Raw genomic sequence first — 115,343 nt, 5'->3', positions numbered from 1 at the left:
AGCAGACCGCACCGGTCTTCTCGATCGACGCACGGAAGCCGTCGAGCATGGGGGAGCGGCCGTTTCCCCAGATCATCGAGGGCCGTACGACGATGCCTCGGACCCCGCGGGCGTTCGCCTCACGCACGACGTTCTCGGTGTCGACGCGACCGCCGATGTACTTGGACGGGACGAATTCGTCGTCCTCGGCGAAGGTGTCCTCGCTCCACTCGCCGTCGGTGCGCTGCGACAGGACGCCGGTGCCGGACGTGAAGATCAGCGTTTTCCCGGTTCCCTCGAGGGTGTCGATCAGTGCTTCTATGGTGTGCCGCTCGGGCTCGAGCAGCAGTTGCGCGGCATAGAGAATGACGTCTGCGTCGGCCGCGTGCGCGACGGTGCCCTCGGGATCGGTCAGCAGGTCGCCGAGCACCGGCTCGGCGCCGGCCTTCCGTAGCGCGTCGGCGGCGTCTTCGTTGCGGACCAGTCCGCGCACGGTGTGTCCACCTGCGACGAACCGCCGGATGAGCGCGGAGCCGAGGAATCCGCCCGCGCCGTAAATCAGAACATTCATGTTGTCCTCCGTGGACTGTCATCGAACCCGTACACTGTGTTATAACCCAGATCACATAGTTTACTAAGTTCGCACGATATCGGGAGGCAAAATGGATCTCGGCCTGAAGGGCAAAGCTTTCCTCGTCACGGGGGGGTCCGACGGACTCGGATTCGCGACGGCCTCGTCTCTGGTCGCGGAAGGCGCCGACGTGACGATCTGTGGGCGCAACACCGAGCGCCTCGACGACGCCGTGCGCTCCCTACGCGCACTCGGCGGTGGATCGGTGGAGGGAGTGCGGGCAGACGTCACGGTCGCCGCTGACCTCGACGGCCTCGTCGAACAGGCGTATGCGAAGCGGGGCAGGCTCGACGGACTTGTGAACTCCGCCGGTGTGCACAGCGGCGGCGACTTCGAAGAAATCACCGACGACGCCTGGCACAACGACTTCGACCTGAAGTTCCTCGCTGCGGTGCGTGCAAGCCGCGCGGCCATGCCGTATTTGAAGGAATCGAAGGGCGTCATCCTCAACGTACTCAGCACGGGTGCGCGCGCGCCAGGGGCCGGCGGCGGCATGCCCAGCTCTCCGCTGCGGGCCGCGGGGCTGAGTCTGACCAAGGCGCTGGCCAACGAGTTCGGCCCAGACGGAGTTCGGGTGGTCGCGATGCTCATCGGCATCATTCGCAGCGGGCAGATCATGCGCCCGGCGGTCGAAGCCGGCCGCGATGTCGAGGAATACCTGGCCAAGATCGCCGACCGGATGAAGATCCCACTCGGCCGTGTGGGCGAGCCGCACGAGTTCGGCGACACCGCGGCCTTCCTGCTCTCGCCCCGCGCCGGCTATCTCACGGGCACGGCCGTGCACGTCGACGGCGGATTCTGCCCCGTCATCTGACCAGAACTCAATGCGGAGAGAACGTATGAAGACTTACCAGCTTGCAGCCAAAGCCTTGTCCGAGTTCGGCGTCGGCACCGTATTCGGTCTCATGGGAGACGCCAACCTCGCGTATCTCGGTGACTTCGTCGAAAACCACGGCGGTGAGTTCGTGGCGGCCGTGGCCGAAGGTGGCGCGGTGTCGATGGCGGACGGTTACGCCCGTATGACCGGTCGTGTCGGCGTCGCATCCGTGACACACGGCCCTGCAGTCACGAACTGTACGACTTCCCTTGTGGAGGCGGTGCGATCGCGCAGTGCAGTGCTGTTGTTGACCGGCGGTACTCCTGACGTGCGCGACCACTTCCAGGACTTCGATCTCGAGGGGTTCGCCCGCCTCACCGGTGCCGAGTACCGCCGGGTTCGTAGAGCCGAGGCGGTGGGCGCGAATATCGCCGAAGCTCTCGCGCGGGTGGCCGCCACCCGGGTTCCTCTCGTGTTGGATCTGCCGTACGACCTGCTCGAAGTTGCGGTGACAGGTGAGTCTCCGCGCGCGGTGCCTCCGCTGCCGGTGCCCGGTGTGCCGGATCCCGATCTCGTCGACGACGCGCTTGCTGCGTTGCTCGGCAGCGCGCGACCGGTAATCCTCGCGGGCCGGGGTGCTGTCGCCTCCGGGGCGCGGGACGACATCCTGCGGCTGGCGCGGGCCATCGACGCTCCGGTGATGACGACGTTGCTCGCGAAGGACCTCTTCGCCGGTGAACCCGAGAATCTCGGTGTCCATGGGTCGCTATCGCACGCTGTGGCGATCGAAGAGCTCGGACGTGTCGACTGCATGCTCGTTGTCGGTGCTGCCCTGTCGTCGTTCACGACGGACAACACGGCACTGCTGGCCGGCAAGTTCGTCATCCAGGTCGACGATCGATCCGGTGCGTTCGGGCGCTTCGCGCCGGTGGATCTTCCGATTCCTGGTGACGCAGCAGGTGTGGTGCGTGCGTTGTGTGAGCGCCTCGCGGAGGCCGAATCACCGGCGCCGTCCGGTCGTCGTGTCGCGCAGCTCGCCGAAGCGGTGCAAGGGCTCGAGGCGAAGGGTTACCGCAGCATCTCCGGCGGCGGAACCGTCGACATGCGGGACGCGATGGCCCGCCTCGCCGAGCTGCTTCCGCAGGGAACTCAGGTCGTCACCGACGTCGGACGGTTCTCGTTTGCGGCGTGGAAGTATCTGCCGGTCGATCCGGGTCGTTTTACCGTTCCCGGCGCATTCGGCTCGATCGGACTAGGTATCGCGACCGCGGTGGGCGCTGCCGCGGGTCGCCGCGACGTGCCGACGGTCTGTGTGGCCGGGGACGGCGGCGCGATGATGGGCCTGGTGGAAGTGAGCACGGCGGTCCGGCAGCGCCTACCGCTTGTGCTCGTCGTTCTCGACGATCACTGCTACGGCGCCGAATACCTCAAACTCGAGAGTCTCGGGCTGGCGACCGCGCATTCGGAGGTCGAATGGCCCGGCTTTGCGGAGACAGCGCGTGCACTCGGAGCACGCGCCGTGACGGTGCGGGAGGTCGACGAGTTTGCGCAGGTCGCGGAGCTGCTGGACGAGGGGGCCTACCCTCTGGTTATCGAGGTCAAGGCAGATCCTGCACGACGGCGACCTGAGGTTGCTGCGGTTGCCGGACATGCGCGTTGACGTGTTGACGGTAAGGACTGGACTCGACATGGGTCACTTAGTAATATTTGTCAGGGCGCATGCCCGTACTTTCCAGGAGGAACTGTGGACCTGAGCGGCTTGACCACGGTGATTGCAGAGCTGAAAGACCACGTTCTGACGATCACGCTCGACCGCCCCGACAAGCTGAATTCGTTCACCGACATGATGCGGGCCGAGTTCGCTGCACTGTGGGTCTACGCGCGCGAGGAGGATGACGTCCATGTCATGGTGCTCCGAGCCAACGGGGAACGCGCCTTCTCGACGGGTGTCGACGTCAAGGAAGGTACGTTCCTCTCCGACAACGTCTTCAGCCGCCGCGATCCGGGCGTCGATCTCTCGCCCAAGCACAATGGTTGCTGGAAGCCGCTGGTCTGCGCCGTGCACGGCATGGCTGCGGGAGGTGCGCTCTACTGGCTCAACGAAGCGGACATCATCATCGCAAGCGAGGATGCCCAGTTCTTCGATCCGCACGTGTCGTACGGAATGGTTGCGGCGCTCGAGCCGATCGGTCTCGCGCATCGGATCCCGATCGGGGAGGTGCTGCGTATGGTTCTGTTGGGCCTGGACGAGCGGATGTCGGCCAAGCGCGCACTGGAAATCGGATTCGTCAGCGAGATCGTGACGCGGGACAGTCTGTGGGACCGAGCGCAGGACCTGGCAGAGCGCATTGCCGCGAAGCCTCCGGCCGCGATCCAGGGCAGTATCCGGGCCATCTGGGAGTCCAAGGATCAGGGCCGGTCTGCGGCCCTCGCGACCGGTATGTACTACACCGACCTGGGCAATCCGATCGGCAAGGCGCAGGTCGTCCGTTCCGAGGTACCGACCCGCAAGTACGAGGTGCGCTGACATGGATTACGGAATGACCCCGGAGCTCGAAGAGTTCCGTGCAGAGGTGAGCGAGTTCGTCGCGGCAAACAAGCCGGCAATCACCGTCAAGGCGGGTGTTCGCAGCGCGGAGGATGCCGAGGAGCTGGCTCTGCTCAAGGAGTGGACGGGAAAGCTGTTCGCGGCCGGATACGTCGGCGCCGACTGGCCGGAGCAGTACGGCGGTAAGGGTTCGGCGCATTCGTCGGAAAAGGACGTTGTCGTCGGTGAGGAGCTCGCCCGGGGCCGCGCGCCGGCCGCGATCCAGGGCGCTGCCCATCTGGTGTCGCATGCACTGATCGATTTCGGCACCGAGGAACAGCGGCAGAAGTACTTGCCGAGAATCCGCACCGGCGAGCTCATCTTCTGTCAGCTCTTCAGTGAGCCGAGCTCGGGCAGCGACCTCGCGTCGCTGCGCACCAAGGCCGTCCCCACCGAGAGCGGTGGGTTCAAGGTCACCGGTCAGAAGGTGTGGACCACGAACGGACACTGGGCCGACTACGGCTACCTGCTGGCGCGCACCGATCCGGATGCCCCGAAGCACAGAGGTATCAGCGCATTCATCGTCGACATGCGCCTGCCAGGTGTCGAGGTGCGGCCGTTGCGGGAGATGACCGGCACCTCCGATTTCAATGAGGTGTTCCTCGACAATGTCGAGCTCGGACCGGATGCGTTGATCGGTGAGGTCAACCGCGGCTGGGGCATTGCGAATTCCAGTCTCGGACACGAGCGCAGCGGCGTGGCGACGAGCACGGTGCGGTTGCAGCAGAACGTCGAGGCTCTGAAGGATCTGGCGAAGAACGTCACGCGGAACGGACGGCCGGCTATCGAAGACGGTGCCGTGCAGGACCGCATCGGTGAGCTGTCCGCCGCGGTCACGGCACTCTCGGCTCTGGTGTACGCGAACATCAGCCGGTGGTCACGCAAGACCGAGCGACCGTACGACGCGCCGATGACCAAACTGATGTTCAGCGAACTTGGTGTGGACATCGCACGTTTCGCTCTCGAACTCGCCGGCGAGGCCGGGATTCTCGTCGAGGGGGACGCGAACGCAATCGACCGTGGTCGGTGGCAGGACGAGTTCCTCTACGCGCGGGCGTACACGATCGCGGGCGGAAGCTCGGAGATCATGCGCAACCTCATCGCCGAGCGTGGTTTGGGAATGCCGCGCTGAAGTATGTCGCGTGAGTGGGGAGGGTCTGACGGACCCTCCCCACTTCGTCGTGCGGGGACTGAGAGTCACGTGGCGCATTTGACTCAAACACGATTGACCTAGTTAACTATGTCATCTATCTTGAAGGTAGACGTTTCGCTCCGCGTTGCCGCAATCGGTGTACAGGAGCGTCATGAAACCGGTACCGATGCAGGAAGAACGCGGATTTTTCCCGTCGGCAGAAGTGGGAGGCATCGAATGACGGGTATCAGGGAAGCGGTGGGCTTGCTGTGGTCGGCATCCGACGACGCGAAAATGGTCCAGCAGGGCAAGGTATGGCACACGTGGGGCGAAGTGCGCGTGCTCGCCGAGACGATCGATGCCGAACTGGCGCGTGTCGGGTGCGGTGAGGGTGCACGTATCGGCGTCGTGCTGGGGAACCGGATGGAGTCCATCGCATCCTTGATCGCCATCCTCGGCAAGGGTCGCACGATCATCACACTCAACCCCATGCAGCCGACGGCGCGAGTTACCGCAGACGCGGTGGCATCGCTTCCACAGGTCGTGCTCGCACCGCAGAGCGTGTGGGAAGAAACCGAATTCGAGGTCGCAATGGCGGAGGCCGGCATCGTCGGATTCGCGGTCGACGGACTCGACGTCGTGCAGCGAACGGGTGGTCCCGAGGTCACCATCGAGGTCGTGAAGGACGAGAAAGACCCCATTGCGGTCGAGATGTTCACTTCGGGTACCACGGGCCCGCCCAAGCGGGTCCCGCTGACCTGGCGTCAACTCGAGGCGGCTCTCAAAGCTGTCCACAGCCATACCGGTAAAGGTGGCGACGAGCGTGAGCCGCTCACCGGACGCGTTGCCCTCGTGTCGCTCGCGATCGTGCACATCGGCGGCCTGTGGGGTGTCATTCAGGCGCTTGCCGAGGCGCGGCCGATTGTCGTACTGCCGCGATTCACGGTCGACGGATGGGTCGACGCCGTGCACGAGCACCAATTGCGTGTCGCGGGTCTGCCGCCGGCCGCGATGCGGTCGGTCCTCAACGAGGACGTGTCCAAGGAGAAGCTTGCGAGTCTGCGTGCGGTGACGGCGGGCACGACCTTCGTCAGCCCCGACCTGGCCGACGAATTCACCGAGCGTTACGGGATTCCCGTGATGATCATGTACGGTGCCACGGAATTCGGTGGTGCGGTGGCGGGGTGGACCAAGCCGCTCATCGGCGAATGGTGGGCGCGCAAGCGTGGCAGCGTCGGCCGACCCTTCCCCGGCGTGAAGATGCGCACGGTGGACGAGAGTGGAAACGTGCTGCCCGTCGGCACTACCGGCCGCCTGGAAGTCTGCTCCAGCCAGACCGGCACCGGAACCAACCAGTGGGTGCGTACCAGCGATCTGGCTCATCTCGACGACGACAACTTCGTCTACATCGACGGTCGCGCCGACGACGCGATCATCCGCGGTGGCTTCAAGGTGCAGCCGGAAACGGTGTGCAATGCGTTGCGTGCCCACAGTTCGGTGCTCGACGCCTCCGTGTACGGCAAGACCGATGAGCGGCTCGGTCAGGTGCCTGTCGCGGTGATCGAACTGATCGCGGGAGTAGATCCCGTCGACGAGGCCGAACTCAAGGAGTTCGTCCGCAACCAGCTGACCGGCTACGAAGTTCCGGTCACCATCCACACGGTGGACGCTCTGCCGCGCAGCGTGTCCCTCAAGGTCGACAGGCGGCGGCTGCTCGAGATGGTCGCCGAACTCGAATCCACGCGGGTCTGACCCCGCAATCGCTGACAAAGAAGGAGCACACTATGACTGCAGTAATCGTGGAGGCTGTGCGCACACCGGTCGGTAAGCGGAACGGTGGCCTGGCCGGCGTCCATCCGGCCGACCTGTCCGCTGTCGTTCTCAACGCGCTCGTCGAGCGTGCGGGCATCGAACCGGTCGTCGTCGACGACGTCATCTGGGGATGCGTGCAGCAGGTGGGTGAGCAGTCCATCGACATCGCTCGCACCGCGTTGCTGGCGGCCGGATGGCCCGAGACGGTCCCTGGAGTTACCATCGACCGCCAGTGCGGTTCGTCGCAGCAAGCCCTGAACTTCGCCGTCGCAAGTGTCGAAGCCGGTCACTACGAGGTCGTGGTCGCCGGTGGCGTCGAGTCGATGTCGCGCGTCCCGATGGGTTCGTCGGGCAAGGTCGGTGGAAATCCCTTCCCGGCGGCGTTCCTCGACCGGTACGACGGTGTCGCGCCCAACCAGGGCGTCGGTGCCGAGATGATCGCCGAGAAGTGGGGCATGAGCCGCACCGCGGTCGACGAATTCTCGGCTCGCTCCCACGAGCGTGCCGCGGCGGCGCAGGATGCAGGTCTGTTCGACGCTCAGATCGTGCCCGTGACCACCCCTGACGGCACTGTGATCTCGAAGGACGAGGGCATCCGCCGCGGCACGTCGGTCGAGTCGCTCGCCAAGCTCAAGACGGTGTTCAAGGAAGACGGCGTCATCCACGCCGGTAACGCCTCGCAGATCTCCGACGGCGCATCGGCGCTGCTCATCATGAGCGAGGAGGCGGCAGCGAAGTACGGTCTGACGCCCATCGCCAAGATCCATACGGCGACCGTTGTCGGCGCCGACCCGGTCATCATGCTCACCGCGCCGATCCCGGCGACGGCGAAGGCTCTCGAGAAGTCGGGCCTGAGCGTCGACGACATCGGTGTGTTCGAGGTCAACGAGGCGTTCGCCCCCGTGCCCCTCGCGTGGCTGAAGGAGATCGGAGCCGACCCTGAGCGCCTCAATCCCAACGGCGGTGCGATCGCCCTCGGCCACCCGCTCGGTGGATCCGGTGGACGAATCCTCACCGACATGGTTCATCACATGCGTCGCAACAAGATTCGCTACGGACTCCAAACGATGTGCGAGGGTGGCGGACAAGCCAACGCCACGATCCTCGAACTCGTCGAGAACTGAGAAGGGGAACCGACGATGACTCAGGCAACCCAGGCAGGTGCGCTCGTCGAGCGCGTCGGCAACGTCATGGTGATCACGATCAACCGTCCCGAGGCCCGCAACGCGGTGAATTCGTCGGTGAGCATCGGAGTCGGCGGCGCCCTCGAAGAGGCGGCGAACGATCCCGAGGTGCGGGCGATCGTTGTCACCGGTGCCGGTGACAAGTCGTTCTGCGCGGGCGCCGACCTCAAGGCGATCTCGCGCGGCGAGGGCTTGCATGCTCCTGGTCACGAGGACTGGGGTTTCGCGGGCTTCGTCAAGCACTACGTCGACAAGCCCACGATCGCTGCTGTCAACGGCACCGCGCTCGGCGGGGGTACTGAACTGGCACTGTCGGCGGATCTCATCGTGGCCGCGGAGAACGCGACCTTCGGTCTGCCGGAGGTCAAGCGCGGACTGATCGCCGGTGCGGGTGGCGTGTTCCGCCTTCCCGCCCAGATCTCGCAGCGTCTCGCGATGGAGATGATCTTCACGGGAGATCCGATCACCGCCGCGCGCGCTCTGGAGGTCGGTCTGATCAATCAGGTCGCGCCCGAAGGGAAGTCTGTCGAGGTTGCGATCGAACTCGCGGAGCGCATCGCCGTCAACGCTCCGTTGTCGGTACAGGCCAGCAAGCGCGTCGCCTACGGCGTCGTCGACGGCCAACGTGCTGAGGAAAACGATCGGTGGGCGCTGTCCGCCGCGGAGTGGGACCGTCTTGCGCTCAGCGAGGACGCGAAGGAAGGACCGCTCGCGTTCGCCGAGAAGCGCGAGCCGGTCTGGAAGGCGCGCTGACGATCGCTTCGTCCGGTATGCAGCAGCCCGGGTCGTTCCCATGGGGATTCGGCCCGGGCTGTACTTCTTCTGAACAAAGGTTACTAAGTAGACCTTGTTCCCTTTGTGGGGTAACCTCGTGGTGAGCGTCACAGTGGATGTCGATTTCCGGCACAGTAGTCCGGAGTACGAAAGGCAGAATCTCCATGACCGATCGGATTCTCGACGGAGTACGTATCGTCGAACTCGCCTCCGGACTGGCCGTTCCGGTCGCGTCGCGGATGCTCGCAGAGGCGGGTGCCGATGTCATCAAGGTCGAACCTCCGCAGGGTGATCCGCTCCGCGAACGTGTTGCCTTCGCTTCCTGGAACCGCAGCAAGCGCAGCGTCGTCCTGGACATCAACACCGACGACGGCCGCGCGAAGCTGTCCGAACTGCTCGAGACGGCCGATGTCTTCGTTCACGAATTCACCCCGACGCACGCGGCCGAACTCGGTCTCGACGACGCGACGCTGCGCGAACGTCACCCGCACCTCATCGTCTCCTCGGTGATCGGTTACCCCGTAGACCACCCCGACCGCGACCGCCCTGCCCACGACCTGCTCGTGCAGGCACGCTCCGGACTGATGGGCGAGCTGTGGGGTTACCGCGAGGGCCCGATCGCTATGCGCTTCCCGCTGCCGAGCTGGGCGGCAGCATCCCTCGCCGCCGCGGGCATCGTGGCACGACTCATCCAGCGCGACGGGACCGGCCGGATCGGCGCGGTGCACACCTCGCTCCTGCAGGGCATGCTCAATACGGCTTCGCTCGCGTGGAACAACGCCGAGAACCCGATCCCGGCACTGATTCTCAACAAGTACGAAGCGCCTCCGCAGCTCGCGATGTACCAGTGCAGCGACGGTGTGTGGCTGCAGATGATGAATCCCGGCGAGCGCATCGACGTGGGTGCGATTCCACTCGTCAAGGAGGTCGCCGCGGAACTCGGCGGCGACCTGAACGATCTGTCCAGAAACACGAGTGAGGAGTTGCGCACAGTCATCGCGCAGCGGCCGAGTTCCCAGTGGCTGCCTGTCTTTCGCGCCGCGGACCTCGGAATCGAACCGGCGTTGCAGATGGGCGAGCTGTTGCGCGATCCGCAGGTCACCCGAAACGGGTACGTTGTCGAGGTCGACGACCCCACCCACGGGAAGACGATCCAGGCCGGAAACCCGTTCGGTATAGACCCGCCGTGCGTCGTCACGCGTCCGGCGCCACTGCTCGGCGAGCACACCGACGAGGTGTTCACCGAGCTCGGATCTTTGCGGGCGGCCGGCAGTGGCGTTGCCGATGAAGCTGCTGACCCGCGGCCGCTTGCCGGACTGAAGGTCCTGGACCTCGGTTCCTTCCTCGCAGGCCCGATGGCGCCGATGTTGATGGCGGACCTCGGTGCCGAAGTCATCAAGGTTGAACCCGTCGTCGGCGACCGACTCCGGTACAAGCCCAGCTACTGGGAGGCGTGCTCCCGCAACAAGCGTTCCCTAGCGGTCGATCTCACCACCGAGCCTGGCCGACAAGTTCTGCGTAAGCTCATCGAATGGGCCGACGTCGTCCACCACAACCAGCGACCGAAGGCAGCATCGAAGCTCGGCATCGACGAGGCCGGCCTGCGCGCGGTCGACCCGGACATCGTCTTCGGTTACGTGACGAGCTACGGAGAGCACGGCGATCGCGCCGACAGCCCGGGTTTCGACTCGATCTTCCAGGCGCTTGCAGGCTGGGAGGTCGAGAACGGTGGCATCGGAAACCCGCCGCAGTTCTCCCGGTTCGGGGTCCTCGACGTCCAGACGGCACTCGGCTCGCTCATCGGAACCTTGCTGGCGGTGTACCACAAGCAGCGCACTGGGCGCGGAACCAAGGCATCGGGTTCGTTGCTCGCGTCGGCCACCGCGACGCAGAGCGAAACGCTGATCCGCCTCGTCGACAATAGTGTCGCCGAGTACCCGCGGTTCGACGCAACCCAAACCGGTTTCGGCCCGGGCCGTCGCATCTACGAGGTGGCCGACGGTTGGGTCGCGGTCGTTGCCGAAGCCGACGGCCAGCTCGCCGCGTTGCGCGCGATAGCGGGCGCAGCAGATGACGAGGGGATCGAGGCGGGCCTCGCGGTGTTCGAATCCGAGAAGCTGCTGGTCGACCTCGCGTCTGCGGGCATTGCAGCAGAGCCGGTCCGTGAGGAGTACAGCTTCGAGTTCTTCGACGACGAAGCGAACCGCACCGGGCAGCTCATCGCCTCCTACGATCACGCGCACTTCGGTCGGATGGAGCAGCCCGGCGCCTACTGGAACTTCGACGATCTCACTCTGAAGTTCGACCGCGCAGCACCGGTGATCGGCCAGCACACGCGTGAAATCCTCACCGAACTCGGGTACGGCGACGAGGAGATCGACGCAATGTACGCCGATCGTGTGGCCGGAGGACCGTCGGTGCCGAAGATGTGGGAACACGAGTAGACAGCAGCAGTACACCCGCCGTCAGGTACAGGGTTCTACGGGAGGACAACTTCATGGCAGTCGACATCCCGTTCGGCCTGGTGGCCCGCGGCCCGTCCGGTCCCGCCCCGGTCCGTCGCCGAGGTTCGGTGCGCCGCACCTCGACGATCGATATGCGGTGGCCGGACGGGCACGGAACGCAGTTGCGCCTCACTGGCAGGTCGCGGGATCTGCTGACACCGGACGACGGTGAGCCCGTCGTCCTCGCCGAGGACACGATGACGGTCGGGGTGAACTCGGCGACCCGCACGATCGAGGACATCGCCACGGATCCGCCGCGACCCGCGGTGACCGGGATGATCGGCGCACGTGGCGGCGGCAGTTCGCGCACCGTACTCGCCGAGGTGCTGCCGGGTGAGGCTGCGGCCGGCACCCCGCTGTATCTGATGCTCGACGACATCGCGGGCGCGTCGCTTGTCGCCGGATTCGCCTACTCTCGCTGGATTCCGCGGGAACAGATGCTCGTGGCGATGGAGAATGCTCCGCGTCGCAAGATGGAGGGCATCTGCACGGGGTTCCAGCCGGGTTCGGGAGCGTTGATGCCCGACGGCTCGTCCAAGTGGAACCACCAGGTGCAGACGGTCGGACCGCTGCTCCGCGAAGACGATCCGATCGGATGGCATGAACTTTCGGAGATCACCGAGATCTCGATGCGGCGTGCACGCCGCATCGACGTGACGATGGGTGATGTCATCGAGATCGACTCGATGTTCCAGGACTCGTCGACGGTGCCCGAGGGGGGCCGTGTTGCGGTGCACGAGTATCTGGTCAAAGCGACCGCAGATCGTGTGACAGGGGAAATCCTGTCGATGTCGGCGGATCCCCGCGTGCTTCCGTACGACGAGTGCCCACTGGCTTCTCTGTCCGTCGACCGGATCGTAGGAACCCCGCTTCGCGATCTGAGGGCGGCTGTGCTGGAGATTTTTCCGGGTACTGCGGGTTGTACGCACCTGAACGATGCGATGCGCGCAATGGCGGAAGTGCCCGTGCTGGTCGACGCGTTACGCAACTAGCGTCACCCGCAAACGCAACTTAGTAATATAAGTAGTATACGTTTACTAAGAAAGATGTTAGTCTGGACACGTCCGGTCGTGGCTGTGTCTCCAGGGACCGGAGAATTCCGTATCACCCTGTGAGAAAGGCCGAATATGTTTCGACGGCGCACTCTTCGCCTGGCTGCTGCCGTGGCCGCTGTAGGATTGTTGGCTGCCTGCGGCTCGAGCGAATCCGGTGGTTCCGGCAACTCCGGTGTACCCAACCCGGACGCGTCGCTGAGCACGGGCTGGACCACCGGTATCACCAGCCTCGACCCGCACTTGGCAACCAGTGAAATCGCTTCGTTCCGCTTCGGGCTCAACATGATCTACGACAGGCTGTTCACCGTGAAGGCGGACGGCACTGTCGATGGGATGCTCGTCGACAACTTCTCGTACTCCGAGGACGGACGGGGACTCGTGCTCGACCTGCGTGAGGATGCGACGTTCCGCGATGGCTCTCCGGTCGACGGCAATGTTGTCAAGGTTAACCTCGACCGCGCCCGCACGCTCGACAGCCCGTCCGTGAAGTCGCGCATGGCGCCCGTCACCGACGTTACCGTTACCGGCCCGTACCAGGTCACGCTGACACTGGCCGAGCCGACCGACACCATGCCGTATGTCCTGGCTGAAATGTCCGGTTTCATCATGCATCCGGATCTGATTGCCAACGGCGACCCTGCCACCGAGACCAACGGCTCGGGTGCGTACTCGGTGGAAAGTTTTGCTCCCGGTGAACAGTTGACAATCGTTCGCGACCGAACCGATTACTGGGACACCGAGGCCGCTCAGATCGCGAAGCTCGAGTACAAGGCCATCTCCGACACTCAGGCGTTCACGAACGCGATGGCCGGCGCCCAGATCGAGTTGGGCCAGTTCCTGCCGGGCACGGTGACCGCGGTCGAAGACCGCCGCGGCCTGACGACAGTTGACGTCCCGACCGGTATCGGCGTGGAACTCTTCCTGAACAGAAACATGGCCCCGCTCGACGATGTCAAGGTTCGCCAGGCGATCAACCATGCGTACAACCGTGACGTGATCGTCGAAGCGCTCTACCCGGGTTCCGAAGCCCGGCACCAGTACTCGCGCACCGGTCTGCCCGGCTACGACGCGGCGCTCGAGGAGACCTACAGCTACGATCCCGAAAAGGCGAAACAGTTGCTCGCCGAGGCCGGCCACCCGAACGGTGTCGATCTGGGTGAAGTCATCATCGTCAACGTCGTCACCCCGGGAGTGGCCGACGTACTGCAGGAGCAGTTTGCAGAAGCCGGTATCAAGATCACGCCGATCGTGAAGGACGGACTCGAGGGCCCGACATCATTCGGCCGCGGCGAAGCCTCCGCGCTGTTGCACTACTCCCCGCTGGGGACCAGCTTCACAGCCGGATCCACTTATCGCTGGGGCCCCCGCCTCAATCCGTCGGGTGTGACACCCGAGTATGAGCAGATGCTCGCCGCCGCAACCGATCCGCGCCGTTCGGAGGAGGAGCGTGAAGCCTCCGCGGTCGAACTCAATACCTACCTGGTCGACCAGGCGTGGGGCGCTCCGCTCGTGTGGATCACCTACCCGTGGGTCATGAGCGACAAGGTCGGCAACTTCAGCGCCGAGATGGATTACTCCACGACGACCGGTCCCTTCGACCAGCGGTACCTGACCGTCTCCGAGTAGCGCTTTCCCGAATCGGAATTACTCCCCCGGCCGCGAGCCGGGGGAGTATTTCGTATCTGTGGATCAGGGTGCAGCAATCGCGACGATCAGGTGGTCCTGGGCCGCCATCGATCATGCGGACCATATCTGGGCGACGCGGTTGCACTCCTTCCACCATGAAATCCGGGTCCGGAGCCTGAACAAGGCTCCGGACCCGGATTGTCATGTATCGAAGGGGGCGGCCGATCGGTTACTGGCCTTCGGTCTCGGCGGTATGCGCGCGAGCCAGGGTCAACCCCTCGTCGCGGGTCGGGGTGGTGGTGTGCCAATTTCCGCACGTGCAGAAGGCGATGTAGTGGTCTTCGGACGGCAGGACGGCCTGTGCGTCGCAGTATCCGGAGGACTCGGCCATCGAGGAGACGAACTCGCCGGGCAGGTCGTAGAGAACGCTGTCGCTCATCGGGGTGCTCTTTCAGGAGGTGAAGTGGACCGGCCGGCCCGCGATCATTCGATGCGGACCGGCCGATGGATTACTGGAGAACGTCAGACGGTGGCGATCGCGGGCTTCTCCGTGCCGACAGCGGGGAGCTTGGGGCTACCCGGGAACAGCTCTTCGAACGTGCCGTGCATGATGCGGTCCTTGACCTTTTGGTCGGCACTGTCGAACAGGTTGTGCAGGGTCAGCTGCGTGTGGCCGTAGGTGCCCTCCATGTGCGGGTAGTCGCTGCCCCACATCACGTTGTTGTAGCCCATGCCGGTGAGTGCAGCGACAGCCGACTCGTCGTGCTGGAACGACGCGTAGACCTGGGAGTAGATGATCTCCTTGGGGCTGCGCTTCAGCTTGGGTCGTACGACTGTCGAGTGCTGGCGGTAGCCCTCTTCCATGCGGTCGGCAACGAAGGGCACCCAGGTTGCGCCGCCTTCGGAGACCAGAACCTTCAGGTTGGGGTGACGATCGAGTGCGCCCGAAGCGACGAGCTTCATCACTGCGCGCTGGCCGCCGAAGGTGGTCTCGGTGTAGTTCAGCACAGCGCCGCCGGGGCCACGATAGGCAATGCCGGACGCGCCGCCGGACGCGAAATCGATGGGCTCGGTGCCGATGTGGAACGCGATGACCATGCCGATGTCCTCGGCGAGGGCCCAGAAGGGCTCCCACTCGTCGCGGTTGTAGTCCTTCTGCTGCGGATGCGGGGTGACCGGCATGAAGACGGCCTTGTAGCCGAGTTCGCCGCAGCGCTTCAGTTCGTCGCAGGCATCCTGGATGACGAGTGTCGAGACCTGGGCGGTCGGGACCAGACGCGGCGAGTAATCCATGATCGTTTCCTTGGCCCAATCGTTGGACACACGCAGTGCCTCACGCAGGACTTCAGGGGTGCGGAACGAGCTGGACCACATGCCGAGCGACGGGAAGATGAGCTCGGTCCAGATGCCCTCTTCGTCGAGGTCCTTCAGGCGCAGTTCGACGTTGTTGGCGCCCGGTGCGCGGTGGCTCGCGGCGTAGAACTCTTCCTGCGCAATGTTGGGGAGCCGGCGACGGAACGCCTGTCCGTCGACGAAGACGGTCTCCCACTTGCCGTCGGGATCCTTCTCGGAACGGGGGACGAGATCGGCGAGATGCTTGGGCAGGCGTGCGCGCCACAGATCGTCGGGCTCGAGGAAGTGCGAATCACCGGAATTGGCCCACAGCTTCTTGTCGGACACTTCGGTCTCCATTCGTTCGTACGGGGATGGGCTGGGTACCGAGCGGGGATTTGTGCTGGTACCGATCTATGTTGATAGAAATTCTAGAATGGCGTTTTAGGATGTACAGTGATTATGGCCACGCAGAGGGTGGGAAGTCAACCCCAGGCGGTGCGACAACGGAGGAACGATGCTGCAGAGCAAGGGGCGCGCACGCGCCCGCACATGGACGAGTACGTCTGCGACGAAGGAGAAGGTCCTCGACGCGGCCGTCGAGGTCTTCGGTGAGCATGGCTTCACTGCAGCGACCATGGCCGAGATCGTCGAGCGCTCTGGCGTCAGCGTCGGTAGCATTTATCACCATTTCGGTGGGAAAACCGAGGTTTTCAACGCGATTTGGGAGGACTTCGTCGGATTGCTGCGGAGCCGTGTCGACGAAGTTGTACAGGCAGCCCGGCAGGGCGGGGAAACCGACGGCTTCGAGTTGTTCGTTGTCGGCACCCGCGAATACTTGTGGTTGATATGGGAAAACCGAGCACAGGCACGGGTCGTCGCGATGGGGGACACGCCGCCTGGATTCGACGTCCAGCGCCGCAGGGCGAGCCGTGTCGGGGGGGACAGTGAAGTCGCGGTGCTCGGGCTCGGTCCGTCGCGACGGGAGCGGTTGTTCGGCGATTTCCTGCTCGCCATGCGCAACGAGACCACGATCGCGCTGTTCAGCACGAAGACCGAGGCGGACGCGCAAGAGTTGATCGACGAGGCGGAGAAGTACTTCAGGCGGTTACGCGCCGACGCCTGAAATGATCGGTACGAAAAGCGAGGCAGCGGTCTCGAACCCGCTGCCTCGCCCTTTGGTGCAAGTTCTCGCTCAGGCCGAGACGAGTCGACGCCGGTAGTACGACACCGAGCCGTCGAGGAGTTCGTCGACCTTGATGCGACGGATCAGTAGGTGCACGTCGTGCTCCCAGGTGAATCCGATGCCGCCGTGTACCTGAAGGGCGGTCTGCGCGGTTGCGCTGGCACCGTCGCAGGTGAACGCCACTGCCGCGGACACAGCGCGGGTGCGGGCGTCGGCGTCGTCACCGTCGAGGGCGACGGCTGCCGCCCACAGTGCGGCGCGCGAGGCCTCGACCGAGAGCGCCATGTTCGCGCAGTGGTGTTTGATCGCCTGGAAGCTTGCGATCGGCTTGTCGAACTGGGTGCGCTGTCCGGCGTATTCGACTGTGACATCGACCAGACGGGCTGCCGCGCCGAGCGCGTCCAAGGCCCGGAATGTGGCGAGCTCGTCGTGCAGGAGCGCCACGGTACCGGGCTGCAGCACCGACCAGTTGCCCTCGTCGAGAAGGACGTCGATTTCGGCTACCGACCACGAGCGGGTCAGGTCGAGGGTCTCCAGGGTGCGGTCGGTTACCGTGTCGACGGGCAACACTGCGGCGACTTCGGTGCCGGTGTCGGTGATCGCGACGAGCAGGATGCGGTGTGCTTCGATCAGCCCGGTCGTCGGGGCCGTGGTGCCGCTCAGGTGGAGCGTTGTGCCGTCGAGTTGCGCGTGCAGCGCAGAGTTCTCGAGGGAGGCGAGTGCCGGCAGTACGAGTTCGGCACCTGATTCGGCAGCGTCGAAGGCCTCATGACCGAGTTGCGCGAGCAGTCGCGTCGCGACCGCGAGCTCTGCGACCGGCAGCGCACTGCCCGCACGTCCGTGCTCTTCGACGAGTACGGCGAGATCGACGTGTGTGCCGCCCATATCCTCGGTGAGGAGCCCGATCAGGCCGGATTCGGCGAGGTGCTGCACGCCTTCGGGTGTCGTGCGGGCCGGGCCGTCGTCGATCACCGGGCGCCGCGCTGCGATCGGATCGTTCTTGGTGAGCCAGGCGCGCTCGGCCTCGGCGAGGGCTTCCTGTTCGTCGCTCAGCGCGAAGTCCATGACACTCCTCCAACATCGTGTTTGTTGACGTAGTTAACCACGTCACCTAAGTTTTGGGTAGCGCCCGAGACGAGATTTTCTGAAAGTCTAGGTTCGTATCGAGCGGTCGTACGAACACGGAGGTCATATGTCCGGGAACAGCACAGGTGAATCGGTCGGCGAGGGCGCAATCGGAGGCGGCTGGAGTTCGGTGAGCCACCGCGGCTTCGACGCCGGCGTCCACCACGAGAATCCGCAGCCGTACGCGGCGATGGTAGAGGTGGCTCGGGACATGCTCGACGAACTCGCGGGAGCGAACCCGCCCCCCGACGTCGTCGACAAGGTTTCTGCTCATCTGGCCGACGTGCAGGCATTGCTCACAGACCACCAGGTGTCCGAGCGTCGTCGTCCGTTCGGCCATCTCGACGTGCCGGGACGCGCGCAATGCATGTCGCCGCTGATCGAGTTCGACCGATGGGACCGTGACGGTGCCGCCGGCACTGTCACCTTCGGCAGGTACTACCTCGGCGGTAACGGTGCTGCGCATGGCGGCACCATCCCCCTCATGTTCGACGAGGTGCTCGGCAGGCTGGCGAGCACGGACCGGACTCCGTGCCGCACGGCGTACCTGCACGTGGACTTCCGATCCATCACTCCCATCGATGCAGAACTCACCGTCGACGCCCGCTTCGAGCGGGAAGAGGGACGCAAGCGCTACCTGCGCGCAGAACTCCGTCACGGTGACGTGCTGTGTGCCGAAGCGGAAGGCCTGTTCATCGAATTGCGTCCCGGGCAACCGTGACGAACGCACAGCCACGCGTACGCATCGAGCGCGTCGAGCATGTACTCGTGATCGAGATGTGCCGCGCAGACAAGCGCAACGCGATCGACCGTGTAATGGCGGATGCTCTCGACGAGGCCCTCACGTTGCTCGACCGGGACGACGACCTCCGCGTCGGCGTGCTGGCTGCGGACGGTCCCGTGTTCAGTGCGGGCAGCGATCTCACTGCCGGTGGTGACTACTACACCGAACGCGGTGGCGAATACGGGATCATCCGGCGTCGTCTCGGCAAACCGCTCATCGCTGCGGTGGATGGCCCGGCACTCGGCGGGGGCTTCGAGATCGTACTCGCATGTGATCTTGTCGTTGCGTCGGAAGCCGCCGTATTCGGGTTGCCCGAGGTCGCGATCGGTCTCGTGCCGACATGTGCGGGACTGTTCCGCGCACCCCGGTCGTTGCCCCTGAACCTCGCGAAAGAACTTGCTTTGACCGGCGACCCGATTCCGGCATCGCGTGCCTACGCGGCAGGGTTCGTCAATGTGCTGGCGCCCGGCGGTGAAGCCCGGCCTGCCGCGGTGTGCCTGGCGGAGCGGATCGGCCGGAATGCACCGACCGCCGTGCGTGCGTCTCTCGCCGCGATCAATGACGTGGTCTCGGCCGACGACCCTGCCGGGTGGAAGGCCACCGATAGCGCGAAGCGTTCGATTCTCGGCTCCGCGGACGCTGCTGAAGGTGTGCGGGCATTCCTCGAAAAGCGTCCACCGAAGTGGTCTGGACGCTAATTGGCCTGCAACCTAAGTAACATAGTAAACTATGTAAAATGGTTTTGGTTGCGGGTGAAAGGGTGCACGGATGTCCGAAACCGAGGCGGATGTGCCCGTTGCCGACGACACCGTCGAACTCACAGAGATCCTTCGAGTCGAACAACTCGACCGCGATCTGTTCCGTGCCTTGCCCGTGCATCACGACGGCAGGCCACTGTTCGGCGGACAGATCGCGGCCCAATGCCTACTCGCGTGCGGTGCGACGGTTCCGGAACACCGGCATCCGCACTCCCTGCACGGCTATTTTCTGCGGCGAGGTGATTCCGCACAGCCCGTGGTCTACCGCGTGGACCGTGACCGCGACGGCCGCAGCTATTCCTCACGCCGTGTCGTCGCACTGCAGGACGGTGAGGTGCTCTTCAGTATGGCGGCGTCGTTCCGTGTCGGTACCGACGGCGCAGAATTGGACGGTGAGCAGCCCACGCCGATGCCGCGGCCCGAGGAGTGTCGCGCCATCCCGAGCGGGCTGCCCCTCGACGCACGGGTCGACAAGTGGCCGAACCGCACACAATTCTTTCCGACGAGATTTCATGTCCGTCCGATCGGCGGATTGCCCATCGACAATGTGCTCGTCCATGCGGCCGCGTTGACGTACATGTCGGACTTCTCGGCAGGACTACCGAAGCTGCTCGGCGGAGAGGTTCTCGGGCCGAGCCTCGACCATGCTCTCTGGTTTCACGATGTGCCGAACTGGGACGGCTGGCTCCGGGTCGACTACGAACCGGGTACCGCCGGTGGCAAGCGCGGCTGGTATTCCGGGGCGATTCGCGACGCGTCGGGTCGCCGCATTGCGAGTCTCGCGCAGGAGATGGTCTATCGCGACGACGATTCCGAAATGACGGCGCCATGAGGGCGACCGTGAGATGAGGGGTATTCGATGAACGAGGTCGACTCAGGTTCCGGCACTCCGGATGCCGTCGAGGTCGCTGCCGACGCAGTCCGTCGGCTCACGGCCGCGATACTCGAGTCCAGAGTGCGCGGCGTCGCCACCCCCGATGTCTCGGAGAAGATTTCCGTTCTCGCAGATCGTCTGGAGGCCGTGGCGGCACACCCGCGCGAATGTGTCACCGGAAGGATCGGTACGCACGAGGGGGCGCTGCAACGCAGCCCTGTGAGCGGCCCGAAGAACCCTGTCGCCATACCACTTCGATTCGAGCAGTGCGACGACGGGTCGTCGCTTGCTCACACCGAGTTTCCCCGGCAATACCAAGGGCCACCCGGGCTCGTGCACGGCGGCGTTTCGGGTCTCGTGCTCGACGTTGCCATGGCGGTCGCGAACAGCGCGGCCGGCCGAGCGGGCGTGACCGCGGAGATGACGCTGCGCTATCTACGACCGACACCCTTGTATACGGAAGTGACCGTGCGCGGACGGCACGTGCGCGTCGAAGGACGCAAGACCTGGTCGCAAGGAACGCTCGAAGTCGACGGCGAGACGACTGTGGTCTGCGACGGATTGTTCATCACGAAGGAGCTTGCCCTGTGACCACCGTCGAAGGTCGTCCGTTGCCTGCCCCGGAAGTGGAACTCGAGTATGCCGCCGCCCTCGAACGGGATGCCGTCCAGTTGCGCCGAATCGTGGATCTGCTCCAGCGTGTAGACGTCGACGATCCGCTGCTTCTCGACGTAGCCGAGGAGCTCGATGCCCTTTCCGAGCATCTGGAGAATCCGGTTGAAACGGTGACCGAAACGATCCGCAACCCCGGTTGGCGCCACGATCCGGTCAGCGGAGTCGAGAACGCGATCGCACCCCCGATCATCCTCGAGTCCCGACCCGACGGAAGCGTAACGGCAGAATTCGAATTCGGGCTTCCGTATCAGGGTCCCAACTCCTTCGTGCACGGCGGAATCTCGGCGATGGTCATGGATGCTGTGCTCAGCGCGGTCACCGCGCCGAAGGACGGGCCTATTGTCACTGCGCAGCTCACCGTCCGGTACCACCGGCCCCTGCCGCTGTTCGTGCCGCTGACCATCGTTGCGCGCCTGAAGGAGCGTGAGGGACGCAAGGTCTGGACTACCGGCGAAATACTCGTCGACGGGAAGGTCGCGGTGTCGGCCGAGGGGCTGTTCATCGAGAAGCGGCTGAATCCCACACAGTAGATGTTCCGGTCGGTCGATCAGGAGGCAATGTGGTCACGTGGAACATTCCGGATTCCCGGAAAGAGCTGTCGCGCTACTACACCGGTGCGGAGAAGTACCTGACGGCCGTCCCCGGCGAGTCCCCGCTCGACGACACCGCGAGCCAACTCCGTCGTATCGTCGAGGCGCTCTCCCTCACGACACCAAACGCCGCGCACATACCGCTGACCACCGAGCGACTCCGCGACATCGCTGACGAACTCGAAAGACACACCGAACCGGCCACAGATCGCTTGCTCGGGATGTGGGAGGGCGACGGTGTCGTCCGGCACGACCCGGTCACCGGACCGGAGAACACACTCGCACCACCGCTCGTCATGCACGTCGCGGAGGACGGGTGGGTCGAGGGTGAGGTCACGCTCGGTCTGCCGTATCAAGGCCCACCTGCCGCGGTGCACGGCGGCATCTGCGCTGCACTGCTCGATGCCGCGCTCGCCGTCGCCAACCACCGTGCCGGAAACAATGGCATGACCGCCCGACTCGAAATTCGGTACCAGCGTCCGACTCCGCTGTACCGGCCGGTCACAGTGCGCGCGAAGCAGTTGAGGCACGAGGGTCGAAAACGGTTCACGGTGGGAGAGATCGTCGTCGACGGTGAGGTCAGCGCCACCGCCGAAGGGCTGTTCATCGCTCGGCGCACTTCCGTGGCAGCCGAATAGCAAGCGGGAGGCAACGTGAAATACATCCGACTCGGCAACAGTGGCCTGCAGGTGTCCCGGCTCGCGCTGGGGTGCATGAGCTACGGCACTCCCGGCGCCGGCCAACACGCATGGACTCTCGGCGAGGACGACGCCACGCCGTTCATCCGCACGGCTGTCGAGGCGGGCATCAACTTCTTCGACACCGCGAACAGCTACTCGGGTGGCACCAGTGAAGAGATCCTCGGGCGTGCACTGAAGGAATACACCAAGCGCGAGAATGTCGTGATCGCGACAAAGGTATTCGGTCGAGTACGGTCGGGCCCCAACGGAAGTGGCTTGTCGCGCAAGGCGATCATGACCGAGGTGGATGCGAGCCTACGACGCCTGGGCACCGACTACATCGATCTGTACCAGATCCACCGCTGGGACCCTCGAACCCCGATCGAGGAAACTCTCGAGGCACTGCACGATCTCGTGCGGTCGGGTAAGGCCCGGTATGTGGGCGCGTCGTCGATGTACGCGTGGCAGTTCTCCAAAGCGCTGTACACGGCCGACCTGCACGGCTGGACCCGCTTCATCTCGATGCAGCCCCATTACAACCTCCTCTACCGCGAGGAGGAGCGCGAGATGCTGCCGCTGTGCGAGGACCAGAGCGTCGGAGTGCTGCCGTGGAGTCCGCTCGCCCGTGGCCGCTTGACCCGGACATGGAACACGACCAGCGCGCGCACCGAGAGCGACGAATTCGGTAAGGGTCTGTACGGAGACGACGACAAGCCGATCGTCGATGCAGTCGGCCGCATCGCGGACGAACGGGGCGTGGAACGAGCACAGGTAGCGCTCGCGTGGGTACTGAACCGGTCGGCCGTGACAGCACCGATCATCGGCGCCACCAAACCTAAGCACCTCACTGACGCGCTGGCCGCGCTGGAGTTCGAATTGACGGATGAGGAGTGCGCGGCACTCGAATCCCCGTACCATCCGCGGACGGTCGCAGGCTTCGCCTGAGGGCTCCCGTCACATTCTCGAGATGGCGAGGGCACAGCAGGCGAGCGACGTGATCACGGCGAGTGTCGCGATGGCGACCATGGTGGGCCACATGCTGCCCACGCCGATTCTGCGGTTAGTGCCTTTCGGGAAGCGGCGAAGCCCACGCTGCAGACAGCAGCGGCGAGGATCGAACCGACGGCGAGACCCGGGAGGCCGTGCCGGAGTGCGGCGAAACTGGTTGTAGCGCAGGTTAGTAACATCACCAAGGCCGGTGCGTTGCCAAGCCAATGCGGTGCGCTGGGGCTGGAGCCCCGGATCGGATGTCATGCCGAGTGCAGCGTGGAGGCAGCCACGAAGACTGCCAAGCTCAGGGACACGATGACGATCCCTGCCACCACCCACGGAAGGGGGAAGCGGGGCGGGTGGGTCTGGGTCATGTCACTGCCCTGCGTCATCGCACAGGAGAATCGGGATTCATCACCGGGGTCGATGGATGAATCCCGGTTCGGGGCAAAACTTTCGAGTTGATCAGCGTCAGTTCGTCATTGCGAGATAGCGGGGGTCGTAGGGTCCCCACGTCGTCGCGTAATCCATTTCGGGGCTGAAGCCGACCACGTTGTCTTTCATGATCCACTGGTACTCGATCCAGACGATCGGTGCTGCGAGGGCCTGCCCGACGAGATAACGGTTCAGTGCGACAGCGGCGGTCTCACGCTCCTCGGGCGATCGTCGTGAGTCCACTGCCATAGCGCGCAGTTCGGTGTACTCGGGTGTCACGCCGCCCGGGTTCAGTGCGGCTTCCCAGCGGAACGGTGCGCCGCCGGCAAGGCTGGTCCCGACGGAGGAGAAGTGCAGGAACGCCGACGCTCCGCCGGCACCGAACGCCGACGTGCCTTCGAATGCGTCGACGATTCGTGGTTCGAACGTGATGCCTGCCTCGCTGAGTTGCTCGGCGAGAACATCCGCGAGACCGGGTGTGATCGCGCTCGAAATCAGGACGGTGCCCAGATCGATACCGTCGGGGTGGCCCGCTTCTGCCAGTAGTGCCCGCGCTGCCTCGGGGTCGTAGTCGTAGAACCCGTCGAGCGATTCGTCGTAGCCGGCCAGTCCCTCGGGTGTGTATTGGTAACGGGCTTCGGAGCCAGGGTACAGCGCTTCTACGATTGCTTCGCGGTCGTAAGCGTGATTGATGGCCCGTCGAACCCGGATATCATCGAGCGGTTCCTTGCCGGTATTGAAGTAGAGTTCGACGCCGGTCCCCTGCAGTACGGGCACCGTCGTCAGCCCGTCGCGACCCTCCAACGCGGCCACGTTGCCCGGCTGGAACGAGCCGATGTCGATCTGGCCGCCTGCCAGCGCATTGGTGTATGCCTGGAAATCGGGAATCACGATGTATTCGAGGCCGGCCAATTGTGCGGCGTCGGCGTCCCAGTAGTCCTCACGGTCGCGCACAAGGGTAAGACGCTCTTGTGGCGCATAGCTTTCCACGCTGTATGCACCGGATCCGTTCGGTTCCGTCGCAGGATCGCCGTTCGCGACGAGATCGGGATGCATCATCATCCCGGCCATGCCGGCCAGCGCTTCTGGGATCGCGGTCGTCGGGGTAGTGAGATTCAGGGCAACGGTGTGGTCGTCGACCACGGTCACCGCTTCGACGGGTTCCATGAGTGTGTGAACAACAGGGCTCTGTAGGGTCCGTGCACGGTCGAGATTTACCTTGACGACCTGTGCGTCGAGCGCTGTTCCGTCGCGGAAGGTGACATCGTCGCGGAGGGCGAGTGTCAAGGTGCGCCCGTCGTCGCTGTACTCCGACGACGTTACGAGCATGCCCTCGACATCGCCTGTGGAGCTGATTGTGAAGAGCCGGTCGTAGATCGCGGCGAGCCCGAACTTGAACGAGGCGAGTTCACTGGCTGCCATGTGGGGATCGAGCGAGTTGGTTCCCTGCGTGCCACCTATGCGCAGCACCGCGGAACGGTCGATCGCGCCCGAATCCGTGGTCGCGCTCGAACTGCTACTGCAGCCGGCGACGATTCCCGCGAGGAGGGCAGTCGCGGCCGTAGTGGCGAGTAGTTTACGAATCATCGATACCCTTCGAAGGCCATGAAGATGGCTTGTGTGCAGGACCCCGTCCCGACCGGTACTCATGCCGGCGTGTACTCGGCGACGGCGTCCAGCGGGGCTACCTTACGGACTTCGATGCGGTGAATCTTACGGTCGGCGGTGTAGTCGCCCACGGCGTAGTGCTGAACGTAATGGTTGTCCCAGATTGCGAGATCTCCTGCACGCCATTGCCAACGGCAGGTGAACTCCGGCCGCGTCGAGTGGGCCGCGAGGAAATCCAACAGAGCCTTGCTCTCGAGTGGATCCATGTCGGCGATGCTGCGAGTGAATAGATTGTTCGTGAACAGGGACCTGCGATCGGTCAGCGGATGACGGGTGACGACGGGATGTTGTGCGCACAATTCCGGACGATTGACGTGGGCGGAGTGATGCGCAGTCAACCCGTCGAGGTGTGCCTTCATGCGGTCCGATAGTGCGTCGTACGCCGCGACCTGGCTGGACCACATGGTGTCCCCGCCATGCGGAGGAGATACCTGCATGTGCAAGGTGGAGAACCGGACCGGCTCCTCCATTCACGTGACATCTGCGTGCCATTCGTGCGAGTAGGCGGCCAGTCCGTTGTCGGTGGAGATCACTCCGATCTCCGGGTAGCCATCGTCTGCCAGCGAAGCGATCAGTCCGGGGGTGTTGAACTCGCCGAAGATCGACGCGAATGCGCGGTGCTGTGCCGGATCGAGTGAGTCCGTATGCATCACGAGTACGCCGTGTGCGGCAAGAGCGTGCTCGAATGCTGTGGCGTCGTCGGCTGTCAGCGTCGTGAAGTCCGGTGGGTTGGTGATCTCCGCGCCGATTGCTCCGGACAGTGGACGAAGAGACAGTTGTATGGCCATTGTCGAATTCCTTAGTTCAGCCCTGGCGCGTATGTGACGGCCGGGGCGAGGGTCGGGGAGTCGCTAGTGGGGAAGGTGGCGTCGGGTGCGGTCGGAGACCGGTGCCGACAGCATGTGGACCAGGGAATCGAGCAGGTCTGAAATGAAAAACTCGAACGACACTGCCGTTCCTCGGAGCAGTTCGGCGCTACGCTGCTCGAGCACTGCAGGAAAGCTCGTGAGAAACGTTCGTAGTCGTTGCTGGACCACCGCAACGGGCAGCGGGACGAGGATTGTGCCGATCCGTTCGAGGCATTCGAGTGCAGAGCCATTGATGCGCGGGTCGAGATCGTAATACTGCTCCTGCACCAGGCCGGCCATCGTGATCTTTCGGAGAAACCCGACGTAGTGGCTATCGCCGTACTCGACGTCCTCCGCGAGCGGAAGCATCAGTGCGGAAACCAAAGCGTACAGATCGTGCCCGGCTTCGACGAGCAACTCATCGCGACGGGAATTGATCTGGGGCAGACGATACTCGAGAATCGAGCGAACGAGTCCTTCTCTGTCGCCGAAGTGATACTGCACCGCCGATCGGTTCGATGTGCCGGCGAGTCCGCATACCTCCTGCAGTGACATCCCGTCGAGACCGTGCACGGCGATGAGGTATTCGCCCGAGATGATGAGACGCTCACGTGTCGGCATGTCGGAGCTGGGATTGGGCGGGGAAAGTGGAGGAACGCTGGGTTTCATCGACGGATGCCCTCTGGATAGCCACTGCATTGAATAATACGGTGGTATTAACCTAGATGTGACGCGCGTAACTGTCAAAGTCCGTATTTGCAGGACCTTCTGCTGTGTACTCCGAGGTCCGGAATCGTCGTCGTCGATCCGGTCAAGGCGAGGGGTGCGGGGTTGCTGCCCTCATGATCACATCGACGAGAGGTTCGACGTGTGCTGCTGTGTCTTGTCGTGCGTCGTCGCGTTCGTCCAGAGACATCGAGAGAACGTGCACCAGGATGGAACCTACGAGTGCTTGCGCGAGAGGGCGAACAGGCACATCGGATGCGATTTCGCCACGGTTGATGGCCCGCGTGAAGACGGTGGTGATGCCGGCTCGGCTCGCCGCGGTAATTCGCTCCTGGAACGGGCCGAGCATCGTGGGGGCAGCGGTGAAGTCGACCGTGATACGCAGGGTTGCCCACCCGGTGGGGTCGAGGAAGTGACGGAGGTTCCGGGTTGCGACCTCTGTGAGATCGTCGCGAAGGTTACCGGAATCGGTTGTAGTGGCGAGCGGTAAGGCGACCGATTCGACGCTGGCAATGAGCAATTGCTCCTTCGTTGCCCAGCGACGGTAGAGCGCAGATTTGCCGACGCCGGCGCGACGCGCGACTCCCTGCATCGTGAACGAGGCCCAGCCGGTTCGGGCGTACTCCTCGAGCGCGGCAGCAATGAGACGTTCGCTGACGTCGGGGTCGCGCGGACGCCCGGTTGGTCTTTGCTGCTCGTCGGGCATTGCTCCTCATTCCGGATGTCGAACTATATCCCTCGATCCTTACATTTTGCGCAGTGGTGGGAGCAACGCCCTTGCGGACTTCAAGCGTCCGTAATACTCTGTGACGTGCCTAACATCTTCATCTAGGTGATCCTCTGCGTCTTTGTCGAGGTGCGACGTGACCCTCGTACCACTTTGCGCGCACGGTCTGCCGGGCGCTTCCCCCTCCGAAAGGATTCTCTTGACCGATCTCGAAGGCAGAGTCGCATTCATCACCGGCGTCGCCCGTGGGCAGGGACGCGCGCACGCTGTCAAGCTGGCCTCGCTCGGCGCCGACATCATCGGTGTCGACATCTGCAAGGACATCGACTCGATGGACTATCCCAACGCCTCACGCGACGATCTCTACGAGACGATCCGGCTTGTCGAAGCCGAGGGCCGTCGAATGGTCGGTCGAGTCGCCGATGTGCGGGATCGTGCCGGGCTGGCCGCGGCGTTCCGAGAAGGCGCCGCGGAATTCGGCCGTGTGGACATCGTCATCGCCAACGCCGGCATCGTTCGCCTGACGCCGTGCGCCGACGAGGAACGCGAAACCCTGTGGCGTGACATCATCGATACCAATCTCACCGGTGCATGGAACACGGTCGAGGCCGCGTTGCCTCTCCTGCGCGAAGGCGGACGGGGCGGGTCGATCGTCCTCACGAGTTCGAGCGCCGGACTGAAGGGCACCGCATCCGATAGGGCCGGAGCCCAGGCCTACACCGCGGCAAAGCGGGGTCTGGTCGGGCTGATGCAGTCACTCGCGAATCAGTACGCGCCCGAGTGGATTCGCGTGAACACCATCCACCCCACCGGGGTTGTGTCCGGCATGACGATGAACGAAACGATGGAAAAGTTGTTCGCCGCTGCCGCCGCGGGCGAAAGCTCGGGGATGGCAAGCATGCAGAACGCACTGCCGATCCCGATCCTGCAGTCCGAAGATATCGCCAACTCCGTCGCATGGCTCGTGTCCGACGAGGCCAAGTTCGTGACCGGGGTTGCGCTGCCACTCGACGCCGGCTTCACCATCCGCTAGTACCGCACCCGAATTCCGAACACGACAACAGGAGCGATTGTGACCACTGCAGTAACGGATCTGACCCGCCCCGACGTTCACTTGCACATCGGCGCCGAACGATTGGCAGCGGGATCGGCCGGCACGTTCGATCACGTCAACCCGGTTACGGGCAAGGTAGACAAGGCCATTCCGATGGCGGGCCCGGCCGAGGTCGATCGCGCGGTGGCCGCAGCTGCGGAGGCATTCGAATCGTGGAGACGCACCGCTCCGGCGGAGCGGGCTCGGCTGTTGAATCGACTGGCAGATCTGATCGAGGCCAACGCCGAAGAGTTCGGCCGGCTGGGGGTGATGGACAATGGCACCGCATTGGGAACCGCTACGAACCTCGTGGGGAAGTCGATCGCGTGGACGCGGTACTACGCCGGATGGGCCGACAAGATCACCGCCGAGGTGACGTCGACGCTGACCGCCGACGGCGAATTCGGCTACACCCTGCGTCAGCCCTACGGGGTGGTGGGCATCATCATCACCTGGAACGGGCCGCTGATTTCTCTGGCAATGAAGATTCCTCCCGCGGTGGCCGCAGGCAATACCGTGGTGGTCAAGCCGTCCGAGCTGACGCCGTTCTCGGGGGAACTGTTCGCTGCTCTCGTTGTCGAAGCGGGCTTTCCGCCCGGTGTGATCAACATTCTGCCCGGCGATGCCGCGTCCGGTGCGGCGCTTGTCGAACACCCGCAGGTCAAGAAGGTTTCGTTCACCGGGGGGCCGGCCACGGCGTCGAAGATCCTTGCGGCGTGCGCGCCGACGATGAAGCCGGCGGTGCTCGAACTCGGTGGCAAGTCCGCCAACATCGTGTTCGAGGATGCGGACCTGGAGGCCGCGTGCGGGTTCGGCACGGTCATGTCGGTCGGTGCGATGTCCGGGCAGGGGTGTGCGTTCCCCACTCGTATGCTTGTGCAGGAGTCGATCTACGAGCAGGTCGTGGCCACCGTCAAGGCCATCGCCGAGCAGATCGTGGTCGGTGATCCGTTCGCGGAGGGGACCTTCGCCGGTCCGGTGGTCAACCAGGCTGCGTTCGAGCGGATCCAGGGTGTGATCGCGAAGGCGAAGGAGGACGGCGCACGGCTGGTCACGGGCGGTGAGCCGGCAGGGCTCGGCGGTGAACTCGCGGGCGGGTTCTTCCTGCAGCCGACGGTGTTCGCCGACGTCGACCCGCAGTCGGATCTGGCGCAGAACGAGGTGTTCGGGCCGGTTCTTTCGATCATTCCGTTCCGTGATGAGGCGCACGCGATCGAGATCGCCAACAGCACTCGGTACGGTCTGTCGGGTTACGTGCACACCAAGGATCTCAAGCGTGGTCTGCGGGTGGCGGAAGAGTTGGTCACCGGTGAGGTGTTGATCAACGGTGCGTCCAACCTCCCCGTGAACCGGCCGTTCGGAGGCCTCGGACTCAGCGGCCTCGGGAAGGAAGGCGGCAAGGCGGGCATCGAGGAGTTCCTCTTCACCAAGGGTATCGGGATCGCCTGACCCTTCGGCATCGAGCCCGGCTCAGATTCGAGCCGGGCTCGTTCGGCAATGTCCCTCAAAGGAGCGCATGGGTGAAAAGATACTACTGGACGAAAGCTGCGGTGATCGTGTGTACCGCATCGCTTCTACTCGTCGGATGTTCGAAGCCGACCGAGGATAATTCCGGTGTGGTGGATCCGAACGGTGTGATCCATGTGGCCAACGTGGCAGGCACCCCGAGCCTGGACCCTCACGCCACAACATCCGAGATTGTGTGGCTTCTCAGTACGATGCCGATGGTGTACGACCAGCTGTTCGCCATCGACGCTCAGGGCAATCCCAAGGGGCGTCTGGTGACCGATTGGTCGTACAGCGACGACGGACTCGCATTGAATCTCGTTCTGCGCGAGGATGTCGCCTTCCGTGACGGCACGCCCCTCGATGCCGCCGCAGTCAAGGCCAGCTTGGATCGCGCACGCACACTTGACACTCCGGTCGTGTCCAAACGCATGGCACCCGTGACCGCCGTGGACGTCACAGCGCCGTACGAGGTCAGGCTGACCCTCGACAGCCCGACGCCGACGATCCCGTACGTGCTGGCCGAGTGCGCCGGATTCATCATGCACCCTGACCTGATCGCAAACGGAGACCCCGCCACCGAGGCGAACGGGTCGGGCGCCTACAGCGTCGCGTCGTTCACACCGCGCGAGCGTCTCGAACTCGTTCGGGACAACGACGATTACTGGGATCCCGATGCCGCGCAAGTCGAGTCCGTGACCTTCGAAGCCATCGGCGACAAGCAGGCCTACGTCAACGCCGTGATCAGCGAGCAGGTGGACCTCGGCAACTACCAGAGTTACGGCAACGAGGTTGCAGGGCAGGACCACCTCGAAGTAGTTCAGGTGCCTACCGGTACCGGAGTGCAACTCGTGTTCAACCCCGATATCGAGCCACTCGGCAATCTCGAAGTGCGACAGGCGATCAACCACGCGATCGACCGGCAGACGCTCGTCGAAGCACTGATGCCCGGCTCCGAAGTCACGGAGCAGTACGCCCGCGAGGGCTTCGCTGGGTACGACCCGGAGTTGGCGGGCACATACGACTACGACCCCGAGAAGGCGAAGTCCCTGCTTGCCGAGGCCGGCCACCCCGACGGTATCGATCTGGGTGACATGCTGATCTCGCAGGCTATCGTCCCGGGCACGTCCGACGTCGTCGCGGAGCAACTCGCAGAGGTGGGGATCCGGATTCGGCCGATCGTCGTCGACCCGCAGACGATCGGCTCACAGTGGATGGAAGGACGCAATGCCTCGATGCTGACCTTTGCCCAGACCGGTACGGAGTTCAGCGCCGGCGCCGCCACTCGGTGGGGACCGAGATTCCAGCCCACGGGGATGCCGGAAGAGTTCACGCTGATGCTCGCCGAGGCCGCAGACAATCGCCTCGACGACGCCGAGCGCGCTGCGCGGTACCGGGATGTGAATCGCTATCTCGTGGAGCAGGCCATCGCGGCCCCGATAGTGTGGATCGACGACCAGTGGATAGTCAACAAGAGGGTGCAAGGGTTCAGTGCGGACAGTGATTACGCGGGCACAACGAGCCCGCTCGCGTGGGTTCCCCGCGGACTTGCCGTGACCGAATAGTCGATTTCGCGGGGCAGGGCAATCGTCCTGCCCCGCGGTCGTGATCTTGGATCAACGGAGACTCGTGTCGCACGATCTGGAGCTCGATATCCCATTGGCATATATAACTAAGTCGTCTATCTTGTGGTGTTAGTAGGCCGGTGTCTTCGCCACATGGATACTCAGGAGGAAATATGACTGAAGCAGTAATCGTCAGTGCCGTCCGCACGCCGATCGGCACCTCCTTCAAGGGCTCACTCACCGAAACAACACCCGCCGAGATGGCCCAACTCGTCATCACGGAAGCTGTCGCACGTTCCGGACTGGCACCCGGGATAATCGACGACGTCATACTCGCCGAGTCCAACTACGGAGGCGGTGACGTCGCCCGCTACGCGGCGGTCGAAGCCGGCCTGGTGCATGCTCCCGGCCAGTCGGTCAATCGGCACTGCGCGGGCAGTCTCACTGCAGTGCAGAATGCGGGCGGGTCGATCCGGTCCGGCATGGACCGTGCCGTCGTCGCGGGTGGAGTTCATTCGTCCTCGCTCAATCCCAGGCAGCAGCATCGCGTTCCCGGCACCGCCGACGAGTGGATCGACAACTGGATGAGTCCCGCACATCCGGACAGCCCCGAGGCCCCCAACCGCGACATGACCATCACCGTTGGATGGAACACCGCCCAGGAGGCCGGACTCACACGCGAAGACATGGATGCGTGGGCACTTCGCTCGCATGAACGCGCTGTCGCCGCGATCGACGCAGGACTGTTCGACGACGAGATCGTCCCTATCAAAGCACTCCAAAAAGACGGCTCGTCCCTCGTCTTCGCGGTCGACGAACACCCCCGGCGCGGTTCCACACTCGACAAGCTTGCGGCACTGCGGGTACTCCATCCGGAGATCGACGGTTTCTCCGTCACCGCCGGCAATTCGAGTGGCGTCAACGACGCCGCGGCGGCACTGACCTTGGTCGCCGACGACCTGGCCGCAGCCGAAGGCCTCACTCGACTCGCGACCGTGAGGGCGTGGGCCAACGTCGCCGTCGAACCCCGGCGCAATGGAATGGCGGCGGTCGAGGTCATCCCCAAGGTTCTCGATCGTGCGGGTCTGGCCGTGTCCGGTGTGGACCTGTGGGAGATCAACGAGGCCTTCGCCTCCGTGCCGATCGCGGCGTGCCGCACCCTTGGGATCGACGAGGACCTCGTCAACACCAGCGGCAGCGGTTGCAGCCTCGGGCACCCCATCTCAGCGTCCGGGGCTCGTATGCTCACCACTCTGGTCCACGAGTTGCGTCGTCGCGGCGGCGGTATCGGTGTTGCGGCCATGTGTGCGGGTGGTGGCCAGGGTGGTGCTGTGCTCATCGAGGTCCACGAACCCGAAAGGTTCTAGGACCGATGCAATTCACGCTGCAGTACCCCCTCGGGAACTCTGGTTCGGACCCACGCTTTGCCCAGCCGGAGACGGTGGCACGAGTCGTGCAGGCCGCCGAGCTCGCCGGGTTCACCGCTGTCGCAATGACGGATCATCCTGCACCCTCTCGTAAATGGCTGGAAAGTGGCGGCCACGCCAGCTTTGATCCCCTGACCGCACTGGCGTTCTGTGCAGCGGTGACCACGCGAATCCGACTCATGACCCACCTGCTCGTGTTGCCGTACCGGAATCCGCTGTTGGCCGCCAGGCAGATTGCCACTGTCGACCGGTTGTCGGACGGCAGGATCGACGTGGTTGCCGGACCGGGTTACCTGCGTTCGGAGTTCTCGGCTCTCGGCGTCGACTACGACTCTCGCGGAGCAGACTTCGACGAAGCTCTCGAGATCCTGAGCCGAGTATTCACCGATCCGGAATTCCGTTACGAAGGGAAACGATTCGCTGCTCGCGGAGTGGCTATCGAACCCGGTCCGGTCCAACTCCCGCATCCACCGCTCTGGATCGGAGGAAATGGGCGGCGAGCCCGACGCCGTGCAGCAGCGCTCGGCAACGGTTGGAGTCCCGTTCAGTTGGGTTCTGCCGGAGTTCGAACGACGGGAACGGTGTCCATGGATACCGACCAAGAGATGCGTAGTGCAATCGAAGACCTGGAGGGCTTGATCGGGAGTGCAGGGAGAACTCGCAGTGAAGTGACTGTGCAGCTGCAGTCCGCGAGGAGCTCCGACATCGCGGCACCGCACAGAGATCAACTCCGACAGCGAATCGGTGAGCTCGCGAATCTTGGTATCGACCAATTGGTCATGACCACTCCCGACAACGACGTCGAGCAGTGCATCGATGCGATCGAAGCAATCGGGAAAGAGGTTCTCGTGGAACAGGCCATGCCATCGGATCTGAATCGGAACGGGTCCGCGCAAGACACCGCTCTCGAGTCGAGTGGCGTTACAACCCGAAAGGCACCACAGTGACCTCGCTGGAATCACCGTTCACAGACACCGACGACTACCTTCATCCCGTGTCGGGGAGTTTCTACGAGAACGAGACCTTCTGGTTCTCGTTCTTCGTTCCGGAGCGCAATATCGGGGCGTGGATCTACACGGGTGTCAGGCAGAACGCCGGCATAACGCACGGCGGAATGTGGATGTGGGACGACACGGGCGTCGAGCCTTGGCAGCTGCCCTTCTACGAGAATTTCTCCGCGCTGAAGCTGCCCACGGTAGAAGGCAACGTATTGTCGATCCCAACGGGCGCGACGATTGAAGTGATCGATTCGGGCATGGTCTACGGCCTTCGCTACGACGATCGGAAACGCATCGACGTCGACTTGACTTTCCGTGGGCTCGAACAGCCGGTGCCGCTCCGTCACGGAACGCCACCGTATCCTGCGGCGTCGCACTACGACCAGATCGGTCACGTCACCGGACACGTACTGCTCGACGGTGAGCGCATCGCGGTCGATTGCTATGCGATGCGCGACCGTTCGTGGGGCGCGCGGACCGAACGGGGATACGGGCGGGTGGGATACACGTGGCTGGGCGATCGGGAGTGCAGTTTGCTGACATACTCGGCCCCGACCGCCACCAGCGACGATATCCACTCGGGGTACCTCCGCCGCGGCGAGGAGGTCACCAGTGTGGTAGCGGGGGACCGGAAGTTGGTGCGCAACAACATACATTCATGGGTGGAAACTCTCGAGATCTCCGTTGTGGACGAGAGTGGCACCGAAGTCGCTGCCACAGGTCGTGCCCGTAGCCGGATGATCCTGCCGGGGGCTACGAACATATGCATCAACACATTGCTCGAATTCGAGATCGAAGGTCGCACTGTCTACGGTGAGGATCAGGATGTGTGGTCCATCGACCTCTTCAGGCAGGCGCGTTCCATCAAACCGTAATCGAGCACATGTATCACACCGCCGGTGATCGTCGCCGACGCCGACTACGGGGAAGGGCGGTGTTGCTGGACGCAGTCACCGCACGCACACACGGTGCGGACGCAGCGCCGACGAACGAAGATTGTTGCGCCCATCCGGAATATACCTTGTGGAGGAATCTCATGGCTCTGAAAAAGTCGTTCTGCCGCTTGTGCCAGGCGATGTGCGGAACGATGGTGGACGTTCGCGACAACCGTGTATCGAAGGTGCTCGGAGACCGGACCCATCCTGTCTCGAGTGGATACTCCTGCTAAGGGACGTAAAGGCGGCGACCTGATGTACGCCCCAGGACGACTCGCGACATCGCTTCGTCGAAACCGCAACGGCGAATTCGAGCCTGTCCCTGCCTACGAGGCGGCTGCGGAGATCGCGGAACGCCTCGGCGACGTGATCGGCAGCAACGGGCCCGATGCCATCGGTCTGTTCATGGGGACCCAACACAACTTCGCTACCTTGACCGGCCCGATGGTCCGCGGGTGGTTCAGAGGGCTCGGTTCACACAAGTTGTTCTCCACCATGACCATCGATCAGTCGGCCAAATGGATTGTTCGGGAGCGGATGGGGCAATATCTCGGCGGGCGACAGAAGTTCCACGACTCGGACGTCTGGATACTCGCCGGCACGAATCCGCTTGTGTCGGTGAACGGGGGCGATGGTGACGGAGCGTTGATGGCGAACCCCTCGGCGTCCTTGAGGGCAGCCAGAGATCGTGGACTCGAGTTGATCGTCATTGATCCGCGGAGGACCGAGACGGCATCGAGAGCCGATCTACACCTTCAAACGCGTCCCGGCTTCGATGCCGTCATTTTTGCGGGAATCTTGAACGTCATCCTCACTGAGGAGTTGCACGATCGGGAGTTCTGCGACCGCTATGTCGACGGGCTCGACGAGCTTGCGAAAGCGGTCTCCGGTGTCACACCGGATCTCGTCGAGCGGGTGTGTGACGTCCCCTCCGCGGACCTCGTCACTGCAGCAAGGATGTTCGGCCGCGCATCGAGTGGGATGGTGTCGACCGGAACCGGGGTATGTATGGGCCCGGATTCCAATGTGGCGGAACATCTTGCCGCGTGCCTCAACGCGGTCTGCGGCCGATTCGCTCGCGAAGGCGACAGTGTCGAAGACCGGTCTGCGCTGTCACGCTCAGTCACACCGCGCGCGGAAGTCGCCCCGCCCGGACGTAGTTGGGAGTCCGGATTTCACAGCCGCGTAGGCGGAGTGGGCACCCTCAACGGACAACTGCCCTCGGGAATTCTGGCCGACGAAATTCTACAGCCGGGCGTCGACCAGGTTCGCGCGCTTCTCGTCTCCGGGGGTAACCCGGCGAGCGCTCTGCCGGACAAAGACAAAACGTTGCGGGCGTTGCGATCTCTCGATCTTCTGGTATGTGTCGACACACACATGTCCGAGACTGCACAGCTCGCCGACTATGTCATCGCTCCCACGACAATGTACGAACGTGCCGATCACACTGCTGCGATGGAGGCGTCTTTCACCACGCCGTACGCCCAGTACACCCCGCCGCTGGTGGATCCGCCACCCGGAGTAATCGAGGACTGGCAGTTCTGGTTCCGTCTCGCCACGGAGATGCACATCGACGTGAAGTTCGCCGGTCGCGTCCTCGACCCTGGCATGACACCAACCTCCGACGAACTGCTCGCGATGCTTGCAGAACGTGGTCGGGTCCCTCTGGCCGACGTCGTTGCTGCCGGCGGCGGACTCCGCCCACCACCACGATCCTCGACCGTGTTGCCGCCCTCTCCCGATGCAGCCGAGAACAGGCTCCAATTGTTTCCACAGGGGGTTGCGCATGAACTCGAAGTAGCGTTGAGCAGATCCGGTGCCGTCGTCGACGAGTTCTCACTGAGACTTGTGGTCCGGCGTGAACGTGAGCTGATGAACTCCGTGGGCCGGGGTATACCCGGGCTTGCGCGTCGCACCTTCAACCCTGCCTTCGTCCATCCCGCCGATCTTCGGCAACGCGGTATTTCTGAGGACGACGCAGTAATCATCCGGTCTCGTCACGGTTCAATCCAGGCTGTCGCGGTTCCGGACGAGACGGTGCGGCGGGGCATCGTGTCTATGACGCATTGTTACGGATCGTTGGATTCGGATGCCGATCCCCACGACCACGGTAGCAACGTCGCAGCACTGTTGACGTGCGATACGAACGTCCAAACGATCAATCACATGCCGACGATGACCGCGGTCCCGGTCACGTTCGATGCCGTCAGCGACATCTGAATATCAGTTCTGGCGCACCTTCGGTTGCGCTACGGGTCTTCCTGAAGGATAGATTGTTTCGGCCGTTTCCGATGCGGGGCATCGAGGCGTGCTTCGATCGGATCGAGCACGTCGCCTTGATGGAGGGCAATCGGGCATATCGTCGCCGCAAGGGGTCACCGACGTGGCGACTGGTCCGCGGCTCCGACAACTTCGCCGTCCTCGTTCATGGGACCGAGGACAACACCAGTGCGGTGCGCGAACAGGTCGACGAGGTCGTGGCATCTACGGGTCTGCGGCTCTCGCCGGAGAAAACCCGGGTGCGGCACCTCAAGCCCTGCACGCCTTTCCGATTCTCAGACACCGAGACGCGTTGACCGTGCTCACGGCGGCCCCGACGCCGACGGTGAGACAGAGACTCACGCTTGATCGACTCGCGCTGCGTGGCCCGACCATTGGTGTCCAGGAAGAAGCATGCCGTGCAGGTCACTCCATTACTGCAGCCAGTCGTTGCGCTTCCAGAGTAGTACCCGTATAGGAATCAGCACCCGGTGACATGATGATCCAAGCCACGGCCGCTGCGACGACGTCCGGTGACGCCGCCTTGAGATGTCGTGCCCCATGTCCTCGGAAATGACCATGTTGCGTTCCGTGGCGACAAAACCCGGCTCCACGTTGAAAGCTCTGGTCCCGCAGTCTGCGAACTCGACGTGAAGCGTCGGGACCAGCCAGTGACCGGATGCCTTGCCCACCGCATACGCGTGCGCCCATCCGCCCTTCCCTGCAGCAGCGGACGGCGACATTGTTGCTGCGCTGGAGGTGATGTTCACTATTGTCCCGTGACCGCGATCAAGCATCCCGGGAAGCAGGATCTTGGTGTCCACGAGTTTCTAGGTCGGCAGGCTCGAAAGCAGTCGGTCGAGCCGTTCGACTGCTCGTCGCGCCGCAGGAATCAGACCTTCTGGATAGTAATCTTTGCTCGGAGTGACCTCGATGTCGTACACGCCCTTGTATCCGGCATTTTCGACCTTGCTGATCAACGAGGTGAGCGGAATTATTCCGTCTCCAAGATTCGCTTTGACCTGGCTGCCGTCTCGGAAGATGCCGTCGCCCACCTGAACAAGTGAGATCCGGTCGTTGTCCTCGGAAAGAAATGAGTCCAGCCGGGGATCTTGCCAGGCGTGAAAGAGATCCAGACACATCCGAAGGTTTGTGGCGTTCATCAGATCTTGGGCCTCGGCAATGGAGGTCGCGAATGACACCCATGCGAAGCTGGGCAAGGTCGGTTCGAGTGACATGTGGATGCCCTTGTGCTGGGCATAATCGACGATGGGCTCGATGAAGTCGACGAATGCAGCAACCGATGTGTCGCGCTGCTCGATGAGAGGGCCGGTCACCGAGTACACCGCGGTCGCCTTCAGTTCGGCGGCAGCGTCGATTGTGGTGCAGAATTCCTGCCTCATGTCTGTCCACGTGCCCCTGTCCCCCAGCGATTTGGGGAACGGTGCGATCAACGCTGCGGCGGATATGTCCGAGTCATCGATAAGTTGTAATGCCCTTACCCAACCGTGGTTTGCCAGCAGCGTTCCCGGGACAGTCGTCCTCTTCACCCCCAGTTCGGCCAGTGCATTCAGTGTCTCCGGGAGGGTGAACGTGGGGAAGTTGAGACAACTCAGAGAAATCCTGTCGTGCACTGTGATCCTTACGTTTTTCTAGATCGGTGGTCACTCGATGCACATCAGCGCAGGCATTACCCGGGTCTCATTTGGCGATGCCCAGGTAGCGAACGTCGAAGATGCTCTGGAAGTGGGAGATTCCCATCGTGTCGAGGCCGATCACCTTGTCGGTGGCTGCGAACTGGCCCGGGACGGCGTAGATGAACACGTCGAACGCATCCGCAGTGACGATCGACGTCGCTTGACCGACCACCTGTGCGCGCTCCTCGTCGCTCAGGGTTGGATCGTAAGAGCGCTCGACAGCGTCGATGAACTCGGTTGGCGGCGTGCCCGGGAAGCTCCTCGGGTTGAGGTAATTGCGAGCGAGCGCCATGGTGGGCGTTGCCTGGCCGACTCGGGGCTGGATGAATCCGTCATACTGACCCGATGCGTAGTCCACAACTGAAGCTACAGAGTCGCCTTGGTGGAATTCGACCTCGACGCCGACTTCTCTGAACTGCGCCTGCACGGCCGAGGCGATACCTTCCTGAAGTGTGAGTCCGTTCGGTACGGCTATCCGGAACGATGGATTCCCGATGCCGGACTCGGCGAGGAGTTGGCGCGCGCGGTCGGGATCGTAGGAGTACTCGATCGGTGGTTCAGCAAGATGACCAGGCTGGCCTTCACCGAAGAGCTGTGTGGCAGGGACGCACTGACCGGAAGTGAGGGACTTGCTGATCCCTTCGCGATCGACGGCAAAGTTCAGTGCTTGACGTACTTTTTCGTTGTCGATTCCAGGACGTGAGGTGTTGAGATAGATCGAGTATGTGTTGGCGACCGGGTAGGAGACGAATTGGTAACCGGTACCGAGCCGGCTGGCCTGGTCGTAGCCGGTGACCATCGTGTAGGAAATGTCGAGCTGCCCGGACTTGAGTGCGTTCAATCGCGCGTTGTCGTCTGTCATTCCCTGGATGGTGATCGTTTTTGCGAGTTGAGCGTCCTTGTCCCAGTAATTGTCTCGTCGCTCGTAGGTGACGGCATCGCCGAGCTTCACCGATGTCGCGACATACGGCCCTGAGCCCACTGGTGCGACATCGAGGTCTGGATTGTCGAGTGCAGCCGGGGAGACCAGGGAGCCGGCAGCGCCGGAGAGGACGTAGGGAAGGTCTGCAGCGGGACGGTTGGTGTTGATCCGGACATGCTGTGGATCGACAGCTTCCACCGATTCGACCATGGACAGGTACCCCGACACCGTGGATCCTGGTCCGATCGCGCGCTTGAAATTGGCTACAACAGCCTCCGCGTCCAGACTTTGGCCGTCGACGAAAGTAACGTCGTCGCGTAGAGCGAAGGTGATCGACATTCCGTCCGGGGCGAATTCCCAATCAGTGGCGATCATCGGCTCCAGGCTGGCATTCTCACCGTCGGACTTCAGCTGGGTCAACCTGTCGTACACAGGAGTCAGGTAGGAATAGGCGCCAACATCGGATTGCACACGGTGCGGATCCAGCGGTGACGGTGGAATGACATAGCCCACGCGTAGGTGTCCGTCGGGGTCGGCAGTAGTGACGTCCGGCTCGTCGGTGTCGCCACTGTCGGAGGTACCACCCCCACATGCCGTGAGGGCAAGGCTCAGCGCGATGGTAACCGCCGCGAGCGATCGCTTCCGAAGTCGTATTTTCATGTTGGTGGCTCCTGGGGATCGTCCGGGTCGGCCGGTCGGGGGTTCGCGAGAGCCCGACGGGCTCATGGACCGAATTGTGATTGCGGGTATGGGTATGCCGCATGCCGTGCAGGCTCTCGGATGGCGCCTTCGGAGAAAGTGTGTCGAGGTCGCCACCATGACTGTGTCATCAGTTGTCCCAGAGAAGGGTGATGTCTTTGTTCGGTCCGAGTTGGCCACCCGATTCGGTGGGCGCCGAATCGGGATCGAGCCGGTATACCGGAATACGCTTGTGCCATTCCTCGAGTGCGATCTTCAGCTCACGCCGGGCCAGGTGTGAGCCGAGGCAGCGGTGAGGACCGGCACCGAAGCCGATGTGGTTGTTCGGCGTGCGGGTGATCTCGACGGTTTTCGCATCCTCGAACACAGCGTCGTCCCGTGTAGCGGCGTTGAGCGGGACAGCGACCATGGAGCCTGCTTTGACAGGACACCCGCCGATCTCCGTATCTACGGCTGCCTTCCGGGCCGGGATGACGATCGCGTAAGCGCGGATGAACTCCTCGATCGCCGCAGGAATCAGCGAAGGATCCTCGACGATCCGCGTGCGGTCTTCCGGATGCGACGCGAGGTGCATGAAGCTCAGACCCAAGGTCGCCGAAACGGTGTCCAAGCCGGCCATGAACATGAGAAGACAGAAGTTCTGCATGTCTTCGTCCGACACAGGCGTCCCGTCGACCTCGAAGGTCAACGCCGCACTGATGAGATCTTCGCCGGGAGATTCGCGCCGCGCCTCGATGACCCCGCTGAAATACTCGATCACCGAGGCCATCGCGATGCCGCGACGACGGGATGCCTCCTCGCCCGAGCCCGCGACGTGGAGGATCTCGTGTTCCCACTCCATGAATTGGGGGAGGTCGTCGATCGGAAGTCCCATCAGGTCGAGAAAGATCGAAGTCGGGTACTGGAAGGCGAATTCGTTCATGAAGTCGCACGATCCGGTGCCTTTGGCGAGGATCCCTTCCACGAGTTCAACGGCCCGGCGGCGAACCTTGTCCTCCATCTGTGCGACGGCCTTCGGCGAGAAGCGCGGACCGAGTTGTCGACGCCACTGAAGGTGCTCATCACCGTCCAGCATCTCGGGGATCCACTTGTAAGTGGGATTCGGGTCGAACACGGTGACCGCTCGGTTCGAGAACGTGTCGGGATTCTGGAGAACCGCCAGCATCTCCTCGTGCCGGGTGACGACGTAGTAGCCGGTCGCGAACTCGTTCCAGATGACAGGCGCTTCATCTCGAAGTCGGTCGTATGTCGCGATTTTCTCGCCCGCGGGCAGTTCCTCGAGGGGATTGAAGTTGTGAACGGGGCACTTGCTCGTCGGTTCGGTCGTGGTCATCGTTGTTCCTTCGGCTGCGAGGACATGGTCAGGGTCAGAACTGGGTTACGCCTGCGTCCACGGCAAACTCGTGTGCGGTGACGAATTTGCTCTCGTCGGAGGCGAGGAAGAGCACGGCGTCGGCGACATCCTCGGGTTCGGTGGAGTCAACCGGAAGCAGGTTGGTGAACATGGCGCCCAGACGCGGGTTGGCTTCCACACTCCGTCCGATCAGCGTCTTGATGTCGCCTGTTCCCATCGGCGTGTTCACGCCTGTGGGGTGAACACTGTTGACACGGATCTTGTCCTTGGCCATCTCGGCCGCGAACGCCTTGGCCATTCCCCGCACCGCGAATTTGCTGGTCGTGTAATGCACCATGAACGGCTGGACCTTCAGGCCGGCAGCCGAGCTGATGAGCACGATCGAACCGCCTCCCGAGTCGGCCACGTGTGGTGCCGCGGCCATCACTGTGTTCCATGTGCCGGTCACGTTGATGTCCAACGTGTTGGCGAACATCTCGGGTGTTACTTCTTTCCATGGGGCGGGTGAACAGATACCGGCGTTGGCGACGACGATGTCCAGCCGTCCGAAGTCCGCTACGGCTGCATCGACGAAGACCTGCATCGAGCCCAGATCGCGGACGTCGCATTCGGAGACACGAATTCGACGCCCCTGTGCTTCGACAAGACGGGCGGTCTCCTTCAGGTCTTGCGGTAGAGCGGAATCGTAGGAGACATCGGGCAGTGGCGCGCACAGGTCGAGAGCCACGATGTCGGCGCCCTCGGCCGCGAGACGAACAGCGTGAGCTCGGCCCTGGCCGCGCGCAGCGCCGGTGATGAAGGCAACTTTGCCATCCAGTTTTCCCACGAGGTTCTCCTGTCGAGGATGTCGCCGAAGCCATGCGACACGGATCGGGTGATGTGAACGAGAATGCCGGCATCCGGGCGCCCGGAACTCCCTCATCGAGGGAGAGGTTCACTAGTCATACTATGTGTTGCGGGTCACGGTAACCTGAAAGATCTGATCCGTAAAGTCCGAAATTCATTCGCGCGAGGGGTATCCCGCGCCCTCTGCGTGCCGGCCCAAGGAAATCCATGACAGATCTGCCCGCTGCATCAGTGCCCACCGCTCCTCAGGGAGACTGGTTGGGTTCTCCCTATCTGCGGTTCTCCCGGGACGGATCGTTTGCCCACCTCGTGGTGGATAGGCCCGAGGCGCGCAACGCCCTCACGAATGCGATGTACTTCGGAATCCGCTATGCCTCCAAGCGCGTCGACTCCGAGACCGAGCTGGACGGCCTGCTCATTACCGGGACCGGCGACGTGTTCATTCCCGGCGGGGACCTCGGTCGCCGGACACCCGACAGCTGGATGGACTTCTCCGTGCTGGGTGGCGACGCCCTACCCTTCGACACCCTTCGGCAGAGCGTCAAGCCGGTGGTGTGCGCAGTCAACGGAATCTGCCAGGGCGGTGGATTCATGATCGCGTTGTGCTCGGACGTGGCCGTTGCTGCAGAGAGTGCGACATTCCGGGTTCCGGAACTGTTCCGGGGTATTGCCGATCTGTACTACGCCCAGATGCTCCCACGAATCGTAGGACCGATCCGAACCCGAGATCTGATGTTCACGGGTCGGACTCTCACTGCACGCGAGGCCGTTGATTGGGGACTGATCGCACGTGTCGTTCCAGATGAGGAGCTACTCGACACTGCGACGGAGGTGCTGCGCCAGTGTGCGACGACGGCCCCTGACGCGCGGCTGCAGACCAAGCGCGTGCTCGACGCACATATGGGCCTGTATGACCGGATCGGGATGGCCGCAAGTATCCGTGGGCCCGAATTCGTGGAGGGTTGGCAGGCATTCTCGGAACGCCGTGCCCCGGAGTGGGTTTCGCCGGACCTCCGGAGACCGGGACGGCTGTAGAGCGAGGCCCGGTCAGTCGGTGCGGCTCTGACCCGCTGCGAGGCGCGTCCGCAGTCGGGCTGCTGCGTCGCCGGCGGCCACGATCGCGTCGGCGGCGGCCGTCAGGGCTTCGTCCAGTTCCCGGCCTGGTGTCTTCGTATTCACCGAAGAAGGCGGGATCGGTTGCGGGCGGAGGGCTGGGGCGACGAACGTCCGGAACCGGTGCCGGGCTGCCTTCTCTGACCGGTCCGGGTACTCGGCGGCCAGGTACGTCTGCTCGATGATGAAATCGGTCATCTCGGCGATCGCTATGTCAGTGCGGACCAGGCCAGCCGCTTGACCTGCAGCAAGGACCGGAGCGTTGAGTTCCGAGGTGACCGAGTGGATGTCCTGATGGCGAACGGAGGCCGCGCGCTGGGCCATCAGGGCGACGATCACCGGGTCTCGTGGGAGTTCGCGAGTGGTGTACACCATGGCGTCTTCCATCTTCGCGAAGATGTTGCGCTGAGTCTCCATGATTTCCCGCACCCGAGCGATGTGCTGGCGGGAGCGAAGCAGGCCCACCTGAACGATCATCTCCGAGGAGCCGCCGAGCTGTCGAAATGCCGTGGCTCGTGAGACTCCGGCGCGCTCTGCGACCGAGGCCATCGAGACGGAGACTGTGCCCTGCGTGCGCATCTCCTCGTCGGCGGCCCGCACCAGCCTTGCGCGCACACTGTCATCTTCGCTGGAGTGCTGGAGCAGGGAGGCCATAGAGCAACTCTATCGTGTCCCCTATGGGCCCTGTACTGGGCTTTTCTGTCTTAAGAACCCAACTTGTATAAAGATGTGATCCAAGTCTCGACATTGAAGCTTTCACTTGCTACTATTGCCGCATCGAGTCTCATGGTTTGCGACAATTGCGTGGCAAAGTCTCGAATCGGATTCGTCACTCCACAGATTTCGCTCTTCATGCTGCTTCAGCCCCATGAAAGGAACGCGATGAAGATCAATGTCGACACCCATAAGTGCTCCGGCCACGCCCGCTGTTTCGACGCTGCCCCGGATGTGTTCGATCTCGACGACTCGGGCTACGCACTGCCCGTCACGCAGGGGTTCGATGAACTTCCGGGGGCGGTGCGAGCAGCGGTTGCTGCTTGCCCAGAGCGTGCGATCACCGTCGAATAACACACGCGTGGAAACAAGGATGACTACAGGACGTGCGCGACTGCGCATCGCGGTCGTGGGAGCCGGACCTGCGGGACTCTACACAGCGGACCAACTGACGTTCGGCAGCGAAAATGATGCCACAGTCGATCTTTTCGAGCGTCTTCCGGTTCCGTTCGGGCTCCTCCGGTATGGGGTGGCGCCGGACCATCCGACGATCAAGTCTTCGGCGACGACCTTTCAGGAGATCCTGGATCGACCGGCGGTGAAGCTCTACTGCAACGTCGAGATCGGCCGCGATCTCACCGTTGGCGAGCTGCGGGACTGGTATGACGCGGTTGTCTATGCCACCGGAGCCGATACGGACAGGCGGCTGGGCATCGGTGGGGAAGACCTACCTGGAAGTATCTCGGCGACCGAGTTCGTCAAGTGGTACAACGCCCATCCCGAAGCCGAATCCTGCGACCTGTCGCGGGTGCGTACCGCGGTGGTGATCGGGGCCGGCAACGTTGCCCTCGACGTCGCACGAATTCTGCTCAAGCGTCCGGAAAGTCTGCATGGCACCGACATCCCCACAGGCGTGATGAATGCCCTGGAGACCAGTGCAGTGACCGATGTGCACCTTGTGGCGCGCCGCGGCCCCGAGCACGCCAAGTTCACGACCAAGGAACTCCGCGAATTCAATGAGTTGCCCGGAGTCGATGTGCTGGTCGATGGTCGACAGGTTCCGGAGGCTGACCCGGACGGTATCAGCGCCGTCACCCGCCGGAATCTCGGTGTACTGCGAAGTTGGGCCCGTCTCGGCGCTACCGGAGCGCCCCGGCGGTTGCACTTTCACTTCGCCAGCCGCCCCACCCGAGTGGTGGGGGAGACAACTGTCCGTGCGGTCCACTTGGAGTCGACGGCGCAGTCGCTCGCTGCCGACCTCGTGGTTCGCGCGATCGGCTATCGATCGCGACCGTTACCCGGCGTACCGTACGACGAATCCACCGGCACGATTCCCCATCGCGACCACCGTGTGCAACGGAACGGCAGCGACAGTCCCGGTGAGTACGCTGTCGGATGGGCGAAGCGGGGGCCGTCGGGGACTCTCGGAACCAACCGCGGAGACGCCGCGGACACAGTTGAAGCCATTATCGCAGACAGACTTCCAAGTCATATTGAGATAGCCGGGCCCGCAGTGGATGACGTGCTGGCTCAACGGGGGATCTGCGTTCTGGACAAGGATTCGTGGGCTGGCATTCGTAAGGCCGAGGAAGAACTCGGTGCCGCATCCGGACGCGAGAGGGTGAAGATCGCCCGCTGGGATGAACTTGTTGCGGCCGGTCGGACGCCAGCGCTCTCGCGGTATCCGGACCGGTCGCACGTGTCGATATCTGTCTAGATCGAAAGGCGGGGTCATGCCCTACGTCATCACCGAAGCGTGCATCGACCTGATGGATCGGTCGTGCGTGCGCGAATGCCCGGTGGACTGTATCTACGAGGGCGAGCGTCAGTTGTACGTCAACCCGTTGGAGTGTATCGATTGTGGAGCGTGCGAGCCTGCGTGCCCGCACGAAGCGATCCTGCACGAAGCGGATCTTTCGCCCGATCAAGAGGCCGCAACCATTCGGCAAACCGAGTTGTTCGACGTACTCGGAAAGCTTGGGGGCGCGCGCAGGTACGGGAAGCTCGGACATGACCATCCTGATGTCGCAACAATGCCTCAGCGTAAATGATGGCACCGCATCGATAGGTGGCGTTCGAAACTGGTATCTGTATCCGATTGGTGTTCAGTGTGTTTGGTATCGAATGAACCGTTGAACGGTCCGGGATGTGATCAGTGATGCCTACATTCACCCTGGATGTAGGTTCCAATCCGATGAAGGAGAAAGTCATGAGTGAAGCCGTTCGACTGGTCCGTGAATTCTGCGATCTCATGGAGACCAGAGATGCGGAGAAGCTCCGCTCCTTTCTGGCGGATGACGCGGTATATCAGAACGTCGGTATGCCGGCATCGTTCGGTGTCGATGATATCGTCACCAATCTTGCGGGACAGTTCGGTATGTTTCCGGACTCGTACGCTTATGAGACGATCAACATCGTCGGCGATGGCGACGTTGTCATGACGGAACGCCTTGACCTGATCGGCACTCCTTCGGGTGTGAAGGGAGTGCCGGTGATGGGTACATTCGTCCTTCGCGATGGCAAGATCATCCGCTGGACCGATTACTTCGACATCTCGTTGCCGAAGAAGCTGATGACCGGTGAAGACGTCGAGTCACTGATCCCCGCAAAGTACTGAGCTAGAACCTTCTCTCGAAAACGCGCCGGGATGAGGAAGCAGCGCTCGCACCGAAGAGATCTGCGCATCCAGCATGGCGAGTTATGCGCGCTCAGAAGACACCACTACACAAGGTAATTCAGAATGTTCGATTCTCAGGCATCTGGACCTCGTGACCCTAGCCGTAGTGAGCATGACTTGCCGACCACCTCGCACACCCACGGAGAGAACCAATGAACGACAGACTCATCGGATTCATCGGCACCGGCCAGATCGGTGAGCCGATGGTCGAGCGACTACTGAGGGCCGGGCGTCGCGTCTCGGTGCTCGCCCGCCGACCGGAAGTTCGCGATCGGCTCGCTGCGGCCGGCGCTACGATGGTCAACCATCCGAGCGAACTGGCCGACGTCGATGTCCTCGCCGCGTGCCTGTTCGACGATGACCAGATCAGGGAAGTATGTGTACCGGTCGTCGAGCAACTTCGGCCCGGTGCCGTGTTCGTCTCGCACACCACTGGAAGTCCGAAATTCATTAGGTCCCTGGGTGTCTCTACTACTGCAGGGGGCGTTGGTGTCGTGGATGCATCATTCAGCGGTACCGCGGAGGGAATCAGGCGCGGGGAGCTCACCGTGATGCTCGGTGGGGACGACGACCATGTCTCTGTCGCCGCGCAGGTCGTCGGGGATTACGCCGACCGTATTCTGCGTACAGGCCCGCTCGGCAGTGCGTTGTCGGTGAAGCTGCTCAACAACGTGCTTTTCGCCGCGTGCACCCAACTGACTCTCACCGCAATCGACGCGGCGACGTCCCTGGGAATCGATGAAGACGATTTCCTCGGGGTCCTTGCCACCACCAGCGGAGGAAGCGCCGCGGCAGGTTACCTGGCTGCGGCGCCGATTCCGGCGGCCGAGTTTGCAAAGCACCTCCCACATTTTCTTGCCAAAGATGTTGCAGCGGCACACGCCGCTGCAGCCGACCTCGACCTCGACATCGACGATTTGGTGGCTGCCACCCGGCTCGGTCCGATGGAGCTGCACTCGCTGGATCCGGCCGGGGCGGTCATCGCGCAGCCGTGACAGGCCGCCGATCTCACTGCTTCAACCTCACCTCTCACCCCCTCGATAAAGGACACCTCATGGGACGTGTACAAGACAAAGTTGTCTTCATCACCGGAGCCGCCCGCGGTCAGGGCCGTTCGCACGCCGTTCGGCTCGCACACGAAGGTGCGAATATCATCGGCGTCGATATCTGCGAGGACGTCAAGACCAACGACTACGCCATGGCGACTCCCGAGGATCTCGCGGAGACGGTACGACTGGTCGAAGCCGCGGGCGGACGCATGATCAGTACGATCGCCGACGTTCGTGATCGGCAGGCGCTCCGGAAGGCAGTGGAGCAGGGAATCGCGGAGTTCGGCAGGCTCGACGGCGTGGTGGCCAATGCAGGAATCTGTCCACTCGGCTCAGATGATCCGCAGGCATTCATCGATGCATTCGCGGTGGACTTCAACGGTGTCGTCAACGCCATCGAGGCGGCACTTCCGCACGTCAGCGAAGGTGGCTCGATCGTCGCCACCGGCAGCTTGGCGGCAATGATGACCGCCACCGGCGAGAACCCTGCGTATGGCACCGGTGGGGCAGGTTACGGGCTGGCCAAGCGGATGGTCGCCTCATTCATCAACGATCTCGCTGTCGTATTGGGACCCAAGGGGATCAGAGCCAATGCAGTGCATCCGACGAACTGCAACACCAACATGTTGCACAGCGAGATCATGTACCGGCAGTTCCGTCCCGACCTCGAACACCCGAAGCGTGAGGACGCGGAACCGGGCTTCGCCACGATGAGCCCCATGAATGTCCCGTTCGTCGAACCCGAGGACATTTCGGAAATGGTGCTGTTCCTCCTGTCCGACGCATCACGTTACGTGAGCGGTATGCAGATGCGCGTCGACGCCGGGAGCTACGTCAAACTGCGCCCGCAGCCGCCGCAGTTCTGACCCTCTCCTCGACAACACACTTCGGAGTACACCGTGGCACAGACTATTTCCAAGCTCTACATCGACGGCGTCTGGGTCGACAGCGAGAGTAGAACAATCATCGACGTCGTCAATCCGGCGACCGAAGAGGTCATCGGACGAGTCCCGCAGGCCACCGTCGGCGAGGTGACCCGCGCGATCGAGGCAGCTCGGCGCGCCTTCGACGAGGGGCCGTGGCCGACCATGGCCCCGCACGAACGGGCGCAGGTGCTGGTGCGGATGGCCGACGCGATGGACAAGCGCCGCGCCGAGCTTGTCGATCTGAACATTGCCGAAGCGGGCTCGACCCGAGCGCTGGCCGAGTATCTGCAGGTCGGCATCCCGATCGCCCATCTGCGCGACATGGCCGAGCGCATCCTCCCGTCGTTCCAATTCCAGCGTGGTGTGTTGCCGACTATCGGGCAGGGCATCGGGCAGGGCGTCGTGGTCCGTGAGCCGGCGGGCGTGGCAGTACTCATCTCTGCGTACAACTTCCCGCTGTTCCTCAACATGATGAAGCTCGCTCCGGCGCTGGCGGCCGGTTGCACCGTAGTGCTCAAGCCTGCGCCGACCACGCCGCTCGAGGCGTTCGTCCTCGGCGAGATCGCCGAGGAGGCAGGACTTCCGGCCGGCGTACTCAATATCGTGACCGGAGATATCGACGCGGGGCATGAACTGACCACCAACCCGAAGGTCGATCTGGTGAGCTTCACCGGTTCCGACACCGTGGGCCGGCTGGTGTACGAGCAGGCCGCACCCAGCCTCAAGAAGGTAGTCCTCGAACTGGGTGGAAAGTCGGCGAACATCATCTGTGAGGACGCAGACCTGGCGAAGGTCGCCGAGTCCGTCGTAGGTAACTTGGTCACGCACGCCGGCCAGGGGTGTTCGCTGCTCATGCGCACGCTCGTGCACCGCTCCCGCTACGACGAGGTCGTCGCAGCGGTCACGGCTGGGCTTGCCAACATCAAGGTTGGTGACCCAGTGGAGCCGGGCACGATGATGGGGCCTCTCATCAGCGAAGCGCAGCGCAGCAAGGTCGAGGCACTTATCGCTACGGGTGTTGAGCAGGGCGCGAAGATAGCGTTCGGTGGCGGCCGTCCCGAGGGTGTGGACAAGGGTTTCTTCGTCGAACCCACGCTGTTCGTCGACGTCGACAACTCGATGGACATCGCTCAGAAGGAGTTCTTCGGACCGGTCGGCGTCATCATCCCGTTCGACGATGACGACCATGCAGTGCGTTTGGCCAACGACAGCGACTTCGGGCTTGCCGGCAGTGTGTTCTCTGCGGATCCCGTGCGGGCCTTCGGCATCGCGAAGCGTATCCGTGCCGGAATGGTCGGAATCAACGGAGGTGGCGGTGGCGTGACGCCGCACGTTCCGTTCGGTGGCTACAAACAGTCCGGCCTGGGAAGGGAGTGGGGCGAGGCAGGACTCGACGAATACCTGCAGACCAAGTCCATCACCTGGAGTGCCGCGCAAGGCTGACGCAGCCCCGAAGACCCTGAAATTCAATCCCGAGTACCCCGACGCCAGGAGGCATCGTGACTCAGATCGAACCGGTCCGCAGTGGGCCCGCTCCGGGTACCTGCCCGGTGCACAACTTCAACTACACCGAGACCAAGCCTGCAGGGACGTGGCACGCCCGGTATGACGACCTGAGTTCCGAGTCTCCGGTGTACTGGAACCAATTCGGTCCCGGATTCTGGACGGTGGTGAGTCACGAGGGCATCCTCGAGGTTCTGCAGAATCCCGAGACGTTCTCCAACAGCGTGGTCACCGCGCTCGATCCCGACCCGCAGTACAAGTGGATCCCGGAGATGCTCGACGGCGCGGAACACCTGCAGTGGCGTCAGCAACTCGGGCCGCTGTTCTCGCCGAAAACTGTCGAACGGCTCGAGGAGAAAGTCCGGCAGCGCGCGATCGATCTGATCGACGAGATCGTCGCGCAGGGCACCGGGGAGTGCGATCTGATGGCTCAGTTCGCGCAGCGTTATCCCACGACGATCTTTCTCGAGCTCATGGGGATGCCGGTCGAGGAACTCGATCAGTTCATGGAGTGGGAACATGCGATCCTGCACACACCAGCCGGAGATCTCGAGACCACACAGCAGGTCAAGATCGGGGCTATGCAGGCCGTGATGGGACGCTTCGCCGAGATCATCGCTGAGCGGCGTGTCGATCCGCGCGACGATATCGTGAGCAAGGCCCTCGCCTTCGAGGTGGACGGCGAACCGGTATCGGATGCGGATCTGCTGTCGTTCTGCCTGCTGATGTTCATGGCGGGCCTGGACACGGTCGCGGTTACGCTCGGTTGGATCTTCCAGCATCTTGCGACTCACACGGAGGACCGTCAGCGTATCGTCGACGATCCGGAGGTCATCCCGACCGCAATCGAAGAGCTCCTTCGGGCCTACGCGATCGTCATCCCGGCGCGCAAGGTCATGAAGGACACGGAGATTCAGGGATGTCCGATGAAGGCCGGCGATATGGTCAACATCCCACTGGCGACTGCGACAAGGGACGAGGCCGCATTCGAGAATGCGAAGACGGTCGACATAGCGCGCACCCCGAACAATCACATCGCGTTCGGAGCAGGCCCACACCGGTGCCTCGGTTCGCACCTTGCCCGACGCGAACTGAAGATCGCGCTCGAAGAGTGGCACAAGCGAATCCCGGAGTATCGGCTGTCTCCGGATGTGGAGTTGATCGAGACCGGCGGTCAGCTCGGTCTGACTTCGCTGCCCCTCGAATGGGACCGGAACTGACGGAGATCGGACACTCATGACGTCGACGGCGGCCCGAGCCTTTCGCGGGCCGCCGTCGACGTCTTCGGGCTCCTCATAGTGGTCTTGAATGGCACGTGACAGTCGTCATAGTTGGTGTTAATATCTCCCATTGGAGCAAGTTATTGAACTTAGTGATCTGAGATGCCTTTCCTTTCCATAAGAACTGAACAACGCCTTCCCAGCCCCTCGTCACAGGAGGAAGCCATGCCGCTCCAAGACCACATGCATCTGATTTCTACCGACGACCATCTGATCGAACACCCGAAGCTCTGGTCGGATCGTTTGCCCAAGAAGTTTCTCGAGGCCGGCCCGAAGATCATCGAGAAGGAACTGCCGAAGTCGATCCACGTCGGCGACGGCGGCAAAGCTCTCGAAGCAGGCACGAAGATCGCCGAGGTGTGGGAGTACGAGGGCCGCATCTATCCGTACATCGGCCTGAACGCAGTGGCGGGTAAGAAGCCCGAGGAGTTCGGTGCAGAGCCGACGCGCTACGAGGAGATGATCCCCGGCTGCTATGAGCCGAAGGCGCGTGTCCAGGACATGGATATCGACGGCGTGCAGGCTACCCTGTCGTTTCCGTCGTTTCCGCGGTTCGCCGGCACCGTCTTCCTCGAGGCCGATGACAAAGAACTCGCGTTGCTGAGCGTCCAGGCATGGAACGACTACGTCCTCGACGAGTGGTGTGCGTACGCACCGGATCGACTGATTCCGTTGACGATCCTGCCGCTGTGGTCGGTCGAGGAGTCGGTGAAGGAAATCTACCGCACCGCCGCGAAGGGATCGAGGGCGATCTCATTCGTCGAAAACCCGGTTCCGTTGGGATTGCCGTCGTTCCACACCAACCACTGGGACCCGGTATTCGCCGCCGCGGTGGACACCGGCCAGCCTCTGTGCGTGCATTTCGGTACCTCCGGTAAGGCCCCGATCACCGCACCGGAGGCGCCGATGGCCGTGATGACGGCTCTGTTCGGCTGCAATTCCATGTACGCCACGGCCGACCTGCTGTTCTCCCCGGTGTTCCACAACCACCCGAACCTGAAGTTCCTGCTGTCCGAGGGCGGCATCGGATGGGTTCCGTACATGCTCGAGCGCATGGACGGCGTCTGGGCGAAGCACCGTTTCTATCAGAACATCAATCAGACGGTGAAGCCGTCGGAGCTGTTTGCCAAGCACCTGTTCGGTTGCTTCATCGAAGACCAGTTCGGTCTCGACAATCGGCACGCGGTGGGCATCGGAAACATCACGTGGGAGGGCGATTACCCGCACTCCGACTCGAACTGGCCCAACAGCCGCAAGATTGTGCACGACCAGATGCTCAGTGTTCCGGACGAGGAAGTGCACCAGATCGTCGAGCTCAATGCTCGTGCTCTGCTCAACTTCCCCCGCACCAGCTGACACCCGCGGATCTGCGGCGAATTGCAGAAGGATTGCTCTCATGGAAGAACCCATCGAACAGCTTCCCTACGCAGACTGGGTCGACCAGGATCTGCTCACTCGTGAGCTGGCCGGCGCTCTCCTCGACGAGGAGATCGCCGCCGAACGCGAACGGCTTTCGCGGCTGGATCGCGGTGAATCCGGTGACGACATCGTCATGAGCCGTGCCGACATGGAGCGTCGGCTCGCCGCGATGCTGGCCGTCCGCGGCCGACACCAGGATTCTGTCGAGAAATAGCCGGGCATAGCACTGTTTCACGCGATCGGTCCCGTCGCTCCTGACGGGTGTGGCGGGACCGAACATCAATTGGAGGAACGTTGACCGAGATTGTCGACACTGGCAGACCCGTGCCTCAGCCGACACTGGCGAGTGCCGCGTTCTGGGCGTCGGGCGCCGACGGGACACTTCGGATCGCACAATGCCGCACATGCTCGAAGCGAATGCACGAGCAGTCGGTGCTGTGTCCGCAGTGCCGTGGGCGCGACATCGGATTCGAACCGGTGTCGGGTCGCGGCGTGGTCGCGGGTGTCACGATCAATGCTCAGCAGTGGCTCCCGCATTTTCCGCCGCCGTATGTCGTGGCGATCGTCGCACTCGAGGAAGATCCCAGCGTACGTCTGACCACCAACATCGTCGGGTGCGAGCCGGCCGATGTGCAGGTCGGCTCGAAGGTCCGTGTCGTGTTCGAACAGGTCGCCGATGACGTGTGGCTCCCCCTGTTCGAGCCGGACCCGGACGCTGAGGGTGAGTTCGGGTCGCTGCCCGAGCCGGAGGACTACCGTGCTCGGTTGCGTCCGCCTGTTTCTTCCGACAAGTTCGAGGACCGAGTTGCGATCACCGGCGTAGGACAGTCGAAAATCGGACGTCGGCTCATGGTCGATCCTCTCTCGTTGACGGTCGACGCCTGCCTGGCTGCGGTCGAGGACGCCGGACTGACACTCGACGATATCGACGGACTATCCACCTACCCCGGTGGTCGTGAGGGTGGTATGTCCGAGGGCGGCATCATGCCGGTCGAACAGGCGCTGCAGATCCATCCGACGTGGGTCAACGGGGGCGGCGACCTGCCCGGACAGAACGGGTCGATCATCGCCGCGATGCTCGCGGTCGCGTCCGGACTGTGCCGGCACGTGTTGTGTTTCCGCACGGTGTGGGAATCCAGCCATTCTGAACTGATGAGGTCCGGCAAGTGGGCGTCCGGCACGGGGCGGGCAGCCGGAATGCTGGAATTTCGACATCCATTCGGAGCGATGTCGGCGGCCAACTGGATCGCGTGCCAGGCGTCGCACTATTTCCATCGCTACGGCGATGCGAAGGATGCTCTCGGAGCGATCGCGGTCAACACGCGCTCGAATGCGTCGGAGAACCCGGAAGCTGTCTACCGCGACCTGATCAGCATGGACGACTATCTCTCGGCCAGAATGGTTTCCACACCGTTCGGTCTCTACGACTGTGATGTACCCGTCGATGGTGCGGTCGCGGTGATCGTCTCCGCTGTCGATACCGTGAAAGACCTGCCGGGCAATCCGGTGTTCGTCGAAGCTGTCGGAACCCAGATCATGGAGCACCTGTCCTGGGATCAGGGCACGCTCACCCACCTGCCCCAGTCGCTCGGTCCGGCTGCGCACCTGTGGAGCCGTACGGACCTGCGGCCCGATGATGTCGATGTGGCGCTGCTGTACGACGGGTTCACCTTCAACGCCCTGTCCTGGCTGGAAAGCCTGGGCTTCTGCGAGTTCGGTGGTGCCCGCGATTTTATCGATGGTGGCCGCGGTATCGCGGTTGACGGGCGGCTTCCCGTGAATCCGCACGGCGGACAGTTGTCGGCCGGACGCACGCACGGGTACGGCTTCTTTCGGGAGGCCGTGTTGCAGCTCCGCGGGCAGGCGCCTGGACATCAGGTTGCCGATCCGCGTGTTGCGGTGGTCAGTGCCGGTGGTGGTGTGCCCTCCGGCGCGATCCTACTGCGTGCCGACTGACCGTACGAGCGAACCAGTCTTTCATCTTCTTCCCCTATCCAGTTTCAGGAGTTCGTAATGCATCGTCCCTTGGAAGGCATCCGCATTCTCGAGGTCGCACAGTTCACTTACGTCCCCGCGGCCGGTGCTGTGCTCGCGGACTGGGGCGCCGACATCATCAAGGTGGAGCACGCCGAAACCGGTGATGCCCAGCGTGGTTTGGTTCGGGTGCTCGGTCTCGATGCGAGCAAGAGTGGCTCGTCGTTTGCGCCGATCATGGAGGGCCCGAATCGGAGCAAGCGCAGTATCGGGATCGATCTTGCGAACCCCGAGGCGCGTCCCGTGCTCGAGGAGCTGATCCGTCGCAGTGATGTGTTCCTGACCAATTATCTGCCCAGTCCTCGTGCGAAGCTCGGGATCACCCTCGACGACGTCCGTGCGATCAACCCGGACATCATCTACGTGACGGGCAGCGGTTTCGGTAGCCAGGGACCGGATTCCGACAAGGGTGCATACGACGCGACCGGGTTCTGGGCTCGTGGAGGAAGCGCCGAGGGTGTGATGGGGCCGGATGCGGACCGGATGGCGTTCATGCCTGCCGGCGCGTACGGCGACAACATCGGAGGCATGACCATCGCCGGCGGTATCGCCGCAGCAATCGCGGGACGCGAACGCACAGGCGAGCCGTCGGTGGTGGACGTGTCGTTGCTCGGTGTGGGTGCGTGGGTCACTCAGTTTACGGTGAACCTCGCGTTGTTCACCGGGCAAGCGCCGGTGCGGGACAACAAGGCCACTGCGGCGCCGGGTAATCCGTTGACGGGATCATACCGGACGTCGGACGGTCGGTGGTTGCAGTTCTCGATGCTTCAGCCCACCCGCTTCTGGAATGAATTCGTGACCTTGATCGGTCTCGAGGAGTTGGTCGACGATCCGCGATTCGCGACGATGGAAGCGATCTTCGAACACAACGGGCAGATCTTCGAAATGTTCGCGGAGGCGATTGCCAAGCGTCCATATACCGAGTGGATCGAGACCCTCGGGTCGCTCAGTGGTCCGTGGGCGCCGGTGCAGAACGGCTTGGAGATCGGCCATGACGAGGCGTTGATTGCGAACGGTCGGATTGTCGATGTGGTTGATGCGGACGGTGAGGCACAGAAGTTGGTGGCGAATCCGGTGAAGTTCGACGATGCTCCGGTACAGATGACGCGTGCTCCGCAGTTTGCCGAGCACACCGACGATATTCTGCGTGAACTCGGTGTGGATGACGAAAAGCTCATCGAGTTGAAGATCGCCGGGGCCGTCACATAGCCGCTACGCCAACAGATATCGACTGCTTGGCCGAACGTAGGGCGGATCATCCGCAAGGGGATCTGCCCCTACCTCATGAAGCGCGAAGTGGGCGTGGCCTCTGTCATAGTGAGTGTTAAGATCCCCTATCAAACTGAGTAATCTAAGTGGTTGAATAACATTTTGTTGCGGTCCGCGTCGATCAACGTCCCCGTTCGAGAATGAGAGATTCCCGTGAAATCCCGACCAGTTCTGAGAACCGGAATTGTCGCTGTGGCGCTGTGTCTGTCCATGACCGCGTGCGGTGGCGGAAGTGCCACCGGCCCGTCTTCGGGCTCGAATTCCGCTGTGTCCGCTGCAGATGCCGACCCGGACGGCCACCTGCGCGTGGGCTTTACCGTACCGACTCCGGCACTCAATCCGCACAAAGTGACATCTCCAGCGGCGGCGTTCGCCTATCTGACTCCGGTTTACGACCGATTGACCCAGATGAAATCGGTGGATGGCAAGCTCGAGCTTGCACCGATGGTCGCGACTGACTGGGAGTTCTCCGCGGACGGGCGTGAAGTCGTCTTCACGCTCCGGGAAGGGGTCACGTTCTCCGATGGGGCGACGCTCGACGCAGCGGCGGTCAAAGCGACGCTCGACCACGCGAAGGATGCCCCTGGATCGACTGTCTCGTCATATTTTTCGATGATCGAATCGGTGGATGTCGTCGATCCGACACATGTCAGAGTGGTCACGAACCGTCCAGCTGCGGACCTGCCATATGTGTTGGCGGGCGTCGAGGCGTCGCTGATCAGTCCGCAGGCGTTGGACAACCAGGATCTGGACGTCAATCCGGTCGGGTCGGGACCGTATGTCGCGACGTCGATCAGGGTGGGTGACTCGGCGACGTACGAACGGCGCGAGGGGTATTGGGACTCGGACGCGCAGCTTTCGAAGACGATCACGATTCAAGGAATGACCGATGACAATGCGCGACTGAATGCGTTGCGGTCGGGCCAGATCGATCTCATGCTTACCAAGGTCGGCCAGTACGACCAGGCGTCGAACCTCGGGAGCGGCTTCGGATACTTCGCGTACCCGATCTCGCAGGTCTACACATTGAACGTCAACAACACTCGTCCGAATCTCGATCAGCAGGCAGTGCGGCAGGCATTGAACTTTGCGGTGGACCGCGAGGGCATCAACACTTCGCTCCTCGACGGCCAGTGCGCGCCGAATGCCCAGCCTCTGACTCCGCCGATGAACGGATTCCTCACGGATCCACCCATCGAGTACACCTACGATCCGGAAAAAGCGCGCACGCTGCTTGCCGATGCCGGGGTCGATAATCTGGTGGTCGAGGCCGTCGTGGGAGCGGGGCTGTCGCCACAGATCGAGATCGGTGAGGCCCTCAAGGCGCAGCTCGCCGACGTCGGTGTAACCCTTCAGGTGAGGCCGATGGAGATGGTCGAGGCCGTGGGAACATACCAGCGCGGCAATGCGGATGCCCAGATCCAGGTGCGTGTGCAGGACCCGAGTTCCTCCCAGGCTCTGGTGCGCAACTACGCCAATCCGGCTCTGTTCCCGGGCGAAACTCCTCCTGCATTCATCGATGCCATCGCGCCGGCATACGATCCTGCGACGTCCGAGAACGATGTGACCGGGGCAGTGGAGTCCGCGTCCGCCATCGTCACCGAAGAGGCCCTCGATGTGTTCATCTGCGGCGTCGCGACGCAGTACGCCTTCTCCGACAAGGTGATAGGTGTGGACTCGATGGGCGTCTCCCATTACATCGGCGTCATGGATCTGCGCTACGTGGGTGTCGCGAAGTAGGAGTAGGTCGATACGGCCGGGCGGGAGGACCCTGCACAGGGTGGTGAGGTCCCCCGGGTGCTGGCCTCGGTAAGCTGGTAGAGCCAGGAACGCGGCAGGCAGAGGAGGTGACATGGAGCTGCAGCAGCTGCGGTGCTTCGTTGCCGTCGCGGATCATGGGTCTTTCACGCGGGCGGCGCAGGCTCTGACATTGTCGCAGCCGACACTCTCCCAGTCGGTGAGCAAACTCGAAACCGAGTTCGGAACCGAACTCTTTCAGCGCACCTCCCGCGGTGCCGCGCTCACCTCTGCCGGCGAGATCCTGTTGGAGTCGGTCCGCAAGGTGCTCGAATCGGTCGACCACACGCAGGCTGCTGTCGATGCGATTCACGGCCTGACGACCGGAACCCTGACGGTGGTGACGTTCAAGGCGTTCACGACGCAGGCGGCGGCCGCGATGTCGGTGTTCGCCGACAGGTTCCCTACGGTGACATTGCGGGTACTGTCTCCGCAGAACGATGACGGCGTCTTCCATGCGGTGGGTTCAGGTGAGGCCGACATCGGATTCGCGCGCGACATCGAACTTCTCGGCTCCGGACTGAAAATTCATCGGATCGCCATCGAAGAGAGTGTCGCGCTGGTGCCCAAGGGCAGCGTCCTCGGCGCGACTACGGAGCCGGTGACCATCGCGGAGCTCACGCGGTTGGGGATGATTGTCGGTCCGAATGGAAGCCTCGTACGTACGGCAGTCGAAAAGCTCTTCGCCGAAAAGGGTTTGATGTTCGATGTCGCGGCGGAGTGCGAGCACCACGAGACGAGTATCCAGCTTGTGCGGGGTGGGGTCGGTGCCTACCTCAGCACCCGTGGTGGTCTACCGCCCAACATCGACGACATGGTCACAGTGCGGCGCCTCGAACCGCACCGTGAATGGCCGATGGGGATCGTCCATCGCATCGAGAACCTGACTCCCGCCGCTGCGGCATTTACTTCGGTTGCGCTCGAGTACTTTTCGTAGAAGCACTGGCGATCACCGAAATCTGTAGGGTCAACTACCCAAGGTGGGTGGATCCTCGTCAGTGCTAGTAGACAAAGTCGTCATATCTATAGAAGTACCATCCATTTCGGGTTATGCTGTGACGCAGCTCATCGAAATGCTGCGCCCATGTGGAACCGGCGCAGCAGTTCCCCTCTCGAGCGAAACTTCAGGAGTGCACCGTCATGGTCACAGATGTCTCAACATCACCCCCACCGCCGAAAGTGCAGGACGATGTCCTGCAGATCGACCGATTGTCTGTCGAGTTTCATACGGACCGTGGCTGGACCAGGGTCGTCGACAATGTCTCGTTGAATGTTCCGATCGGCACGACGGTCGGCCTGGTGGGGGAGTCCGGATCGGGTAAGACCGTCACCTCGCTCGCGGCGATGGGACTGCTGCCGCCACGCGGAGCGCGGGTGACAGGTTCGGTCCGAGTCGCCGGACACGAGATGGTGGGACTACCCGAACGGGCGCTGTCCGATATCCGCGGCGCGGATGTGTCGATGGTTTTCCAGGAACCCCGCCGCAGCCTGTCCCCGGCCTTCACCGTGGGGGATCAGATCGCCGAAGTCGTCCGCCGACACGAAGGACTCTCCAAGAAGGCATCTTTCGCTCGCGCGATCGAAATGCTCGACATCGTCGGGATCGACGACGCAGCGCGCCGCGCCCGCGCCTACCCGCACGAATTCTCCGGCGGCATGTGCCAGCGGGTGATGCTGGCGATCGCCATGGTGTGCAAACCGAAGCTGCTCATCGCCGACGAGCCGACCACCGCGCTCGACGTGACGGTCCAGAAGGAAATGCTGCGGCTGATGAAGGAGCTGCAGCACGAATTCGACGTCTCGATCCTGTTCATCACCCATGACCTTGGTGTGGTCGCCGAAATGTGCGATCGCGTGAACGTGATGTACGCAGGCCAGGTGGTCGAATCCACGACCCTCGAGGACTTGTTCGACGACCCGCGCCACCCGTACACCGAAGGCCTGCTCGCCGCGATACCCGATCCCCGCGCGAAAGGCGCACGGCTGTCCGCCATTCCCGGTGCTGTTCCGGCACCGTGGGATTGGCCGACCACATGCCGATTCCAGGATCGGTGCAGCCACGCCGAACCGGGACGCTGCGACGCGATGCCGATCCCGCTACGCGAGGCTACCGGTGGGCGAGCGGTGCGCTGTGTGCGTGACGGTGAACTGACCTTGAAGGGACTAGGCGGATGAGCCCGCTGCTCGAAGTGACCGGACTACGGAAATCGTTTCCCGCCGCACGCAACCTGTTCGGCCGCGTGACCGAGCGGACGGTGGTGTCCGACGACGTGAACTTCACCGTCGGACGCGGCGAAACCCTCGGTATTGTGGGCGAATCCGGTGCCGGAAAATCCACGATCGGCCGACAGGTCCTGCGACTGATCGAACCCGATGCGGGCACGATCACCTTCGATGGCGACGACGTCCGGACGATGAAGGGCAAAGATCTGCTCTCGTTCCGGCGACGCGCCCAGATGATCTTCCAGGACCCGTTCAGCTCGCTCGATCCGCACATGACGATCCGCAACACGGTCGGTGAACCACTCACGATCCACTTCGGGATCAAAGGAGCCGAACGCGACACACACGTCGTGGAGATGCTCGAACGGGTCGGGATGCGCGCCGACCAACTCGACAAATATCCCCGCGAGTTCTCCGGCGGCCAGTTGCAGCGCATCGCGATCGCCCGAGCACTCACCCTCGATCCCGACTTCATCGTGTGCGACGAACCCGTGGCCGCGCTGGATGTCTCGATCCAAGCCCAAGTCCTCAATCTGCTGCTCGACCTCCAGTCCGAGCGCGGCCTGTCCTACATCTTCATCTCCCACGATCTGTCGTTGGTGCGGTTCCTTGCCCATCGGGTGGTGGTGATGTACCGCGGTCAGGTCGTCGAGACCGGCACGGCCGAAGAACTGTTCGAAAACCCGCAGCACCCGTATACCAAGACATTGGTCTCGGCAGTGCCCGACCCCCGGGCCCGGCGACGTTCCGCCGCTGCCACCGCGCTGGAGGCATGATGCTCACCTTGCTCGCCAAACGATTGCTGTCGGCGATCCCGCTGCTGCTGTTCCTGAGCTTCTTCGTGTATCTGCTCGTCGACCTCATGCCCGGCGATGCTGCGGCAAACCTGGCTGGTGACAACGCATCCCCCGCCGACATCGCGGCACTTCGTGAGCAGCTCGGGCTGGATCGGCCGCTGCTCGTCCGGTACATCGAGTGGCTCGGCAGCATCTTCACCGGTGATTTCGGTACCTCGCTGTACAGCTCGCAATCGGTCACCCAAATTCTGACCGAGCGCATGCCGATCACGCTGTCGCTGGCGTTGGTGACGATGGTGATCGTCATTCTCGTCGGACTGCCGCTGGGCATCATCGCCGCGATGCGTGCCAACTCCCTGCTCGACCGCGCCTTGACCGCGTTCTCGTCGATCGCGATGGCGGTGCCGCCTTTCATCATCGGCCTGGTGCTGGTCATCGCTCTGGCGATCTCGTCGCCGATCTTCCCGGCGACGGGCTATTCACCGCTCGGTGATGGGTTCGTCCCGTGGTTCCAGCATCTGATCCTTCCGGCGATCGCGATCGCCGCGATCTCGATCGCGGAGGTCGCGCGCCAGACCCGCGCGGCGATGGTCGACACACTAGGTAAGGATTTCATTCGCACGACTCGCGCGAAAGGTTTGCGGGGTAAGCAGATCGTCGGCAAACATGCGCTCAAGGTCGCGGGTGTCCCGATCGTGACCGTGCTCGGTCTGCAGGTCAGCCGGGTGCTCGCAGGTGCGGTCACCGTCGAATTCGTGTTCGCTCTACCAGGTTTGGGCACACTTGCGGTCAATTCGGTGTTCAGCCGTGATATTCCGGTGATCCTCGGCATCGTCATGATCATGGCAGTGGCGATCGTGATCATCAACCTGATCGTCGACATGGCGTACGGCTACTTCAACCCCCGGGTCCGGGCCTGATCCCGGTTCGGACCATGCGAAAGGCAAGACGATGAGCCACCCCACCACTGTCCTCGAATCGGAGAAGCCCGCTATCGGGTCAACTTCGAATACGCCCGGCAACCGTGTTGTTCACCTGTTACGCACTTCCCGTCCGTTGCGGCTGCTCGTGCGCAACGTCCCCGCGATGATTGCGTTCGCGTTCATCGTGCTGGTGTTGTTCCTGGCACTGTTCGGTAACGCCCTCAGTCCACAGGACCCCAACGTGCAGAACCTGGGCAACAGCCTCGTCGGGCCGAGTGGCGAGAACTGGCTCGGGACCGACGTCTACGGGCGCGACGTGTTCAGCCGGTTGCTCGCGTCGGCCAATGTGACCCTGCTCGCGGTGGTGCAGGCGGTCGGGGTGGCAGCGGTGATCGGTATTCCGACCGGGTTGTTCGCCGGCCTGATCGGTGGTTGGCTCGGTGGTGTGATCAGCCGGATCTCCGATGCTCTGCAGTCGTTGCCTCCGCTGATTCTCGCCGTGGCGATCATCGGCATCTTCGGGCCGGGCCTGACCAACGCGATGGTCGCGATCGGGTTCGTCATGGCGCCGTCGCTGTATCGTCTTGCCCGGGGTGCGGCCGAGTCGGTGGCGACCGAAACCTACATCGAGGCGGCCCGGGCGTTGGGGTGCGGGAAGGGGCGTTTGATGTGGAGTCATGTGCTTCCCAACGCGGCGTCGCCGCTGCTTGTGCAGCTCTCGTTCTCCGCCGGTGTGGCGATCGTCGCCGAGGCGAGTTTGAGCTTTCTCGGTCTGGGTGTGCAGGCACCGCAGACGTCGTGGGGTTCGATGGTGCGTGAGGCGTTCGACAATGTGTACACGGCCCCTAGTTTGATCGTGGCGCCCGCAGTAATGATTGTGGCTACGGTGCTGGCATTTTCGACTTTCGGTGACGGATTGCGTGATGCACTCGAGGGTTCCGGCAAGGTCAAGAACTGACGCGGTCGTCGGAGCAATTCGGGGGTGATGGGTGATGCTCGAAAGTATCCGTCCGATCCAGACTCCGAAGGCCGCGGAGCTCGTGGCGCGACACGTGCGTCGATACATCATCGACGCCCGGGTCGAAGCGGGGACACGACTGCCGTCCGAAGCCGAACTGTGTGCGCGATATGCGGTCAGTCGCACCACGATCCGCGAAGCGGTGCGCATCCTGGAGTCCGAGGGCCTGGTCGGAGCGAATCGTGCCGTGCAGCACGGGCACTACATCTGCGCACCCGGACCGGAGATCGTCGCGAGGCCGGCATCGTTCCTACTGGCCGTCGGCAAGGTTCCACTGTCGGACGTGATCACCGCGTGCCGGGCGCTCGAGGATGATGCGGTCAGGCGCGCAGCCTCTGAACAGGGTGGCGCCGGGATCCCCGCTCTGCGGGTGGTCGTCGAATGTGATCTGCCGGCTGCGTTTCGATCTCGTTCTCTTGCGCGGGGCGCGTTGGGATTCCACCGTGCACTGGTCCGGGCATCGGGTGTCGCAACTCTTGCGCTCGTAGCGGAAACCCTGCACTCGATTCTGGAGTCGCATACGGCGGCTGTGTGTGACGCGAAGATGATCGACGATCCGGACGGGTTCGAATATGGTTATGAGCGTCTTCGGCGGTCATATGGGCGGATGCTCGAGGTCATGATGGCCGGTGATCCAGATGATGTTGCTGGGCACTGGGATGTGCATTGGACTGCGCTCGAAAGGATCCTGCTCGCAAAGCACCGCGAAGTGACCGTCGCTGAGGTCGTTCAGTAGTCCGACCGAGAACTACTCGAATTCGGCCCTTCCTCTGAGCCTCCTTTCTGGTGTCCGTGTTCGATTCAGTAAATTGTTCGACTACACAAACGAGGAGCAGGAATGAGATCGACTCGGTCAGGTTGCAGTGATCACCGGCGCAGCTAACGGTATCGGCTTCGGACTCGCGACCTTCCTTGCTCCCCGTGAAATTTCAGTAGTCCTGTCCGACATACAGTTCGACGCCGTCGAGTCCGCAGCGACAACACTGAAGGCAGACGGTCGCACCGTCACAGCCGTGCGACCCAGAATCAGTTCAGGAGCTTGCCGATAGCCCCTGGGACGGTTCGGGCGTGTCGACCTGGTGTGCAACAACGTGGTCGGCCTCGCCGAAAGCCTCAACATCGAACTGCGAGGTGTGTCCCCCGAAGTGGGCTTCAGCGCGCGCTGGGTCCCGGGCTGGTCGAGACCACACTCGACACGTCCTCCAACTCGACTCGCCCGGACAGGGCCGAGGCACTGATTCGGCGAAGTCCGCGAAGGATGACGCCACCAACACACGGAACCGTTCTGACGTCCGACGACGTCGCTGCAATCGCGCTCCACGGAACCGAGGCGGGCCTGGTCCATATCCTCAACCACCCCGACAGTCCGCGCCCCGTTCGTGCGCGTATCGAATCGGCGCTGACTGATCTTTCCGTATTCTGATTCCGGCTGGGTCCGAGCTCCGGACCTGCGTCGGGTGACGGTATCCCAGGTTTCGCTGTGGGTAGGCCTGATTCGAGCTCGGGTTGGCCGCTGGTGGAGGTGTTGTGCGATTCAGGCCGATCGTCTACCTCAGCATCAGGCTTCCGCCATCCACCGCGAAGACCTGCCCGGTCATGAAGCGAGCGCCGTCACCTGCAAGGAACTCGACCACTGGCACGAGGTCGGTGTCGACGTCACCGAGCCTGCCGCCCAGGGGGATGGAAGTTTGCAATGCATGGTCGTGATCTGCCAACTGGTCGACGGTCATCGATGCCCGGGTCTTGTCGTACATCGGTGTCCAGATCGCCGGGGCGATGGCATTTACCGTGATGCCGAATGGTGCCCATTCGACGGCGGCTGATCGCATCCATGCGAGGACCGCGCCTTTGCTCGCCGCGTACGCAGCTTTACCTGGGTAACCTTTGACGCCCGCAGCGGATGCGAAATTGATGATCCGTCCTCCGTCCTCTTTCAGGTACTGGAACGCGGCCTGGTTCGTCAAGAATGTACCTGTGGCGTTGACGTCCATGGTTCGTTTCCAGATCTCGATGGGCGTCTCCGCCGTAGATGCACCGGGTGCTATCCCTGCGGCGTGAATGACTACATCGATCCCGCCCAGATGTGAGGAGGCCTTGCTGAATGCCTTGTCAACAGAACCCTTTTCGGAGACATCACATCTGATGAAAGTTGCTCCCGACTCACTCGCAATGCGCGCGCCCTCCGATTCGTCGATGTCGAGGGACACGACGCTGGCGCCGACGGCTCCGAACGAACGGACCAGTGCGGAGCCCATCCCGCTGGCACCGCCTGTTACTACTGTACGACGGCCGGCCAGCGACGATTTCATCAGTGGGTTCTTCTTTCGTGGTCGACAAAGTCAGAAGGTTGTTCTGAGAATATCATTCTCAGAGTATCTGATGTCAGGGACGGTACCAACGCCTTCCACTTGGTGAAGCATCCCGACGATGCGTAGAAGGTGCGCATGCAAATGCAAGTGTGGTAGCTGGGAGGGGCTGGGCCGCTGAAGTTCACGCGGTGTGCATCTGGGCTGCGACGGCCGGATGAGCGAGCGGTTTTGCGAGCAAGGACAGCGGTCATCGTGTTGATTTCGGTCTTGGCGACCGGGAAGTTCACATGGCAGACCTTCTGCTTCAGGTTCAGAGCAGGTGTTCGGGCACACTGACGTGCTTGGCGAGGAGATACTCCCCGACGGCCTTACCCACCTGATCCACCCGCATGTTGCTCGAACCGCCCGTGCCGAGCAGACCCCGCAGGATGAAGTGCACGGCATTCAGGTGTGGGAACTCGTGCCGAACGATGTCGAGTTCCTTCGTCTCAGGTACGAGCTGTCGGAACTCCTCCGACGTGAGGGTTGAGCGCAACCAATCCCACGCTGCCGGATTCGACACCCACACGCCAATATTGCTGTTTCCGCCTTTGTCGCCGCTACGGGCATGCGCGATGGTGCCCAGCTCGACACGCCGGTCGTCGAGCGAGACTGTGCGGGAAGCGGGTTCGGGATGCGCCGGCTGCTGCGGGGCCTGCGTGGTCGCAGGGGCATCGATGTGAAGTGCGCTGCCGTCGTCCAGTACCGCTCGATGCGAGAGCGCAGTCGCCGGCAACAATGCGGGCCAGTAGTCGACGCGGGCCCACGGCTTGGTCACCCGCTGCGCGCCGCCGTCGAGGAAGTATCCGGGGATGCTGCTGCAGTAGAGGCTGTCGAGTGCTTCCGGGAACTTGGAGCGGCTCAACGGTTCCGGGGTCGACGCCGTGCCCATGACACGCACCGTCACGGTCGCTGCCCACTGACTCGACGGATTGTCGGCTGCGGCCCCGAGCTGGGTGACCTCGAGCCGATCGATACCGTCGTCCAGGAGCTCATCCAGTTGCCGGCGCAGCAAGGCAATCTTCTCCTCCACACGCGGAGCGGTGACGAAGATCGTCTGTACCACCTGATAGCCGACCTTCGCGAAGATCGCGACTTTGGTCGTCGGAGGCGGCGGCGAGCCGAGAACGGGCTGGATCCGAACCCGGTCGGGGCCGGCCTGTTCGACCTCGACCGAATCGAAATGAACCGTCACGTCCGAGTTCAGGTAACGCGGTCCTTGGATCTCGTACACCAACTGGGCGGTGACGGTGTCGACGGTGACCGCACCGCCGGCCCCTGAGTGCTTGGTGATGACGCTGCTGCCGTCCTCGGCGACCTCGGCGATCGGGTAGCCGGCGTGTTCGACGCCGGGGATCTGCGTGAATCCGGAGAAGTTGGCGCCGGTCGCATGCGGCCCGCACTCGATGACATGACCCGCCGTGACCGCACCTGCCAGCCGGCCCCAGTCTTCCCGGCCCCAGCCGTGCCACCACGCCGACGGGCCGGCGACGAGCGACGCGTCAGATACTCGCCCGGTGACGACGATGCTCGCTCCGGCTTCCAGGGCTGCGGCGATACCCCAGCCGCCCAGATATGCGTTCGCGGAGATCGGCTCGAAGCCCCAGTCGGAGAAGGGGCGTCCGGTGTCGAGATGCTCGAGTTCATGGCCGTTGCTGCGCAACTCGTCGAGGGTGTCGAGAAGGTTGTCGCCGTCGACGTGCGCGACACGTAGATCCGTGCCGCACGCAGCGATGTCGGCCCGCAGTGCGTCGGCCAGACCGGCCGGATTGAACCCACCGGCATTGGCGACGACTTTGAGGCCACGCTCGGCGATCATCGCCAGGTGCGGACGCAAGTGCTCGACGAATGTTTCCGCGTAGCCCTTGGACGGGTCGCGCCGGTAGTGCAGGGCCATCGGTGCCAGGGTGATCTCGGCGAGGTAATCGCCGATCAGGACGTCGACCGGGTCGCCCTCCATGACCTCCGCGAGTGCGGTCGGCCGGTCGCCCGAGTAGGCGGAGAAGTTGGCGATGCGGATGGGAGGTCGGCTCATGTCGCGTCCTTACGTTCGTACTTGCAGTTGCTCCTTCCCTGGACGCTACGGAGCGATTACTCGCCGCGACCAGGACCGTTGTGTGTGCATGAACATGACCGCAATGGTCATGACCCTTGTAAGGTGGCCGAATGGAGGTTCGGCACCTGCGCTACTTCGTCGCGGTCGCGGAGGAACTCCACTTCGGTCGGGCCGCGCAGCGACTGCACATGGCTGCGCCGCCGCTGAGCCAGCGAATCCGCAGCCTCGAGCGGGAACTCGGCCGTGAACTGTTCCTCCGCAGTCACCATCGGGTGGCGCTGACCGACGCTGGTGAGGCCTTGCTTCCGCTCGCGCGGCAGGCGCTGGACACATTCGATGTCATTCCGGCGGCTCTCGGGGCAGCGGTGGCGCGCGTAGCCGTCATCGGAATCGCGCCGGACGTGCCGACCGAACTGCGCACCAATTGTCTCGAGCGGATCCGCCGGCACAGCCCTGATCTCCAGGTGCGCATCGAACCGGCGAGTACCGGGCCTCTGTACGAGGCGTTGCGGCGTCGCGAGGTCGACCTCGCCTTCGTGCACAGTCCCTCCCGGGACCCGCGGTTTCGTCACCGGAGGCTCCACTCGGAGTCGGCTGTCGTGGCGGTGACGCGGGGGATCGGATTCGATACGCGGACCGAGGTGAGGTTGGAGGAACTCGTCGACCTGCCGTATGCGTCCATACGGCACGATGCCGATTCGGTGCTCTACGGTCGCACCGACGCTTTGCTCACACGAGCAGGGATTCACGCGCGTCTCACCGTCGACAGCCACAACCTCGCCGACGTGGCCCAGATCGTTGCGACCGGGCCGGCATTTACATTCGTGGCGGTGTCGTCCGGCCAATCGCACAAGGCGTTTGCGGGGGAGCCGGTGGTTCTGTTGCAGCTCGTCGACGCGAACCTGCGCATCAACACCGACGTTGTGTGGGAAGCGGCCCGCGTGGTGCCCGGCGACGTGGTCCATGGTTTGGTGGCTGCGTTGTCGCCATCGGAAGATTCCCGCGATAGAGGTTGACTTAGTTATACACCTGAGTAATGGTAGTGATGACTCTGTGCCGAACGGCGGACAAGGTGAGTAGATGAAACTTGAGCGCTTGCTGAATCTCGCGGATGTGGAACGCGGCGCGCGGCGGCGGCTTCCTGCCCCGGTGTTCGACGTCATCGCCGGAGGCGCGGGTGACGAGCTCACTATCTCGGCGAACTCGTCCGCGTTCGACGAAATCAAGCTTCGACCGCGCAATCTCGTCGACATCACCGAGATCGATACCTCGACGACCGTTCTCGGGCGGCGAGTATCGATGCCTGTGCTGCTCGGCCCGGCGGGATACCAGCGCATGGCACACCGCGATGCCGAACTGGCGGTCGCGCGCGCCGCCGGTGCAGCGGGCGCCGGGTTCGCGCTCAGTACAGTGAGCAGCTACAAGCTGGAGGACGTCGCCGCAGAGGCGAGCGGGCCGAAGTGGTTTCAGCTGTACTTTCCGCCGGGTGGGCGCAGTCCGGAGAAGATCATCCGCCGCGCTGCGGCCGCTGGATTCGACGCTCTCTGCGTCACGATCGACACACCGACCAAGGGTCTGCGCGAACGCGACTCCCGAAACAACTTCTCCGTACCGTTACGAATTTCACCGAAACTCCTGGCCCAGGGCGCAATCCGGCCGTCGTGGGCTTTGGACTTCATGAGGGGCGGTGTAGGGCGGGGGAGTCTCGGCTTCAACCGCAAAGTGCTGTCGATGAAGGAGGCCGGAAACGCGCTGTCGAGCGCATTGCGACCCGTGACCGAAGATGACATCCGGCTCGTCCGCGAGCTATGGGACGGGCCGCTGGTGATCAAGGGTGTGCTGCGCGGCGACCAGGCCGCGCGACTCGTGGACTTGGGGGCCGACGGCATCGTCGTATCCAATCACGGTGGGCGCCAGCTTGATACCGCGACCTCGACTATCGAGGTTCTGCCCGAGGTCGTCGAGGCGGTTGCGGGAAGAGCCGAGGTCTACCTCGACGGGGGTGTGCGCCGAGGCACCGACGTCGCCAAGGCACTTGCGCTCGGCGCGCGGGCGGTGCTCATCGGACGCCCCTATCTGTACGGCCTCGCGGTGGGAGGAGAAGCCGGCGTGCGCCGAGTGCTGGACATCATGCAGGACGAGACCGAGAACGCTCTGGGCTTGCTGGGTTGCATCAACGTCGACGAGGTCGAGCGCAGCTGCGTTGTCCTGCCGAACGACCGTTGGTGGACGTCGGCACGGAATTTGCTCCCTGCCACCGACTGATCTGATCGGGCGCGGTCAGGATCCGAATCCTAGTGCTCTCGAGACGAAGTCGAAGATCTCGCCGAAGCCGAGGTGGTTGTCGTCGTCGGGCTTGCGTCGTCGTCTCGAAGAGACGTTCGTGACGATGTCCTGGATCATTGCAGCGTCGGATTCGGGAACGGTGTTCCGGAATGAGCCGTCTTGTGCACCCTCACGAAGGATGCTGACCAGAGGGTCGCGGTGCCGTGCCGAGATCTCCTCCATCGTGGCCGCATAGCCGACGGCGCGGACGATTTCGGTCGAGGCCATAACCGTGACCCGTCGGCGACGTCGGGGCTCGGAGGACAACGACAGGAAGAAACGGATCCACTCTTCGAGGCGGGCCGTCGGCGTACCCGCATTGCGTAGCCGGCCGGCGAGTTCGTCTGCCGCACGGCTGGTCTCCTCTGTCAGGATTGCCAGAAGAAGTTCGTCCTTGGACCGGAAATGCCGATAGAACGACCGGGTCGACAGCCCTGCTTCGGCGCAGATGGAGCCGACCGTCACTGGACCGGGACGCTCGTTCGACAGGGCGTGGTAAGCAGCTTTGATCATCATCGAGCGTTCCTCGGCCGGCTCGTGAAGGGGTTGCGGCCCAGGGCTGCGACGTTGCTGCGGCGGCATGAGATCTTGTCCTCCAACGGTTTCGGGTTGACAGTGCAGCGCTGTGTGATGAACACTACACCGGCAACTGAAAACTATATTTTCAGTTAGTGCTCGGCGGCCGCATCGCGGCGGTGGTCGATCCGGAGAGAGGGTTGCGGTGAAACGATTCGAAGGACGCGTCGTGATCGTGACCGGGGCAGCCCGAGGGCTCGGTCGGGACTACGTCCGGTATTTCGCGCAGGACGGCGCGAACGTGGTTGTGGCGGACGTGCGCGATACTCAGCCGGCTGCCGCCGAAGCGGCCTCTGAAGGCCCGCGGTGCATCGGGATCGAGGTCGACGTGACCGATCGTGGAAGTGTTGAAACGATGGCCGACAAGGTGCGGGCCGAGTTCGGCCGACTCGATGTGCTGGTCAGCAACGCCGGGTTGTGGCGAGGACTCGCCGAATCCGGCTTGCTCGATTGTCCCGACGAACTGTGGGACTCGGCGTGGTCTGTCAACGTGACCGGCACGTTGCGGTGCTTTCAGGCTGCCGTCCCCCTCATGCAGGAAGGAGGCTTCGGGCGTGTCGTCAATGTGTCATCGGTGGCTTCCCGGAGAAGCGGAAACGCCCACGGGCTCACCAAAAACGCGGTCGAGCGAATGACCGAGGGCATGGCACGCGAGGTGGGTGACCGCGGAATCACGGTCAACTGCATTGCGCCGGGCATTTCGGCCTTCGAAGCGGCGCAAGGGCAGATCGCTGCTGCCGAGTCGATCGTTGCCGGAAACACAATCAAGCGGGTCGGCACCAGCCGAGATCTGTACGAGGCGATCGCGTACCTGTGCGGGACGGGCGGCGACTGGATCACCGGTCAGACCGTGCGCATCGACGGCGGCGCCGGGATCGGCTGAACGACACCCATTCGTAGCGAGCATTCGAGGAATTGAAGAATGAATTCCACGCATCAGAGTCGATTCACCTCCGGCGAATCCGGTGTGGCCCCGCTCGCCGGTCTGACGGTCATCGATTTCTCGGCGACCCCGCCGGGTGCGCAGGTTACCCAGTTCCTCGCTGACGGAGGCGCCGACGTGATCTGTGTGGAGCCGCCCGGTGGAAGCCGGCTACGCGCACAGCCGGGATGGCCCGGGCTTGGTCGCGGAAAGCGCAGCATCGTGCTGGATCTGAAGGACGCGAGCGACCGTGCGGTGGCCGACGACCTGATCGCCGGAGCGGACGTCCTGGTCAGTACATGGCGTCCTCGGACGGCGGCTCGGCTCGGCCTCGGTCCTGCTGCTCTCGAGCGGCTCAACCCGCGGCTGGTCAGTGCCTCGATCACGGGCTGGGGCCAGTCGGGGCCATGGGCCGACCTGAAGGGCTACGAGGGCCTGGTCATGGCCAAGCTCGGCACCTTCCACGCCAAGGAAGCGATGGTGGCGCGTCCAGGACCGGCGTTCGTCTCGGTGCCCTACGCCGGCTGGGGCGCTACGCAGACGGCACTGCACGGAATTCTTACGGCTCTGTTCGACCGTGAGTCCACGTGCAGGGGCCAGAACGTTCAGGCCGATCTGGTCAGGGGTGTCACCGCGCTCGACACCTGGGCCTGGTACACGGAAATGGTGAGCGTGCGGTGGCCCGATGCCTATCGGAGTGTCAACGCGTTCGACGAGAACCTGGATCCGCAGGCGCCCTTGATCTATCCACTGTTGATCGCACCGACGAAGGATGGGCACTGGCTGCAGTTCGCGCAGACCGAACCGCGGCTGATCGTCGCTATGCTCGCCGAGTTCGGTCTTTCCGAGATCCTGTCCGACCCGAAATGGGTCGGATTCCCGGCGCTCGAGACGCAGGAGCTGCGAACCGAGCTGTGGGAGGTCATGATCGGAAAGGTCGGGGAGCGGACGCTGGCCGAGTGGCAGCAGGTGTTCGCCACAAATCCCAACGTCATGGCAGAGGTTTACCGCGCCGGTCCCGACGTCCTGGATCATCCTCAACTCACGCACGACGGTCGCATCGCCGTAACGGAGGACCGGTCCCTGGGTAAAATCCGGCAGCCGTCCACACTTGTTCACTGTGAGGAGCGGCCGTTGTGCCCGCCGCGGCCTGCGCCCGGTGTGGACGAACACGGAGCGGAACTGCGCGAGCGAGCCGAACGCGGTCTCGGCCATGCTGTGATCTCGGAATGCGGTGCTGAAGAGGGTCTTCCACTGGACGGAATTACTGTCGTCGAGTTCGCGCTGCAGTACGCTGGACCGTACGGCGCGACGTTGTTGACCGATTTGGGAGCCCGGGTAATCAAGGTGGAGAGCCTCGACGGTGACACGATCCGTAGGGTGACACCCTTCCCGGAGGCCAGTGGCGCCAAGGTGATGCAGGGCAAGGAAAGTATCTGCTTGGACTTGAGAACCGACGAGGGATTGCGCATCGCGCACGGTCTTGTCGAGAAGGCCGACGTCGTGCTGCAGAGCTTCCGTGCAGGCGCTGCGGAGCGAGCGAAGATCGATTCCATGTCGTTGAAGGCGATCAATCCGGATCTGGTCTATCTCAATGCGTCCGGTTACGGCACAGGAGGGCCGTTCGGGGCTCGGCCCGCATATGCGCCGTCGATCGGTGCTGCATTCGGGTTCGCGCTGACCGATACACCCGACGCCGCGGGAGTTGCCAGCGGTTCGCTTGCGGAGATCAAGGTCGCGGCGGCACGGCTCAATACTGCGACAGCTGTGCCTACAATCCAGGCCGACGGAGTGGCGGCCATGGCTGTGGCGTCTGCGATGTTGCTCGGTCTGCTGGCCCGCAAGCGCGGGCGGCCGCTGGGCGCACTCACCACCACAATGATCGCGTCGGCGAATCACGCGCTGCTCGATCGGGTCATCGACTACCCCGGTAAGCCTGCACCTCCGATGGTGGACGCCGGCGGCTACGGCTTCTCAGCGCTCTACCGGATGTATCGTGCGGCCGACGGCTGGGTTTTCCTAGCAGCACCGAAGGATTCCGAATGGGCCGCGCTCGTGGCAGCCCTTGCCGGTGAGGCGGATTTGACGCGGCCGCAATTTGCCACCTCCAGCGACCGCGCCGAGAACGAGGCAACTCTCGCCGACATTCTCGGAGTGGTATTCGCCCGCAAACCGGCTGCGGAGTGGGAGCAGACTCTGACCCGCGCTGATGTGGGGTGTGTCGAGGTCACCGAGATCCGCCCCGAACGGCACCTGCAGACGAACGATGCGTTGTCGGCGGAATATTGCACGACGGCGATGAGCCCCGTCTTCGACGAACACCTCCGGATGGGCCCGACCGTTCGATTTTCCCGGTCGTCCACCCAGGCCGAAGGTGGTTGTATGGCAGGTGATCACACGGACTCGATCCTCACCGAACTCGGGTTCGATGAGGCAGCTATCGCGGATCTGAGGGACCGCAGCATCGTCGGCTGAATACCCTGACCTCTTCGCCCGGCATATAAGGAGTAGTCGACAATGGACACAACTGGGAATGCGCTGCCCGTCGCGATCGTGATCGGAGGTAGCGGTGGTATGGGTCAGGCCTGCGCGCGCCGGCTGGCAACTGATCATCTCGTCGTTCTGGCAAACAGGGACGTGGGCAAGAGCGAGACGATCGCTCGGGAGTTCACGGAGGATGGCCTTCATGCCGTGGCTATCGCCTGCGATGTCACGCAGCCGACGTCGGTTTCTGAAATGGTGTTCCGTAGTGCCGAACTCGGAGCGATCGATGTGGTTGCACTCGTCGCGGGCCTGTCGCCGAACATGGCCGATGGGCGACGCATCATGCATGTGAATCTGGTCGGTGTCGCGACGGTCGTCGAGGCTGTCCTGCCCGTGATTGCACCGGGCGGGGTGGCGGTGCTCGTGTCGTCGGTCGCTGGGCACAATGCTGCTCCGGGTTCCGAGGTGACGGCGCTGCTCGACGATCCGTTGGCCGAGTCGTTCCTCGATGAACTCGAGGTGGCCCTGGGGCGCGAGATGACGGCTATGGAGGGTTATCAGTTCTCCAAGTTCGGGGAGATTCGGATGGCTCGTCGTCTGGTGACGCGGTTTGCGGAGCGTGGCGCGCGTATCGTGTCGCTGTCACCCGGAATCATCGAAACCCCCATGGGAGAACTCGAATTCAGAGAGAACCCACAGAAGCGAGTCTTGTTCCAGCGCAGTCCGCTCGCGCGGGTCGGCACTCTCGACGAAATCTGTGACGCGTTGGAGTTTCTTTGCTCGGACCGAGCGGCCTTCGTCACCGGTACGGACCTACTCGTCGATGGAGGCTTGACGTCCGCCATCAAGTTCGATCTGCCGGACCCCTCCAGAAGTCCGATCGATGCCACCTCGTAAGGCATCCGTGCCCGCGGACGGTTTGCAGGAAAGGCTGCCGTCATCACCGCTGGCTCGGGCTCGTGACTATCCCATCGGATAGCAGCGGCATGTCCTTTCAGGCACGTCAGTGATTGCTCCGCGTTGGTGAATGACGAACTACAGTGCACGAGAGGATGCGAGATGAAAACGCTTGATGGCAAGGTCGCGATCGTAACTGGAGCCGGTCGGGGACTCGGTCGATCCGAAGCGCTCGAACTTGCCCGTTTGGGAGCAAGGGTTGTCGTCAGCGACCTGCCTGTTGCTTCCGGCGCGGGAACCGAGCCGAGCGGGGCCGACCAGGTTGCGGAGGAGATCCGAGCGCTGGGCGGCGAAGCACTCGTTCACTACGGAGACGTATCGGACTGGGACAGCGCCGAAGTCCTGATCGCGCGTACCGTCGAAGAACTCGGCGGGCTGGACATTCTGGTCAACAACGCCGGGATTTCGCGGCCTGCCATGAGTTTCAACATGACCGAGCAGGATTGGGATGATGTGGTTCGCGTACATCTCAAGGGCACGTTCGCCCCGACCCGGTTCGCAGCTGCATATTGGCGTGAGCAGGCCAAGGCCGGGAGCCGCCTCGGTGGTGCCACTGTCGTGAACACCTCTTCCCCAAATGGATTGAACGGCGGTACTCCCGGCCACGTGAACTACTCGGTGGCCAAGACCGGAATCAACACAATCACCACCGCACTCGCTCGTGAACTCGCCCCCTACGGGGTGCGGTGCAATGCGGTAGCGCCGCTTGCTTACACGAGCATGACCGAATCACTCTGGGGAACCGAGATACTCCCCAGCACCCGGCGCCCAGAACTCGAACCCGCCAATGTCGCCGCAGTGGTCGGTTGGCTGGCGTCCCCTGACAGCGACCCGGTCACGGCCAAGGTTCTTGCAGTCGTCGGGTCGAAGTGCGTTCTGTGGAACAGCTGGGCGCCAGTAGAAGAGATACACACAGACGGTGCATGGACTTTCGATCAGATCGCCGAAAGCGCGCCGGCCCTGTTCAAGCAAGTTGATGCCGGATTGCCGCTGGAACTGTGACTGTGAGGAATCCGTGATGAGGAAGAGTGTGCAGGGAAAGACCGCCGTCATTACCGGCGGTGCGAGCGGTATCGGACGGGCCACAGCTCACTCGCTGGCACGGCGCGGGGCCCAGGTGATCGTCGCCGACATCGATGCCGATGGAGCGGACCGCGTGGCCGGGGAGATCTCCGAGCATGGTGGTCGTGCCACAGGTGTACGGTGTGACGTCCGCAGCGAGAGCGCCTTCGAGGAACTGAAGGCGTTTACGTTGGATACCCACCGACGAGTCGACATCGTGATGAACAACGTCGGTGCGCTCACCCGTGGCCTGCCCGACCACATCCCGGTGCACGAGTGGCACCGAATCTTCGACATCAATCTGTTCTCTGTGGTGCGCAGCAACGACGTGTTTCTGCCGTTGCTCGTCGAGCAGGGTAGCGGGCACATCGTGAACACCGCTTCCTTCGCAGGGTTGTACACCTACGCATACGACCGTCTGCCATACGCGGCAGCCAAAGCGGCGGTCGTGCAACTCTCTGAAGGTCTGGCTCTGTACCTCCGCCCGAAGGGCATCGGTGTCACGTTGCTGTGCCCGGGGCCGGTCCGGACCAACATCGCGGCGTCAGTTCCACCGGGCTTCGGTCCCGCGACCGGGACCCGGGGTCCCGGAGCTCAGTTCGAGTTTCTCGAACCGGAGGTTGTCGGTGAGCAGGTCGCCGACGCCATCGTCAACGACACCTTCTGGCTGCCCACCGACCCTCAGGTTCGCGATGCCCTCGTGCAACGTGCGTCGGACTGGAACACCTTCATCGACGAGAAGGCCAAGGAGATCGCATCCTCGGATTGAGCGGCTCAGCACCGATGCAACGCTGACGAGGGGGCCTGCCGATGCGATCATCGGTCGACCCCCTCTCTGCCGGGGTTGTTCGGGAATGCCTGGTTTAGACGGGACCCATGCGGATTGCGCCGTCGATCCGGATGGTTTCGCCGTTGATCATGGCGTTGTCGACGATCGACAGGGCCAACTTGGCATACTCAGCCGGAACTCCCAGGCGCGACGGGTGAGGGACCTGCGACGCGAGAGATTCGCGGACCTTGTCGGAGATGTTGTTCAGAATCGGTGTCTCGAATGTGCCGGGAGCGATCGTGACGACGCGAACGAGCTTGCGCGCGAGGTCGCGTGCGCCGACGAGAGTCAGGCCCACGATGCCTGCCTTGGCTGAGGCGTAGGGCACCTGGCCGATCTGGCCTTCGAAGGCTGCGACGGACGCGGTCATGATGACAACGCCGCGCTCTCCGCCGACTTCTTCGCTCTTGACCATGCGTGCCGCGGCCAGACGCAGCACGTTGAAGCTGCCGACGAGATTGATGTCGACGACCTCCTGGTAGAGGTCGAGGTTGCCGGGCGTGCCGTCCTTCTCGACGAGGCGCAACTTGCCTCCACGGCCGGCGCAGTGCACGACGGCGCGCAACGGGGCCTTCTTTTCGGCCTCGGCGAGTGCAGCGTCGACGGCATCTGCGTCGCGAACGTCAGCAGGTGCGAACGTCGCGAGTTCGCCGAGTTCCTTGGCGACGGTCTCGCCGTCGGAGGACGGGAGGTCGATGATGACGGTCGGGACGCCTCGCGCGATGAACGCCTCAGCGGTTGCCCGCCCGAGGCCGGAGGCGCCGCCGGTGACCGCGGCGGACGCGTTGGTGAGATCCATGGAAAGGTGACCTTTCGTTCGTACGGAACTGGACAAACAGGTACTGCTCGGGAGCTTGGAACGTCTATCCTTGCCGACAACCTAGTTATACAGGTAATACTTGTGTAGCAGGATTGGTGCGGAGTCGGCAACGCATCCGTCCGCGAGTGGTCATGTCGAGGGAAACGGAGCTGAAGTGGACGCGATCGACACCGGCCTAGTGATACTCCGAGTGCTTCTGGGGTTGACGATGGCCGCCCACGGATACGGCAAACTCTTCCGCGGCGGCCGGATCCCCGGCACAGCCGGATGGTTCGACAGCATGGGTATGCGACCCGGCAAGGCGCACGCATGGCTTGCCGCGCTTACCGAAGTCGGAGCAGGTATCGCTCTTGCGCTGGGCATGCTCACCCCCTTCGCCGCCGCCGGATTCGTCTCGCTCATGTTCGTCGCCGCGTGGACCGTGCATCGCGGCAAGGGCTTCTTCGTGACGGCAGACGGCTGGGAGTACAACCTCGTGCTGGCCGGGGGAGCAGTGGCTGTCGCAATAATGGGCGCCGGTAGCGCGAGCCTCGATCACCTGATCTTCGGCGGCAACCTGCTCGATGGCTGGATCGGCGGTGCACTCGCGCTGATCGGTGGCCTGGCCGCGGCCGGCATCCTGCTCGGAACGTGCTACCGCCCCGCGCCGAAGCACAGCGATGAGTCGGTGACGGTGTCGTGACGATGGACTTTACGGAGCTACACGCCCGCGAATGCGTTCGCGACACCGTCGCCCGGTACACGCATGCAGGCGACGGTGGGAAGCTCACGGAGCTCGCCGCGTGCTTCACACCGGACGGAACGCTCGAGGTCAAGGGCCGGTCCAGTGCAACGGGTCGGAATGCGATCGTCGAGATGCTCGGTGGCGGCGCCGCTCCGGGCGAGTCACCGCTGACCGAATCGGGCAAAAAGTTCTTTCAGCGACACTTCGTCGCGAATCTGACGTTCGACCTGATCACGCCCGAGCGCATCGACACGCGCGCCTACTTCGTGGTGTTCGGCCCCGACGGTGCGGACCACTGGGGAAGATATCGGGACGTGTTCGTTCCGGTCGGCGACTCTTGGCTCATCGCGCACCGGGTGGCAGCGTTGGATGCCATGGCACCCGACTCGTTTCTCGCAGCCCGGTGGTCGAAGTGACCGCGCGCGGATTCGTCAACCTCCGCGACGTGGGTGGGCTGCCGCTCGTCGACGGAGGGGTGACCGCGCATGGCGTCCTGTACCGCGGCGACGCCCCCTACCCGGGCGACTCGGTCCTCCCCGAACTCGACTCCTGGCCGCCGAGCACCGTCGTCGATCTGCGGGGTGATGCCGAACGTGATCGATTCGCGTACGGCTGGCCGAACGGCACGGTGGTACACAACATGCCACTGTTCGATTCAGCCGCGCCCGGAGCGCGGCCGGCCGACCTGCAGTCGCTCTACGCACTGATGCTCTACTACAACGAAACTCGGGCGGGAGAAATCCTCGGACTCGTCGTCGAACCCGAAGGCCCCGTCCTGCTGCACTGCACTGCCGGCAAGGACCGCACGGGCGTCCTCGTCGCGGTGTTGCTGCTCGCTGCAGGTGTCGATCCGGATGCCGTAGTCGACGACTACGTCCGTAGCGAAGAAGCGCTGTTCGACCTCATCGACCGATGGCTCGATGTGGGCGTCCGTACACGGAACTCTCCGCCACTCGCCGAACAGTTTCTGCGTGCACCCGCCGACGCGATCTCGCCGATCGTCGAGCAACTCACGTCGGCACCCGGGGGACCGGCACAGTGGATGCTCGACCACGGCGCGAACCCCGCACACCTCGATACATGGCGAGCTCGGATGAACGGCGTTGCAGCGCCGGCGACAGGGCCACAGGAAGGGTTCGGGTCATGACTCACACACGGACCGACGTCACCGCACCGTCGACGCTGACGGAACTCCGGGACGGAGTACTCATCATCACGCTCAACAGACCCCACGCCCGCAACGCGATGAATGCGGACATGGCCGAACAGATCGGTGACGCGCTCGAACGCGCGCACCACGATCCTGACGTGCGGGTGGTGGTCCTCACCGGTGCCGGTGAACAGGCGTTCTGCGGCGGCGGGGACCTCGTCGCGATGTCCGAAGGGCAGTCCCTCGAACCAGCCGATCCCGTCAAGGAAGCGTGGGGCTTCGGCGGAGTGTGCAGGCACCCCATCGACAAGCCGATCATCGCGGCCGTCAACGGTTTTGCTGTCGGCGGCGGAGCTCAGATCGTTCTCACATGTGACCTCGTCGTGGCAGAGGAGAGCGCCGTGTTCTCCCTCCCCGAGGTCGGCAACGGCCTCGTTGCCTCGTCCGGCGCGGCAGTGCGGCTTCCTGCGTGGCTACCCCGGCCGATCGCCATGGAACTTCTGCTGCTGGGGCGCCGATTCACTGCCGCCGAAGCCCACGCGTGGGGACTCGTCAACCGTGTCGTGCCGCCCGGACGCGCTCTCGAAGAGGCTTTCGCGATGGCCGAGACCATCGGCAGGCAGGCGCCGCTTGCGGTGCAGGCCACCAAGCGTGTGGTGGCGGGCATCGTCGACCGCGAGTTCGTCACCGAACATGATGCCTGGGAAAGAAATCTGATCGAGACTGCTGCGAACCGGGCCACCGAGGACGCGAAAGAAGGCCCCCGCGCGTTCGCCGAGAAGCGCCGACCTGTGTGGCTGGGCCGGTAATTCCTACCCCTTGCGTCTTTCCGTACTACGCCGACCGACCAGAACCGAGGCGCCCGAGATGACAGCACCCGAAATCACCACCTACGACCCCGATGCGTTACGCGAGTTGTGGTACCGCGAAGGCTTCTACAGCGAGCTCACGTGGCCCGACGTGCTTGCCGAGAGTTGTGTTTCGGGAGCATCAGCGACCATCGTGTATGCCGATGCCGAAGGTGGGCAACTCGTCACGACGGTCGGCGAGATCCACACGCTCGCCCAGCGTGTCGCCGCGGCACTGCAGGATCGTGGCGTCCGCGCAGGAGACGCGGTCGCTGTGCAGCTTCCCAACGGGATCGAAGCCTCGGTTGCGTACGAGGCGGTGCTGCTGACAGGCGCGGTTCTCGTCCCGATCGTGCACATCTACGGACCGAACGAGGTCCGCTTCATCCTTGAACAGTCGGGCGCAAAGGTTCTCGTCCAGCCCGATCGCTGGCGGTCGGTCGAGTACGGTGACCGTGTTGCCGTGTACTCCGATATCCCCACTCTCGAACACGTCGTGGTGGTCGGTGATGCCGTACCCGCCGACGCATGCGAGTGGAAGGAATTCGTCACCACCACATCGGTGTATATGCCGCCGACCGTTCATGCGGACGACGTCGCGCTGCTGATCTACACCTCGGGCACCACATCTGCGCCCAAGGGCGTACAGCACAGCCACAATTCGCTGCTCGCCGAGCAACGGTCGGCACCGCAGTACCTTGGTGCAGGCGACGACGCCGTACAGCTCGTCTCGTTCCCGCCCGGCCACATTGCGGGCGTCGGCAGCGTGCTGCGGCCGCTGCTCCACGGCCACGATACGGTCTACATGGACACGTGGGATCCGTCCCTCGCAGTCGAGTTGATCGCTCGGCACCATGTCACCGCGACGTCGGGGACCCCGTTCCACCTCGCGGGCATGCTCGACCTCGGCGATGTCGCCGGGAAGCTCGCGACGATGCGTGAGTTCCTCATCGGTGCGGCCACCGTGCCGGAAGAACTGGTTCGACGTGCGGCGACCGTCGGCATCAGCACATACCGCTGTTACGGGTCGACCGAACAGCCCACCATCACCTCGGGTTCCGCAGTCGATCCCGAGGTCGCACGCCTCGGAACCGACGGATCGCCGCTCCCGGGTGTGCGAGTGCGCATCGTCGACGAGGTCGGCGCCGATGTGCCCACCGGCACCGACGGCGAGGTCGTCACGCGCGGGCCCGACCAGTTCGTCGGCTACCGAGATGCGAGTCTGAACGCCTCGGCATTCACCGTCGACGGCTGGATGCGCACTGGTGACCTGGGCCATCTCGACGCCGACGGTCGGCTCACGATCACCGACCGCATCAAGGACGTGGTGATCCGCGCGGGTGAAACCATCTCGTCGGGTCAGCTCGAGGATGTGCTTGTCACCCACCCGGCGGTGGCCGAGGGCGCAATCGTTGCAGCACCCGACCCTCGATACGGCGAAGTCGTCGCCGCAGTCGTCGTGCCTGTGCCCGGCACCGATATCGATCTCGACAGCATTCGCGAGCACTTCGCGAAATCCGGTCTCGCGAAGCAGAAGACCCCCGAGCGATTTGTTCTCGTCGACTCACTCCCACGCACGGCGTTGGGCAAGATCCGCAAGGCCGAACTGCGCGCCGAGCATTTCCCGAAGGGCGGTATCCGATGAGTGTGCGCTGGCAGGACTTACGGGTGCCGGTGATGGCGGCACCGATGTTCATCGTCTCGAATCTCGACCTCGTGATCGCTGCGTGCCGGGCGGGTGTCATCGGCGCATTCCCCTCTGCGAATCCGCGGGCTCCCGAGACACTCGACGATTGGCTCGGCGCAATCCGCGCTGCTGAGCGCGAAAGCATCGATCGTGGTGAGCCGTTCGCGCCGTTCTGTGTGAACTTGCTCGCGTCGTCCGCGGTCGACAAGAACAAGCGTGACCGTGCACTCGCGACCGTCGCGAAACACGAAGCACCGCTGATACTCACCAACATGGGTGATCCGAAGGAGGTCGTGGACGCCGCGCACGGCTGGGGCGGTACGGTGTTCCATGACGTGACGACCATCCGGCACGCAGAAAAGGCGATCGAGGCCGGTGTCGACGGGCTCATGCTGGTGTGTGCAGGAGCAGGTGGGCACGCGGGTACATTGTCGCCGTTCTCTTTCCTACCGCAGGTGCGTCGCATCTTCGACGGACCCATCATGCTGGCCGGTGGTATCGCCGACGGACACGGAATCGCCGCAGCACTCGCGCTCGGGGCCGACCTCGTGGTGATGGGCACCCGGTTCATCGCGACCCTCGAATCGGGCACGGTCGACGACCACAAAGACATGCTCGTGGATTCGCGCAGCGAGGACGTATTGTTCACCGACGCGATTGCAGGCTTGCCCGCCAGCTTCCTTTCGCCATCCATTGCCGCGAACGGGCTCGACCCTGCAGACCTGCCGAAACCACTGGCGAAACACCGCCCGAACCTGCCCGCCGGTGTGAAACCGTGGAAGACGGTGTTCAGTGGAGGTCATTCGACCGGTTTGATCCATGATGTTCCGCCGGTGGCGGGCGTGGTCGACCGGCTGGCACACGAATTGGGCGCGGCCCGAGAGGCCGGCGACTGGCGCACTGCGCTCGCGGCCGCGGTGGCCCGGACAAAGGACGAGCGATCATGACGAGTACTCCTGGTTCGTCCTCGACGGCCTTCATTCGAGCGGTAGGCGCGGGAAATGTGCTCACCGCAGAGGCGACCCCTATCCACCGCGGGCGGACCCAGCAGCTGTGGCAGGTCGAGATCGTCGGGCCGGACGACCGGCTCGTGTCCCGCGGAGCCGTCCGATTGGCGAATCTCGAAACCCGCGGAGATCATCCAGGCAATGAATCGAGGAGTTCATGACCGACGTATTGTCGATCGAGTATCCACAAGCGGGTGTCAAGATTTTGCGGATGAACCGCCCGGACAAGCTCAATGCATTGGATATCGAGCTTGCCGCGGCACTGCATCGGGAATTCGATGCGCTCGCATCGGATCGTACGACTCGGGTGGTTGTCCTCACCGGAGCCGGGCGCGGCTTCTGCGCGGGGCTCGATCTCGACGGATACGGCGAAGTGCCCGGCACCGAGCAGTCCGGGGATGTGCACCGGACGCTCGCGCGGCAGCAGGACATCGCCTCGCTCGTTCAGAAGATCCGGAGGCTGCCCCAGGTCTTTGTCGCTGCGGTCAACGGTCCTGCGGCCGGTGGGGGTTTCGCGCTGGTATGTGCGTGCGACGTGCGAATCGCCGCCGAAAGTGCTGTCTTCGCAGTGTCGTTCATCAAGGTCGGCTTCTCCGGTTGCGATATCGGCACATCCTGGTTGCTGCCGCGCATCGTAGGCGCTGGTCGCGCACATGAACTCATGCTCACTGCAAGAAAATTCGGTGCCGATGAAGCACTACGGATCGGTCTGCTCGCCGATGTCGTTGCCGATGACCGACTGGACGGCCGCATCGACACCTGCGTCAGCGATCTGCTCGCGGCACCACCGTTGTCACTGGCGTTGACCAAGCGCGGCATGTGGCTCTCGCTCGAGATGCCGTCGTTCGACACTGCCGTCGAATTCGAGAACCGGCAGCAGGTTCTCACCTCCGTGACGGTCGACCAGTCGGAAGCGATGGCTGCATTCGTGGAGAAGCGGTCGCCCTCCTACGAGAACCGATGAGAGAAGATTCTGTGAGTAACGAGGATCCGAAACGTGAAGCGCCGGTCGTCCTGATCAGCGGGGCGGGCCGCGGAACCGGTCGTGCGATTGCGCTGCGTCTGGCGCGCGAAGGGTTTGACGTCGCCGGCTTGTATGCGCGAAACGACGAAGCTGCCGAAAGTACGCGAGCTGAGGTGGAGTCGACCGGTGTGCAGTGCCGAATGTATCGGTGCGACGTCGCGGACGCAGCCGCCGTCGCGGAACGGGTCGAGCAGGTATCGGCCGATTTCGCCCGCATCGACGCATTGGTCCACAACGCCGGAATCGCCAGCCGAGGAAAGACCGTGGCCGACACGGAACCGGCGGAGATGGCCAGGGTGATCGGCGTGCACGCATTCGGCGCATTCCATCTGTTGTCGGCAGCGATTCCGATACTGCGCAAGTCCGATCGGGCGTCGGTCGTGCTGATCTCCAGCACCGCGGCGGCGACGGCGGCGCCGGGTAACGCGCCGTACACGATCGGCAAGGTGGCGCTCGAGGCGCTGGGCAGGACCGTTGCTGCCGAAGAAGCCTGCAACGGTATCCGCGTGAACATCGTGGCGCCCGGCCTTATCGCCACCGAAATGGGGGATCGTTTGGCCCGGGCCGTCACCGGCGCTGCAGGCGCGACCGAACTGGACGCCCAGATGCCGTTCGGGCGAGTCACCCGACCGGAAGACGTCGCGGAAACGGTGGAGTTCCTGATCTCCGACCGCGCTCGTCAGGTCACCGGCCAGCGCATCGAAGTGCACGGTGGCGTGCCTGGCGTGCCGAAAGTCTGATCGGGGTCGTCATTCGATCTCGTAGCGGTATGCCCGCGGACCCGTCACTCGGTCCGCGGGCCGATAGCCGGAAGCGCTCGCGCTGCTTCGTACTCCGCCGCGAGCGCGTCGAGTATCGTCTGCTTGCGATTCGCGGAGAGCAGGCGTTTCGACGCGACAATCGATTCCGGTGCGAAGTCCGCAATCGTCCGGGCATACCTGCGAACGACCTCGTCGAAGTCTGCCAGCGGAATCTCGGCAGCGGCCAGGCCCAGACGCACCGTCTCGGCCGAGTCGATCCACCGGGAACTGAGGACGACGTCCATCGCCGCTTGCCGGCCGATCAACGCCGGCAGGAGGTGACTGCTGCCTGCCTCGGGCACGGTCCCCAATGCCGTGAACGGTGCGCGGAGCCTGCATCCCTCGGCGACGAGGACGACGTCGCACAGCAACAGCAGTGTCATTCCGAATCCCACCGCAACACCGTGGGGGGCTGCGACAACCGGTTTCGACATCCCCGCCAGAGTCCCCACAAGGTCGGCGAACCGTGTTCTCAGCTCCTCCGGATCGGAGAACGTCAGGGCATCCAGATCGACGCCGCTCGAGAATCCCCTTCCCGCACCACGAATGAGGACGACTCGGACGGAGGCGTCCAGATCGGCGTCTGCGAGAGCGTGAGTCAGCTGTAGATAACCTGTGGAGGTGAAGGCGTTGAGACGTGCTGGACGATCAAGAGTCACCAGGCGGATTCCATCGGTGACTTCTACGTGGATCTCGGTGGGTGACAATGTGTCGGACATTCATCTTCCTTCATAGGGAGTGGAGGTGCACGTTCCTTGGGCCGCGGAGCGCACGCCGCGCGGCATCCGTCACACCGCTGCGGCTTCGGGCAGTTCCGGGATCGCAGACAGCAGGGTTCGGGTGTACTCCTGTTGGGGATCGGCGAAGAGTACGTCGGTGGCTGCGTACTCCACGATCCTGCCGGACTGCATCACCGCGACCGAATGCGCGAGCTTCTCGACAAGCGCCAGGTCATGGGTGACAAATAGGTAGGACACGCCCCGCTCCTGCTGGATGTCCAGGAGCAGGTTGATGACCTGCGCCTGAACGGATACATCCAGGGCCGCGACGGGCTCGTCGCACACGATCAACGACGGATCCGTGCTCAGCGCGCGCGCAATCGCCGCTCGCTGCAGCTGGCCACCGGACAGGACGGTGGGGTAGCGATCGAGTAGATGCGTGCCGAGGCCGACGCTGTCGAGCAGCGCAGCGGCACGATCCTTCAATTCGCCGCGAGGGCACAGGCCGTGTACGAGGAGTGGTTCGGCGACCGCCTTCCAGATGCGCATCCGCGGGTTCAGGGATGAGAACGGATCCTGGAAGATCATTTGCGCGTCGCGCCGGAAGCTCCTCAGGTCGGCACCACGCAGGCTGCGGAGATCCCGTCCGCGAAATGTGATCTCGCCCGAGTCCGCGTCGGTCAGTCGCAAGACGAGGCGGCCCGTCGTGGATTTTCCTGCGCCGGATTCGCCTACCAGAGCCAGGGTTTCACCCTCGCCCACAGTGAAGGATACGTCGTCGACCGCTGGCCGCGACGCAGATCCGTGCGTGAATGTCTTCGACAGGGAGTGAACGTCGAGAAGAGTCATGATGCTCCATCGGGTCAGTGGATGTCACGGGGTTGTGTGATGTGGGCAACATAGTATACAAAGTGTTCTAAGTGAAGTTGCGATTTTGCCGTTCATTTCAGGGCGGCCTCGTGGAGGGATTGCTGTGACGGCGATGAACCTGACGGATCTGGCGGCAAACTACGAGAGCAAGCCGGCGGTGGTGATGGCCGGCAGCGGCGACATGCTGAGCTACCGCGAACTCGAAGACTCGTCCAACCGCATCGCTCACCTGTTCCGGCAGCGTGGCCTGCAGGCGGGTGACCACATCGCGGTGCTCATGGAGAACTGCCTGGACGTGTTCCCCGTCGTCTGGGCCGCGCAGCGCGCGGGTCTCCTCTACACGCCCGTCAACTGGCATCTTGCAGACGATGAGGCGGCGTACATAGTCGAGAACTGCGGCGCCCGAGTGCTCGTGCATTCCGAACAACTCGACCGGCTCGCTTCCGTCATCGAGTCCGGAAACTCCGCTCTTGAAGCAAGATTGACGGTGGGCCACGTGTCCGTGAGTGGGGCCGAGCGGCTCGCCGATGCGATTGTCGCACTTCCCGATACCCCGATCCACGACGAGTTCGAGGGGTATTACATGTTCTATTCGTCCGGCACGACCGGGCGTCCCAAAGGCATCCTGCCTGTACTGACCGGCGCACCTTTCGGGACCGGACTGACCATCGACTCGACGATGCGAAATGCCTTCGGGTTCGGCTCGGACACCGTGTATCTGAGCCCTGGACCTCTCTACCACGCCGCGCCCCTCGGATGGAGCATGGGCGCCGTCCGCAACGGCGGCACAGCAATCGTCATGGAGCGGTTCGATGCCGAAGGCGCACTGTCCGCGATCGAGCGGCAGCGGATCACGCACGCCCAGTTCGTGCCCACCATGTTCGTGCGCATGCTCAAACTTCCGGACGAGACCCGGACCCGGTATGACGTGGAGAGCCTGCGCGTGGTCATCCACGCGGCCGCGCCGTGCCCGGTCGAGGTCAAAGAACGCATGATCGAGTGGTTCGGCCCGAAGATCCTCGAATTCTATGGGGCCACCGAGGGCAACGGATTCTTCCTGATCACCACACCGGAGTGGCTCGAGCATCGGGGGTCGGTCGGCAGACCGCTCCTCGGCGGAGTGCACATCTGTGATGACGACGGAAACGAACTCGAGCAGGGAGAAGTCGGCAGCATCTGGATGAGCGGCACGGCGAAGTTCGAGTACCACGACGAGACCGACAAGACCTCCGGTGCGTACAACGACAAGGGGTGGAGCACGCTCGGCGACCTCGGACACGTGGACGAGGACGGCTACCTCTACCTGTCTGCCCGACGCACCGACCTGATTCTGTCCGGCGGGGTGAACATCTATCCGCAAGAGATCGAGGACGCGCTCACCATGCATCCGTCGGTACTCGACGTCGCGGTGGTCGGTCTACCCGACGACGAGATGGGGCAGCGGGTGCACGCGGTGGTGACGCCGGCCGACGGCATCGCTGCAGACGAGGCTCTCGTGGCCGAGCTGATTACTCATGCACGGGACAAACTTGCACATTTCAAGGCGCCCCGGACTGTCGAGTTCGGTGAGGTACCGCGCTTGCCGAGCGGCAAGATCCTCAAGCGCACATTGCTTGCCCGTTACGAGGGCACGAGCGTCACGCAGTAACGAGTCGACGCCGCGGGGAGCGGTATCTCGGTCACATCGAGTTCGTAAGGAGAACTATGGCCGTTCACAGATCGCGGCGCCACGTCGGGGCAGCGGTTCTTGTCGTGATAATGCTCGCCGCCGGCTGCGGATACGGGCCGGGTAGTGCGTCCGAGGCGCCGGACCCCGACACCGCGGTCCTCGACCGCGGGGCGGACCTCATTGCTGCCACTACTGCGGTGCCGACCGGCTTCGACCCGCACCGTGAGCGCACGTCGGGTGAACGCGTGTATTACTACCCGGTTTTCGATCGCCTGACCAGGGCCGAAAACGGTGGGGAGATCGTGCCGATGCTCGCCGAATCGTGGGTTACCGCTCCCGACGCGATGTCGATGTCTATGGTGCTCCACGATGGCGTCGAGTTCCACGACGGCACACCGTTCGATGCCTCGGCGCTGGTCGCGTCGATCACGCGTGCGCAGCAGTTGCCGGACTCGGTGGTGGCTCCATTCCTGGCAACTCTCGAGCGCATCGAGATCGTGGGCGATCACGAGGTGGTGTTCCACTACTCGGCGCCTACGCCGGATATGCCCACCGTCCTCGCCGGGCCGGCCGGTGCGATGATCAGCCCCGCCGCACTCGCCGACCCGAACCGCGACCTACGGGTCGATCCGGGTACCGCGGGCACCGGTCCATATCTCGTCGATACCTTTGTGCCGAGCCAGTCGGTGAGCTATGTCCGTGCCGCAGAGGAGAACTGGGATCCTGAGGCGGGCGCGCTGGCAAATCTGGAGATTCGCTTCATCGCCGACGACCGTACCCGTGACTCCGCGATCCGTTCCGGGGAAATCGACGTGTCCTACGTCAACTCAGTGGTCGCGCAAGGAGTGCGGCAGGCTCAGCTGGCCGCCCAGGGCAGTACTTTGCGGCTCGTCGAGGTGCCGACCAGCCAGCTCGCGGCATTGTGGGTGCAATCCGATCGGCTGCCCGATCCTCGAGTTCGCGAAGCGCTGGTGCGCGGGATCGACCGCGAGGCAATCGCAGAGGGCTACTACCAAGGTGATTGCGTTCCGTCCGCGCAGCTGCCGAGGGAGGGATTTCCAGGTTATGTCGAGAACTTCACCGATCCGTATCCGCACGATCCAGTGAAGGCCCGGGAACTCGCTGAGGCGGCCGGCTGGACGAAGTTCGAGATTTCCTACACCGCAGGCCGCGAAGCGCTCCCGGTGATCGCGGCCGACAATCTTGCCGAGATCGGTGTCGAGACGGTGCTCCGGCCGGGCACAAGCATCGAGGCACTCACTGCATTCCGCACTGCACAGTCCGATTCGTTCATGTACTCGATGGCGTCCGAGGGCACGGTAGCCGACACAGTGAAGTGGACCATGGCCGACTCCCGGCTCTCGTACGACGATCCCGAGCTTGCCGCACTAGCCGAACAGGCTTCCAGGGCGGTCGATCCGCAGGAACGCGAACGGATCAACGCGCAACTGGTGACTGCTCTGGCCGAAGCTGCGATCTTCGTTCCGATCTGCCACTACAACACGTACTTCCTCATAGCGTCCGACGTGGTCGGCTTCGACGAGGCGCTCAACGGTGAGTCCCAGTTCATGATGGACCTGCGCTACGTCGGGCGGGTCGGAGAGGCAGAGCCGTCGTGACGACACTGCGCCGGGTAGTCATCACGACCCCGGTCCTGTTCCTGCTGGTCACCTTCTCGGTCTTCGCGATGATGGCGGCTGCGCCGGGAGACCCTGCTATCGACCTTGCCGGACAGAATGCTACGGACGAGGATATCGCCCGCGTGCGTGGTGAATTGGGTCTGGATCAACCGTTCTTCATTCGGTACTGGAATTGGCTCTCGTCGGCCCTGACGGGCGATCTCGGTACGTCCTACAGCAGACGGCAGCCCGTCACCGAGCTCATCGGTTCGCGACTCGAACCGACCCTGTCGCTCGCGCTGGTCGCGATTGTCATTGCGATCGTTCTGGGTGTGGGCCTGGGCATCGTCGCCACCGTGCGCCCCGGAGGGGTGATCGACCGGATCGTCGGTGTGGTGTCCGCGGCAGGTATCGCACTCCCGCAGTTCTGGGTCGGCATGCTTCTGGTCATGGTCTTCGCGCTGACCCTGCGCACCATGCCTGCCACCGGATACGTTCCGTTGTCCGAGGGAGTGGCCCCGTGGGCAGCGCATGTGGTGTTGCCTGCGGTCGCCTTGGCCATCATGCCTGCCGCCGAGCTCGCCCGGCACACCCGAGGCTCGGTGCTCGAAGTGCTGGACAAGGACCACATTCTCACCGCGCGAGCAAAGGGTATGCCGACCTGGCGGATCTACACGATGCACGTCGTGCGCAATGCGGGCATCCCGATCGTCACCGTGCTGGGTATCCGCATCGCGCAGTTGCTCGGCGGCACGGTCGTGATCGAAACCGTTTTCGGCATCCAGGGCCTCGGAACCTTGACCATCGACTCCGTGCTTGGACGTGACATTCCGACGATTCTCGGGATCGTCGCGCTCGCCGCTGCTGTCGTTCTGGTGATCAACCTGCTCGTCGATCTTTCCTATCGCTTCATCGACCCGAGGACGGTCAACCGTGTCGCTGCATGATGAAAAGGTCCGGGCCCCGGCCCCTGTCGCGCCTCCGGCATCGGCCGAAGCCGAGAAGCTCCCCGCCGCGGACGCGAGTATGGTCGCCACGACCGTACGCACATTGTGTCGAGATCGAGCCACACTGTGTGCCCTCGTCTTTCTTGGGTTCGTCACGCTCGTGGCAATTGTCGGTCCGCTCGTCGTGTCCACCGACCCCAACACCTTGAACCTGCGGCATGCCCTGGTATCACCGAATTCCGAATTCTGGCTCGGCACCGATGATCTCGGTCGTGATCAGTTCAGCCGACTGGTTGACGCGACGCGCGTGACCATGATTGCGGCGACAGAGGCTGTGCTCGTGTCGGTGATCATCGGTCTGCCGCTGGGGCTGGTATCCGGATACTTCGGGGGGAGGATCGACGCGGTGTTCGGCCGGCTCAACGATGCGCTGATGAGCGTGCCCGCCCTCCTGCTCGCCGTGACTGTTGTGGCGGTAGTCGGACCGGGCCTGACGACCGCAATGTTCGCGATCGGCGTGGTGTTCTCACCTTCGATCTTCCGCATTGTCCGCGGTGCCACGATGGCGGTGCGTTCCGAAACATATGTGGAAGCTGCCGTGGCGATCGGATGCCGGCCTCTGCGCATCATGTTCGTCCATGTGCTGCGTAACACCTTTCCGCCGGTACTTGTTCAGGTCAGCTTGCTGTTCGGTATCGCAATGATCGCCGAGGCGAACCTCAGCTTCCTCGGCTTGGGTGTGACCCCACCGCAGGCGAGTTGGGGATCGTTGCTGCGCACCGCGTTCGACAACTTCTATGCGGCACCGTTCTTGATGTTTGCGCCGGGCTTGGCCATCGCGTTGACGGTTCTGGCGTTCTCCCAGATCGGTGACGGTCTGCGCACTGCTGTCGGCGACACGAAGGGGACACGATGAGCAAGCAGAGTGCTACTGGAGGAGATGTCGTTCTCGAAGCGCGCGACCTCACGATCGAGTTCGGTCACGGGCTCGATGTGATTCGGCCGGTCGACGGCGTCGACCTGGTACTGCGACGCGGTGAAATGCTTGGGCTGGTAGGTGAATCCGGTTCGGGTAAGAGTGTCACGTCTCTCGCGATCACCGGCTTGACGGAGTACACCGGTGGTCGCATTGTGTCCGGCAGCGTCCGTCTCGGTGACATCGATGTCCTTGCGCTCACGCCCAAGCAGCGCAGTGCGATTCTCGGTCGCGATATCGGTATGATCTTCCAGCAGCCACGCCGCAGTTTGAATCCGACGATGTCGGTCGGGGGACAGATTGCGGAATCGGTGCGGCGTCATCGCGGTGGTAGTCGTAAGGAGGCGTGGGCGCGGGCTGTGGAGATGCTCGACCGGGTGAGGATCCCGGACGCGGCGCGGCGTGCGCACGAGATGCCGTTCAGCTTCAGTGGGGGTATGGCGCAGCGCGTCATGATCGCGATGGCGCTTGCGTGTGAACCGTCCGTCCTGGTAGCCGACGAACCGACGACCGCGCTCGATGCAACCGTGCAGGCCCGCGTGATGGAGTTGCTCGCCGAACTGCAGCACGACCTCGATGTCGCGGTTCTGCTCATCACGCACGATCTGGGCGTCGCGTCGGGGGCGTGTGATCGGATTGCGGTGATGTACTGCGGGCAGATCGTGGAGGAAGGGCCGACGTCAGAAGTACTGGTCGGGGCATCACACCCGTACACGAAAGGCCTGCTGGCCGCGACACCGCGCCGTGGTCGTGGTCGTGGTCGTGGCGGTAGGCTCGAACCCATCCCCGGCAGCGTGCCCCCTCCGAAAGCGATTCCTGCCGGCTGCCGGTTCCACCCTCGCTGCGCGATGTCCACACCCGGCGCGTGCGACACACGGCCGGTTCTTCTCGAATCCCAGTACGAAGGACGCGCCGATCGATGCGTGCATCCGGAGAATGGTCCGGTCCCCGCGCGGGCGTGAGGGCTGCTACACCTACTTTGCGTCCTCACCCCCGCGTTTGTGCGCTGTCCACGCCCACATCCGCCAGTACGCCCCGGACTACCGTCTCGTAGATGCGGTCGAGGTCTATCTCGTTGCCGAGGAACCCGCTGCTCTCGAGGATCGCGAAGCCGTGCAGAGCCGAGAACATCCCGATCGTGACTTCGAGCGCCCGCTCTTCGGGGACTCCGCACGAGTCCAGCATCGACCCCAGGGCGGCATTCGCATCGAGGCCTGCCGCGATCAGGCCGTCGCGGTCGACCGGAGCGGTGGTCAAGGCCTGGTAGCGGCGCGGGTGTGTCGTGGCCCAGGCCCGGTGGGCATCGATCAACGCACGTAGGCCATCTTTGCCGCTGCGTCCCATCGCCACCTCGCGCAGGTGTATCCCTAGGTCGGTCATGGCGCGCGCCTGCACTGCAGCCCGGACGTCGTCGAGGCCGCGGACGTGGTTGTAGAGGGAGGCTGCGACGATGCCGAGCCGGCTCGACAGGGTGCTCATCGTGAGCTGCTCCCATCCGGCCTCGTCTACGGCGGCGAGGGCGGCGTCGATCACCTTGTCGCGCGTGAGAGTTCGTCGTCTGACCGGTCGGGAATTGTCACGTGCCATGAATTCAGTCTAAGGGGCTTCCATTACAAACGAAGGTATGTAGTTTATAAACGATAGCCGTTCGCCACCGACTCGTGAGGCGCACCATGACGACATCCCACATCGACTTGAAGAACCCCGACCTCTACACCGAGGGTGTCCCGCACGCCTTCTTCGACGACCTCCGCCGGCAATGCCCGGTCTACTGGCAACCCGAGGACGACGGGCCCGGCTACTGGGCAGTGACCCGGCACGCCGACGTCATCGGCGTTTCACGCGACACCACGTTCTCCGCCGCGATGGGGTCCACCCAGATCGACGAATTCGACGAGGAGACCCGCCTCAAACAGGCGTCCATGCTCCTCAACCTCGATCCACCCGATCACACCCGCTTGCGTCAGCTCGTCAGCCGCGGATTCACACCGCGTGTCATCAAACAGCTCGAAAGCCACATTCGCGACATCTGTACGCGCGTGGTCGACGACCTGATCGAGGTGGGCCGCGACGGGCAGGTCGTCGACTTCGTTCCGGTCGCGGCTGCGCCGTTGCCGCTCGAGGTGATCGCTGCACTGCTCGGTGCGCCGGCCGAGGATGTCGGCAAGCTCTACGACTGGTCGAACAGGATGATCGGCTGGGACGACCCCGAGTACGGCAGCACTCGGGAGGACGGCGAACTCGCAGCGGCAGAGGTCTTTCTGTATGCCAACGAGATCGCAGCACGACGACGCGTCGAGCCCCGTGACGACATCGTCACCAAGCTCGTCACTCCGGACGAGCACGGCGACACGCTCACCGAGATGGAATTCGACATGTTCTTCGTGCTTCTGGTGATCGCGGGGAACGAGACCACCCGCAACGCGATCTCCGGAGGCGTGCAGGCCTTCATGGAGCATCCCGACCAGTGGCGGCGCCTGCAGGGCGAACCGGAACTCGTGTCGAGCGCCGTGGAGGAGATCCTGCGCTGGGTCAGCCCTGTGATCGGCTTCCGTCGTACCCCGACCTGCCCCGCTGCGATCGGTGAGCAGCAGGTACAGGGGGGAGACAAGGTGGTGGTCTATTACCCAAGCGCGAACCGCGACGCCGACGTGTTCGACGACCCCCATGTCTTCGACATCGCGCGGGACGACAACCCGCATGTGGCGTTCGGGGGTACCGGGGTGCACTTCTGCCTCGGTGCGCACCTGGCGCGCCTCGAGTTGAAGGTCATGTTCGAGACTCTCGCGGCGCGCCTCGACCGCGTCGAGCCGGCAGGGCCCGCCCGGCGTCTGCGATCGAACTTCATCAACGGGATCAAGGCGATGCCGGTGCGGATCTACCCGCGCGAGGCGTGAATTCATGCGAGAGATGGTCGACGACCATTGCCGGACGCCGACTGCCGTAGTAATGTCCAGACACGTGTCCAGAAATGTGAATCTCGAATCCACCCGACGTCGGCTCACCGAACGCCAGGCCGACACCGTGCAGCGGCTGACGCAGGCGGCGGTCGAAGTTCTGGGCGAAGAGGGATTCGCAGGGCTGACCGTCCGCATCGTCGCCGCCCGCGCCGGCGTGGCTCCCGCGACCGCCTACACCTATTTTTCGTCCAAGGAGCACCTCGTCGCGGAAGTGTTCTGGCGCCGACTCGCTGCCGCGCCCGGCGACGGCTCCGACGAATCCGGTCGGGTCGACCGCGTGGTGGCAGTGCTCAGGGGCGTGGCGCTGCTCATGGCCGACGAACCGGAGCTTGCTGCCGCGGTCACGAGCGCACTGCTCGGCCGCGACCCCGACGTCGAGCACCTGCGCGCGCGAATCGGGCTCGACATCCGCGAAAGGCTTTCCGCCGCACTCGGAGACGAACCCGATCTCGATGAGCTCGAAGCGCTGGAACTTCTCTATGCCGGAGCGCTCGTGCGGGCGGGAATGGGTTACGGAACATACGAAAAGCTCGCCGACAGGCTGGAAACTTCGGCCCGACTGTTATTGGAGTGATCCATGATCCAGGCTCCCCCGGAGTCGGTATCGCTCGACCCACCGACGTTCGATCCCTACGACTACGCCTTCCATGAGGATCCGTACCCGACCTACCGTCGGCTGCGTGAGGAGGCGCCGCTCTACTACAACCCCGATCTGAACTTCTGGGCGTTGTCGCGACACGCCGACGTTGTCGCCGGCTTCCGCGACAACGCGCGGCTGTCGAGTGCGAACGGTGTTTCGCTCGATCCCGCTGCGTACGGGCGCAACGCCCACAAGGTGATGTCGTTCCTTGCGATGGACGACCCGCGGCACATGCGCATGCGACAGCTCGTGTCGAAGGGCTTCACCCCGCGGCGGGTCGCGGAACTGCAGGAGCGGACTCTCGAACTCACCCTGGGGCACCTCGAACCAGCCCTCGCCGGAGGCGAATTCGATTGGATCACCGACTTCGCGGCCAGATTGCCGATGGATGTGATCTCCGAGCTCATGGGAGTTCCCGAGGCCGATCGCGCCGAGGTGCGGAGGCTCGCGGATCTCGTCGTGCACCGAGACGAGGGTGTGCTCGACGTCCCGGTCTCGGCGATGGACGCGTCGCTGCACCTTGTGGGGTACTACGCCGATATGATCGCGGAGCGTCGGAAGTCGCCGACCGCCGACCTCACCTCCGCGCTGCTCGACGCCGAGATCGACGGCGACCGGCTCGACGACGACGAAATCATCGGTTTCATGTTCCTGATGGTGGTGGCCGGAAACGAAACCACCACCAAGCTTCTCGGCAATGCGCTCTACTGGGGTGCTAAGAACAAGAGTGAAGTGGCGCAGGTGCTTTCGGATCCAGAACGCGCACCGGAGTGGGTAGAGGAAACGCTGCGGTACGACACCTCCAGTCAGCTTGTCGCCCGCACCGCGGCGGCAGACATCGATCTGCACGGCAATACGATCCGGTCCGGCGACAAGGTGCTGCTGCTCATCGGATCCGCCAACCGCGATTCTGAGGTGTTCGACGACGCCGACGAATTTCGCCTCGGCCGCGACACCGCAGGAAAACTCGCGAGTTTCGGTGCGGGAGTGCACTTCTGCCTCGGCGCCCACCTTGCGCGCCTGGAAGCGAACATCGCCCTCGAGCAGTTCGCGCGTCGCGTCGCCGACTACGAGATCGACTTCGACCGCTCCGAGCGGGTCCACTCCACCAATGTGCGCGGCTTCGCCGCCCTCCCCATGAAAGTGACGGAGCGACATGCCTAGATTCGAGCCACACCCCGAGCGCAGGCCCGCGCTCGTCAGCGGTGCCTCGTCGGGAATCGGTTCGGCCACCGCGTACGCGCTCGCCGAACTCGGTCATCCTGTCGCGCTCGGTGCCCGCCGCGTCGACGAGTGCCGGGCCATAGCGGAGAAGATCCGCGGCGAAGGCGGCGAAGCGTTCGCCCACTATCTCGACGTGTCGTCCACCGACTCGGTCGACGCATTCGTCACCGCTGCCGAGGAAGCACACGGCCCCACTGAGATCGTCGTCTCCGGTGCCGGCGACATGGACTTCTCACTCGTCCACGAGATGGACCCGGAACGGTTCGAGTTCCAGGTGAACGTGCACCTGAACGGCACGCAACGCCTCGCGCGGCGGGTGCTCCCCGGAATGATCGAACGCAAGCGAGGCGACTTCGTCGTCATCGGTTCGGACTGTGCCGACGTCCCGCGCCCGCGGATGGGTGCCTACGTTGCCGCGAAGACCGGCCTCGAAGCTCTCGTCGTCCAACTGCGGATGGAACTCGAAGGAACCGGAGTGCGTGCCTCCACCGTCCGACCCGGCCCCACTCAGACCGGTGCCGGAATGACCGCACCGGCCGAGGTGGTAGGCCCACTCCTCGAAGACTGGGAGCACTGGGGCTTCGCTCGCCACCCGTATTTCCTCCGCGCGTCGGATATCGCCGCCGCCGCCGCGACGGTGGTGTCCGTACCCCGCGGCGCCCACATCGTGCTCGTCGAAGTGCAGCCCGAAGCACCCTTGCGGAAGGAAGAGAAGTGACCACTGGGACATCGGACACCACTGGGACATCGAACAGCGGAGCATCTCACACGGCCGTCGCACCGCCTCGCGTCTCCGGCGGCGAACACGAACACGGACACCTCGAAGAACTACGCACCGACCCCATAGCCCTGATGAACCGCGTCCGCGACGAATGCGGCGACGTGGGCATCTTCCAGCTCGCCGACAAGAAGGTCGTGCTGCTCTCGGGCGCCGAAGCCAACGAGTTCTTCTTCCGTTCGTCCGACGAGGACCTCGACCAGCAGGCTGCCTATCCCTTCATGACGCCGGTGTTCGGGGAGGGCGTCGTGTTCGATGCGAGCCCCGAACGGCGCAAGGAGATGCTGCACAACACGGCACTGCGCGGCGAACAGATGAGGGGGCACGCGGCGACCATCGACCGCGAGGTCCAGGACATGATCGCCGGGTGGGGCGACGAGGGCGAAATCGACCTCCTCGAATTCTTCGCCGAGCTGACGATCTACACGTCGTCGGCGTGTCTGATCGGCAAGAAGTTCCGCGACGAGCTCGACGACCGCTTCTCGCACCTCTACCACGATCTCGAGAAGGGCACCGACGCACTTGCTTTCGTCGACCCCTACGCGCCGATCGAAAGCTTCCGTCGCCGCGACGAAGCGCGCCGCGGACTCGTCGACCTGGTGCAGGGCATCATGAACGGTCGGATCGCGCATCCGCCACAGGGCAAGGAAGACCGCGACCTGCTCGACGTGCTCGTCTCTATCAAGAACGAGGACGGCACCGAGAGGTTCAGCGCCGACGAGATCACCGGCATCTTCATCTCGATGATGTTCGCAGGGCACCACACGACGTCCGGGACCGCGGCGTGGGCGTTGATCGAGCTGCTGCGCAACCCGCAGAACATGCAGCAGGTGACCGACGAACTCGACGCGATCTACTCCGACGGCGCTGACGTGAGTTTCCATGCGTTACGCCAGATCCCGAATCTCGAGGCGGTACTCAAGGAGACGTTGCGGATGCATCCGCCGTTGATCCTGCTGCTTCGGGTTGCGCGCGCCGACTTCGAGGTGGCCGGTTACCGCATCGCCGCGGGCGATCTGGTGGGAGCCACCCCGGCGATCTCCAACCGCATACCCGAGGACTTCCCGAATCCGGACATGTTCGACCCGGGTCGATACATCGACCCGAACCAGGAAGACATCGTCAACCGATGGACCTGGATTCCCTTCGGGGCGGGCAGGCACCGGTGCGTCGGCGCCGCGTTCGCGCTGATGCAGCTCAAGGCGATATTCTCGATCCTCCTGCGCGACTTCGAGTTCGAACTCTCCCAGCCGTCCGACACCTACCGCAACGATCACTCGAAGATGGTGGTGCAGCTCGCGCAACCGTGCGCGGTGCGGTACCGCCGACGCGTCCGGGAAGCGGAGTAGTCGTGAAGATCGAAGTGGATCTCGACCTGTGCCAGGGGCACGCCATGTGCGAGATGGAAGCACCCGACGTGTTCACCGTCCCCAAACACGGCACCGTGGAGGTCCTTGTCGACGAGGTCCCCGAGGAGCGGCGCGACGACGTCGAAGCCGCTGTCCGGTATTGCCCCACCCAAGCGTTGCGATTAGTTCAAGACTGACGACAGGAGACGCCATGTCCACGTTCGATCGTGCTGAGCTCGACGAGATGATTGCCCGCTGGCTCGATGCCAACAAGCGCGCCGAGGCCGAGCAGGACTGGAAGCCGTTGGCCGAGATGTACACCGAAGACGCCACCTACGGTTGGAACTACGGACCCAAGGACGATTTCATGGCTGTCGGCCGTGACGAGATCCGCGAACTCGCACTCGGACAGGAGATGCGAGGACTGGAGGGATGGGAGTACCCCTACCAGCAGGTCGTCATCGACGATCGCACCGGCGATGTGATCGGCCTGTGGAAGCAGATCGCTGATGCGAAGCGTGACAACGGTGAGCGCTACGCGTTGCACGGCATCGGTGGCAGCTGGTTCCGCTACGGTGGCAACTTCCAGTGGTCGTGGCAGCGCGACTTCTTCGATTTCGGGAACGTGTCGCACCTGTTCCTCGAGATGATCACCGACGGGGCGTTGTCCGACGGCATGAACAAGCGCATCGAGAGGTCCACGTCCGGCAAGCGGCTCCCCGGCTGGTACCCGGCGGGCCAGGCACCGGTGCCGCTGTGGTGACCACCGTGCGTGCCGGCTCATCGTTCGAGGCGTTGTCGCGAGGTGATCTCGCGGTCCTCGTCCCTGAGCTGTTGCTGTGTGGCCAGCTGATCGACCGCTCCGGAATGGCCCACCTGATCTCGGCTTTCGGCCGGGAAGGGATGGCGGCCGTCGCGATCGAGGAGTGGCAGGCGTCCTCGCCCTGGTACACCCGGCGTATGCAGCAGGCGCTGAAATACGAGGGCGACGACATCGTGACGATCTTCAAGGGCCTGCAACTCGATATCGGTGCACCACCGCAGTTCATGGACTTCCGGTTCCGCGTCGACGACCGCGATCACGGCGAGTTCTGGCTCGACCACTGCGGTGCGCTCATGGACGTCGAACCGCTCGGCGAGGAGTACGTCACCGCGATGTGTCACGACATCGAGGACCCGACCTTCGATGCCACCGCGCTTGCGACGAACCCATATGCTCAGGTCAGGCCCATTCATCGACCGCCCCGCAGCCCCGAGGATCGGCACCCGCACTGCGCCTGGACCGTGACGATCGACCCGGCGCACGTACCGCCGGTCGTCGAACCCCACACCGAGGCATTGGGACGCACGGCGGCGAGGTCGGTCGAACTGAGCCCGATCGTCCCCGGAGGCGGTGGACGCGATGACTATTCGGGGCCGTTGCTCTCGGACGTGCGCTTCGACGATTTCTCCCACTCTGCGCTTGTGCGTATCGCCGAGGAGGTGTGCCTCCAGCAGCACATGCTCACCCTCGGATTCCTGATCGGTGTCCGCAAGCGCACCGACGAGGCATCTGCGTCCACGCTTCTCCGGAAGCAGCTCACCGGCATCGCGGGCCTGACGTCGGAACGGATCCGCAACGCCCTCGGGCTGTCCGGAACTTTCGACGGACTCGCGAAAGTGCTCGGTGTCCACCCCGTCCTCGCGCCGCAACAGTACGTCGGGCGCACCATCGAGGTCCACGATGATCACGTCAGGCTACGTCTCGGCCGTGACGGGGGCATCGATGTCGACGGTGGGTGGACGACCTTCATCGACGCCGATCACCTCGCACCGCTCGATGCGCTCGTCCGCGGGGTCGACCCGCACTTCTCGACGCGGATCGTCGAGGAGTCACCCGACGCACTCGTCGTCGACGTGATCCGGGACGAGACGCCGGCGCGTGAGTCGAAGGACGTGCAGGTCACCAGATTCAGCTCCGGCGCGGCGTTCGTGTTCGCCGACCGGGGGATTCCGCTGCCACTCACAGTGCTCTGACCTTCGAATCCAGGCCAAGGGGGTTGAGAACTGCTCGACATTCTGTGAACAAACATGATCGAATGCGTTCCACAAGGCGTGGAGTCACAGACTACGTATCGATGATCCGTCAGGACCCGGATGCCGACACCCCGGTCGCCGGCCACGTCGAACACGATCCGGCTCGACGTACCTGATGCTCGACTTGGTGGTGTACGCGCGGGTCTCGTCACACGAGCAGCGCGGCGACCCGGGCAGGCAGGTCGCGACAGTCACGCAGTGAGCCGCCACGGACGGACACCACGTCGGCGAGGCGCTCACCGAGGCCGGGTCCGGTGTGCAAGGGACACGTCCGTAGATCCGGCGGGGGTTCTGTCGGACCTCTCTGCGAGCATGGCCGTCGTGGAGTACCCCGACCGTTCGGCCTGGCTTGGAGTCGAGCATCTGACGGCGGTCCTGCCGACGCAGGGCCGCCGGATCGTGGTGACCGACGACGGTGAGACCGAGGACGATCTTGTCCTGAACATGATCGAGGTGCCAGCCTCGATGTGTGCCCGCCTCTACAGTCGTCGGGGTGCGAGGAACCGCGCGATGCGTGCGGTCACCGCCATCAAGCAGGACAGGCATGCCGAGGTGAGCTCCTGATGGCCAGATTCGAAATCCCGCACGGGTGGACGGCGCAGGCCTACCGGTTCGCGCTCGACCCCACGCCCGCGCAATTGCGGGCGTTCCGCTCGCACGCCGGCGGTGCCCGCAAGGCGCACAACACGATGCTCGCTGCCGTGAAGGTGGTGATGGATCAGCGGCAGGCCGAACGCTCCTACGGCATCGCCGACGACGAGTTGACGCCATCGTTGAACTGGTCACTGCCCGCGTTGCGCAAGGTGTGGAACGCCCGCAAGGACGAGGTGGCGCCGTGGTGGGCCGAGAACTCCAAGGAGGCATACAACACCGGGTTGGATGCTCTCGCCCGCGGCCTCGACGCGTGGTCGAAGTCCCGCAAGGGTAAACGGGCCGGGAAGACGATCGGATTCCCCAGGTTCAAGACCGCCCGGTCCCGCGGGTCGGTGCGGTTCACCACCGGCGTTTTGCGCGTCGAGACCGACCGACACCATGTCACCTTGCCGAGTTTGGGGCGGATCAAGTCCTGCGAGTCCACCCGGAAGCTGGCGCGCCGCGTCGAGGCGGGCACCGCGCGGATTCTGTCGGCCACTGTCTCCGAGGACTCGGCCGGTCGGTGGCACGTCGCCTTTCAGGTGCTGGTCCAGCGCGCGGTCGCGGTGCCCGCTCATGTGGGACTCGGCGATCCGGTGGTCGGTGTCGATGTCGGGGTCAAGGCCGACGCCCTCCTGGTCGTTGCGGCACCGGACGGCCGCGAGATCGGCCGGGTCCCGGCACCGAAGTCCCTGACCGGAGCCCAGGCCCGGCTGCGGGCACTGCAACGCAGGGCCGCCCGCCAGCACGGCCCGTACGACCCGTCGACCAAGACGAAGCGGCGGCCGTCGAAACGCTGGGGGAAAACTCAGCGACGAATCGGCCGGACCCACGCGCATGCGGCGGCGGTGCGCCGCGATGTGCTGCACAAGGCCACCACCGAGTTGGCGCAGCGGCATCAGGTAATCACGGTGGAGACGTTGAATGCGTCGGGGATGCGTTCGGCAGGCGGTGCCTATAAGCGTGGTCTGAACCTGGCCCTCGCGGACGCGGCGTTGGCGCAGATCCGGCGGATGCTGTCCTACAAGACCACGTGGTATGGCTCGGTGTTGGTGGAGGCCGGCCGGTACTTTCCTTCCAGCAAAATGTGTTCGGGATGTGGCAGGCGAAAACCAAACCTGACCCTCGCGGACCGGACGTATGTGTGCGACCACTGCGGCCTGACGATCGATCGTGATCTGAATGCCGCGATCAACCTCGCCCGCCTCGGCGAGACCCACCGCACGGGTACAACGGGGACCGGTACCGGGAGTAGCCCGGCCGCCACCGATTCGGGTGGAGACGGACGTGGAGCCACGCGGGAGTCCGCGACTACGGAAGTGGTCAACGCCGCAGGCGATGAAGCGTCAACCCGGCACCAGCAGTCGCTGGGTGAGACCGGGACTGTCTCATCGGAAGGTGAGGCTGCCTGATGGCGAAGCAAGCAAGGCATGCTCACGTTTGCTCACCAGAAGGCAACGGGGAAACATTGAGCACTGCGCTGTCACGCAGGGCTTTTCTGGGCGGTACCGCCCCCGCGGCGGTGGGTCTGACCTTGACCGCGGTTCCGCGTGCCCGCGCCGCGGTCACTGACGAATACCACCGCGTCGACGTCATCGGTAGCGGTTTCGGCGGTGCGATCACCGCGATGCACCTCGGACGTGCCGGGGTGCATACTCTCGTCCTGGAGCGTGGAATCCGTTGGCCAACAGATCCTTCTGGGATCGGGGTCGACCGGGACCACCCGTCTGTTGATGAAGGCGTACGGCAAGGGTTTGATCGCGGATCTCCCCGATGCGGTGGGAACAGGATGGGGAAACAACGGCGACCGGGTGTTCTCGGTGACGTCGCCGCTGGCCAGCCCCGGTGCGTTCCAGGGAGGTCCGGCGTGTGTCGGCATGCGCGACCATTCCGACCCGGCGGGTGCGCTGATGATCGTCACGGGGCCGGTCCCGTTCCCGGCAGACGTGGGGACGACATCGGTGATCGGTCTCGGAGTGGTGAAGGGGCTGGGCAGGTGGCGCTACGACGCCGGCCGCGACGACGCCGTACTGAGTTGGGACCAGGCCTACGACCGGGCGCTCACGTGTGCGATCGAAACACGCATTCGCCGCATCGTGGGCCCGGCCGCGATCATGATCGATATCAATGCCGTGGACATCAACACGTTTCATCCCCTGGGCGGGGCCCCGCTCGACACGGTGTGCGATGACGCGGGGCGGGTTCACGGGCAGCGGGGGCTGTACGTCGTCGACGGCGCGAAGATCCCGGGATCGACGGGTGCGTGCAATCCGTCGATGACGGTTGCGGCACTGGCCGAGTACGGCGCGGACGACATCGTTGCCCGCGACCTCGACACCGTGTTCTGAACCCGCCGCGGCATGGCCGAATGTCACCTTCAGCTACTCACATTGACTGAAGGTGACATTCGGCCACAAGCGTGGAAAGTAATGCGTCAGTTCTTCGCTGCGGCGAGGCCCGCGCGGCGGCCGAAGAAGCTGCCGTCCCCGAGCGAGGTGCCGCTCGCATACCCCCACGCGCACACACCCGACGTGCAGCGACCCGCCGCGTACAGTCCGGGGATCGGTTCACCCGAGACGTGCAGGACCTCGGAGTCGACGGTGGTGCGCAGACCACCGAGGGTGAACCCGGCGGTGCAGTTGCGCAGATCCAGTGCGGCGACGGGTGTGCCGATGGGCTTGACCCATTGGGTCTTCTTGCCGAGCACCGGGTCGGAACCGTCGACTGCGTGCCGGTTGTACACCTCGACGGTGGACTGCAAGGTGCCGGTCGGCAATCCCATGTCCGACTCGAGTTCCTCCACCGTTTCCGCTACCCACTTGGGCTGGAATCGGAAATACGGAGTGGAACTCACTGTCGCACAGCCCTCTTCGTATGCACTCTCATCGATGATCAGATATGCCTGATTATCGTTCTTGAGCAGTGTCAGCTGCCCGATCCGGCCGGGATAGGTGTCCTCGGGTACGTAGCGCTGACCGCGGGCGTTGACGAGTATTCCTCGCGCCATCAACTGGGGGTCGCCGAAGAACGCGACCTCGGTCGCGTCCATGTGCGCCAGGTCGGCGCCGAGCGCCTGTGCCATGCGGATGGCGCGACCGTCGTGTTCTTCGATGGCGGCGGCAGGGCGTCCGTTCAACTGCGGCGCATAGGTGGCGACCATGTCCTTGTTGTACGCGAAGCTTCCGGTGGCGAGCACGACCCCTCGACGTGCTCGGATGTGGATGTCCTTGCCGTACTGCTTGGCGGCGAGGCCCACGACGCGTCCGTCGCCGTCGAGGATGAGTCGCTGCACGCGCACGTCGTATTCGGCTCGGACACCGAGTTCTTCGGCCACCTTCGACAGCGGCTCCATGAGCTTGAAGCCGCCGCCCTTCTCCCCGGTGCGCTTGTCGGTCATCTGCGGGACGTGTCCGCGTGGTGCCGGCGTGGCGATCTCGTTGAAGGGTGCCGAGTTCTCACCTCCGGAGAACATGAGTCCGTCGTCGCCGGGGATCTCCCAGCCCGGTTCGCCCCAGAAGCTCTCCTTGAACACCACACCGTTGTCCACGAGCCAGTTGTAGTGTTCGACGCTGCCGTCGCAGTATTCCGAGATCTTCGCTTCGTCGGCTCCCGGGCCGAGTGCGGCGAGCATGAAGACCTTCATGTTCTCGGCGGAATCGTCGAACCCGAGGGCCTTCTGTAGTCCGGTGCCTCCGCCCAGGTAGACGATGCCGCCGGACAGTGACGCGGCTCCGCCCCATCCTCCGGTGCGTTCGAGAACGAGGACCTCGGCGCCGCTGCGGGCGGCTTCGATGGATGCGGACACGCCTGCGATGCCGTATCCGGCGACGACAACGTCGGCCTCGTGATCCCAGGTGATGACCTGGTCGGCATGCAGGGGATGGACGTCGGTGCTCATGTGTGGTCCGTTTCTGGTGCAGGTGGTCAGGAAGCGAGGCCGAGTTTTCCGGCGAGACGGCCGATGTACGAGACGACCTCGTCCGCGGAGCGGTCGGGTAGTCCGAAGATCACTTCGGAGACACCGGCGTCGCGCCACTGGGCGAGCTGCTCGGGGTCGGGGCGGCCGGCGAGTGCGAGCACCTCGGGTGTGCCGGCGCGGCCCGCGTCGGCCCACATCTTGTGCAGGCGTCGCACGTGGTCGACGATGTCCTGCTCTCTGGGGGTCGTGATCCAACCGTCGCCGGAGCGGACGATCCACTCGAAGTTTCGATCGGTGGGGCCCGCGCCGAGCAGTACCGGCGGGCGAGGCTGCTGGATCGGCTTCGGCCACGCCCAACTCGGTCCGAACGACACGAACGTTCCGTCGTAGGATGCCTCCTCCTGGGTCCACAACGCCTGCATGGCTTCGAGATATTCGCGCAGCGCCGTGCGCTTCTTCTTCGGTGGGACCCCATGGTCTGCAAGTTCTTCTGCATTCCAGCCGAACCCGGCTCCGAGGACGACGCGGCCACCGGTGACATGATCGAGCGTGGCGATGGTCTTCGCGAGCGTGATCGGGTCGTGTTCGAGGGGGAGTGCTACCGAGGTTCCCAGTCTGATGGTGGAGGTGACGGCGGCGGCGAGGCCGAGCGCGACCCAGGGGTCGAGGGTGCGCATGTACCGGTCGTCGGGGAGGGTCTCGTTGCCGGTTCCGGGGTGGGCGGATTCGCGCCGGACCGGGATGTGTGTGTGTTCGGGCACGTAGAAGCTGTCGAAGCCGGCGTCTTCTGCGGCTTTCGCGGCGGCGTCGGGTCGGATTCCCCGATCGCTCGTGAACAGGGTGATTCCGTGGCGCACAGTGACCCCTCTCATCGGATGACGCAGAAAATGTAACGCGTTCTACCTTTGGATGGAAGGGTTTCCGGACAGGTGTCTAGTATTTCCGGGTCGGTGAGGTCTCTCCACTACCCTGGACCTGCACTAGCGGAAGGTGGCGTGATGACGGAAGAGTCGACTATGGGAGGCGAGGCGCGGAAACGTCCGGTTGCTCAGTCGCCGGGGGCCGGGCTGAAGCCGGCGCAGCGTGCGCGGTATCTGAGGATCGTCGACTCTGCGAAACAGCTCGCGTCCGAGGGCGGCTACGACGCCGTGCAGATGCGTGCCGTCGCCGACCGGTCGGGTGTCGCGCTCGGTACGGTCTATCGGTACTTCCCGTCGAAGAATCAGTTGCTCGTGGTGGCGATGGTGACCCAGTTCGAAGAGGTCGGCGACTATTTCTCCGGCGCGGAGCTTCCCGGCGACACGCCGCACGAGCGGATCATGGGTGTCCTGCACGCATCCGTCTCCAGACTGGAGCAGGACCCGCAACAATACGACGCGCTGGTGCGTGCCGTGATGTTCGCCGATGCGTCGTCGGCGCCCGAACTCGACCGACTCGGACATGTGCTCACCGAGCTGTTCGCGAAGTCGGCCGGTATCGAGATCGTCACCGAAGAGGTGCTCAACGCGGTACGCATCGTTGCGGACGTATGGATGTCGACCCTGGTCGCCTGGGCCAATGGGCGGCAGAGCGCGGAGGGCGTTCTCGTCCACATGGACACCGCGGTCCGGTTGGTCTTCGATCGCCTCGAACGGCTGCAGCGGGCGAGCTGAGCCCACCCGCTGCAGCCGGTTCCGGTAGGCGTCAGGCGGGCACGTCGACGATGCCGACGGTCGGCAGGAAGAAGCACGACGAGTCGCCGTTCTGTACCGTGCCGAACACCGCGGCGAGGACGGTGCCTGCGCCGGTGTCGACGGGCGCGACGCGTACGCCTCCGAACGGAACGGCCTGGGCCAGGAAGGTGGCGACCGCCTGCTCCGCCAAGGCGCGGGCCGGCCCTGTCACGTTCTCGGGGATTGCGGCGGACCCGGCCTCCTCGAGTGTTCCCATCGGCACCAGTCCGCCCTGGAGTGTGTTGACGTTGAGCCACGCAAGCTGGATCCCGTCGGCGTTCGCATCGTCCTCGAGTCCCATCGGGACGAAGGCGAACAGGGTCTGCGCGGGATCGACGACGTTGAGGGTCTGACCGAGGATCTCCTGGTTCGGCCACGGTCCGGGGAGGGCGCCGGCCATCGCCGGGGCGATGCCGAGTGGCAGGTTGCCGTCGGGTGTGCAGAACGGTGCGCCGGTGGGGTACATGAAGGGTTGTATTCCCAAGGCGCGCAGGAACTCTGTCATCTCGTCGTATGCACCGAGTGGTGTGTCTTCGGCTGCATCGACGGCGCTGCCTCGGGCACCGGCGATGGCTTCGGCCGCAGCGAGCGCGGCCTGGTCGGTGCCCGGAGTCGAGCGCAGCACTCCGAGAGCTGTGGCGAGTGCGCCCTCGACAGCCGGTGCGGCGGATTCTGCGGGTGCGGGGACGTCGGCGATCGGTGACTCCGGTGCCGGTTGTGCGGTGGCGACTGTGGGCAGTGTGAGGCCGGCCGCTAGGGCGAAGGTGGCCGCGGCGGTGAAGTGGCGCATCCGGGGGCGCGTGGTCTTGCGGGTCATGGGGGCTCCTGTGCGTCAGGTCTCGACACGTCGGTCTCAACACATCGATTCAAACACTCAGTCTCAAGTAAAGGTTGAGACTGTTGGATCCAAGGAAAGCACAAGGGCGGCGCTCCGGCCAGAGCGCCACCCCGTGTGTTACTCAACCGACACTGTCGACGGAGGAAGTCTCATTCCACGTCGTCAGGATGGCTACGTAGGTGAAGGATGCTCGCGAGCAGGCCACCCCAGAGTGTGGCCAGGGCGAGGATCATCATCACGATCGCTGAGGTGTTCACGAGGTCTCTCCCTGCTGTGTCTTGGTGAGCGCCGATGCGGAGGCCGGTCGGTTCTCATCGAATTCGAACTCGGTTTCGATCCCTCGACGCCACGGTATGAACGACATGGCGATCGCCAGCACGATCACCACGGCCTGCACACCCCACCCGAATGTCATCACGAGGTCGTCGGGGAGACCCCCATAGCCTTCGTCGATGCGGTCGCGGATCTCGCTGAACAGCATGTAGCCCAGAACCACCGGTGTGACGACACCGACGAAGATCTGCCAGACCGATCCGACCTTGAACGACGACACCGAATTGAGGTGGTCGCGCAGTTCGGGCAGGCGCCGCAGGACCCACGCGATCACGACGATGGCGACGAACGCGACACCCACGATGCCGAACTGGTTCGCGAACCGGTCCACCACATCGAGGGTGTTCAGGCCGGTCGTGGTGGGGAACAGCAGGATCGACACGATCGCCGCAGCGCCGCCGATCGTCAGGACCGCGGGCACCTTGCCGAGACCTGTCTTGTCCTGGAACGCCGAGACCGTCACCTGGATGATGCTGATCATCGATGTGAACCCGGCGAACACGAGCGAGCCGAAGAACAGCACCCCGAAAATGGGGCCGCCCGGCATCTGCGACACGATCGTCGGGAACGCGATGAATGCAAGACCGATGCCGCTCGCCACGACCTCGTCGACCGCGACGCCCTGGGCCTGCGCCATGAATCCGAGCGCCGAGAACACGCCGATGCCGGCGAGCACCTCGAAGCTCGAGTTCGAGAAGCCCACGACCAGACCGGACCCGGTCAGGTTGGTCTTGCGCTTCAGATACGACGAGTAGGTGAGCATGATGCCGAAGGCGACCGACAGCGAGAAGAAGATCTGCGCGTAGGCCGCGATCCACACGCCGGTATCGGTCAAAGCCTCCCAGTTGGGAGTGAAGAACGCATCGAGGCCCAGAGCCGCACCGTCGAGTAGCAACGCCTGGATCACCAGCGCGCCGAACAGCACCACGAGCAACGGGACGAAAATGCGGTTCGCATTGCCGATCCCACGCTGCACGCCCAGTGCGAGCACCACCAGTGTGGCGACCCAGACAATGATCAGCGGCCACACGACACCCGGAACGAAACTCAGGCCGAACGACGACTCGGCGTCGACGTGGAGGAAGTCCTCGAGGAAGAATCCCTCGGGGTTGTCGCCCCACGCCTCTGTGATCGAGAAGAACGTGTAGCACCCGGCCCACGCGACGATCACCGCGTAGTAGACCCCGATGACGAAGCAGATCAGAACCTGCCACCAACCGATGAACTCACTGCCACGGCTGAGTCGCCGGAACGCCAGCGGCGGCGATCCTCGGAACTTGTGGCCCATTGCATAGTCGACGAACAGTAGCGGAATACCCGCGGTGAGCAGGGCCACCAGGTAGGGGATGAGAAATGCCCCACCGCCGTTCTCGTACGCGATATAGGGGAATCGCCAGATATTGCCCAGGCCGACAGCCGAGCCGATGGCGGCCATGATGAACACGGACCGGCCCGACCAGACCTCGCGCTTTTGTGCAGCTTCGTGCTGTGCCACGAACCTCGTCCCTCCACTCGTTCGATTGCGTAGACGCTAGTCCTCGCGGCGTCGGAATCGGCAGAAATCCGGGATTCATGATCAGGTGTGGTGTCGGGGCACACCCGGCAGGGTCAGTCCTGCCACAGTTTGTCGAGCCCCGGACCCGGGTCGTCGTCCTCGTCGTCCGGTGCGCCGCGGTAGCGCAGGGCAAACACGATCCATCCGATCACGGCGATCAGCACGAAGCTGACCAGGCGATACACAAGCACAGCGGACAGTGCCTCCGCGCCGGACATTCCGCTCGCCGTGAGCGCGGGGACGAGCACTGCGTCCATCACACCGAGGCCCGCGGGCAGCAATGGAATCGCACGGCTTGTCGCGGTTCCGGCGGCGTAGGCGACGGCGATACCGGCGAGGCTGGGTGTGCCTCCGACGGCGTAGGCAGCGAACGCGAGGCATGCTCCGTCGCACACCCAGTTGAACAGCGACCAGCCGAAGGCGCGTGCGGCATGCGGGCGATCGAGTTTCACGGCCCCGATCTGATCGACGATCTTGCGCCACGCCCGTGAACCGGCATCCGCCGGTTTCTTCCTGAGCCGGTTGAACCCGCGCAGTGAGATCAGGCCGATGGACTCGAGCGAACCGGGGTTGCTGGCCGCGTACTGGATGAGCACCAGGAACGCGGCGAGACCACCGATGGAGAAGATCAGCGAGAACGGGTTCGTGGTGGCGCCGATCATGAGAGCACCAACGAGCCCGAGGAGCGCGAGCCCCGCGGCCTGGAGCAGACCGGCCATCACGAGCTGCCATGTTGCGATGACGGGGGCCGCTCCCCACTTGCGCATCTGCCGATAGGTGAAGGTGGTTCCCACGACGGGGCCACCTGGAAGCGTCACGCTCATCGAGTTCGATGCGAGTGCTACAGCCAGTGATTGGCGAAGAGTCACCTTCACATCTGCGGCGGACAGCAGCGTGCGTTGCACGCTCGCGAAACTCGTCATCTCTGCAACCGAGGCGAGGATCGCGGCGATCACCCACCACCAGTACAGGTGGCCGAGACCACTGACACCGTCGGTCAGCTCCGGCCACACGAGGATCACCTCGACGGTGAGCACCACCACGAGCAGGGCGCCGACGATCCACTTCAGGTAGCGACGCCGCTTCGGGGTGAGAGCGGAACCGTTGCCGTTGCCGTTGCTCTTGCCTGAGTCGTCGTTGCCCGCCGGGCCGGTCGTGTCGGTGTCACTCGAATCAGTGGTGCCGCTCGTGTCGGTGCCGTCCGTCGGCTGTTCGTCGGGGATGTTCTCGTCCGTCATCTATTCGATCGGCCAGTCCGTGAGGGTCTTGCGATACAGGTCTTCGACTGCGGTGATGTGCGTATCGAGATCGGCGACGCGCCACTCGCTCACATCGATCGGGTCGAGTACCGCGACGTCGACTGTGCCCGACCGGAGCAGGGTCGAGTGCTTCCACAGCATCTCCCCGGCATTGCGGATCACCACGGGAACGATCGGGACCTGCGCCTGCATAGCGATGCGGAAAGCGCCCTTCTTGAACGGCCCGATCTGCGGTGTGGGGGAGCGAGTGCCCTCCGGCGCGATGATGACCGAGGTGCCCTGCCGCAAAGTGTCCACCACCGGTGCCAGCGCTTCCACGGCGCGTTCGGTGTTGCCGCGGTCGACGAAGGTGGCGCCGGCGAATCGCAGCAGTGGACCGAACAATGGGTCGGTCGCCATCTCCTTCTTCGTGATGCCGGTGAAGTCGTGTCGCAGCACCTTGGCGAGGAGCACCGGGTCGAGCTGACTCTGATGGTTGAAGATGAACACCGCCGGGCGGTGTTCCCACGCGTTGGCTTCCCCGCGCACCCGCACGTCGATACCCGCGAGTGCGAGCGACACGTCGGATCCGATGTTCATGATCGAGTCGAGCGCGACCTTGCGGCTGCGGTTGACCAGCCCGAGCCCGAGCCCGGTCCAGACGGAACCGACGATTCCGCCGTAGGCGGCGGCGGTGCGCACCGCTTCCTTCACCCCGGGCGTACCTCGCGGTCGGAACCGCAGGATGGGCCACTTGCGTTCGCGTGCGATCCTGTCGAGCGTGCCGTCGGGGTTGGTCGCGGTCGGGTTTCCGGTCGTGGCGAGGAACTCGGCGTCCTCACCACCGTTGGAATAGGTGTAACTACGTGGACCGTCGATCCCGTGCTCGTCGATGAATGCTCGTGTGGCATCGGCTTTCCCGCTGCGCCACAAAGACTTTCCATCGACCCTTCCGGTCAGGACGCCGTCGACCACCTCGAGCGGAGTGAACAGCACATGCTCCACACCGAGCGCGTCGGCGCCCGCCTGGATCTGGTAGCGCGACGCCGACGACGCGATCACGACGGTGTGGCCGGCATTCTGGTGTGCCCCGATGAGCTGCCACGCCTCGGGGTACAGATGACCGGCGATCGTGGACATGAACAGGCGTTGCCCGATCTCGTACAGCTCTTCCTCGCTGTGGCCGCGCCACGCCTTGAATGCGACCGCGACGAAGCGTTCGAAATCGGCTTCGCTGTCTGTTCCACGCAAACCGTTGACCATGGTCGACGCGAGTTCGGCCGCGGTCACCTTGCCTGCGAGGAGCCGGTCGCGGAAGAAATGCAACCCCGAGAAACCGTGCACGATGGTGCCGTCGAAGTCGAAGAACGCAGCTACCTCGGGGCCCTGTGGCCCCGTCCGCACCCTGTGCAGGGCCTGCTCGATGTTCACCGCTCCGCCTTCCTGTTCGACACGTCGAGTGACTCGGCCAATGCGACCCGCTCACCGACGGCAAGCAGCTGCGACGCGAACTCGCGACGCTTCTGCGCGACCGAATCGTCGTCCCGGTCGAGAAGCCCGCGGTTGCGCGCCAGCTCCAAAGCTGTTGCGAACAGTTCCGAGGATACGGACTCCGAACCGTGCAACCGGCCTTGCAACAGCATCTGCCGACCCACCGCGACACACTCGTCGAGGAATGCGTCGCGCTCGACCTCGAGCGTAGGATCCCTGCGCGCCAGCCGCTCGGCGACGACGAGCTGCGCATCGAAGAACGAGCGCAGCGTGCGGTGCGACATGAAGAGCCCGGTCTCGACCAGCGCGTTGAGCGCCCGCCCCTCGGTGGGAAGTGGCGTTCCCCACTCCCATTCGGGCACGAGAAGCTCCACTTCCGCCCGCAACTCCGATTCGAAGGTGTCGCGGTCGGGGAAGAAGAACTCGAACTTGAGCAGGTCACGCAGCTTCTTCGCTTCGTACCATGCCGTAAGCACCGGATTGTCGCTGGGATGTTCGTGGACGAAGAGCACAGCAAGTTCGAGGATCGAGCGGTTGACGAACCAATGGATACCGCTGTTGCGGTAGAACGCGGCGACGAGATGCTGACCCGGTTGGATCGAGTACACCGCCTCGTCGCCCCCGGAGTACGTCGTCACGACACCGGCGTCGGTCAGCGCTGCGAGGACCTGGGCGAGTCCACCCTCGCGGTCGAGGAGCTGTACTTCGCCTTGCGGGGCATCGCGCGCATCGAGGTAGCTGCGCACCGGTGCGACGACGGCGCGCACCTCGTCGAGGGTGAGCGCCCGGTCGCGGACTCCGAGCAGGGCGAGGGTGACGAGGCTGTTCACGGTGACCGGTGTGGTGCGGTTGATGCCGCCCGCCACCTCGAATGCCACCTTCTGCATGGCCTTGCGCTGCAAACTCTCCCGGTCCATAGGGTCGGGGGCTGCGGCGCCCTCCGGAACTGCAGGGTCGGACAGGTCGGGGTCCCCGCCCGCCGCGAGTTGCGCTCGCATCGACAACGGTGTACCGAACTGCACGTAGACGTTGCCGGCGCTGCGCTGCTGGTTGCGGGCGTAATTCGCCAGCCACCTCAGACCCTCCGGCTTCTTCGCTGCGCCGGTCTGCTCGGCCGCCACGGCCGCGACCTCCGCGAGCCCCTCGTAGGTGATCGACACAGGTACCAGCATCGCGTCGTCGACACGACCACTCCGGATGGCGTTCGCGACGTAGTTGAGGAGGCCGTAGCGTGGTCTGCGGAGCTTGCCGGTGCGAGTGCGGCCTCCCTCGAAATACCACTCGAGGTTGAATCGTTTGCTCAGCAGAAACGCGAAGTACTCCTCCAACGCCGCCTTGTACACCGTGTCGTTCCCGAAACTCCGCCGGATGAACACGGTGCCTGTACGACGTGCGATGGGGCCGATCGGCCAGAACGTGAGGTTGGCACCGCCCATCAGGTGGTTACCGGGGAAATCGTGGTCGGCCAGGATGCCGCCCAGGACGAACGCATCGGCATACGACCGGTGGGACGGCAGGAACACCAGCGGATGCGTGCGGTTGAGCTCACGCAGAGCTTCCAAGCCGGAGTCGTCGGCGTGCACCGTCCACGCCGAGGTGTGCAGTGGCCGCATGGCCTGCGTGAAGAGGTCCGTGACCAGGCGCGACTGCACTGCCACCAGCTCATCCAGCGCGTCGCGGGCTCGCGTGTCGACCTCGTCGCGGGAAAGGTGTTCCTCGGTTGCGATGGTGTCGAGACGTCGCCGGAACGACGGTTGGTCCATGATCTGCGCGGCGACGAGCCTGGGCACCTTGTATCGATCGCCGATGACCGCGCGTTCGGCACGCTCGAGCGCGACCACGGCGCGACGCGTCACATATCGAGCGAGGGACGCCGCATCCGGAATCCTGCCGTGTTCCTCGGCCGCGAGCTGCTCACGAAGATCGTCGAGATGCGCGGGTGCTGCCACGACGATGCGATACCGGTCCGAGGATCTGCCGACCAGCCACTTCTGGATCAGGACATTGGGGTTGCGGGGGTTGGTCAGTGCGAGCACATCCGAGAAACGTGCGCGGCGAGCCCCGTCGCGTTCGGAGGGGAGCCACACGACTCGGACGGGCAGGAGGAGCGGATCGTCGGTTCGGTCGGAGAGTGCGGACGTGAGGACACGTGAGTCGAGGTCCAGGACGTCAGGGCTGCCGGACGCGCGGTAGTCGGCGGGGACGTCATCCGAGCGGCACCAACGGTCCAGGAGGTCACGTTCGATTTTCGTCCTCGCTGCGGAGAGGACGACAACCCGGCTCTTCCCTGCGTTGCTGTTCTTCTCGCCGGCGCTGGACTCCCCGTCGATACTCATTGTTCCCCCGTCCGATATCTACTCGACAGCAAACTACCGCTTTCGGGCGGGGCGCTCCGGTGCAACGGCGCAAGTCACTGTGTGACTCCGGTGCACGAATCGCACGAGATGCGGGCACAGTAGGACGAGAAGACTGCAGAACGACACGAGAGGTGCGCAGTGAACGGGCAAGCAGAGACCTCGTACGCGTCGATGCGGGAAACCCACAGTTCGGTGGTGTTCTTCGTCGGTGATCGAGTGCACAAGATGAAGAAGCCACTCGATCTGGGTTTTCTCGACAATCGCACGCGCGCTGCGCGG

Annotated in this window: 111 protein-coding genes and 1 pseudogene (2 of these 112 only partly in view); 82 read left to right on the top strand and 30 right to left on the bottom strand. The window is 63.8% G+C overall.

Annotated features, from left to right (window positions below; genetic code table 11):
- On the bottom strand, positions 1–550 hold the 5' portion of the coding sequence (locus ACZ46K_RS28175; protein ID WP_464746011.1) for an NAD-dependent epimerase/dehydratase family protein. 350 nt of this gene lie to the left of the window's left edge; only the first 550 of its 900 coding nucleotides appear in the window; its start codon is at positions 548–550; the stop codon falls past the left edge of the window.
- Positions 551–641: 91 nt separating this feature from the next.
- Here ACZ46K_RS28175 and ACZ46K_RS28170 point away from each other — a divergent pair, with 91 nt between their 5' ends.
- The 10 genes from ACZ46K_RS28170 (at position 642) to ACZ46K_RS28125 (ending at position 14,101) form a co-directional block, all read left to right on the top strand.
- On the top strand, positions 642–1,424 hold the full coding sequence (locus ACZ46K_RS28170; protein ID WP_464746009.1) for an SDR family NAD(P)-dependent oxidoreductase: 783 nt from the start codon (positions 642–644) through the stop codon (positions 1,422–1,424).
- Positions 1,425–1,449: 25 nt separating this feature from the next.
- Positions 1,450–3,087 carry a thiamine pyrophosphate-binding protein gene (locus ACZ46K_RS28165; RefSeq protein ID WP_464746007.1) on the top strand — a complete coding sequence of 546 codons (1,638 nt, stop codon included), beginning with the start codon at positions 1,450–1,452 and terminating at the stop codon, positions 3,085–3,087.
- Positions 3,088–3,171: 84 nt separating this feature from the next.
- Positions 3,172–3,954: an enoyl-CoA hydratase/isomerase family protein gene (locus ACZ46K_RS28160; RefSeq protein WP_464746005.1), complete on the top strand. Its 783-nt coding sequence runs from the start codon at positions 3,172–3,174 to the stop codon at positions 3,952–3,954.
- 1 nt (position 3,955) lies between these two features.
- On the top strand, positions 3,956–5,146 hold the full coding sequence (locus ACZ46K_RS28155) for an acyl-CoA dehydrogenase family protein (protein WP_054806236.1): 1,191 nt from the start codon (positions 3,956–3,958) through the stop codon (positions 5,144–5,146).
- Positions 5,147–5,383: 237 nt separating this feature from the next.
- A complete protein-coding gene (locus tag ACZ46K_RS28150) occupies positions 5,384–6,898 on the top strand; it encodes a class I adenylate-forming enzyme family protein (protein WP_054810153.1) in 1,515 nt (504 codons plus the stop codon).
- 32 nt (positions 6,899–6,930) lie between these two features.
- Positions 6,931–8,082, top strand: a complete 1,152-nt coding sequence (locus ACZ46K_RS28145; RefSeq protein ID WP_464746003.1) for a thiolase family protein — start codon at positions 6,931–6,933, stop codon at positions 8,080–8,082.
- Between the two features lie 15 nt (positions 8,083–8,097).
- The gene (locus tag ACZ46K_RS28140; protein WP_054810154.1) at positions 8,098–8,895 is read left to right on the top strand and encodes a crotonase/enoyl-CoA hydratase family protein; all 798 of its coding nucleotides are present in this window, start codon (positions 8,098–8,100) and stop codon (positions 8,893–8,895) included.
- Positions 8,896–9,080: 185 nt separating this feature from the next.
- Complete coding sequence (locus tag ACZ46K_RS28135) at positions 9,081–11,360, top strand: CoA transferase (RefSeq protein ID WP_054806234.1); 2,280 nt, start codon at positions 9,081–9,083, stop codon at positions 11,358–11,360.
- Between the two features lie 53 nt (positions 11,361–11,413).
- The gene (locus tag ACZ46K_RS28130; protein WP_464746001.1) at positions 11,414–12,412 is read left to right on the top strand and encodes a DUF2889 domain-containing protein; all 999 of its coding nucleotides are present in this window, start codon (positions 11,414–11,416) and stop codon (positions 12,410–12,412) included.
- Positions 12,413–12,583: 171 nt separating this feature from the next.
- Positions 12,584–14,101, top strand: coding sequence for an ABC transporter substrate-binding protein (locus tag ACZ46K_RS28125; RefSeq protein ID WP_464745999.1), 1,518 nt, complete (start codon positions 12,584–12,586; stop codon positions 14,099–14,101).
- 229 nt (positions 14,102–14,330) lie between these two features.
- On the opposite strand, the gene ACZ46K_RS28120 is transcribed toward ACZ46K_RS28125, so the two are convergent.
- Together ACZ46K_RS28120 and ACZ46K_RS28115 are read right to left on the bottom strand one after the other, a co-directional pair.
- The gene (locus ACZ46K_RS28120) at positions 14,331–14,540 is read right to left on the bottom strand and encodes a hypothetical protein (RefSeq protein WP_054806230.1); all 210 of its coding nucleotides are present in this window, start codon (positions 14,538–14,540) and stop codon (positions 14,331–14,333) included.
- Between the two features lie 83 nt (positions 14,541–14,623).
- Positions 14,624–15,793: an amidohydrolase family protein gene (locus ACZ46K_RS28115; RefSeq protein ID WP_464745997.1), complete on the bottom strand. Its 1,170-nt coding sequence runs from the start codon at positions 15,791–15,793 to the stop codon at positions 14,624–14,626.
- 157 nt (positions 15,794–15,950) lie between these two features.
- On the opposite strand from ACZ46K_RS28115, the gene ACZ46K_RS28110 reads away from it, so the two are divergent.
- On the top strand, positions 15,951–16,559 hold the full coding sequence (locus ACZ46K_RS28110) for a TetR/AcrR family transcriptional regulator (protein ID WP_054810159.1): 609 nt from the start codon (positions 15,951–15,953) through the stop codon (positions 16,557–16,559).
- 69 nt (positions 16,560–16,628) lie between these two features.
- Here ACZ46K_RS28110 and ACZ46K_RS28105 read toward each other — a convergent pair whose 3' ends face one another.
- Complete coding sequence (locus ACZ46K_RS28105; protein ID WP_464745995.1) at positions 16,629–17,684, bottom strand: acyl-CoA dehydrogenase family protein; 1,056 nt, start codon at positions 17,682–17,684, stop codon at positions 16,629–16,631.
- A gap of 127 nt (positions 17,685–17,811) precedes the next feature.
- On the opposite strand from ACZ46K_RS28105, the gene ACZ46K_RS28100 reads away from it, so the two are divergent.
- The 7 genes from ACZ46K_RS28100 (at position 17,812) to ACZ46K_RS28070 (ending at position 23,050) form a co-directional block, all read left to right on the top strand.
- Positions 17,812–18,465 carry a PaaI family thioesterase gene (locus tag ACZ46K_RS28100; protein ID WP_464745993.1) on the top strand — a complete coding sequence of 218 codons (654 nt, stop codon included), beginning with the start codon at positions 17,812–17,814 and terminating at the stop codon, positions 18,463–18,465.
- Complete coding sequence (locus ACZ46K_RS28095; RefSeq protein ID WP_464745991.1) at positions 18,462–19,226, top strand: enoyl-CoA hydratase-related protein; 765 nt, start codon at positions 18,462–18,464, stop codon at positions 19,224–19,226. Before ACZ46K_RS28100 ends, ACZ46K_RS28095 begins: the two co-directional genes overlap by 4 nt.
- 70 nt (positions 19,227–19,296) lie before the next feature.
- Positions 19,297–20,118 (top strand): acyl-CoA thioesterase, encoded by an 822-nt coding sequence (locus ACZ46K_RS28090; protein WP_054805461.1) that lies wholly within the window; start codon positions 19,297–19,299, stop codon positions 20,116–20,118.
- A gap of 27 nt (positions 20,119–20,145) precedes the next feature.
- A complete protein-coding gene (locus tag ACZ46K_RS28085; protein WP_054809791.1) occupies positions 20,146–20,751 on the top strand; it encodes a PaaI family thioesterase in 606 nt (201 codons plus the stop codon).
- Positions 20,748–21,365, top strand: a complete 618-nt coding sequence (locus ACZ46K_RS28080; protein ID WP_054805463.1) for a PaaI family thioesterase — start codon at positions 20,748–20,750, stop codon at positions 21,363–21,365. The genes ACZ46K_RS28085 and ACZ46K_RS28080 overlap by 4 nt, the downstream gene beginning before the upstream one ends.
- A gap of 29 nt (positions 21,366–21,394) precedes the next feature.
- Entirely contained in the window at positions 21,395–22,063 is a 669-nt protein-coding gene (locus ACZ46K_RS28075; protein WP_464745989.1) for a PaaI family thioesterase, read from the top strand.
- 15 nt (positions 22,064–22,078) lie between these two features.
- Positions 22,079–23,050: an aldo/keto reductase gene (locus tag ACZ46K_RS28070; protein ID WP_054805464.1), complete on the top strand. Its 972-nt coding sequence runs from the start codon at positions 22,079–22,081 to the stop codon at positions 23,048–23,050.
- Positions 23,051–23,355: 305 nt separating this feature from the next.
- Here ACZ46K_RS28070 and ACZ46K_RS28065 read toward each other — a convergent pair whose 3' ends face one another.
- From ACZ46K_RS28065 to ACZ46K_RS28045, 5 genes and pseudogenes are all read right to left on the bottom strand, one after another.
- A complete protein-coding gene (locus ACZ46K_RS28065) occupies positions 23,356–23,487 on the bottom strand; it encodes a hypothetical protein (RefSeq protein WP_464745987.1) in 132 nt (43 codons plus the stop codon).
- A 79-nt stretch (positions 23,488–23,566) separates the two neighbouring features.
- Positions 23,567–25,117 carry an ABC transporter substrate-binding protein gene (locus tag ACZ46K_RS28060; protein WP_054809790.1) on the bottom strand — a complete coding sequence of 517 codons (1,551 nt, stop codon included), beginning with the start codon at positions 25,115–25,117 and terminating at the stop codon, positions 23,567–23,569.
- 59 nt (positions 25,118–25,176) lie between these two features.
- A pseudogene (locus ACZ46K_RS28055) lies at positions 25,177–25,986 on the bottom strand (TauD/TfdA dioxygenase family protein).
- Between the two features lie 63 nt (positions 25,987–26,049).
- Entirely contained in the window at positions 26,050–26,667 is a 618-nt protein-coding gene (locus ACZ46K_RS28050; RefSeq protein WP_054805467.1) for a hypothetical protein, read from the bottom strand.
- A gap of 190 nt (positions 26,668–26,857) precedes the next feature.
- On the bottom strand, positions 26,858–27,478 hold the full coding sequence (locus ACZ46K_RS28045; RefSeq protein WP_054805468.1) for a TetR/AcrR family transcriptional regulator: 621 nt from the start codon (positions 27,476–27,478) through the stop codon (positions 26,858–26,860).
- Positions 27,479–27,698: 220 nt separating this feature from the next.
- Here ACZ46K_RS28045 and ACZ46K_RS28040 point away from each other — a divergent pair, with 220 nt between their 5' ends.
- The 9 genes from ACZ46K_RS28040 (at position 27,699) to ACZ46K_RS28000 (ending at position 37,599) form a co-directional block, all read left to right on the top strand.
- Positions 27,699–28,532, top strand: coding sequence for a mycofactocin-coupled SDR family oxidoreductase (locus ACZ46K_RS28040; RefSeq protein WP_054805469.1), 834 nt, complete (start codon positions 27,699–27,701; stop codon positions 28,530–28,532).
- Positions 28,533–28,571: 39 nt separating this feature from the next.
- Entirely contained in the window at positions 28,572–30,041 is a 1,470-nt protein-coding gene (locus ACZ46K_RS28035; protein WP_464745985.1) for an aldehyde dehydrogenase family protein, read from the top strand.
- Positions 30,042–30,112: 71 nt separating this feature from the next.
- Entirely contained in the window at positions 30,113–31,663 is a 1,551-nt protein-coding gene (locus ACZ46K_RS28030; RefSeq protein WP_054805470.1) for an ABC transporter substrate-binding protein, read from the top strand.
- Between the two features lie 173 nt (positions 31,664–31,836).
- Entirely contained in the window at positions 31,837–33,030 is a 1,194-nt protein-coding gene (locus ACZ46K_RS28025; protein ID WP_464745983.1) for a thiolase family protein, read from the top strand.
- 5 nt (positions 33,031–33,035) lie between these two features.
- Positions 33,036–34,037 carry a TIGR03619 family F420-dependent LLM class oxidoreductase gene (locus ACZ46K_RS28020; RefSeq protein WP_054805471.1) on the top strand — a complete coding sequence of 334 codons (1,002 nt, stop codon included), beginning with the start codon at positions 33,036–33,038 and terminating at the stop codon, positions 34,035–34,037.
- Positions 34,034–34,963 (top strand): DUF7065 domain-containing protein, encoded by a 930-nt coding sequence (locus ACZ46K_RS28015; protein WP_464745981.1) that lies wholly within the window; start codon positions 34,034–34,036, stop codon positions 34,961–34,963. Before ACZ46K_RS28020 ends, ACZ46K_RS28015 begins: the two co-directional genes overlap by 4 nt.
- An 8-nt stretch (positions 34,964–34,971) precedes the next feature.
- Positions 34,972–35,256, top strand: a complete 285-nt coding sequence (locus ACZ46K_RS28010) for a hypothetical protein (protein WP_464745979.1) — start codon at positions 34,972–34,974, stop codon at positions 35,254–35,256.
- Positions 35,240–37,243, top strand: coding sequence for a molybdopterin-containing oxidoreductase family protein (locus ACZ46K_RS28005; protein WP_464745977.1), 2,004 nt, complete (start codon positions 35,240–35,242; stop codon positions 37,241–37,243). The genes ACZ46K_RS28010 and ACZ46K_RS28005 overlap by 17 nt, the downstream gene beginning before the upstream one ends.
- 71 nt (positions 37,244–37,314) lie before the next feature.
- Entirely contained in the window at positions 37,315–37,599 is a 285-nt protein-coding gene (locus ACZ46K_RS28000) for an RNA-dependent RNA polymerase family protein (RefSeq protein WP_054805472.1), read from the top strand.
- Between the two features lie 117 nt (positions 37,600–37,716).
- On the opposite strand, the gene ACZ46K_RS27995 is transcribed toward ACZ46K_RS28000, so the two are convergent.
- From ACZ46K_RS27995 to ACZ46K_RS27975, 5 genes are all read right to left on the bottom strand, one after another.
- A complete protein-coding gene (locus tag ACZ46K_RS27995) occupies positions 37,717–38,106 on the bottom strand; it encodes an SDR family NAD(P)-dependent oxidoreductase (protein WP_054805473.1) in 390 nt (129 codons plus the stop codon).
- Between the two features lie 6 nt (positions 38,107–38,112).
- On the bottom strand, positions 38,113–38,916 hold the full coding sequence (locus ACZ46K_RS27990; protein ID WP_464745975.1) for a sugar phosphate isomerase/epimerase family protein: 804 nt from the start codon (positions 38,914–38,916) through the stop codon (positions 38,113–38,115).
- Positions 38,917–38,983: 67 nt separating this feature from the next.
- Positions 38,984–40,561 (bottom strand): ABC transporter substrate-binding protein, encoded by a 1,578-nt coding sequence (locus ACZ46K_RS27985; RefSeq protein WP_464745973.1) that lies wholly within the window; start codon positions 40,559–40,561, stop codon positions 38,984–38,986.
- A 169-nt stretch (positions 40,562–40,730) separates the two neighbouring features.
- Positions 40,731–41,933, bottom strand: a complete 1,203-nt coding sequence (locus ACZ46K_RS27980) for a cytochrome P450 (protein WP_054805477.1) — start codon at positions 41,931–41,933, stop codon at positions 40,731–40,733.
- A gap of 34 nt (positions 41,934–41,967) precedes the next feature.
- Complete coding sequence (locus ACZ46K_RS27975) at positions 41,968–42,780, bottom strand: mycofactocin-coupled SDR family oxidoreductase (protein ID WP_054809787.1); 813 nt, start codon at positions 42,778–42,780, stop codon at positions 41,968–41,970.
- A 227-nt stretch (positions 42,781–43,007) separates the two neighbouring features.
- On the opposite strand from ACZ46K_RS27975, the gene ACZ46K_RS27970 reads away from it, so the two are divergent.
- Entirely contained in the window at positions 43,008–43,835 is an 828-nt protein-coding gene (locus ACZ46K_RS27970) for an enoyl-CoA hydratase/isomerase family protein (RefSeq protein WP_054805478.1), read from the top strand.
- Between the two features lie 12 nt (positions 43,836–43,847).
- Here the strand turns inward: ACZ46K_RS27970 and ACZ46K_RS27965 are convergent, their stop codons facing one another.
- Positions 43,848–44,567, bottom strand: coding sequence for a TetR/AcrR family transcriptional regulator (locus ACZ46K_RS27965; RefSeq protein ID WP_464745971.1), 720 nt, complete (start codon positions 44,565–44,567; stop codon positions 43,848–43,850).
- A gap of 228 nt (positions 44,568–44,795) precedes the next feature.
- Here ACZ46K_RS27965 and ACZ46K_RS27960 point away from each other — a divergent pair, with 228 nt between their 5' ends.
- The 20 genes from ACZ46K_RS27960 (at position 44,796) to ACZ46K_RS27865 (ending at position 64,591) form a co-directional block, all read left to right on the top strand.
- Positions 44,796–44,981 carry a ferredoxin gene (locus ACZ46K_RS27960; RefSeq protein WP_054804842.1) on the top strand — a complete coding sequence of 62 codons (186 nt, stop codon included), beginning with the start codon at positions 44,796–44,798 and terminating at the stop codon, positions 44,979–44,981.
- A 19-nt stretch (positions 44,982–45,000) separates the two neighbouring features.
- Positions 45,001–46,344, top strand: coding sequence for an FAD-dependent oxidoreductase (locus tag ACZ46K_RS27955; RefSeq protein ID WP_464745969.1), 1,344 nt, complete (start codon positions 45,001–45,003; stop codon positions 46,342–46,344).
- A 16-nt stretch (positions 46,345–46,360) separates the two neighbouring features.
- Positions 46,361–46,678 (top strand): ferredoxin, encoded by a 318-nt coding sequence (fdxA, locus tag ACZ46K_RS27950; protein WP_464745967.1) that lies wholly within the window; start codon positions 46,361–46,363, stop codon positions 46,676–46,678.
- Positions 46,679–46,836: 158 nt separating this feature from the next.
- Entirely contained in the window at positions 46,837–47,244 is a 408-nt protein-coding gene (locus ACZ46K_RS27945; protein WP_464745965.1) for a limonene-1,2-epoxide hydrolase family protein, read from the top strand.
- Between the two features lie 212 nt (positions 47,245–47,456).
- Entirely contained in the window at positions 47,457–48,299 is an 843-nt protein-coding gene (locus ACZ46K_RS27940; protein ID WP_054804835.1) for an NAD(P)-dependent oxidoreductase, read from the top strand.
- Positions 48,300–48,358: 59 nt separating this feature from the next.
- Positions 48,359–49,219 carry a mycofactocin-coupled SDR family oxidoreductase gene (locus tag ACZ46K_RS27935; RefSeq protein WP_054804834.1) on the top strand — a complete coding sequence of 287 codons (861 nt, stop codon included), beginning with the start codon at positions 48,359–48,361 and terminating at the stop codon, positions 49,217–49,219.
- A 33-nt stretch (positions 49,220–49,252) separates the two neighbouring features.
- On the top strand, positions 49,253–50,722 hold the full coding sequence (locus tag ACZ46K_RS27930) for an aldehyde dehydrogenase family protein (RefSeq protein WP_054804833.1): 1,470 nt from the start codon (positions 49,253–49,255) through the stop codon (positions 50,720–50,722).
- A gap of 56 nt (positions 50,723–50,778) precedes the next feature.
- Complete coding sequence (locus ACZ46K_RS27925; RefSeq protein ID WP_054804840.1) at positions 50,779–52,002, top strand: cytochrome P450; 1,224 nt, start codon at positions 50,779–50,781, stop codon at positions 52,000–52,002.
- A gap of 225 nt (positions 52,003–52,227) precedes the next feature.
- A complete protein-coding gene (locus ACZ46K_RS27920; protein WP_464745963.1) occupies positions 52,228–53,418 on the top strand; it encodes an amidohydrolase family protein in 1,191 nt (396 codons plus the stop codon).
- A gap of 40 nt (positions 53,419–53,458) precedes the next feature.
- On the top strand, positions 53,459–53,695 hold the full coding sequence (locus tag ACZ46K_RS27915; RefSeq protein WP_054804832.1) for a hypothetical protein: 237 nt from the start codon (positions 53,459–53,461) through the stop codon (positions 53,693–53,695).
- Between the two features lie 47 nt (positions 53,696–53,742).
- Positions 53,743–55,437, top strand: a complete 1,695-nt coding sequence (locus ACZ46K_RS27910) for a thiolase C-terminal domain-containing protein (RefSeq protein ID WP_464745961.1) — start codon at positions 53,743–53,745, stop codon at positions 55,435–55,437.
- 57 nt (positions 55,438–55,494) lie between these two features.
- Positions 55,495–56,724 carry a CaiB/BaiF CoA transferase family protein gene (locus tag ACZ46K_RS27905; protein ID WP_464745959.1) on the top strand — a complete coding sequence of 410 codons (1,230 nt, stop codon included), beginning with the start codon at positions 55,495–55,497 and terminating at the stop codon, positions 56,722–56,724.
- 327 nt (positions 56,725–57,051) lie between these two features.
- Positions 57,052–58,524 carry an ABC transporter substrate-binding protein gene (locus tag ACZ46K_RS27900; RefSeq protein WP_464745957.1) on the top strand — a complete coding sequence of 491 codons (1,473 nt, stop codon included), beginning with the start codon at positions 57,052–57,054 and terminating at the stop codon, positions 58,522–58,524.
- A gap of 112 nt (positions 58,525–58,636) precedes the next feature.
- The gene (locus ACZ46K_RS27895; protein ID WP_464745955.1) at positions 58,637–59,518 is read left to right on the top strand and encodes a LysR family transcriptional regulator; all 882 of its coding nucleotides are present in this window, start codon (positions 58,637–58,639) and stop codon (positions 59,516–59,518) included.
- Positions 59,519–59,721: 203 nt separating this feature from the next.
- A complete protein-coding gene (locus ACZ46K_RS27890; protein WP_464745953.1) occupies positions 59,722–60,756 on the top strand; it encodes an ABC transporter ATP-binding protein in 1,035 nt (344 codons plus the stop codon).
- Positions 60,753–61,580 (top strand): ABC transporter ATP-binding protein, encoded by an 828-nt coding sequence (locus tag ACZ46K_RS27885; RefSeq protein WP_054804829.1) that lies wholly within the window; start codon positions 60,753–60,755, stop codon positions 61,578–61,580. Before ACZ46K_RS27890 ends, ACZ46K_RS27885 begins: the two co-directional genes overlap by 4 nt.
- On the top strand, positions 61,577–62,521 hold the full coding sequence (locus tag ACZ46K_RS27880) for an ABC transporter permease (protein WP_464745951.1): 945 nt from the start codon (positions 61,577–61,579) through the stop codon (positions 62,519–62,521). Before ACZ46K_RS27885 ends, ACZ46K_RS27880 begins: the two co-directional genes overlap by 4 nt.
- A gap of 31 nt (positions 62,522–62,552) precedes the next feature.
- Positions 62,553–63,482 carry an ABC transporter permease gene (locus tag ACZ46K_RS27875; RefSeq protein ID WP_464745949.1) on the top strand — a complete coding sequence of 310 codons (930 nt, stop codon included), beginning with the start codon at positions 62,553–62,555 and terminating at the stop codon, positions 63,480–63,482.
- Positions 63,483–63,516: 34 nt separating this feature from the next.
- A complete protein-coding gene (locus ACZ46K_RS27870) occupies positions 63,517–64,278 on the top strand; it encodes a GntR family transcriptional regulator (protein WP_054804826.1) in 762 nt (253 codons plus the stop codon).
- Between the two features lie 127 nt (positions 64,279–64,405).
- Positions 64,406–64,591: an SDR family NAD(P)-dependent oxidoreductase gene (locus ACZ46K_RS27865; protein ID WP_054804825.1), complete on the top strand. Its 186-nt coding sequence runs from the start codon at positions 64,406–64,408 to the stop codon at positions 64,589–64,591.
- A 498-nt stretch (positions 64,592–65,089) separates the two neighbouring features.
- On the opposite strand, the gene ACZ46K_RS27860 is transcribed toward ACZ46K_RS27865, so the two are convergent.
- Positions 65,090–65,851: an SDR family oxidoreductase gene (locus ACZ46K_RS27860; protein ID WP_054804824.1), complete on the bottom strand. Its 762-nt coding sequence runs from the start codon at positions 65,849–65,851 to the stop codon at positions 65,090–65,092.
- Between the two features lie 310 nt (positions 65,852–66,161).
- The gene (locus ACZ46K_RS27855; RefSeq protein WP_464745947.1) at positions 66,162–67,925 is read right to left on the bottom strand and encodes an acyclic terpene utilization AtuA family protein; all 1,764 of its coding nucleotides are present in this window, start codon (positions 67,923–67,925) and stop codon (positions 66,162–66,164) included.
- Positions 67,926–68,056: 131 nt separating this feature from the next.
- On the opposite strand from ACZ46K_RS27855, the gene ACZ46K_RS27850 reads away from it, so the two are divergent.
- Positions 68,057–68,962 (top strand): LysR family transcriptional regulator, encoded by a 906-nt coding sequence (locus ACZ46K_RS27850; RefSeq protein ID WP_054809657.1) that lies wholly within the window; start codon positions 68,057–68,059, stop codon positions 68,960–68,962.
- 64 nt (positions 68,963–69,026) lie between these two features.
- Positions 69,027–70,211, top strand: a complete 1,185-nt coding sequence (locus ACZ46K_RS27845; RefSeq protein ID WP_464745945.1) for an alpha-hydroxy acid oxidase — start codon at positions 69,027–69,029, stop codon at positions 70,209–70,211.
- Positions 70,212–70,226: 15 nt separating this feature from the next.
- Here the strand turns inward: ACZ46K_RS27845 and ACZ46K_RS27840 are convergent, their stop codons facing one another.
- On the bottom strand, positions 70,227–70,787 hold the full coding sequence (locus ACZ46K_RS27840) for a TetR/AcrR family transcriptional regulator (protein ID WP_464745943.1): 561 nt from the start codon (positions 70,785–70,787) through the stop codon (positions 70,227–70,229).
- A gap of 205 nt (positions 70,788–70,992) precedes the next feature.
- Here ACZ46K_RS27840 and ACZ46K_RS27835 point away from each other — a divergent pair, with 205 nt between their 5' ends.
- The 5 genes from ACZ46K_RS27835 to ACZ46K_RS27815 all read left to right on the top strand — a co-directional run bounded on the left by ACZ46K_RS27835 (position 70,993) and on the right by ACZ46K_RS27815 (position 77,041).
- Complete coding sequence (locus ACZ46K_RS27835) at positions 70,993–71,730, top strand: SDR family oxidoreductase (protein WP_054804819.1); 738 nt, start codon at positions 70,993–70,995, stop codon at positions 71,728–71,730.
- A gap of 39 nt (positions 71,731–71,769) precedes the next feature.
- The gene (locus ACZ46K_RS27830) at positions 71,770–74,244 is read left to right on the top strand and encodes a CaiB/BaiF CoA transferase family protein (RefSeq protein ID WP_464745940.1); all 2,475 of its coding nucleotides are present in this window, start codon (positions 71,770–71,772) and stop codon (positions 74,242–74,244) included.
- 42 nt (positions 74,245–74,286) lie between these two features.
- Positions 74,287–75,150 carry an SDR family oxidoreductase gene (locus ACZ46K_RS27825; RefSeq protein WP_054809655.1) on the top strand — a complete coding sequence of 288 codons (864 nt, stop codon included), beginning with the start codon at positions 74,287–74,289 and terminating at the stop codon, positions 75,148–75,150.
- 162 nt (positions 75,151–75,312) lie between these two features.
- Positions 75,313–76,212 carry an SDR family NAD(P)-dependent oxidoreductase gene (locus ACZ46K_RS27820; RefSeq protein ID WP_054804817.1) on the top strand — a complete coding sequence of 300 codons (900 nt, stop codon included), beginning with the start codon at positions 75,313–75,315 and terminating at the stop codon, positions 76,210–76,212.
- A gap of 16 nt (positions 76,213–76,228) precedes the next feature.
- The gene (locus ACZ46K_RS27815) at positions 76,229–77,041 is read left to right on the top strand and encodes an SDR family oxidoreductase (RefSeq protein ID WP_464745938.1); all 813 of its coding nucleotides are present in this window, start codon (positions 76,229–76,231) and stop codon (positions 77,039–77,041) included.
- Between the two features lie 94 nt (positions 77,042–77,135).
- Here ACZ46K_RS27815 and ACZ46K_RS27810 read toward each other — a convergent pair whose 3' ends face one another.
- The gene (locus tag ACZ46K_RS27810) at positions 77,136–77,900 is read right to left on the bottom strand and encodes an SDR family NAD(P)-dependent oxidoreductase (RefSeq protein WP_464745936.1); all 765 of its coding nucleotides are present in this window, start codon (positions 77,898–77,900) and stop codon (positions 77,136–77,138) included.
- Between the two features lie 175 nt (positions 77,901–78,075).
- Between ACZ46K_RS27810 and ACZ46K_RS27805 the strand changes: the two genes are divergently transcribed.
- The 9 genes from ACZ46K_RS27805 to ACZ46K_RS27765 are packed head-to-tail and all read left to right on the top strand — an operon-like array spanning position 78,076 to position 85,101.
- Positions 78,076–78,603, top strand: coding sequence for a DoxX family protein (locus ACZ46K_RS27805; protein WP_464745935.1), 528 nt, complete (start codon positions 78,076–78,078; stop codon positions 78,601–78,603).
- 2 nt (positions 78,604–78,605) lie between these two features.
- Complete coding sequence (locus tag ACZ46K_RS27800) at positions 78,606–79,061, top strand: nuclear transport factor 2 family protein (protein WP_054809653.1); 456 nt, start codon at positions 78,606–78,608, stop codon at positions 79,059–79,061.
- Positions 79,058–79,792, top strand: a complete 735-nt coding sequence (locus ACZ46K_RS27795; RefSeq protein ID WP_464745933.1) for a tyrosine-protein phosphatase — start codon at positions 79,058–79,060, stop codon at positions 79,790–79,792. The genes ACZ46K_RS27800 and ACZ46K_RS27795 overlap by 4 nt, the downstream gene beginning before the upstream one ends.
- Entirely contained in the window at positions 79,789–80,604 is an 816-nt protein-coding gene (locus tag ACZ46K_RS27790) for an enoyl-CoA hydratase-related protein (protein ID WP_054804837.1), read from the top strand. Before ACZ46K_RS27795 ends, ACZ46K_RS27790 begins: the two co-directional genes overlap by 4 nt.
- A 58-nt stretch (positions 80,605–80,662) precedes the next feature.
- Positions 80,663–82,288 carry an AMP-binding protein gene (locus ACZ46K_RS27785; RefSeq protein ID WP_464745931.1) on the top strand — a complete coding sequence of 542 codons (1,626 nt, stop codon included), beginning with the start codon at positions 80,663–80,665 and terminating at the stop codon, positions 82,286–82,288.
- A complete protein-coding gene (locus tag ACZ46K_RS27780) occupies positions 82,285–83,277 on the top strand; it encodes an NAD(P)H-dependent flavin oxidoreductase (protein ID WP_054804816.1) in 993 nt (330 codons plus the stop codon). Before ACZ46K_RS27785 ends, ACZ46K_RS27780 begins: the two co-directional genes overlap by 4 nt.
- The gene (locus tag ACZ46K_RS27775; RefSeq protein WP_464745929.1) at positions 83,274–83,498 is read left to right on the top strand and encodes a PaaI family thioesterase; all 225 of its coding nucleotides are present in this window, start codon (positions 83,274–83,276) and stop codon (positions 83,496–83,498) included. Before ACZ46K_RS27780 ends, ACZ46K_RS27775 begins: the two co-directional genes overlap by 4 nt.
- A complete protein-coding gene (locus ACZ46K_RS27770) occupies positions 83,495–84,301 on the top strand; it encodes an enoyl-CoA hydratase/isomerase family protein (protein WP_054804815.1) in 807 nt (268 codons plus the stop codon). Before ACZ46K_RS27775 ends, ACZ46K_RS27770 begins: the two co-directional genes overlap by 4 nt.
- An 11-nt stretch (positions 84,302–84,312) precedes the next feature.
- Positions 84,313–85,101: an SDR family NAD(P)-dependent oxidoreductase gene (locus ACZ46K_RS27765; RefSeq protein WP_054804814.1), complete on the top strand. Its 789-nt coding sequence runs from the start codon at positions 84,313–84,315 to the stop codon at positions 85,099–85,101.
- A 44-nt stretch (positions 85,102–85,145) separates the two neighbouring features.
- On the opposite strand, the gene ACZ46K_RS27760 is transcribed toward ACZ46K_RS27765, so the two are convergent.
- Together ACZ46K_RS27760 and ACZ46K_RS27755 are read right to left on the bottom strand one after the other, a co-directional pair.
- Positions 85,146–85,880, bottom strand: a complete 735-nt coding sequence (locus ACZ46K_RS27760; RefSeq protein WP_054804813.1) for an enoyl-CoA hydratase/isomerase family protein — start codon at positions 85,878–85,880, stop codon at positions 85,146–85,148.
- A 69-nt stretch (positions 85,881–85,949) separates the two neighbouring features.
- A complete protein-coding gene (locus tag ACZ46K_RS27755) occupies positions 85,950–86,729 on the bottom strand; it encodes an ATP-binding cassette domain-containing protein (RefSeq protein ID WP_054804812.1) in 780 nt (259 codons plus the stop codon).
- A gap of 133 nt (positions 86,730–86,862) precedes the next feature.
- On the opposite strand from ACZ46K_RS27755, the gene ACZ46K_RS27750 reads away from it, so the two are divergent.
- From ACZ46K_RS27750 to ACZ46K_RS27730, 5 genes are read left to right on the top strand one after another with little or no spacing between them, the layout of a single operon-like run.
- Positions 86,863–88,398: an AMP-binding protein gene (locus ACZ46K_RS27750; protein ID WP_054809952.1), complete on the top strand. Its 1,536-nt coding sequence runs from the start codon at positions 86,863–86,865 to the stop codon at positions 88,396–88,398.
- Between the two features lie 56 nt (positions 88,399–88,454).
- Positions 88,455–90,038 carry an ABC transporter substrate-binding protein gene (locus tag ACZ46K_RS27745; protein WP_464745927.1) on the top strand — a complete coding sequence of 528 codons (1,584 nt, stop codon included), beginning with the start codon at positions 88,455–88,457 and terminating at the stop codon, positions 90,036–90,038.
- A complete protein-coding gene (locus ACZ46K_RS27740; protein WP_054809948.1) occupies positions 90,035–90,985 on the top strand; it encodes an ABC transporter permease in 951 nt (316 codons plus the stop codon). The genes ACZ46K_RS27745 and ACZ46K_RS27740 overlap by 4 nt, the downstream gene beginning before the upstream one ends.
- Positions 90,972–91,901 carry an ABC transporter permease gene (locus ACZ46K_RS27735; protein ID WP_464745925.1) on the top strand — a complete coding sequence of 310 codons (930 nt, stop codon included), beginning with the start codon at positions 90,972–90,974 and terminating at the stop codon, positions 91,899–91,901. Before ACZ46K_RS27740 ends, ACZ46K_RS27735 begins: the two co-directional genes overlap by 14 nt.
- Positions 91,898–92,923: an ABC transporter ATP-binding protein gene (locus tag ACZ46K_RS27730; protein ID WP_054809950.1), complete on the top strand. Its 1,026-nt coding sequence runs from the start codon at positions 91,898–91,900 to the stop codon at positions 92,921–92,923. Before ACZ46K_RS27735 ends, ACZ46K_RS27730 begins: the two co-directional genes overlap by 4 nt.
- 25 nt (positions 92,924–92,948) lie before the next feature.
- Here ACZ46K_RS27730 and ACZ46K_RS27725 read toward each other — a convergent pair whose 3' ends face one another.
- A complete protein-coding gene (locus ACZ46K_RS27725; RefSeq protein WP_464745924.1) occupies positions 92,949–93,548 on the bottom strand; it encodes a TetR/AcrR family transcriptional regulator in 600 nt (199 codons plus the stop codon).
- A gap of 86 nt (positions 93,549–93,634) precedes the next feature.
- Between ACZ46K_RS27725 and ACZ46K_RS27720 the strand changes: the two genes are divergently transcribed.
- The 11 genes from ACZ46K_RS27720 (at position 93,635) to ACZ46K_RS27670 (ending at position 103,969) form a co-directional block, all read left to right on the top strand.
- Entirely contained in the window at positions 93,635–94,858 is a 1,224-nt protein-coding gene (locus ACZ46K_RS27720; protein WP_054804806.1) for a cytochrome P450, read from the top strand.
- A 76-nt stretch (positions 94,859–94,934) separates the two neighbouring features.
- On the top strand, positions 94,935–95,495 hold the full coding sequence (locus tag ACZ46K_RS27715; RefSeq protein WP_464749495.1) for a TetR/AcrR family transcriptional regulator: 561 nt from the start codon (positions 94,935–94,937) through the stop codon (positions 95,493–95,495).
- A gap of 3 nt (positions 95,496–95,498) precedes the next feature.
- A complete protein-coding gene (locus ACZ46K_RS27710; protein ID WP_464745922.1) occupies positions 95,499–96,725 on the top strand; it encodes a cytochrome P450 in 1,227 nt (408 codons plus the stop codon).
- On the top strand, positions 96,718–97,503 hold the full coding sequence (locus tag ACZ46K_RS27705) for an SDR family oxidoreductase (RefSeq protein WP_054809951.1): 786 nt from the start codon (positions 96,718–96,720) through the stop codon (positions 97,501–97,503). The genes ACZ46K_RS27710 and ACZ46K_RS27705 overlap by 8 nt, the downstream gene beginning before the upstream one ends.
- Positions 97,500–98,912 carry a cytochrome P450 gene (locus ACZ46K_RS27700; RefSeq protein ID WP_464745920.1) on the top strand — a complete coding sequence of 471 codons (1,413 nt, stop codon included), beginning with the start codon at positions 97,500–97,502 and terminating at the stop codon, positions 98,910–98,912. The genes ACZ46K_RS27705 and ACZ46K_RS27700 overlap by 4 nt, the downstream gene beginning before the upstream one ends.
- A gap of 2 nt (positions 98,913–98,914) precedes the next feature.
- A complete protein-coding gene (locus tag ACZ46K_RS27695; RefSeq protein ID WP_054806739.1) occupies positions 98,915–99,109 on the top strand; it encodes a ferredoxin in 195 nt (64 codons plus the stop codon).
- Between the two features lie 14 nt (positions 99,110–99,123).
- Positions 99,124–99,675 (top strand): Cif family virulence factor, encoded by a 552-nt coding sequence (locus ACZ46K_RS27690; protein ID WP_054806738.1) that lies wholly within the window; start codon positions 99,124–99,126, stop codon positions 99,673–99,675.
- Positions 99,669–100,928 carry a hypothetical protein gene (locus ACZ46K_RS27685; RefSeq protein ID WP_054806737.1) on the top strand — a complete coding sequence of 420 codons (1,260 nt, stop codon included), beginning with the start codon at positions 99,669–99,671 and terminating at the stop codon, positions 100,926–100,928. The genes ACZ46K_RS27690 and ACZ46K_RS27685 overlap by 7 nt, the downstream gene beginning before the upstream one ends.
- A 372-nt stretch (positions 100,929–101,300) precedes the next feature.
- Positions 101,301–101,552, top strand: a complete 252-nt coding sequence (locus tag ACZ46K_RS27680; RefSeq protein ID WP_464745917.1) for a hypothetical protein — start codon at positions 101,301–101,303, stop codon at positions 101,550–101,552.
- Positions 101,552–103,033, top strand: coding sequence for an IS607 family element RNA-guided endonuclease TnpB (gene tnpB / locus ACZ46K_RS27675; RefSeq protein WP_464745915.1), 1,482 nt, complete (start codon positions 101,552–101,554; stop codon positions 103,031–103,033). The genes ACZ46K_RS27680 and tnpB overlap by 1 nt, the downstream gene beginning before the upstream one ends.
- 258 nt (positions 103,034–103,291) lie before the next feature.
- Positions 103,292–103,969, top strand: coding sequence for a GMC oxidoreductase (locus ACZ46K_RS27670; protein ID WP_464745913.1), 678 nt, complete (start codon positions 103,292–103,294; stop codon positions 103,967–103,969).
- An 86-nt stretch (positions 103,970–104,055) separates the two neighbouring features.
- Here ACZ46K_RS27670 and ACZ46K_RS27665 read toward each other — a convergent pair whose 3' ends face one another.
- On the bottom strand, positions 104,056–105,519 hold the full coding sequence (locus ACZ46K_RS27665) for an FAD-dependent oxidoreductase (protein WP_054810826.1): 1,464 nt from the start codon (positions 105,517–105,519) through the stop codon (positions 104,056–104,058).
- A gap of 26 nt (positions 105,520–105,545) precedes the next feature.
- Positions 105,546–106,397: an LLM class F420-dependent oxidoreductase gene (locus ACZ46K_RS27660; protein ID WP_464745911.1), complete on the bottom strand. Its 852-nt coding sequence runs from the start codon at positions 106,395–106,397 to the stop codon at positions 105,546–105,548.
- 141 nt (positions 106,398–106,538) lie between these two features.
- Between ACZ46K_RS27660 and ACZ46K_RS27655 the strand changes: the two genes are divergently transcribed.
- Positions 106,539–107,192, top strand: coding sequence for a TetR family transcriptional regulator (locus ACZ46K_RS27655; protein ID WP_054807926.1), 654 nt, complete (start codon positions 106,539–106,541; stop codon positions 107,190–107,192).
- Positions 107,193–107,223: 31 nt separating this feature from the next.
- Here the strand turns inward: ACZ46K_RS27655 and ACZ46K_RS27650 are convergent, their stop codons facing one another.
- The 6 genes from ACZ46K_RS27650 to ACZ46K_RS27625 all read right to left on the bottom strand — a co-directional run bounded on the left by ACZ46K_RS27650 (position 107,224) and on the right by ACZ46K_RS27625 (position 115,043).
- On the bottom strand, positions 107,224–108,069 hold the full coding sequence (locus tag ACZ46K_RS27650; RefSeq protein ID WP_464745909.1) for a hypothetical protein: 846 nt from the start codon (positions 108,067–108,069) through the stop codon (positions 107,224–107,226).
- 170 nt (positions 108,070–108,239) lie between these two features.
- Entirely contained in the window at positions 108,240–108,347 is a 108-nt protein-coding gene (locus ACZ46K_RS27645; protein ID WP_464745907.1) for a methionine/alanine import family NSS transporter small subunit, read from the bottom strand.
- Positions 108,344–109,918, bottom strand: a complete 1,575-nt coding sequence (locus tag ACZ46K_RS27640) for a sodium-dependent transporter (protein ID WP_464745905.1) — start codon at positions 109,916–109,918, stop codon at positions 108,344–108,346. The genes ACZ46K_RS27645 and ACZ46K_RS27640 overlap by 4 nt, the downstream gene beginning before the upstream one ends.
- A 113-nt stretch (positions 109,919–110,031) precedes the next feature.
- Positions 110,032–111,216 carry a lysylphosphatidylglycerol synthase transmembrane domain-containing protein gene (locus tag ACZ46K_RS27635; protein ID WP_054806152.1) on the bottom strand — a complete coding sequence of 395 codons (1,185 nt, stop codon included), beginning with the start codon at positions 111,214–111,216 and terminating at the stop codon, positions 110,032–110,034.
- Positions 111,217–112,647: an HAD-IB family hydrolase gene (locus ACZ46K_RS27630; protein ID WP_464745903.1), complete on the bottom strand. Its 1,431-nt coding sequence runs from the start codon at positions 112,645–112,647 to the stop codon at positions 111,217–111,219.
- Positions 112,644–115,043 carry a glycerol-3-phosphate 1-O-acyltransferase gene (locus tag ACZ46K_RS27625; RefSeq protein WP_464745901.1) on the bottom strand — a complete coding sequence of 800 codons (2,400 nt, stop codon included), beginning with the start codon at positions 115,041–115,043 and terminating at the stop codon, positions 112,644–112,646. Before ACZ46K_RS27625 ends, ACZ46K_RS27630 begins: the two co-directional genes overlap by 4 nt.
- 192 nt (positions 115,044–115,235) lie before the next feature.
- Here ACZ46K_RS27625 and ACZ46K_RS27620 point away from each other — a divergent pair, with 192 nt between their 5' ends.
- Positions 115,236–115,343: the beginning of an AAA family ATPase gene (locus ACZ46K_RS27620; RefSeq protein ID WP_054810060.1), read on the top strand. It continues 1,335 nt past the right edge of the window; the window shows 108 of its 1,443 coding nt (coding positions 1–108); the start codon lies at positions 115,236–115,238; its stop codon lies off the right edge, out of view.

It is taken from the genome of Rhodococcus sp. JCM 9793 (genome assembly GCF_055380405.1).
The sequence above is the reverse complement of the archived record's forward strand: the minus strand, read 5'-3'. Positions and strand labels throughout refer to the sequence as shown.

Bases quoted from the DNA above. Each gene is read 5' to 3' on its own strand.
- ACZ46K_RS27850 (WP_054809657.1), top strand. From the start codon at position 68,057: ATGGAGGTTCGGCACCTGCGCTACTTCGTCGCGGTCGCGGAGGAACTC.
- ACZ46K_RS28140 (WP_054810154.1), top strand. From the start codon at position 8,098: ATGACTCAGGCAACCCAGGCAGGTGCGCTCGTCGAGCGCGTCGGCAAC.
- ACZ46K_RS27800 (WP_054809653.1), top strand. From the start codon at position 78,606: ATGGACTTTACGGAGCTACACGCCCGCGAATGCGTTCGCGACACCGTC.
- ACZ46K_RS27650 (WP_464745909.1), bottom strand. From the start codon at position 108,069: ATGACCCGCAAGACCACGCGCCCCCGGATGCGCCACTTCACCGCCGCG.
- ACZ46K_RS27665 (WP_054810826.1), bottom strand. From the start codon at position 105,519: ATGAGCACCGACGTCCATCCCCTGCATGCCGACCAGGTCATCACCTGG.
- ACZ46K_RS27965 (WP_464745971.1), bottom strand. From the start codon at position 44,567: ATGGCCTCCCTGCTCCAGCACTCCAGCGAAGATGACAGTGTGCGCGCA.
- ACZ46K_RS27745 (WP_464745927.1), top strand. From the start codon at position 88,455: ATGGCCGTTCACAGATCGCGGCGCCACGTCGGGGCAGCGGTTCTTGTC.
- ACZ46K_RS27905 (WP_464745959.1), top strand. From the start codon at position 55,495: ATGCATCGTCCCTTGGAAGGCATCCGCATTCTCGAGGTCGCACAGTTC.
- ACZ46K_RS27840 (WP_464745943.1), bottom strand. From the start codon at position 70,787: ATGATGATCAAAGCTGCTTACCACGCCCTGTCGAACGAGCGTCCCGGT.
- ACZ46K_RS27980 (WP_054805477.1), bottom strand. From the start codon at position 41,933: ATGACCACGACCGAACCGACGAGCAAGTGCCCCGTTCACAACTTCAAT.
- ACZ46K_RS27860 (WP_054804824.1), bottom strand. From the start codon at position 65,851: ATGAAATCGTCGCTGGCCGGCCGTCGTACAGTAGTAACAGGCGGTGCC.
- ACZ46K_RS28150 (WP_054810153.1), top strand. From the start codon at position 5,384: ATGACGGGTATCAGGGAAGCGGTGGGCTTGCTGTGGTCGGCATCCGAC.
- ACZ46K_RS27875 (WP_464745949.1), top strand. From the start codon at position 62,553: ATGAGCCACCCCACCACTGTCCTCGAATCGGAGAAGCCCGCTATCGGG.
- ACZ46K_RS27775 (WP_464745929.1), top strand. From the start codon at position 83,274: ATGACGAGTACTCCTGGTTCGTCCTCGACGGCCTTCATTCGAGCGGTA.
- ACZ46K_RS28145 (WP_464746003.1), top strand. From the start codon at position 6,931: ATGACTGCAGTAATCGTGGAGGCTGTGCGCACACCGGTCGGTAAGCGG.
- ACZ46K_RS27825 (WP_054809655.1), top strand. From the start codon at position 74,287: ATGGACACAACTGGGAATGCGCTGCCCGTCGCGATCGTGATCGGAGGT.
- ACZ46K_RS27655 (WP_054807926.1), top strand. From the start codon at position 106,539: ATGACGGAAGAGTCGACTATGGGAGGCGAGGCGCGGAAACGTCCGGTT.
- ACZ46K_RS28085 (WP_054809791.1), top strand. From the start codon at position 20,146: ATGAACGAGGTCGACTCAGGTTCCGGCACTCCGGATGCCGTCGAGGTC.
- ACZ46K_RS27760 (WP_054804813.1), bottom strand. From the start codon at position 85,880: ATGTCCGACACATTGTCACCCACCGAGATCCACGTAGAAGTCACCGAT.
- ACZ46K_RS27845 (WP_464745945.1), top strand. From the start codon at position 69,027: ATGAAACTTGAGCGCTTGCTGAATCTCGCGGATGTGGAACGCGGCGCG.
- ACZ46K_RS27970 (WP_054805478.1), top strand. From the start codon at position 43,008: ATGACAGATCTGCCCGCTGCATCAGTGCCCACCGCTCCTCAGGGAGAC.
- ACZ46K_RS27820 (WP_054804817.1), top strand. From the start codon at position 75,313: ATGAAAACGCTTGATGGCAAGGTCGCGATCGTAACTGGAGCCGGTCGG.
- ACZ46K_RS27720 (WP_054804806.1), top strand. From the start codon at position 93,635: ATGACGACATCCCACATCGACTTGAAGAACCCCGACCTCTACACCGAG.
- ACZ46K_RS28170 (WP_464746009.1), top strand. From the start codon at position 642: ATGGATCTCGGCCTGAAGGGCAAAGCTTTCCTCGTCACGGGGGGGTCC.
- ACZ46K_RS28100 (WP_464745993.1), top strand. From the start codon at position 17,812: ATGTCCGGGAACAGCACAGGTGAATCGGTCGGCGAGGGCGCAATCGGA.
- ACZ46K_RS28155 (WP_054806236.1), top strand. From the start codon at position 3,956: ATGGATTACGGAATGACCCCGGAGCTCGAAGAGTTCCGTGCAGAGGTG.
- ACZ46K_RS27855 (WP_464745947.1), bottom strand. From the start codon at position 67,925: ATGAGCCGACCTCCCATCCGCATCGCCAACTTCTCCGCCTACTCGGGC.
- ACZ46K_RS28130 (WP_464746001.1), top strand. From the start codon at position 11,414: ATGGCAGTCGACATCCCGTTCGGCCTGGTGGCCCGCGGCCCGTCCGGT.
- ACZ46K_RS27810 (WP_464745936.1), bottom strand. From the start codon at position 77,900: ATGGATCTCACCAACGCGTCCGCCGCGGTCACCGGCGGCGCCTCCGGC.
- ACZ46K_RS27730 (WP_054809950.1), top strand. From the start codon at position 91,898: ATGAGCAAGCAGAGTGCTACTGGAGGAGATGTCGTTCTCGAAGCGCGC.
- tnpB (WP_464745915.1), top strand. From the start codon at position 101,552: ATGGCCAGATTCGAAATCCCGCACGGGTGGACGGCGCAGGCCTACCGG.
- ACZ46K_RS27770 (WP_054804815.1), top strand. From the start codon at position 83,495: ATGACCGACGTATTGTCGATCGAGTATCCACAAGCGGGTGTCAAGATT.
- ACZ46K_RS28065 (WP_464745987.1), bottom strand. From the start codon at position 23,487: ATGACGCAGGGCAGTGACATGACCCAGACCCACCCGCCCCGCTTCCCC.
- ACZ46K_RS27680 (WP_464745917.1), top strand. From the start codon at position 101,301: ATGGCCGTCGTGGAGTACCCCGACCGTTCGGCCTGGCTTGGAGTCGAG.
- ACZ46K_RS28010 (WP_464745979.1), top strand. From the start codon at position 34,972: ATGTATCACACCGCCGGTGATCGTCGCCGACGCCGACTACGGGGAAGG.
- ACZ46K_RS27945 (WP_464745965.1), top strand. From the start codon at position 46,837: ATGAGTGAAGCCGTTCGACTGGTCCGTGAATTCTGCGATCTCATGGAG.
- ACZ46K_RS27755 (WP_054804812.1), bottom strand. From the start codon at position 86,729: ATGACTCTTCTCGACGTTCACTCCCTGTCGAAGACATTCACGCACGGA.
- ACZ46K_RS28050 (WP_054805467.1), bottom strand. From the start codon at position 26,667: ATGCCGACACGTGAGCGTCTCATCATCTCGGGCGAATACCTCATCGCC.
- ACZ46K_RS27890 (WP_464745953.1), top strand. From the start codon at position 59,722: ATGGTCACAGATGTCTCAACATCACCCCCACCGCCGAAAGTGCAGGAC.
- ACZ46K_RS27830 (WP_464745940.1), top strand. From the start codon at position 71,770: ATGAATTCCACGCATCAGAGTCGATTCACCTCCGGCGAATCCGGTGTG.
- ACZ46K_RS27940 (WP_054804835.1), top strand. From the start codon at position 47,457: ATGAACGACAGACTCATCGGATTCATCGGCACCGGCCAGATCGGTGAG.
- ACZ46K_RS27880 (WP_464745951.1), top strand. From the start codon at position 61,577: ATGATGCTCACCTTGCTCGCCAAACGATTGCTGTCGGCGATCCCGCTG.
- ACZ46K_RS27935 (WP_054804834.1), top strand. From the start codon at position 48,359: ATGGGACGTGTACAAGACAAAGTTGTCTTCATCACCGGAGCCGCCCGC.
- ACZ46K_RS28120 (WP_054806230.1), bottom strand. From the start codon at position 14,540: ATGAGCGACAGCGTTCTCTACGACCTGCCCGGCGAGTTCGTCTCCTCG.
- ACZ46K_RS27915 (WP_054804832.1), top strand. From the start codon at position 53,459: ATGGAAGAACCCATCGAACAGCTTCCCTACGCAGACTGGGTCGACCAG.
- ACZ46K_RS27690 (WP_054806738.1), top strand. From the start codon at position 99,124: ATGTCCACGTTCGATCGTGCTGAGCTCGACGAGATGATTGCCCGCTGG.
- ACZ46K_RS27750 (WP_054809952.1), top strand. From the start codon at position 86,863: ATGAACCTGACGGATCTGGCGGCAAACTACGAGAGCAAGCCGGCGGTG.
- ACZ46K_RS27790 (WP_054804837.1), top strand. From the start codon at position 79,789: ATGACTCACACACGGACCGACGTCACCGCACCGTCGACGCTGACGGAA.
- ACZ46K_RS27955 (WP_464745969.1), top strand. From the start codon at position 45,001: ATGACTACAGGACGTGCGCGACTGCGCATCGCGGTCGTGGGAGCCGGA.
- ACZ46K_RS28135 (WP_054806234.1), top strand. From the start codon at position 9,081: ATGACCGATCGGATTCTCGACGGAGTACGTATCGTCGAACTCGCCTCC.
- ACZ46K_RS28020 (WP_054805471.1), top strand. From the start codon at position 33,036: ATGCAATTCACGCTGCAGTACCCCCTCGGGAACTCTGGTTCGGACCCA.
- ACZ46K_RS28165 (WP_464746007.1), top strand. From the start codon at position 1,450: ATGAAGACTTACCAGCTTGCAGCCAAAGCCTTGTCCGAGTTCGGCGTC.
- ACZ46K_RS28000 (WP_054805472.1), top strand. From the start codon at position 37,315: ATGCGGGGCATCGAGGCGTGCTTCGATCGGATCGAGCACGTCGCCTTG.
- ACZ46K_RS27960 (WP_054804842.1), top strand. From the start codon at position 44,796: ATGAAGATCAATGTCGACACCCATAAGTGCTCCGGCCACGCCCGCTGT.
- ACZ46K_RS27785 (WP_464745931.1), top strand. From the start codon at position 80,663: ATGACAGCACCCGAAATCACCACCTACGACCCCGATGCGTTACGCGAG.
- ACZ46K_RS27815 (WP_464745938.1), top strand. From the start codon at position 76,229: ATGAGGAAGAGTGTGCAGGGAAAGACCGCCGTCATTACCGGCGGTGCG.
- ACZ46K_RS28090 (WP_054805461.1), top strand. From the start codon at position 19,297: ATGTCCGAAACCGAGGCGGATGTGCCCGTTGCCGACGACACCGTCGAA.
- ACZ46K_RS28110 (WP_054810159.1), top strand. From the start codon at position 15,951: ATGCTGCAGAGCAAGGGGCGCGCACGCGCCCGCACATGGACGAGTACG.
- fdxA (WP_464745967.1), top strand. From the start codon at position 46,361: ATGCCCTACGTCATCACCGAAGCGTGCATCGACCTGATGGATCGGTCG.
- ACZ46K_RS28060 (WP_054809790.1), bottom strand. From the start codon at position 25,117: ATGATTCGTAAACTACTCGCCACTACGGCCGCGACTGCCCTCCTCGCG.
- ACZ46K_RS28115 (WP_464745997.1), bottom strand. From the start codon at position 15,793: ATGGAGACCGAAGTGTCCGACAAGAAGCTGTGGGCCAATTCCGGTGAT.
- ACZ46K_RS27780 (WP_054804816.1), top strand. From the start codon at position 82,285: ATGAGTGTGCGCTGGCAGGACTTACGGGTGCCGGTGATGGCGGCACCG.
- ACZ46K_RS27920 (WP_464745963.1), top strand. From the start codon at position 52,228: ATGCCGCTCCAAGACCACATGCATCTGATTTCTACCGACGACCATCTG.
- ACZ46K_RS27705 (WP_054809951.1), top strand. From the start codon at position 96,718: ATGCCTAGATTCGAGCCACACCCCGAGCGCAGGCCCGCGCTCGTCAGC.
- ACZ46K_RS27985 (WP_464745973.1), bottom strand. From the start codon at position 40,561: ATGAAAATACGACTTCGGAAGCGATCGCTCGCGGCGGTTACCATCGCG.
- ACZ46K_RS27870 (WP_054804826.1), top strand. From the start codon at position 63,517: ATGCTCGAAAGTATCCGTCCGATCCAGACTCCGAAGGCCGCGGAGCTC.
- ACZ46K_RS27625 (WP_464745901.1), bottom strand. From the start codon at position 115,043: ATGAGTATCGACGGGGAGTCCAGCGCCGGCGAGAAGAACAGCAACGCA.
- ACZ46K_RS28045 (WP_054805468.1), bottom strand. From the start codon at position 27,478: ATGCCCGACGAGCAGCAAAGACCAACCGGGCGTCCGCGCGACCCCGAC.
- ACZ46K_RS28105 (WP_464745995.1), bottom strand. From the start codon at position 17,684: ATGGACTTCGCGCTGAGCGACGAACAGGAAGCCCTCGCCGAGGCCGAG.
- ACZ46K_RS27885 (WP_054804829.1), top strand. From the start codon at position 60,753: ATGAGCCCGCTGCTCGAAGTGACCGGACTACGGAAATCGTTTCCCGCC.
- ACZ46K_RS27710 (WP_464745922.1), top strand. From the start codon at position 95,499: ATGATCCAGGCTCCCCCGGAGTCGGTATCGCTCGACCCACCGACGTTC.
- ACZ46K_RS27895 (WP_464745955.1), top strand. From the start codon at position 58,637: ATGGAGCTGCAGCAGCTGCGGTGCTTCGTTGCCGTCGCGGATCATGGG.
- ACZ46K_RS27635 (WP_054806152.1), bottom strand. From the start codon at position 111,216: ATGACGGACGAGAACATCCCCGACGAACAGCCGACGGACGGCACCGAC.
- ACZ46K_RS27725 (WP_464745924.1), bottom strand. From the start codon at position 93,548: ATGGCACGTGACAATTCCCGACCGGTCAGACGACGAACTCTCACGCGC.
- ACZ46K_RS28025 (WP_464745983.1), top strand. From the start codon at position 31,837: ATGACTGAAGCAGTAATCGTCAGTGCCGTCCGCACGCCGATCGGCACC.